The following is a 115,343-nucleotide window of genomic DNA, read 5'->3' as shown; positions in this document are numbered from 1 at the left end:
TGCTCGCGCTGCGCGGTTTGAATCACCAACACGGTGTGTTCGCGCACCATCTTGATGACTTCGGTGACTTTGGCGTTCTGCTTCAATTCACCACGATCGATGATCCCGACTTTGTTACAAACATCGGCCAATTCGGGCAGAATGTGACTACTGACAATCACGGTTTTGCCCATTTCACCGAGCTTGCGAAGCAGATTCCGCATCTCGATCCGGGCTCGCGGATCGAGCCCCGAAAGCGGCTCGTCAAGCAGCAGGACTTGCGGGTCGTGCAGTAGCGTACGCGCCAATCCAAGACGTTGAGTTTGACCACGCGAAAGCGTGTTGGCGTAGGCATCGCGTTTAAATTCGAGGTCCACGACATCGAGCATTTCATTGACGCGATCGGTTCGCTGTTTTCCGTTGATACGATAGGCCGCAGCAAAAAACTCGAGATACTCGACCACGGTCATGTCGTCATACACCCCGAAAAAGTCAGGCATATAGCCGACAAGCCGGCGAATTTCCTTGGGCTGGGTATGCACGCTGTGGCCACACACATAGGCCTCGCCCCAAGTCGGTTCCAATAGCGTGGCGATGATCCGCATCGTGGTCGTTTTGCCTGCACCATTGGGCCCGATAAAGCCGAACAAGTCACCGGCTTGGAGATCCAAATCGATCCCTTTGATCGCGAACGCGTCGCCATATTTTTTGGTTAAGTCAACTGTCTTGATCACGCGTGGTCTTCGCTTTCGATGTAAATGGTTGCGATCACAAATGGACGAACGGCCTGGTTAGGACGCCCGCTTTTTGGGTTATCGTCGTTTTGCACTGATTGGCATTACCAACCGAATCAGCGAAAGAGTTTCGTCAACATGAATGGGTTCGTCTTGATCGCCTTGGTTTTGGAACTGGGTCACCGGACGTGCAAGCTTTCCGATCAAAATGCAACGTTCGCGAGTCAACACATCACTGAGATCCAAGAACGAAAGTACCTCGTGACGCAACCCCGTGTACCGTTCGGCTCCGACCACGTCATGAAACATGATCATCTCGGTTAATCGTTCTAGATTCGCGGTCGACGATGGGTCCCATGACTCGGTTTCGGTCGAGCTTTCCAGTGCTTTTTGTCGTGACAGCTGCCAACGGAAATTCTTTTGACGCAGCGAATCAACCGACTCGATCGAGGTGCCGGCTGGAAATCGTGTCGGCAGCAAATACAGCCAATTGCGATAAATCAGCATGCCATTGAGCACGTCGACCGGAAATGGATTCCGCAGCGATCCTTCGAGCAGCTCGCTACCACTACGCCGCCGCATCGACAGATCCTCGGAAACGTCGGCGACAAAACGCATCTGGCTGGCAATCGACTTACTGCTACGTGGCGCAAACGGGACGTCATCTAATTGGCTGGTCAACGTATTGTCGCGGGATCGAAGCAGGACCTCGTAGCCGGGCAAACGAGCACTCTCGCCACTGACCTGGATCGCGCCGAACGATCGGCCGGGAAATCCAAAGGGAAACGTTAGATTCGAATCGATGCGTTTGGCGATCCCCTCAAACGCCGGGCTCGCGGCCACCGCAACATCCAATTGGCGTGCATCGTGCGAATAGATGGTGTTCCAAGTGAACATCTTGCCCCGTCCGCTGGCCGAATCGATGTCGACAATCTCGAAGCGATTGCTGTGCAATGTCGGTGCCGACGACGCCGCAAGCTTCACTTGCTCACCGGCACCGGACGCAACCTTTGCCGTCGCGTTTGGCTCGGTGTCCGACACCACGCGAGCCTGCAATACCAACAGCACGGAAATGGCAATCGCCATGATGGGAAACGTCAGCCAGCCCAAAAGTGGTTTGCCGAAAACGCGATTGACCAAGAAGTAGTCCAGCGGCCCGATCAACGCAATCAAACCGAGCACGATCAGTGAGACCAACGAAAAACCAAACCGGCGTTGGCTGTCGAATTGGTCCAAGGTGGACCGCATCTGGCCTGCCAAATCATCATACGCGGTCGAGCGGTTGGTCTTGGCAAACGGCGTGTCCGTGGATTGCAACAGCGAGCCAGTCAAACTGAGCACCAAATCCAATCGCTGCGGCCAATCGACAAAAGGTTCCGCATGCAAATCCGCGGCGATCACCGTCATCTTGCCCAACCCCACGATGTACTCTGCGGCAATCGGTGTACTGACTCGCCGCGTCGTTCGCCCCGTGATGATCACCTCTCCCACGCCCTTGGGAAGTTTGGCGCCCAGGAACGATGACAAAGGGTTTTGCGTCGAGGTGAAGGTTTCGATCGCCGAGGGATCCAATTCAACGACGGTCCACTGAGAACCGGGGGGCGTCGGCAACAGGTCCAATAACCACGGTGCCGCCGACTGCATTTCCGGCAACGAACCACCAAGCATCAAGACGATCCGGCCTCCGGATTGCACCCAATCGACAATAGCTTGCTGCTGTGCGGAGCTGAGCGAGGCCAACAACTCGGCACCGCCGGCACCGACCATGATCAAATCGACTCCTTCGTACCCCATCACCGAATCGGGAAGCTGATCCGCGGCGGTGGGTTGTGAAACCGCCACGGACGCATCTCGCTTCAAAATTCGGTTTTCACCAATTTCATGAACGCCTAGTGGATCACCAAAACTGACAATCCAAGGCATGCCGAGCGGCACCTGCGACGATTCACGCGATGGCGCTCCGATGGGCGGAAAACGTGTGACGATTTGGCTGCCATCGGCACGCTCGGCGATCAACGGAGCGGCTTCGCTGCCGGCAATCGCATACGTCCAACTCGAACCGGCAGAGTCGGTGTCGGCGAAATCGCGAACGTAGCTTACCGAAACCCCGTCGCCATCTTCGGTTTGGACGCGAACAGGCGCCGTCGGCTGGGACTCGAGTCGAATTCCGGTCCAACACCCGACTCGAAAGAGACCATTGATTCCAATGATCACATCGTTTGCAAGTGCGGAGCTCGCAGATGCTGAGTTTTCAGATGCTTGGGAACTCGGCTTGTCCGCCACCGATGCCGTTTCCTCCGCAGCGGCACTCTGCAGCGTGACGAGCGAGATGCACAGGCATCCCAAGAGAAACAACAGTCTGCAGGGCCGGATCACGTTCGATGGGTTCATAGAATCGGAGCTTAACTTGATTGGATTCACGGCTTTTCGGAATCGGGGCATTCACAAACCAACCGGTGACAACCGGGACAACCGTGACCGTATTTGGCAACCAACGCGGCGTTCAGGTCAATCTGAGCGACGTTGGCGATCGTTGCCAACCACGCGATCACGTCCGCAAACTCTTCGGCGAGATTCTCGCGATCGTTCCCTCGCAATGCCGATGACAATTCTCCTACCTCTTCCATCAACCACATGAACGTGCCTTCGACGCCACGCGCGACATCCTTCTCGTAATACATCTGATGGATGTGCTGCTGCAGATCGACGATCGAGAGTTCTCGAGCGGCCGAGTCGGTCGACTCGGAATTTCGGCTGGGGGGAATTTCAGACAACTTGATGAAACCGTTTGGAATACGAGACGAGCAAGAACTGAGCGGAAACAAGACGCTAAAACAATCGAGCAATGGATTCGTGGCGATACGGTCATGGAGCACCGGTGCCGGAAAAATAACGGCCTACAAACCTTTCGCCCGCAAACGAGGTGCGATTGTAGCCGAAACCACCCAAAGCGTGAGGGAGCCCCCCAGATCGACCGGCAATCTTGCGAATTCCGAACCCACCGCCATCACGGGGGGCATGGAAAATCTCACAAAGCAACACCGCGACGACACTCGACGACTGCACGTCCTAACCCCAAACAATTACAGTGTTAAGGGTGATTTGGTTCCTTCGCTTCCCTCATTTATTCACAGCCATTTCGTTGTCCGAGACTCCATTCCATCAATATCCGTTCTATACACCGCGATTTTGGCACGGAATGAAGCCATTGGCGTGGTTTCGATTGCTTCGCGAAGGCCGATTTCGCATCTCACCCAGCCGGGTGGGAATCGTCATTGGCGTGACCATTGCAACCCCATTCAATTCGATCATGGGGGGGTTGCAAAAACTCATTTTTCGACGGCGACTGCGGGAAGCCGAACTTCATGGCACCCCCGTTTTTATCATCGGCCATTGGCGAAGCGGGACCACACTGCTGCACGAACTGATGGTGCGAGATGAACGTTTGAGCAGTCCCTCGACGTTCCAGTGCTTTGCTCCTGCCCATTTCTTGGCCACCGAATGGTTTTTCCGGCGTTTCGCCAATTGGTTGCTGCCGGGCAAACGGCCGATGGACAACATGGCTGCCGGATGGGACCGTCCCCAAGAAGACGAATTTGCGTTGCTGACGATGGGATTGCCGTCGCCTTATCGGCGGATTGCATTTCCTAACGAAGGCCCCGTCGATATCGATTACCTCAGTTTTGAAGGGGTCGACGAAACCGCAATCGACCATTGGCTAAAATCGCTGCGTCGATTCTTGCTAAACGTTAGCGTTGCGACCGGGCGGCCGTTGGTGATCAAGAGCCCGACGCACACCGGACGGATCGCGTACTTGGCCCGCGAATTTCCCGAAGCCAAATTCATTCACATCTCTCGCGATCCTCGCTCGCTGTTTCCATCGACATGCCGGTTGTGGAAAGGGCTTGATGAAGTCCAGGCACTGCAAAAGCCAAATAACGAAGCGATCGAACCGTATGTGCTCGAGTGTCTCGAGAAGATGTACGAGGCGTTTCACCAGCAACGCGAATCCGTCTCGCCCGACCGGTTGATCGACATTCGTTACGAAGATCTCACCGCCGATCCGGTAGGCACGCTGCGAAAAATCTACCAAACATTGCGTCTGAGCGATTTTGATGCGGTCGAGCCAACGATCCAGGCGTGGGCAGAAACCGAACACAAAGATTACAAAACCAACCAACACCAACTGGCTCCCGAAGCGGACGAATTGATTCGATCACGCTGGGCTTCTTATTTTGAGCGTTATGGCTATGTCTAACCTGCTGATGAAATTGCGATTGAGCGTTTCCGTTTTCATGTTGGTCGTGACCGCAGTCGCCGCAGGCTGCAGTTCCAAAACGTCGCCAGAGAGCGATGCGACAAAAACGAAATCCATTGCGGCTGAAAACGCAGACGCAACCGATTCCACCTCCAGCTTTCAGCCGCAGCCCTATGAAGCCAACGCGGAACAGCTACTCGCGGCGCGACTGGACGAAACCGAAGTCTCCGCGGGCTGGATCCGATTGTTTGACGGCCACACGCTGTTTGGATGGGAAATCGCTGGCAATGCGAATTGGCGGATCGAAGACGAGACCATCACGGTCGATCAAGGCAAACCATCCCTGTTGTGCACGTCGGTACCGTGGCAAGACTACGAGTTGACTTTGGAATTCAATGCCGACGAGAAAACCAACAGCGGCGTATTCCTACGCACGCCGCTTGAGATCGACGATCCTGCGACCGATTGCTACGAAGTCAACATCGCGCCGGACGACAATCCCTACCCCACCGCAGGCATTGTCAAACGACAAGAAGTCTCCGCCGACGCTCCGGAACAAACGTTTGGCGAGTGGCGAACGATGCATATCGAACTGATTGGCGACAAGCTAAAAATCAGCGTCGATGGCAAATTGGCGTGTGAATACACCGACCCCGCTCCATTGGCGGCGGGACGCATCGCATTGCAACACAATCATGGCCGCGTCGCTTTTCGTAACATCCGGCTCCGCCCGCTCGGTTTGCAGTCACTGCTGGACAAGGATCTGTCGCAGTGGAAAAAGTATCCCGAGATGGAGGCCGAATACACGGTCAACGACGCGGGAGTGATGCAGGTTAAAGGAGGCAAAGGGCAAATTGAAACCAAGCAAAGCTATGACGACTTTGTTTTGTTAGCCGAATACAAACTGCCGAAACCTGAAATCAACTCGGGAATTTTCTTTCGCTGCATTCCCGGACTCGAGATGATGGGGTACGAGTGTCAGCTGAGTAACGAGATGAAAGATGGATTGCCGTTGTCGCCAGCTGACTGTGGAACCGGCGGCATTTTCCGTCGTCAAGACGCTCGCGTTATCGCTGGCGAAACGGGCAAATGGGCTACCGTGCTGCTGGTCGCCCACGACGACAAGATGGCTGCCTGGGTTAACGGAGTGCAAGTCAGCAATTGGCAGGACGACCGGGAACCCCACGAAAATCCGCGCAAGGGCAAGCGATTAGAAGCAGGCACGATCATGATCCAAGGTCACGATCCGAGCACCGAGGCGGAGCTGAAGCAGTTCAAAATCGCAAGCTACGGCGAATAGCCGTAGCGCCCGTGGCCATCACTCGTCCACATTGATCTTGAAGGCTGCGAACGAGGGATAACCCTAAGCCCAGCACTCGCTTACGAATTGGGATTGCTGATAACCTTGCCATCAACGACATCTTCGTCAATGTCAGCGTCCAACTCGGGGTCATCGCTCCAATCTTCGCCTCCGATCATCATTTCGTAGGGAAAATCGTCGGACTCGCTCCTCATCGTGACGATGTTGTAGTTCCCCTCGCCGGCATGCGTCTGCAACTTCTCACGAATCTGCTGCTGGAACAAGACCGAATCGTAGGGTCCATTGACGTAGCGAGGTTTGCCCTCGGCATCACCAAAAGACAGTGTTTCGGTAAACTCGCTCTTGTCGATGTCACCCCAAATGGGCTCCACTTTACGATAGTCCGCGTGCGGTTCGATCTCGAACTGCTTGGCAAATTCAATCGCGCCTTCAACGAGGCTGCGAGCTTTCGCGGGCGAGGCATCTTGCATCAACTCGGAGCCGGACATCTGCTCGAGAATCTGAGTTTGGTCAGACGGAAAACAAACAAGCGCAGCAATGTCTTTGACCCCCAAGCAAAGCCCGTCAACCAAGAACTTCACGATCGCAACACGTCCGTCACGCATTTTACGGCTGATAAAAACCGATCCAAACTTGCTTTCAGGATCCATCAACGCGGCGCTAATCAAGCAACGATCGACTTGCCCGCCTCCGGCCGCCTTCATTTGACCGACCAGTGATTGAAGCGAATTTTTCTCTCGAGCGATCTCTTTTCGCTTAGCGATTTCCTTCGAACGCTTCTTGGCAAGTTTCTTCTGACGTCGTTGCTCTTTTGTCGACATGGCTGCATGCTCCTTATTCGCAGTAAAAATCCCAATCGAGTACGAACCCCATTCGATAATTAAACTGCATTGCTGTCGAGTACACTATGTCGCACGCATTTCGGCGGCGAAGGCACGCAGGGGTTTAGGGAGCGGGAATTGGACCGACTCTTCGCGAATTTGCTTGATCTCGACCGTCGCGTCAAAATGCTCGACCAACCAATCAATGGTCGATTGCACCACCGATTCCGGAGCACTCGCTCCGGCCGTAATCAACACGGTCGACACATCGCGAAAGTCCTCGAGATTAAGATCCGCTGGCCCATCAACTAGATAGGCTGGTTTTCCATCATCCGCCGCCAACTCGCGAAGCCGCTGACTATTGCTACTATTCTGGCTACCCAACACAACGACCACGTCGACTTCGTCCGATAGAATGCGAACGGCTTCCTGACGATTTTGGGTGGCGTAGCAAATGTCGTCCTTCGGCGGGCTTTCGATATTGGGAAACCGCTCGCGCAACCGACGAATCACTCGGTTGGCATCATCGACGCTCAATGTGGTTTGGGTCAGGTAGGCGAGCTTGGATTCGTCCTTGACCTCTAGCTTATCGACGTCCGCTTCGTCCTCGACCAACAGGATCGCTTCGGGAGCCTCGCCCATGGTTCCGATGACCTCGTCGTGTCCTTCATGCCCAATCAGGATGATCGTGTACCCCGCCTTGGCATACTTGATCGCCTCGAGATGCACCTTGGTCACCAACGGGCAAGTGGCATCCAACGCGTTCAAATTGCGAGCCCGGGCCGCCTCGCGAACTTGCGGAGACACTCCGTGGGCTGAAAACAGCAACACGCTTCCCTCGGGAACCTCTTCGATCGTATTGACGAAGACAGCCCCCTTCTCTCGAAACGTTTTGACCACGTATTGGTTGTGAACAATTTCGTGATAGACGTAGACGGGGGGGCCAAATTTCTGCAGCGTCAAATCGAGAGAATCGATCGCCATATTAACGCCAGCACAGAAGCCACGCGGTGCTGCCAGGATGATTTTCATGAAATGCCAACGACGTCAGAAAATGCGAGATAGAATCAGGGTGAAGCAAACGAGCACGTCCGGGGGACCGATCCGCTCATTTCTTAATTGTCCCATCATGGCGACATCTGGAAACCCCTCTACAATCTGACCGAGCCAAGATGCAGAAAAAGTGCCATAAAATCGCGGTTCTGAATCCCCCTTTTTTTGCCCAAAGCTTTTCCAACGCGGAAGCCAGCGGTGGATTTTTGCGACCGTCTAGTAGCCGACGTCTAGTAGCGAGATGACCTGATAGCGATATGAAAGGCGACTCCTTGCAACAGGCCGAGCGAGAATGCCGGCGAATCGCCCTTTCGCACTACGAAAATTTTCTGGTCGCCAGTGTGCTGATGCCCGGCCGGCTGAAACAGCCCTTCTATAACGTCTACGCGTTTTGCCGAACGGCGGACGATTTGGCCGATGGGTCGGCGACACCCCAACAAGCCCTGCGATCGCTCGAGCAGTGCCAAGCGTCGCTGGACGCGACGTTCGCAGGTCGTCCTCCGGCCGGCATTTTTACGGCCTTGGCCGCGACCATCGAGCAATTCCAACTCGAAAAACAGCCTTTTGACGATTTGCTTGACGCGTTTCGACAAGACCAGCGGAAGCGTCGCTATGAGACCGTCGACGAACTGCTCGATTATTGTCGCCGTAGCGCCAATCCGGTGGGCCGGATCGTGTTGCAATTGGCCGCCGTCGATGCTGACCGCGAGGCCTTGGACCGATCGGACCAGATTTGCACCGGGCTACAGCTAGCAAATTTCTGGCAAGACGTCGCCCGGGATCACGCGATTGGCCGAATTTATTTGCCTCAATCCGAGCTTCGAGCGTCGGGAATCAGCGAAGACATGGTTTCCGAGATGGTCCAACAACAGTCGACGCCGCCGGTGATGAAGACCGTGATCGAAGCTCTGTGTGTTCGAACCCAAACCTATTTTGATCGTGGCGAGCCTCTCTGTGACCACGTTCCGAAATGGTTGGGACGGAACCTGCGACTGTTTGTCGGCGGCGGCAGGGCGACGCTTGCCGCGATCCGGGCGATCGACTTTGACGTGCTGCGGGTCCGCCCTCGGGTGAGCAAGGCGACCCAAGCCGGCTTGATTCTGCGATCGCTAGTCGGCCGCTAACCGCCCCGGAGCCTCGTTCAGAGACAACGCCGTAAACGGCTTGTTGATTGATTGAGCCGTGACGCGTCAGCGGCCGGGTCCCACGCGTTACCCGGTGCCTCATATCCCACGGCTCACCGTTGCGAGTTGCATTTGCGTTAAATCAACAAGCCGTGAAGCAATTCCGGGTAGCAACCTTCGCAAGAAAGTGGTGATTCGCGTTGGCTGGCCAACGATCCCGGCTTATCCACGCTCTGGCGAGCGTAGCTACCGAACACAAATGCCGCAAAAGAAACTTCGGCGATTCACGCGAAGTTTCGACCGCCAGGCATCGCCGCCTCCCTTGGCACCCGAGTATCATCATGACATGAACGAGGAAATTTCCGTTGCCGCTAGCTACCGCTTCGCGCGTCGCATTTCGCGACGTAGCGGCAGCAACTTTTATCGCTCGTTTTGGTTACTGCCGCGAGGTAAACGCCAAGCAATGTGCTCGCTGTATGCGTTTGCTCGGATCACCGATGATATTGGGGATTGCGATGAACCGGCGGCGATACGAGGGCGATGGCTCGAGTGGTGGCGGCAAACGATCGCGATCAACTTGATCAACGAGAACCAGCCATCGACGATCGCGTTACCCGAGGGGCCGATTGGCGAAGAACCGAAATGGGCTGCCCGACTGCATCAACAAGCTCAAGAGATTCTGCCGGCACTTCGACATGCCTCGATGCAATACAAAATCCCCTCGCGGTATCTGTTAGAGATCATTGACGGTGTGTTGGCCGATCAACAAAAGACTCGCTTCGACACCTACGAACAACTTGAACATTACTGCTACCTCGTCGCCTCGGCAGTCGGTTTGGCCTGTCTGCATATCTGGGAATTCGAAGAACCGCTGCCGCTCGAAGCCGCCATTGACTGTGGACTCGCATTCCAGTTGACCAACGTATTGCGTGATGTCGTCGAAGATGCAAAACGAGGTCGAATCTATTTGCCACGCCAGCACTACGAGCAGCATGGTTTGTGCGAAGACGACATTTTGACGCTCCGGCGTGACAATCGTCTGCGATGCTTGATTCAGGACGAAATCGAGCGAGCTAAACGGTTATTCGATTCCGGCTGGCGAGTCTGGGACAACGTGCATCCGGACGGGCGTCCAATGTTCAGCATGATGTGGCGAACCTACCGGCGACTGTTGACGCGAATCGAGGAAGACCCCACTCGCATCGCGGTGTGTCGCATCACGTTGTCACAGAGCGATCGTATTGGCATCGTGTCTCAACACTTCTGGCCTCCCAGTTTTCGTCGACTGCCGGTGCCGCCGATCGAAGTGGCTCAATCACACCTCGCTGCCGATCACAAACAAACCACACGGCCATGACGGCAAAATCGAAACCTCGACATGTCGTGGTCGTCGGGGGCGGGTTGGCGGGATTGGCGGCGGCCGAATGCATCGCGCGGACTTACCCGCAGCAGTTCCGCGTCACAGTGCTTGAAGCCAAACGAACCGCAGGCGGCCGAGCGGGATCGTTCAGCGATCCGGTCAGCTTAGAAACGGTTGACTATTGTCAACATGTCGCCATGGGCTGCTGTACCAACCTGCTAGGGCTTCTCGACCGTGCGGGGCTCTCTGGTGCAATGCAGCGACACCAAAGTCTGACGTTCTTTCACCCTGACTTTCCGTCCAGCGAGTTCCGTCCCTCACGTTGGCTTCCCGCACCGCTGCATCTCGCCACGGTGATCGGGAAATTGAACTACTTGGATCGCAAGCAAAAACGAGAGATTCGCCGCGGACTGTGGAAACTGATTCGCACCCCCTCGCGACAACTTGACGACGTTGTCGCATTGGATTGGCTGCGATCCCAGCGGCAAAGCGAGCCAAGCATTCGATCGTTCTGGGATGTGATTCTGACCAGCGCTTTGGGTGAACACAGCCAACACACGTCGATGGCCGCGGCACGCAAAGTCGTGGTCGATGGTTTCGCAGCCGCACGGGGTGCTTCGGACGTGCTCATCCCCGATCGCCCGCTGGCAACTTTATTCGGGCACGACCTTGTCGCTGCGGTCTCAAAACTAGGCGTTCAAGTGCGATGCGGCGTCATGGTGCAAGCAATCACCACCGCCGCAGATCAACGAGCAAGCGTGCGAACACGCGACGGACAATGCATCGACGCGGACCACGTCGTCAGTGCCGTGCCATGGCACGCCATTAGGAGCCTATTGGGCGACGCCATGATCGCCGCTGCGATACCAAATCTCGCGTCGTTCGACACGATCCCCGCATCGCCGATCAGCGGAATTCATCTGTGGTTTGATCGACCAATCACCGACCGACCTCACGCGGTGTTGGTCGGTTCGTTAACGCAGTGGCTGTTCCGCCAACCGTTTAGCACCGCTGGAACGATAAGTGGCAGGTCTTCCGGTAGCGGAAGGCGTCAACGTTTTCCAGGCTGGTCGAAACTCTTGACGAGTTCCGCTACCGAAACAAAATCCGAGCACTACTATCAAGTCGTGATTAGCGGATCGCATCCGATGAGCGGATCGTCCAAAGAGGAGATGGTCGCGCAAGTGCTGTCCGAACTCACCGCGGTCTTTCCAGCGACTCAAACGGCAACGCTGCTGCGTCACCGCGTCGTCACCGATCCCAAATCGGTGTTCTCGATCCGCCCTGCGGTCGAGCGACTTCGCCCGCCCCCCTGCCCTGCTCTGGCTAAATTGTCGTGGCTTTGCTTGGCGGGCGACTGGACACGCACCGGCTGGCCCGCGACGATGGAAGGCGCCGTGATCAGCGGCATTCAGGCTGCCAGCTGCATCTTTGAAACCGTGGGGCTGCCCAGCATCGCTGCCGATCCCGGGCTGAAACGCGGCTGGTTGGCCAATCTCGTGACCAAGCACTGATAAAGCGAATATTTAATTCGGATTACCACCGAACTGAAGCTCACACGCACATAACTCGCTCGAGTGACACTTGCCATCACCACCATCACCGCCTGAATAACCTCAGTTCTGGATCCGCCACAGCCCAACGCTGAAGACCACCATGAGCGCATGCCAATTAAGCGACTAAATCGGCAGGACGCAGCTAAAGAACTCCCCTCCTGCTGCACGCATCTACTCGGGCAATAGTACCCAACCTCCCATGAAACACACGGGCAGCATGGCTAAGTGCACATGCGAGCCTCAACAACTCATTGCACTAATGAGACACCTTAGGCAACTTGAGTTCACGCCAACACGAGGCTCCTGAATCTCAACTCAACACAAACCCCACAAACAACCGATGCAATAGCCAGCAACATCACGCAAGAATATAAGTACTCGGACCGCAACGAGCACGCAAACCAGCAGCGCAATCATAGATTGCACAAATCCTTAAGAGATTTCTTCGCGACGGTACACCAACCTAACCTCGCAATCATCTTCACAGACCCAGCACTTGCAATAACGCCAATTTGCAACACTTACCACTCGCGGGGCAACCTTCAGATCACATCTAAGCTGTCTTTTTACCCAAGTTTCAACAGCACATCATTTTTCCTTAAAAATGCATGCGATTCGCCTGCAGTACAGTTGCAAGCAATTGGATCACAGTCCAGACTTTCACAGGCATATATGATTCACTCGACACACAACTATCACCTGCGATACCAGGACAATCACTTCCTTTTATCCGCAGAAACCGTTCGCCTTCCCCCAATTCGCATCAGCAGCTAATAGGAAAATTAAGAAATGGAAATATGGAGGCCACGGAGTAGCAAGAAGATGACACTCGAGCGATCCAAACGCAAAGAACGCACAAAAAAGCGAAAGCTGCTGGGAGAGAAACTCGAAGACCGCCGAATGCTCGTGGGCGACGATCAACCGTATGGGCTAGTTGCATTCTTCCCCTTTGACGACCCCTCCGTGACCACAGAATCGTCAAGCGAGATAGGGTCCGTGGTCGGGGTTTTCGATGGAGCCACCTATTCTTCTGATTCCAATGGCAGGACTGGAACCCCAGGAGATTATTCACTGGATACAAGTGGAGGTGGCGCCCGCATTGCCTCGCCACAGTTTCTGAATGATGCTGCAACGAACGGCGATTTGACGGTCGCATTTTGGCAAAAACTAGATAGTGTCGTCCAGTCGGTTCCTTTTATTGGAAAGTCTCCCTCGTCCACGTACTCCACTGGTTTGTCCGTCCATGCTCCCTGGACCGACAATCGGATTTATTTCGATACTCGCTCAGGGCCTGGGAATCAGCGACTGGAATTTCAAAGTCCAATGTCGTTGACGGGGGCGTGGCATCATTTTGCCTTCGTGCAACAAGGGGGCAGTAAATCTGTATGGATCGACGGGAAGCGTGTCGGTTCCGGTTCTGGGGCGCCCACGCTACCGACAGACTTCAATCACTTCATTATCGGAGGAAATCCCGGGTTTAGCCCTAACGGCCTGATCGATGATTTCGCGGTTTTTTCCGAGGCACTGCCCGATTATGCGATCGCTCAACTTGCTGAGGGCCAAGCCGCAGATGAACTGCAGGAAGTCGTTTCGCCTGTTACTCCTACTAACCCACATGGCCTTGTTGGCTATTTCCCATTTGACGACGTGACTGATCCGTCGCTATCGGCAAGCGAGATTGGTGACCCTGTCGGGGAGCTTTTCGGCGCCACTTTTTCTGCCGATGGGACTGGTCGTTCGGGCGGTGACGGAAATCATGCTTTGGACACCAGTAATGGGTATTTGCGTATCGATGACGCTGAGTTCATGAACAAGGCTGGCTACGAAGACGAAATCACGATTTCGTTTTGGCAAAAGCTCGACTCGCTTCGGCCAGCCTATGCATTCCGAGGGGAATCCCCATCTGTGCAATACCGTCGCGGAATCTCAGCACATGCTCCATGGACCACGAATGACATCATTTACGATACAGGGATCTCGCCAAGTCAAGCTCATAGACTCAGCTTTCGTAGCCCAAAAACGCTTACGGATGGGTGGCATCATTTCGCGTTTACTATGAACGACTATAAGGCGGTATGGATTGATGGCGTTTACGCTGGTTCAAGTTACTCGCCAGCTGGTTTGCTTTTTGATTTCGAGAATTTCTATATCGGAGGAATCGGGAGCAACACTGTTGATGGCATGATTGATGATTTCGCTGTGTTCGCAAGCGTGCTGCCATCGAACATTATTGCGGAGATCGCTGCAGGGCGCGATATAAGCTCCTTGGTTCAGGACGTTTCGCCGGTTTCCGAAGGCAACCCTAGTGGATTAGTGACCTACCTTCCTTTCGATGATGACTCTGCTCCGTCACAAGCCACGAGTTCCGTTGGGGCTGACATTGCTTCGTTGGTTGGTGCAAGTTACTCCGTAGACGGAGGTGGTCGCACTGGGCAAGCTGGGGACCGATCGCTGGATTCCACAAACGGTTATGCCGAGCTTGTGGGTGCCGAAGCTCTAAAGGATGCTGTGTTTGACGGCCGCGTCACAGTATCTTTTTGGCAAAAGCTGGATTCCATTGCCCCGTCAGCGTCTGTCTACGCGTACTCACCATCGTCAAGTGATAACCGAGGGCTGCTTGTTCACGCACCATGGACCGACGGTAAAGTCTATTTCGATGCACACGGTACCGGGGCTAATCAGCGTCAATATTTCTCTCGGCCTGGGCTTAACGATGGAGATTGGCATCATTTCGCATTCGTACAAGATGGAAACAAGAGGTCTGTCTGGATTGACGGTGTGAGGGAGGTGTCAGGGGCGGGGTTCGATCTAATTCCCGGAGACCTTACGACGCTGCGGATCGGTGGATCTTCCGCTAGCTCAACAGTCGACGGGGTGATTGATGATTTTGCAATATTCGCAACCGCATTACCTGAATCCTCGTTATTGAGCCTAGCGCTTGGGCAGTCGCCGCTAAATTTCATTACCAACCCGACTGACGATGAATCGCCCAGTGCTGTATCGGTTGATCCATTTGTGCAAACACCTGCTCCCGATGGGATGCGGATTCGACTTGCAACAATTGCGGGCGACAAAACAATTACGTCGCTGCCGATCCCATGGGAGGAAAGCCGCGGAGCACTCTACCTTGTCGAGAAATCAAAACACGACGCAAATAGAGTGGAGATTAGAGATGGGGATAAAATCATTGCAAGCCTTGATTTTGGTTACCCCGTACCCGCAACTCTAAATTTGTGGGTCGACTACCTAACGATTGATGGTGGCGAAACAACAATCCGCAATTCGGACCAGCACCTTTTCGCCTCGGACTATAAGGCCGTTGTTGCAACGAATCCAAATGATGCTACGGACCTGGCACTGCGAAACTTCCGCGACGAACTAGATCAAATACCATACCCGGATCTGACTGGCCCCGAAGCAAATCTAGCCAGCAGCTACACATTAAATCCACAGGCGTTAATCGCAACTCTTAAGTACACTGCTGCCGACTACTTCCAACGATTCAACCAACGGATTAATGGAAAATTAGCCGATGAGCGGTGGCAATCTGAAACCAGCATTTTAGTTACTGGATCAAACTCCGCCGCGGTCAACATGGGAGGCGAGTTTCATTATGCAATTCACGACCTCAAGATTTTTGAACCAGCCAATAACCACGTGAATTGGTCGACGTCGCTATCGGACGACGATGCTGCCTACATTGCTGATGCGTCCGCACGATCGATGTACGAAACCCTTCGCTCAGTAACCGGCGAGCAAACGGTTTCATCGTCTGAGCTAATAAGGGTCGCTGAGAGCCAAGGCCAACAGATTCACAGATGGAAAAAAATACAACCTGATGAGTATGTCGACCTTGAGTCAGGTAATACCGTGGCATCAGCAACTGCGGCCATGAACGCGTCGGGACCGTTCGCAACCGAAATCCAAAATGCATTAGATGACGGATTCATAGTACGCACGCATGCTGGAGCAGTCACGCTACATGCCACTTCAAGCTCGAACAACTGGACCGGAACTGGCGCACAGTTCTACCGAGCCGTGGAGTCCGGAGTTGAATTTTTCTCGAGGCGTTACTGGCATAACGGAAGCGCGCACTACCAGGCGGACAGCATAACAACAGCACTAGCAGGTGGAAATCAGCCCGCTAGCGACGTGCTGCCTGGGAAGGTTTATCGCAGCGATTTTGACGTTGCCGTTCCATCAATTGGCATCAACGCACAAATTGCTCGCCAATATCAATCGGGAGTATCGCAAGACGTTGGCTTTGGCGCTGGATGGTCGTTCACCTACGGCGCAAACCTCGAACTTACGAGCGACGATTCCACCATCATTTGGAATTTAGGCGATGGCACCGACAAAAACTTCACTGTCGACACATCTGCCGCTGGACCAGACCACCATTTCACAGCTGACGATGAACCTGGTTTGTCTGCGGTGAAACACACCGTCAACGGAACTGTCACATACTCAGTAACAACCAAAGACGGCACGCGTTTTGATTTCCATTTGCACGGAACTCTGAAGGCAAGATTGGTTGCAATCTATGACCGAAACGGCAACAAGCATGAGATAAATTACAACGGCAATAACTTGGCATCCATTGTCGACGCGACGGTTACGCAAGCACCGGAAACGTTATTTACATTTACCCACACGGGCGACCACATCTCATCGGTGACCGACAATGCTCTGAGGATGTGGACCTATCACTACGAAACGCTCGGTGGACACACCGTACTCACCGAGGTAAGAGGCCCTGGCGTCACCCCCATCGAGCGACAGATAGCCGAATACAGCTACGATCTCAGCGACAACATACCGCGACTACTTACTGCCAGCGATGGTGTCGGAAACTCAACGCAGTACACCTACGCTCCCAACGGTCGACTCCGTTCAAGTATTGACGGCTCCGGGAATCGCTTGATGTATCGATACGACGACTTCAACCTAGAATCCACTGTCTCTGACCTTCGTGGGTTTGTTGCACGGCAGACGTTTGATTCGCAAGGTCGCGTAATTTCGATTACATCGTCGTCTGGTGCAATTGAAAAACTCGAATATGCAGGCGACGAGCGGCTTGTCACGAAAAGGATTGCCAACGACGGTACCGAAACAACGTATCAATATGACTCGTTCGGAAATCAGATTCAAACGATAACGAATGGGCTGGTCACCGACACGGTCTACGATCCGATTTACAACCTAGCATTGTCCGTCACACAATCTCTCGCTGGAGTTGCAAATTCGAGCAGAACACTCTTCACGAGCCAAATTGATGGCAATGGAAACGTGATTTCCCTGACTGACGCACTTGGAAACACAATCAACCGAACATATACGTCGCGCGGGCTGCTACAGTCCGAAACATCGGCTCGCGGCACCGAAATCGGAAACACGACAGATTACACCACATCGTTTCAGTACAACTTATTAGGGCAAGTCACACAAAAAAACAGCCCTGGCTCGGCACAGGAAACGTTTACATATGACGCAAATCACAATCTCGCTCAATACACAAACCCGAACGGCAAAGTCACTCATTATGAATACGACCTATATGGTCGCGTCATTCGTGTAGAGTCTCCCGACCCGCATGCTGGAACCCCCGATGCCACGGGTCCCGTCGTTACTTTAATGACGTACGACGACTTGGGACGACTGATTTCAGAGACAGCCCCCGAGGGCACGGTCACAACGTACATGTACGATGCGGCAAGCCGGCCAATCAGCGTCTCCACAGGGGATAGCACCGAAACATTCGAGTATGATGCTGCCGGCAATGTTACTCGGGTAACCGATGCGTCTGATGAAGAAACACGGCACCATTATGACGGTAGTGGTCGAAAAATCGCGACCTACCGTCCCGATGGGACCACAACGCTCATCCAATACGATTCTCTCGGGAGAGTGTTGCGAAACGTTGATGCGTTAGGGCAGCAGACCTCGTGGGAATATGACGCAGCAACGAGTGCGATCACAGTCACCTATCCCGAAGGCGGAACTTCGACACAAGAGTTCGACGGCTACGGAAACTTAATAAAAGAAACTTCGCCCGCGGGAGCCGTAACCACTCACTCTTATGACGTGGCAAATCGTGTCGTCGAAACCCGCTTTGCCGATCAATGGATCCAGACATACCAATACGATGCCAACGGACAAATCGTATCTTCAACTCAGTATGACGTATCGGGGATCCCCAATGAATCAATTCCCGTCGACCTAAACTCCCTGGATGTCGACCGCATACGAAGTCGCTCAATTTCCTACTCCCCTTCGGGACGCCCCACCCACTGGACCAATCCAGATGGTGGTATCCGAACGGCAGAATACAATACAAGCGGCCAAATGGTCGCAATAACAAACGAAAACGGCTTGCGTCAAGAATTCGACTTCGGTGCGGCGGGCAATGTTTCGTCTGTTCGTATCACGGATGGTGTAACGGGCGCGAACGATCGCGTCATCCAAAATGTCGTGGATTCTCTGGGACGGCTAATCGAGCGACGTACGGGGAGCGGAACGACTCCTAACTACACGACTTCGGCCACTCTCTCGTACGACGCATTAACACAATCAACGATCGTAAACGGGTTGTTAGGAAATTCCGTCACCGTCGATAGTTCCTCCGATGGCAGAACGAGCGTAGCAACGGATTCCGCAGGCAGACTAATCACCACCTTACGTGATTCTGCTGGACGCACGCTGGGAACCACACTAACCGCAGCGGATGAAAACGACTCATTTCAAGACCGATCAACTAGCTACGAATACGATGACGCTGGACGTCTAGAAAGCTGGACAGACCCACTGGGTAACGTGTCAAACGTTGTCTATGACGCAGTCAATAAATCCATCATTCGATTGTCACCAGAATTGACCAACGGGGATCCAGACTCTCGCCTTGAATCACAGGAGCACTACAATTCACTAGGCCAAACCATCCGCCGGGTTGATCCCGACGGAAATGTGACAACCTATAGCTACGATACTGTTGGACGTCTACAAACCACCACGCTGCCAGACCCCGATGGTAATGGCCCGCTACCAGCTCCCTCAATTACCAATACCTACAACGGATTTGGCGATGTCATCGCCCAAGTCGACCACCTCGGACGAACAACTTCATTTACGTACGATGCGGCAGGACGCATTGAGAGCATCACTACCCCAGACCCAGACCAGTCTGGGCCGCTAGTTGGCAGAACAACAACTCGTGTGTATGACTTCGCGGGGAATATTCTCTCAGCGACTGATCAAATGGGCCGCACAACGTCATGGCAATACGACTCACATGGACGCGTGACAAAGGAAACGCTGCCCGACCCAGATCCAAACGATGGCGAATCCGCCCCAGAAACTACCTACACATACGATAGCGATGGGAGAGTTGCCCGAATTGTGGATGTCACCGGCGGCACCACAGACTTTGAATACGACGATCTCGGACGAGAAATCAAACGAACGCTACCAGAGGCCTATGTTGGAGAGCCACGTCCGGAAATAACTCGTGGATACGACGCAGGCGGCAACGTTATCTGGGTCACCGATGCGAGCGGCGAAACGACGCACTTTACCTACGACATTGCAGGCCAATTGCTGCAAATGACACTTCCGGATCCAGATGCCGATGGCCCACTTGCCGCTCCGGCTCGCTCATACACCTACGATGCGGCTGGTCGAGTCGCAAGCTTTACTGACGAAGCAGGAGTGATCACAGGCTACAACTATGACTCTTTGGGGCGTCTCGTCTCGCAAACAACCTCCGATCCCGATGGTGAAGGCCCGCTCGCCGAGTTTTCTACGTACTGGTCTTACGATGCGAACGGAAATGTCCTGACCTTGAGCGATTCCTTAGGAAGATCTAGTCACTTCACTTACGATGCGCTTGGCCGAGAGATATCACAGACTCGCCCCGATCCCGACCTAACGGTTCCAAGTGACACTCCGATCTTCTACAAAGCCTACGATCCGGCTGGCAATCTCACATCGGTTACCGATGCATTGGGGCGCGTCACAGCTCTCGAATACGACGATGCCGGTCGTCTAGTTCGCCAGACGGCCCCTTCCGTCGACGGGGTAAGTCCTGTCACCGAATTCCAATATGATCAAGCTGGCAATTTAGTTGCAGTAACCGATCCGCTTGGACGAATGACCACACACGAATATGACCACTGGAACCGACGAGTCAAAACATACTTGCCGGATCTAGACGTCAACGACGCCCTCCCTGCCCTGTCCGTCTCTCAGAGTTATGACAACGCCAGTCGTATCGTCTCGAAGCGAGATTCCGCGGATCGCGAGACAAGTTATGTCTATGATGGACGCGGCCAGCTGGTCCAAACGATTTATCGCGACTTGGATCCAAACGACGGAATCCCGGCACCTTCAATCTCAACCGAGTACGATGTGGCTGGCCGCGTGGTTGCAACCACCGATACGCTCGGGCGTCAAACGAAATTCACGCACGATGCCTTGGGACGGATCACCGCCGTTATTCTTCCCGCCGCGGATGGCTCAGCAACCGATGGCCCAACTACCCATTCTGTCTACGACGATAGTGGCAATCTCGTTTCTTCGATCGATCCTTTGGGACGTGTAACAAGCTTTACTTACGACGATTGGGGACGCGAAATACTGAAAACACATCCTGATCCCGATGGAAGTGGTCCTCTCCCAGCCCCCACCATCCAGACAATCTATGATGCCGCTGGCAATATTGAAAAAACGATTGACCACCTGGGCCGGCAAACGGTGACACAATATGACCGGCTAGATCGGCCTGTTTTGACGACCTATCCGGACCCAGATCTTAGCGACAGTAATCCAGCACCAACATTCACGCGACAATACGATGTGAGCGGTGCACTTGTCTCAGAAACCGATGCGTTAGGCCGGATCACCAGCTTCCAGTATGACGCCCTCGGCCGCCTGATCCAAACAACGCTTCCGGATCCAGACCTCGCGGATGCAATCCCCGCCCCCACCACTTCGCAACAATACGATCTTGTTGGAAATATCCTTGCAAGAACCGACCAAGATGGTGCGACGACGACTTGGACATACGACGCACTCGGCAGAACATTGAGCGAAACCTATGCCGATCCAGACGGAAACGGCCCTGCGATCGCGCCAACCAAGACATTCGCGTACGACAATGCAGGTAACGTATTATCCGAATCGGTGCTTGTTGCTACTGGCACTTCACTGATGACTAGCTTTGGATATGACACGTGGAACCGCCAAGTCCAAGTGACGGCACCCGAAGGCGATATTACCCAGTACCAATACGACACTGAGGGGAACCTGCTGGCCGTGACAGACGGCTCAACCAACACGACTTCATACACCTACGATGCGCTCAACCAGCAAATCACGAGCACAAATGAAGCCGGAGCCGTCCGCACTTATGTTTACGACGATGCCGGCCGATTGACACATCGAACCGATCGCAACGGGCGAGTAACGCAGTACATTCACGATGATCTCGACCGACTGACTCATGAAACTTGGTTGGATACCACAGGGACAACCATTGAAGAATATGTCTCGACTTTTAATGATGCGGGATTACTTGATTCAATTAGCGATGGCGATGTCAACGACGTATTTACTTATGACAACGCGGGGCGGCTGATTCAGTCGGCTCGTAGCGGCGGAGGCTTAACCGCTTTTGCGACGTTCGCTTACACGTATGACCTGGGCGATCAATTGACCTCAATCGCCCAATCAGTCCCTGGCAATAGCGATGTCACCACTAATTACTCGTACGACGATGCGGGGCGAATCCAAGAAATCGTTCAATCGGGACCATCGATTACAACAAAACGTGTCGAGTACGAACGAAGCCAATACGGCCAAGTGATCGGGCTCGATCGCTTCCTAGGAACGGCGACCGCACCGTCGGTATCGACCGACGTACTTCGCGACGCGATAGGTCGTCGAACAGCGATTTCACACCGCCAAGGCAACACAATTCTTGCCGATTACTCGTACACCTACGACGCTTCATCACGCGTAACCGCAGTTGATTCGCTGACAGATGGACTAACCAGCCTAACGCTCGATGATAATGGACGACTCACAACCGCAGATCATTCGGCAATTCCCGATGAATCGTTCCAATACGATGCGACTGGCAACCGAGTCGATACCGACAACGTCAATGGAACAAACAATAAACTTCTATCCGACGGCAATTTCAATTACGAATATGATGCCGAAGGTAACCGCACCGCTCGCGTAGATATTGCCACCGGTGAACGCACCGAATTCACGTACGATCATCGCAACCGAATTACGTTTGTAGAGCGTCTTGATTCATCCGGTAATTTGCTCGAACGCGTTGAATACACCTATGACTCAGCAAATCACCGCACAGGCCGTGCGGTGGATTCCGACGCGGACGGATTTGCAGATGTCGTGGAACGCTTTGTCGTTGATGGCGACACCGTTGTTGCCGTCGTAGATGAAACTGGCGACATTACCAACCAATTCTTCCACGGAGCAGTCGTTGACGAAGTCTTGGCAGATGAAAACGCTGCGGGAGATGTCACCTGGACTTTGGCTGACGCGAACAAAACGATTCGCGACTTGGCACAAGACATCTCTGGGGCCACGCAAGTCGTCAATCACCGTGTTTACGACAGTTTTGGAAACCTTCATTCGCAATCTAATCCGTCGGTGGATCATCTCTTCGGGTTCACAGGTCGCGATTATGATGAAGCCACTGGACTTCACTACTACCGCGACCGTTGGATGGATCCCGTATCGGGGCTGTTCTTGAGCGAGGACCCGCTTGGCTTTGATGGCGGTGACCTCAACTTGATGAACTACGTTGGTGGTGCGCCGCATGATTACACCGACCCGACGGGCAATAGCTGGCTGAGCAGTGTTTTCAAGAAGGTCTCGCGTGAATTCAATCGCGTTATCAATCAAATTGCAGATGTGGTCGACGAAGCGTTCGACGACATTGGCGACTTTTTGGAGGAAGCCCGCGATGACGTTCGCGATTTCGCGGACGACCACCCCTACCTAACGGCGGGTATCGCGTTGGCAACGGGAGCGTGGTTCGTTAGCGCGGCTGGCGGATTCATCGGTGCGGCCGCGAAGCTCAGTGCATTGGCGAGCAAAGCAGTTGGTTCGATTAGCACCGCATGGGCGCCTGCTTCCTCAGGTATTGGCGGGACGTTCAGCATCAACGTTGGCAGTTTCGCTAGCGTGAACGTGGGAGCCGGAATCAGCGGCACAAGTGCATTCGCTAGCGCGAACGTCAGTGTTTTAGGATTGCCTGTTGCGGGCGTCGGAAAGTCGATCGGTGCGTTTGGAAAAATTAGTAACCCATTCGCTAGCACTTTGGTTGGTAACTTTACCGACTCGGTACTCAGCAACTCATTGGGGAATGTCGGCCAATTCAGCGTTCCGTCCAACTTTGTCGGCGGATCTAGGAAAACACACTCGCTGATCACTGGCTACGGGATGAACCCACTCGACGTCGGCAGCTTCCTACCTCAAGTCGCAAACGACACCGCCTATAACTTCGGCTATTCACAGCTAAACCAAACCGGTTTACCGATGGCCTACAGTATCGCATCGCAAACCGCCGCCTTTGGCAGCGACGTTTACGGCGCGTTTCAGGACGTGTCTGCACCACCACCGTCTGTGCACGCTGCCTCTCAAGTCGGAGCACGCACGGACGATGCGATACGTCAGGTTGATTACGGCGCGTTCGCCTTGCCCGACGGACTGGCGATGAGTCTGGCGTACTATGAAGATGACTTTTCGCAGTCGTCAAATAAGGTTCGTACAGCAGATGAGACCCTCACTGCCGAGAATCACTGGGGCGACAGCTATTTTGAATATGCCCTTGGGATGGGCGGAGCAGGCTTACTTGGAATCGGGCAAGGAATTCTGAATTTTGGCAACAGCGTGACCGATTTGGTAGCCGACGCCGGCAATGCTGTGACATCGCTTCCGAACGGGATTGCAAACGGATATTACTATCTTGCCGACGTTTCTGAGCACAATCGGATGTACGTACCTAAAATTCCCAAGGGCGACTGGGCGAAAGATACGTTGGTGTACCAAGACGAAACCAGCTTCGCAGTGAGCAAAATTTCGGTTGGTGCAGGCGCGCAAATATTGACGGGAACGGGATTGGCGAAACTCGCGCAAGCTCCGGGATGGCTGGGCCGCGTTGGTACCACCCTGGAAGCGCTAGATATTGTCGAAGGTACGGTTTCGTCAGCAAAAGGAGTGCACAACGCATACAACGAGGGATTGGACTGGTCCAATGGTTCTCAAATTATCTTGGGATCAAGCTCACTTAGTGGCAACTTCGCTGAACCACTAGAAGATGCCTTAGGTTCATTGCGTCAGTACCGTATATCCCTAGATACAACAACCTTGAACAGCGGCTTGCCCATTGGCGGCGTAAAGGTTATAAAGAACGCCCCAAATCAGGGACTGAGGATTCCGCAGGGACTTTCTCCACGTCAGTTCGATCGTATTTCTGCTCAGATACGATCCAAAGCCGATGACCTTGGGTTAGGCAGCGATGTCTTCGTTCAAGGAAGCAGGGCCAGTGGTACAGCTCGTGCGACCTCTGACATCGACATTGCTATCAGGGTTTCCCCCGAGCGATTTGATTCGTTCATAAACAATCCACAGCTGTCACGACTGTCTAATCCGCGTGCCGGATCAAAGTTGGCAGATACTCGTAGTCACGCACTTCAGACAGGAAAGATTCAGTCTGGTGAGGCTCGGCTTTCTAGGCTTCGCACGGCGCTGGAAAACGGTCTCGGCATTGATGTTGATCTCTCGGTTATTCGTCGCGGAGGTCAGTTTGACAACGGTGTTCAATCGCCATTAAGCTTCGGATTTTAGGAGGTCGCTTGAGCTATGTTTGATCCGTACTGCAAACTCTATATTCAAACCGATGTTGAACGATCATCGGTTCTGTCACGATGTCACGAGGTACTCGGGGGCAGCCAATCTCGAAATGCCGTCGAAAATTCGTTGCTTCTTCTCCGGATAGATGAGAATGACGACTTCGACGAAGAGCGTTTGAATTCTGAACAGAATTATGTCTTCGCAAAGTTTGTTTCGGAGGTCGAGGGAATCGAAGATGATGTAAGTGAAGAATCATTCATCGAATCTATCTGTAAGTTGATAACTACTTTGCGAACAGACGGAATGTTGGTGGTTGCGGCTTGTGAGTTTGAGGACGAGGTCGCTGCTCGTACTGGTTCAAACTAGGTTGCCATTAGTCGCCGCGACAAACAACGTGACCGAAGTGATTGATTGACCAGTCGCGGCGAAACTTCGGTTGATGTTCTAACTGAAACCGACGGCCAAACGATTCGCCATCAGGACGCACTTGCAAGCCGTCGGAACCACCGCCACTTGATGACCGCTTGCGTCTTCTGCGCGAACAGCAGAAAGGAGTAGAAAGCGGAGCAGAAAGGGACAGGCAACGGAGCAGAAAGGGACAGGCAAAAACACTTGACGATTTCGTCTGAATGCGTAGGATTATTCGGTTGCGTGCGTTATGCTGCTGCCCCGATATTCCTGCTCATGGAGTCGATGCGATGCCTCGTCAAGCTCGTGGTGAAGTTCTGGATCCTCTCGAAGTCCAAGTGGTGCATTGCATTCAAAGATGCGTACGCCGGGCCTTTCTGTGCGGCGACGACCCGGTGACGGGAAACTCCTATGAGCATCGGCGTGGCTGGATTCGTGATCGGCTGGAGTTCTTAGCTTCGGTGTTTGCCGTCGATTGCTTGACTTTTTCGGTGATGCACAACCACATACACCTTGTCCTTCGCAGTCGGCCCGATGTCGTAGCGGCTTGGTCCGATGACGAGGTGGCCCGGCGTTGGTTGCGATTATTTCCGCAGCGGCGAAATGAAGACGGCTCTCCTGCAGATCCAAGCAAGCCCGAGTTGGACATGATCCTCCATCAGCCTGAAGTGCTTGCTCAGCGACGGCGTCGGTTGTCGGATCTCAGTTGGTGGATGCGCTGCACGGCTGAAAATATCGCTCGGCGTAGCAATGCCGAGGATCAGGTAACCGGCCACTTTTGGGAAGGTAGATTTAAAGCACAGCGATTGCTCGATGAGGCGAGTTTGTTGGCTTGCGCGGCGTACGTGGATCTCAATCCGATCCGGGCTGCGTTGGCCGAGACGCCAGAGTCCAGCGAGTACACTGGAGCGAAAGATCGGATCGACGACCTGAACGAGCGAGACGACCGCAGTCGGCCCAATACCCACGACTGGGAACGGAGCCGTCGTCGACGCCGCAGCGGTTGGATGAGTCCGATCGAGATCGATGAACAACATGATGAAATCGGCCCCGCAGTGGATGCGTCCGGACGTCGGGCGAGCAGCAAGGGTTTTTTGCCGTTGTCGATGGCTCGCTATTTGGAGTTGCTCGATTGGACGGGGCGGCAGTTGCGTAGCGACAAGATCGGAAGCCTACCGGATCATTTGAAGCCTATCCTCCAGCGGATTGGTTTGGACACACACGGTTGGTGCGATGTCGTGGGTAAATTCGGACGCATTTTCAAGCGAGCGGCGGGCACACCCGAGAGTCTCGCGGGTGAGGCGTGCCGTCGCGGTCAGAGCTGGCTCTGTGCGCGAGAGAACCCGCTGGGTCTCTCGTCGGTCTAACCGACGCCTGGGGACATGGCATGTTTTTCGTGGGTTGACTTTCAGTTAGCCGAGGGGAAGATCCCTTTTAATGACGTTGCAGGTTCCTTCAACTTCGGTGAGGTGCTTGATGGTTCTTGGCCCGCTGGGAAGTCTTCGATCTCGACGAAATTGCGATCGCCCACATCTGTAGTCGGACCGTTCGCCGCTGCTTCTTGATGGGCGATGATCCTGTTACCGGCAAAAACTTTGACCATCGCATAGATTGGATCGAACAATACCTGATGCAATTCGCTCAGGCCTTTGGAGCAGATCTACTCGGGGTAGCTTTGCTATCAAATCACGTACATTTGATTCTGCGAACTCGGCCCGACGTTGTTGCCACCTGGAGCGACAACGAGGTGGCACGGCGGTGGATGATGATTTGTCTGCATCGCCGAAGTTCGGATGGGCTGCTGCTTCCGCCAACCGAAGCAGAGATCCGATCGATCGCTGGACGCCCCGTCAAATGTGGTGAAATCCGCAATCGACTCAGCAGTATCAGCTGGTGGATGCGACTGCTTTGCCGAGGTGTCGCGATGCGAGCTAACCAGGAAGACGAAGAATCGGGATGCTTTTCTTTATGTCACGCGGATGGTCGACGAAGCCTTGCTGCTGGCGTGTGCCGCCTATGTCGCTCTGGATAAAAAGGACAGCAACGGCCAATTCTTTTCTGAAACGCGATCACATCTCGCTTTGGCGGCGAATCCAGACGATCATCGCCGATGGGAATGGTGGAGTTTCAGGGGCCGAACAGCGAGGCCGATTCTTGACCAATATCGCTTAAGTGCGTTTTGGCAAGAAATGGTCCTGCGTAAGCCAATCGGGTCACCGCTGCAGCGACGAAGGTTTCTTGCTGATGTCGCTGGAAGATTATTTGGAAATGCTCGACTTGACTACCCACCAGATCACATCGAACAAACGCGGCTACACGTCCGAAAATGTCCCACAAGTGCTCAAGCGATCGGGATTGGAAACCAAGACGTGCTGCGAATTAGCGCGAGACTTTAGCCGCTTATTGTGCGTAGTTGCCGAGCGCCCCGAACGCACCGATCCGCTGCATCGCCACCGCACTTACCACCGCTGTCATTTGCCGCGACGAGCGTGAGAGTTACTCGCTCATTAACGAGCAGCTCACCCGTTCTCTTATTTTTACAATTGGCCATGACGACGCATCGTCGACTGTGGAAACGCTGAGGCTACCGCTGAATTTCATCTCATGTCTGGCTGAAGGAGTTGCTGTCAGCGGCGAATTTGGCCGTAACGCTCTTAACATGCCCACAAATTTGGTACGACCCGTTCCCTTTTAGTATCTAAGATCACGTCCGCAAGATCCTCTACCTTTGCAACCAATCACCGACCGACCTCACGCGGTGTTGGTCGGTTCGTTAACGCAGTGTCTGTTTCGCCAACCGTTTAGCACCTCTGGAACGATAATTGGAGGGTTTTCCGGTGGCGGAAGTCGTCAACGTTTTCCAGGCTGGTCGAAACTCTCAACGAGTTCCGCTACCGAAAAAAAATCCGAGCACTACTATCAAGTCGTGATCAGCGGATCGCATCCGATGAGCGGATCGTCCAAAGAGGAGATGGTCGCGCAAGTGCTGTCCGAACTCACCGCGGTCTTTCCAGCGACTCAAACGGCAACGCTGCTGCGTCACCGCGTCGTCACCGATCCCAAATCGGTGTTCTCGATCCGCCCGGCGGTCGAGCGACTTCGCCCGCCCCCCTGCCCTGCCCCGGCTAAATTGCCGTGGCTTTGTTTGGCGGGCGACTGGACACGCACCGGTTGGCCCGCGACGATGGAAGGCGCCGTGATCAGCGGCATTCAGGCTGCCAGCAGTGTCGTTGAAACCGTAGGGCTGCCCAGCATCGCTGCCGATCCCGGGCTGAAACGCGGCTGGTTGGCTAACCGTCTGATCGCTCCCTAAGCTCTAAAAAGCTCCAAAAGTTTTGCCATTGTTCTCACCGCAGGTCTCTACCGCCAAAACCGTCTACGGACTCGCAGCGATCGCCGCCTTCATGACTGCGATCTTGGCGATGCTGGGACGTGTGTGGTGGTGCCAACTCGGTGACCTGCTTCCTTGGTCTTGGGACATTTGGTCGAGCCATAATTCTCAGCACCTGGTCGATCCCTACTCGCTTTCCCATCTGGAACACGGCTTTGCGTTGTGGGTGATCTTTCATTTGCTAGCAGGCAAGAAGGTCAGCCAGTCGTCGATCTTGTTGGCGATTGCTGGCATCGAAGCGATTTGGGAGATCGCCGAGAACACGCCATGGATGATCCAGCGTTACCGAGAAACCACCATCTCGCTGGACTACTTCGGCGATAGCATTCTAAATTCCCTCTCCGATTATTTGATGTGTGTGACGGGGACGGTGATCGCAATCGTCTCGCGACATCGCTTCGGCATTTGGATGGCGGTGCTGGTGGTCGCCTTGCTTGAAATCGCTTCTCTCCTTTGGATCCGCGACAGCCTAGCAATGAACATCATCATGCTAGCATTCCCGATTGAAGCGATTCGCGACTGGCAGTCAGCCGGAAAATAAAATTTTCGCGTGAGCGAATGTGTGTCGTTGTGGTGCCGTTGCCGGACCGTGGGTGCGGCAGCGGCGAACCAATTCTTGACGCGACATTTCTAAAATCCAAGTCATGGATCCGCGGCGAATTGAATAATTGTTATTGCCGCTAAAACCTCAAGACGATATATCCCCTAACAGATGATACCGCCATCGCCTCGGATTAACGCATTCGTCCGATCGACGATGCATCCATCCCTTTCCCTTGCAAAACAAGAATCGATGCACACTATTATCCTGCCGTACTTTTCGGAAGCAGAAATTGATCGTTACGAGCGGATTTTAGACCACATGCTTTCGATGGAATCGCCGAAGTGCGAGTTTGAGTTTTTGCTATCAGCCAGTCCAAGGACGGAACCGAGTGACCGATTGATGCGATCGGCGTCGCGGATCGCTCCGGCGAGTCATTTACACTGCCCGACCCAAGTTTTCGGTTATCCATTCGGCGCAACGGCGATGTTTTGGGACAGCATGCGGCATGTCGCCGACATGAGCGATGACAACAACGGTTTCGCATTGTGGATGGAATCGGACATGTGCCCGGTTGCCGCCGATTGGCTCGACCGCTTGGATGATCATTGGCAATCCAGCGGCGACGTATTGCTGATGGGTTGTGAGGTACCGGATGTGTACCGTGATTGTCAGAAAAAATTTCGTTTGTACCGCCCTTTTCGTCATCGCCCGATCGAAAAGAAGCGATGGATTGCTCGGCACATCAATGGTGGCGCGTGCTACCGTCGTGATCTGATTCACCAAGTCAGCCCGGAATACCAAGACGGTATCTTTGACGTTCGGCTCGGAGACTTGCTGCGTGAACAAGGTGGTTACAGCAGCACGCCTGCGATCGCCTTTTCGACACTCGATCGACTCAACCATGATCTTCGCGATCCTGATAAGGTATTGCTGCACGGCTACCTACAAGACAAAGATACCTTTTTGCACGCATGCATCAGCGGCGAAGCGGTGGCCGCGCCCAGTCCAACCGTGGAGCGCCGAGTCTTCTTCGGACGATTCTCAACGCGGGTTAAACCGCATCCAAGTGAGGCGATGCTGGCAGCAATCCTGGAAGCCAAAGAACCTGAGCTGCCCGCGTTGAAGATTGTCCAACGCCAAGCCATCTCGCGAACCGAAGCGATCGCTTCGCCAGCTCCAACAACCACCCAATCGCAGCAAAGCAAAGCAGCATAACGCATCGCGACGGCGTCAGTCCGATGCCGTTTACTTTGAAACAAATCAGGTGATTTTATTGCGGAGCGGACAGGGGCCTCGCCCGCTGAAATTCAAACCTTTTACACGCTGCGTCCGGGCGACGCCCCGCGTCGCACCGCTACTAGAACGCAGATCGCACTGGACGTGAGCCGCCATTTGCGTTCTGCAATCCTCCAATGCCTCGACACTCCCTGCCCCGACTCTCTACTGAATTGGCATGAAAAATCTATTCCGAGCGGTGCGTCTGGTCGCCCAATATCGTTGGTCGGTTGTGATGGCCACACTTTGTTCGCTCCTGATCGCATTGACGTGGGGAAGCAATCTTGCCGCCGTTTATCCGTTTGTCGAGGTGATCTTTGATGGCCAAACGGTGTCGAGTTGGTCAACCCAGCAAACGGCAAAACTGCAAACCGAACTCGCCGAATTGGGCGGGCAGGCTGAAGACAATGGGCAGGCCGAAGGCAATGGGCAGGCTAACATCGAGGGAAAACCGGCCGCTGATGCGGAATTGGCCCCCCGCGACGACGTCGCACTGATGGACGCCGCGGCGCTGGAAACCGCGGCACGTCGCGAAGCCATTTTACAGCGTTTACGGCTACACGCGGCGGCTCAGCCTTGGATCGACGCCTACGCCCCGACGACTCCGTTTGGAACGCTCGCAGCCGTGGTGGCGTTTGTCATCACCATGACCGTGGTGCGATGCGTGCTGCTAGGCATGAACATGGTTCTGGTGACGCGAGTCTCGCAGGGCGTGGTCTTCCGGCTGCAAAACGAATTATTTCGCTCGCTGCTTTCGAGCGACTTAGCCGAATTGAATCGTCATGGCACCGGAGCGCTCGCAAGCCGGGTGAATTACGAAACGACTCACATCGGCAGCACGGTACAAACGCTGATCGGCCGCTTGCTACGCGAACCACTGAAATTGGCGACCTGTGTCGCGGGTGCCGCGCTGGTGAATTGGCGATTGTTGATCGTATCACTATTGGTCTGTCCCGCAGCCATGTTTGTGCTGATGCGAATCAACCAATCAATCAAACAAACCACGCTTCGAGCGATGGAAGGATCGGCGGGGCTGATGAACCAATTGGTTCAATCGCTGACCTATGTCAAAGCGATCAAATCGCATAACACCGAAGCACCAGAACGGCGGGCGGTACGTGAAACCGCAGCCAAACTGTACCAACAACAAGTCCGCATCACGTGGTACGACGCACTGCTGCGTGGCAACAACGAAGTACTCGGCACCGGCGTCGTTTGTCTGTCGCTACTTGCCGGCGGCTACTTGGTGCTCGGCGAACAAACGCATATCTTTGGCATCCGCATGTCGGGCAGCCAGATGACGTTCAGCACGCTGGTGCTGTTTTATGGCTTGCTACTAGGAGCAACCGACCCGCTGCGAAAACTCGGCGGCGTGCATATGAACATTCGACTCGGTGCCCTCGCCGCAGATCGCTTGTACGCCCATCTGGATTGCCCACGAAAAATCGAAGAGCCCAAACATCCGCGTGCTCTGCCTGGGGGCCCGGTCGACCTGAGTTTCCAGAACGTCAGCTTTGGTTATCGCAGTGATCAAACCGTGCTGGACCAGATCAACGTTGATATCTACGCAGGCGAACACATCGCAATTGTCGGGGCCAACGGCTCGGGTAAAAGCACGATGATGGATCTGCTGCCGCGATTCTATGATCCACGCGAAGGCGAAGTCTTGCTGGATGGCATCTCGCTAAAAGAATACTCGGTTCGAGACCTTCGCCGTTATGTGACCGTGGTCAGCCAACAAGCGGCGTTGTTTGATGACACCATCGCCAAAAACATTGCGTATGGCTGCGGCAGCGTCGATCCGGAACGCATTCGCCAAGCCGCCGAACAATCGCATGCATTGGAATTTATCGAAGCGTTGCCCGACGGATTTGACACCAAAATCGGCGAACATGGCAACCAACTCTCCGGTGGTCAACGGCAACGATTGACGCTGGCTCGCGCGATCTTGCGTGATTCACCTCTGATTGTCTTGGATGAAGCGACTAGTCAAATCGACCCCGAAAGCGAGCGTCTTATCCACGAAGCGCTAGAGACGTTCCTGCAAGGCCGAACGGCATTGATGATCACGCACCGTTTGTCGACGCTGACGTTGGCCGACCGCATCATCGTGATGGAACAGGGCAAAATCACGGGGACGGGGACTCACGACGAACTCATCCGTACGTCGGAGGCTTATCGGCTGCTTCATCAGAAGCAAGAAATTGCCACCAAGTCGATTGCGGCCTGAAGCGAGTCGCCGTGAGGCCCCGTCTGGGAACCTCACGAATGGATGTAATCGACAAAACAGCAACACGGCGAGCGGCTCAATCGCTTTGCTCGCTCAATTGCTTTGCTAGAGCAGGTTAAAAAATGATGTGGGATTCAAGCCGTAGCTACGTTCGCCAGAACGTGGTCCACCGTCTGGCGACGGCAGCTACATCAAAAGTGAAAATGCTCTAGCCCCATCACCATGCTAGCCATTGATCCGCGTTTGCAGATCGGCAACCACGTCATCGATCTTCACGCGAGTTTGCTCGAGGGTATCACGATCACGAATCGTGACCGTTCGATCAGTCAACGTGTCGGTGTCCACGGTGATGCAGTACGGTGTACCGGCTTCGTCTTGACGACGATAACGTCGGCCCACCGCGCCTTTTTCATCATAGAACACGTTCATGTGCCGCTTCAGCTCGCCGTAGATCTCGTGAGCCACTTCGGGCATGCCGTCTTTCTTCACTAGTGGAAAGACAGCCGCTTTGATCGGAGCCAAGCGAGGATGCAGCTTCATCACCGTGCGGCTTTGCAATTTGCCGTTCTCGTCCGGCGCTTCGTCTTCGGTGTAGGCTTCGCACAGGAACGCTAGTGCGCCGCGGTCCGCCCCGGCCGAAGGCTCGACCACGTGTGGCACGAATTTCTCGTTGGTCGCTTCGTCACGATAACTTAGATCGCGACCACTGCCGCGATACTTGGGTTTGCCGTCCTCGCCCAGTTCAACTTGCATTGGCCGAGTCGAAGGATCGAGTTTGCCTTCCATGTGGCTTCGCAGATCGAAGTCGCCGCGATGGGCGATGCCTTCCAACTCACCATATTCGCCTTCGGGCAAGAAAGGAAAGGCGTACTCGATGTCGGCCGTGCCGACACTGTAATGCGCCAACTCTTCCTGATGGTGCTCACGCATGATCAGTGATTCGTCCGATAGCCCCAACGCCTTGTACCATGCCAAACGGCGATCGCGCCAATAACGGTACCACTGCTGAGATTGATCGGGGTGACAGAAGAACTCGATCTCCATCTGCTCGAATTCACGCGATCGGAAGGTGAAGTTCCGCGGCGTGATCTCGTTACGGAAACTCTTGCCGATTTGGCCGATCCCGAATGGCAGTCCAACGCGGCTGCTGTCGAGCACGTTCTTGAAATTGACGAAAATCCCTTGAGCGGTCTCAGGACGCAGGAACGTGGTATCGTCTTCGCCGCCGAGCGCTCCGAGCGTCGTTTTGAACATCAAATTGAACTCGCGAGGCTCGGTGAGCGTGTCCAAGTTCTTTGCGTCAGGCGCCAGCACATTCTCGGTGGAATCGAGCTTGTCGAGCGTCAGCGATTCGTCGCCCACGCTGATCTTGTCGGCGTCTTTGTTGCGAAGCCGGAAAAATTTCATGCCGCGGCGGCGAACTTCATCAAGTTCCTGCTCGGCTTCGGCCATGGTGGTGACAAAGACCTTCTTGTCTTGGTACTCGACCCAGCGACCGCGAATTTGATCGAACCGGTATCGCTTTTTCGACTCGCGGCAATCGACCATGTGATCATGGAACAGATCGTAGTGACCGCTGCACTTCCATACTTGAGGGTGCATGATGATCGTGCTATCCAGCCCCACCATCTCGAACGCAGTCGGTGCCGATTCGGGTTTCACCAACTCGTTGTGGCCGCTGATCATGTCGTGCCACCAAGCGTCCTTGAGATTTCGCTTGAGCTCGACGCCCAGCGGACCGTAGTCCCAAAACCCTTGGATACCACCATAAATCTCGCTGGATTGAAACAAGTAGCCACGTCGTTTGCACAACGACACGATTTTTTCCATCGACTTCATGATGCGTTTATTAGGAGAAAGAGGAACGGGATCCGATTGAAACGAATCGCCAATCGTATGCCTTTTTGCTCGTTTCGACGAGAGTGGACAAAGCAAGCGAAGACTCGGGCTGCTAAATCGCTAGCGAACCACCCCAAAGGAGCGGTTTCGCAGCGGCAAACGAGGCAAAGAAGGGTTGAGCCGGTGATGCCCAAGCATCGGCTAATTCAACGGTTCGAACTGAGTCAGGTCCCCACGGGTCGTCCTGATTCCATTGGCCCGCGTTCACAGCCCGCGCTCACTGACACGATGCCGTCTACTTTGGGTAGCGATCGCGGCGAGGGGACTCATCCAGCTGCAGCGAATAAAACGTTCGAAATTGACCGGGCGGGGCCCCGCGCCGCTCCGCTATAAAACCGCCCGTTTAGTGCGAACGTAGATGGGTTTGGTCCCGCGCTGCAGCATTAGAACGCCTATCGCCCGGAGACGTGACTGCCAAGAACGGTGCGTTAGCGAAAAAGAGAGCGATCGATCGCCTAGCGGCGGATGAATCCGCTGTCATACCCGACCGGCGAAGCGATTTGAGTGCCATTGGACTGGGTCGAGGGAATCGGTACCGCGTTCAAATGCTGGCTCAGTGCGGCAATTCGTTCAGCAGCGGCCGTCTGCATGTTATTGATCGCGAGGCTGCGTTGATAATTCTGCAGTGCTTGCTGCAAATCTCCCGATTTCTCACGCAATCGCCCTAGCGCCAACCATGCTCGCGCGTTGTTGGCATCCAGTTGCACGGAATCTTCGAGATACTTTAGTGCCGTTTGCGGTTCGCCATACTCTTCGTACAGACGCGCTAACTCGATTCGCGGCTCGGCATACGTGGGGTTTTGAGCGGCCCAGTTCTTCAGCAGTGCAAAAGCCCGATCCGCACGACCGGTATCGACCAACAACACCCCTAAACCGCGGTGGCACTCCACATGGTTCGGATCGTGATCCAAACATTGGTTGTAGAGCGCTTCGGCCTGCTGGATCAATTCGCTCTCGCCTCGCTGGTTCCCCAACCGATGGGTGGTAGCGGCCAAATTGTAGTAGCCATCAGCGTTATTGGGGTCGGTTTCAATCACCTGCTGGAACTGCTGCAGTGCCGCGGTGTATTGGCCTTGCTCGTAAAGCCGAGCGCCTTGAGCGTTTTTACCGCTGGCCGCCCACTGGCACCCCGAACTAGCGATCAGTGAGATCGAGATCCACGATGCGAGCGAACTCCATCGGCAAAAGGTGCGTGCTGCTGAGGCGACAGGATACGTTTGTCCAGTCATGAGATAAGTCATCCTGACGTGGGGAGCGAAGCGATGTTCGGCGGCTAAGCCCCGAAACCCCTCCAATGGCGTTCGATTGATGGAATTACGGTGCGAATTATGTCGAACGTTAGCAACGCAAGGATTCACAAGGCAATAGCGGAACTTTCGGTTCTAACGAATCGTCCAACATCGCCGCGAATCGGTCGAATCCAAGGTACGGTTAGACGCCCTCAAACCTGAGCTAAACCCTGTACAGCAGTTGATTTTCGTTGCTTGACGCTAATCCACAACTAGAATTCAGGACAGGCTCTGCGTACAAACACCCCAGTTCGCCTATTTTACCCACAGCACGCATTTAGATTTTTTGTGAGTCGAACCTTGCTCTTACCCGGGCGAGAACGATCGGCTTGCAGCCCCCAAGTCGTGGCTCTGAACCGAACCGTGACGCACCCTGTGCCAAAAGTTGGAAAGCTTTTCGCAGATTCCCAAAACACATTTTTGCCATTGCCATTGGCACTGAATAAGAGGCTGTTTGATGACCAACCGTAAATCGAGTGTTCGAGACGGTATCGAGAAAAAAGTTCGCAACCTGTCGGATCGATTGCGCATGAAGCGTCGTCGCAACGAGCGTCGTTTGCTCTCCGAGACGCTGGAAACACGTCAATTGCTTGCGGGCCCAGAGCTGATTGGCGTGCAGAGTAACGAAGGCGATCTGTTCCGGGACTTCGAGACCCAGATCACCAATACGCTGCCAACGAGCGTACCGGAATTGAACGTTTCCCCCCGTGAATTGGTATTCCGGTTCAATGACGATGCGGTGATTTCGCCTGAGAGTCTGCAGGGGATTACGATCACGCGTGCCGGCAGTGATGGTTTTTTCGAAGCGGCCAACGCCACCACCGACTTGGGAACCAATGGTTCGGTCTTGGTCGAGTTCCGCGCGCAAACCACTGGGGTTTCCGGCAACGGGACTCAGATTGTGTTTGCTACGACCGACCGCGGGTCCAATGGGTTACCCGTGGTCACCTCGGTCAACACTTCGGGCGTTCAGCCGGTGATCACGCTGAACTTGAACAGTGCTGCCGGACGTCCTGCGACGGTCGCCGATTTGGTCAGTGCGGTCAACAACACCGCATCGGTGAACCAATTCATCAGTGTTCAGCAAGTCACCGGGGCTTCGCTGACGAAAGTGGGGCTGACGGTCGACACCAGTCGCAGTTTGACGTTAACCGGAGCGAACGCGTCGCAAGCGCTCAGCGATTTGAACACCAACGGCGCGATCCGTGTCCGTTTGACCGCGACGGAAACCGGTGCGGCCGGAACGGGCACGCAAGTGGTTGTCAAACAGCGAAACTTTGGCGGATCCGCGTTGCCGTTGGTTTTGGTCAGTGGCAATACGGTCGAGGTCCAAGTCAACTCGACGCCGGGATTCGAAACGACGGTTGATGAATTTTTGCTCTCGATCAACAGCAACGCCGAAGCCGCGCAATTGGTGACCGGGTCGCTCGAATTTGGCAGCGGCTCGACATTGATCGGCAATCGCACGCCCACCTATTCGCCGCTCGTGCTAAGCGGTGCCAGCGATTCCGTGATCGAACCTGGATACGTCGGTCTGGGCGACTCGCCTCGTGAAGTGGTTTTCCGTTTCGCCGAGACGCTTCCCGACGATACCTATCGAATCGACATCAATGCCGCCGGCGCCCTTGGATTGCGAAACGAAGAGGGCGAATACTTTAACGATGGCATCAGCGTCAGCGGACAATTCACCGTCAACGTTGGTCCCAAGGTTCTCGCCGTCGTTCCGCAACCGGTCACTCGGGCCGCCAACGGAACGCTCAGTTCGGCTCCGAATGTGATCGAAGTTCACGTGGATGGAGGGGACGTCAACGTCGCCTCGCTCGAGCGTGAAGACCTTTATCGGTTGATCTACACGCGAGACACGCTGACCAGCAGCGACGATTTCGAAATGGCTCCGACGTCGGCGGTCTACAATTCGTTGACCAAGGTGGTTCGGCTGGAATTCCCCAGCGCGCTCTCACGTGTTGTCGATCCGCTTGGCAACGGCAGCACCTTTATCGACGGCACGGCACGCTTGCGAATCGGTTCAAGCGAACCGATCAAGATCACTCCCACCTCGATTCCCATCAACTCGGATCCGGCGGACAATTTCCGCAACGCGTTGAACCTGAACAACACGTGGACGATCAGCAGCAATCCCAACGCGGGGATCCAATCGGCTCGTTTGACCAGCGAGATCCGTAATACCAGCAGCTACGGATTGAACCTTCCTGGCGACGGCGTACCGGGCACACGTGATCTGCGACCGGATGATCCATCGCGGCTTGACCGCACGATTCCGCTTGACGTTTTCCGCCGCGAAGAGGGTGACATCGAGGACGGCATCTCGGTCTACCAGTACAACTTTGTCAACAGTTGGTTGGGTGATGATCCAACCAAAGCCGGCATCGACGAGACTCGTGAATATTTCAACCTGATCACCGAACAACAGAAGGCACGTGTTCGTGAAGTCTTGTCGCTGTTTAGCGAATACCTTGGTGTTCAATTCGTTGAAACCAACGGTGGTTTGACCGATGCATCGTCCTTTTCGATCGCGGTGGGTGAACTGTACGGGGCTGACCCACGAGTCAACAGTGCAACCGCGCTGCTCAATGCGGACGGTTCGGTGCAGACGACCGGCCCCGAAGCGGTTGTGGTGGCAACGCGTGACCGCAACTTGGACGGCGTCGACGATCTTGTCGTGCTAGACTTCCAAGATTTTGATCAATCCACCGACGACCAGCTTGGCGGCGAATTCTTTCGCGGTGCCTTCCTTGCCGTTGGCCAATTGCTTGGTTACGGCTATGCCGATCACTTGGCTCAACCGGTGACGCAAAGCACGGCATCGGTGCTGAACCCAGGCACCGATAACGAACCTGCGTTCCCGAGTGTCGCGGACATTGTCAACGGACAATTTTTGTTCCAACCTGAGAGCAACGACATTGATGTTTATCAATTCACGTTGAACCAGGCTGGCAGCGTCAGCATCGAAACGATTGCCGAACGATTGCCGAATGCGAGTTTGCTGAACACCGCATTACGTTTGTACAAACGCGACAGCGTCACTGGCAAATTCACCGAGGTCGCTGCGAACGATGATTACTTCAGCAATGATTCGCTGATCGAATTGGAATTAGAAAAGGGCACCTACGCGATTGGTGTCAGCGCCTCGGGCAACACGACTTACGATCCGGCTACCCCAGGCAGCGGATTTGGTGGCCGTAGCGAGGGAACCTACGAGCTGTCGCTGGCATTCCGTGCGAAAGCCGCCGATGGCATCACTGACAACTCGGGCAATGCACTTGACGGCGACTTGGATGGCAATCCGGGCGGACTGTTCAATTTCTGGTTCGTGCCCAACGATCCCAACACGACGTTGTTTGTGGACAAAGCGGCGACCAATCCTGACTTGATTCGCTCGACTCCGAATCCCTACCTGAACTTGAAGGATGCATTGGCAGCGGCACTGCCGGGCGACACGATTCGCGTCGTCGGCAACGGCGGGGTTGATGGTGACGTCAGCACGCTGGATGACAACTTTGCCTACCAAGTCGGAAAAGACAATCGCGGGATCTCGCTTGCCGATGGCGATTCGATCGTCGTGCCTCAGGGTGTGAACCTTGTCATCGACGCCGGTGCCGTCTTTAAGATGCGACGCAGTCAAGTGTCGGTCGGCAGCACGGCGCCACTTGTCGATCACAGCGAAGCATCGCTGCAGATTTTGGGTACACCGACGTTGATCGGCTCCAACGGCCGGATCATTACCGACGCTAACGGAGTCGCGATCCCAGGCAGCGTGGTCTTTACCAGTTTCAACGACAATTTGGATCCGGACCTGCCTGACAGCGCGTCCAAGGGCGATTGGGGCGGAATTGATTTCCGCGGCGACATCGACTCGGCCGACGAATCACGCGTCTTCCTCGAAGACCAAGGCATTTTCCTCAATCACATCCAGTACGCCGACCTGCGTTACGGCGGCGGACAAGTGTCACTAAATGGTCGTCAAACGGTGATCAGCCCGATCGACATGGCGGTCACGCGTCCGACGATCATCAACAGCAGCATCAGCGTTTCGGCTGACGCCGCGATGGCAGCGACTCCTAATACGTTTGCCGAATCGCGTTTCATGATGTCCTCGACAAGCGGCACCGTGTTTACACCGGATTACACGCGAGTGGGACCTCACATTCGCGGTAACACGCTGGACAGCAACACGATCAATGGCTTGTTCGTTCGTGTGGCCACGCGAACGGGCGGCGAATTGCAACCGTTGACTGTTGGTGCGCGGCTTGACGACACCGATATCGTTCACGTGTTGACCGAGAATCTGCAAATCGCCGGTTCGGCGGGCGGATTGGTTCAAACGGTTGACGCCCCGGTCAGCTTGCTGATCCGTGCCTCCACGACGAACTCTCTCGGCGAACCACTCGAAGGCAATATCGTTGCCGGGTCGTATCGCTACCGAATGACGTTCGTAACATCGAGCGGAGTCGAAAGCGACGCAAGCCAACCGACCGCAGCGTTTACATTGGACGACGACGGCGCGTTCCAATTGACCGGATTACCGACCGTCCCTGCATCGTCGTCGTTCACCTCGCGACGACTTTATCGTGCAACGGTCCAGGCCGATGGCAGCGACGGCCCTTACTTGTTGGTCGCAAACCTAAATGCGAGTAGCACCTCGTACATTGATACCGCATTGGCAGGCAGCACCGCGCTATCGGCAACCACGGGCCAACGCACGGCACGTCTGGATGCAGGATTGACGGTCGATCCAGGGACGATCATCAAACTCGACGGTGCTCGCATCGACGTTACCTTTGGAGCCCACTTCTACGCCGAAGGCACGACCGAACGTCCGGTCGTCATGACCAGCTTGGCGGACAACCGATACGGTGCCGGCGGAACGTTTGACACCAACAGCACGAACACCACCGACGCGCTTTCGCATGGCGATTGGGCTGGGCTTTACGTTGGCTTTGGCGGTGCGGCATCGATCGATCACGCCGTGATCGCAGGCGGTGGCGGTATTTCGCGTATCCCTGGTGGATTTGCCAGCTTCAATGCCATCGAAGTTCACCAAGGCGAACTTCGCGTGGCGAACAGCCGCTTTGAAATGAACGACGATGGCCGCGAAGTCGTTAGCGCGGACGATCCCGACCGAGGCGGCCGCAGCGACAATGCGAGCGGAACCATTTTTGTTCGCGCTTCACAACCGATCATCACCAACAATACCTTCCTCGGTGGTTATGGCCCGGTTGGCACATTCGATGTCAACAGTTTCTCGTTTAACGAAGTCACCGATTACGGTCGCAGCACCGGAGCGATCGAGATGGTTTCGTCGACCGGAAACAGCGGCCCATTGATCCTAGGCAACCGCCTGGCACAGGACGAAGACCTTCCCGACACCGTTGATCGCTTCGGTCTAAACGGTATCGAAATTCGTGGTGGTGCCGTGTCGACCGAAGTCGTCCTGGACGACGTCGACATCGTGCACATCGTTCGTGACACGATCGAGATCCCGAACCAACACATTTATGGTGGCATGCGTCTAGAAAGTGACGCACGCGGCAGCCTTGTGGTGAAATTCGAAGGGGCTACCGCCGGCATCGTCGCGGGCGGCAATCTGCAGACATCCGAAGATCAGTTCCAAGACATTGCCGACCGCATCGGCGGCAGTCTGCAAGTGATCGGTCATCCCGACTTCCCCGTCGTCTTAACGGCGTTAGTGGACGACACGATTGGTGCTGGATTCCGACCTGATGGCTTGCCATCGGTCGACACCGACGCCAATGGCGTGCGTCAATCGATTCTGTCGTCAGAAACGACCGCCACTGCGACGCCTGCGGGACTGCCGGTTGGACCAGAGTACGACCGCACTGACCGCGAGGTCGACAACGGCACTCGTATCGACAATGACATCGACCCGAACGTGATCGGATTCTTCGAAGCCACCGTGACCGATGGCAACGAGGTCACGAACATCACGGTGACCGGAATCGATCAAGCCACTGCAACGCGACTGCAACAACAAAACTACGGCTTCCTCGAAACCACCGTCGTGGACATCGATTATTTGCTAGGTGCGGTCAATCCCTTGGCCGACACGACGTTCCGCTTGAGCCAAACGACGATCACTCGTCCTGCCACGCTGATCTCGCCCGACACCGTGATCAGCGAGGGAACGTTCAACATGCTTAATGCCACCGCGGCCGATCCGCGCCCGGTGAACTGGCTTGCGACGACGTTCTTCTTGGACAACCGCGCCGTGATGTACACGACCGTCGAGTTCTTCACGCCAGACAATCGCGACTTTGGTGACAACAACATCGCGGACATTCAAGTCATCAGCTATTTCGACGCCGATGTCGGCAACGGAACCTCTGATACGCTGTACAGTGTCGGCGTGCCAGGCGAACAAGATTTCCGGGCGATGACGATCAACGGACAGAACCGCGTCGGCTTTAGCCACGGCGGTATCTACGTCAACGATGGAACGAACCAGTTCAATGCGACCTATGATGGTTGGATGGCGGATGATGCGGCGCGTTTGTTGACCGCCGTTGACACCGAAAACACCAACTTCACGGTGATTGGTGACATCGACCAAGCGTTTACCGCGCAAGCGAACGATCCATTGTTCCCCAACGCCAACGCGGCGTTTGGCATTGGTGACATCGGAACCAGCTTTGCTTGGACGCTTGACTCGGCTCAGGACCGCGCCAAGGTCACCAGTTTCATCGAGTGGATTCCTAGCGATCCAGCGAACCCGTTCGAAGTCCAATTGCCACTGAATATCGAAGGCAGCGGCGACTGGGACGGCATCACGATTCGCGAAGCCGCTGCGGATCGCAACGTCTCGATCACCAGCGAGAACGAGCCACGCAACGTCGGCGTTTCGGATACCAACCCTACGCCAGGCCAATCTCAGTTCCTCGGTGAACTCGCTCCGAATCAAGCTTCGGGCGACGAAAATCGGCGACTTGGATTTATCGTCGATGGATCGATCAGCCAAACCAGCGACATTGACGTGTATTCGTTTGTCGGTGAAGCCGGCACGCAAGTTTGGTTGGACATCGACCGAACCGACATGCGACTTGACACCGTGATCGAATTGATTGACGCCAATGGAAACACGTTGGTGTTGTCGGACAATTCGATGGCCGAGTCGCTAGGCAATCAAAGTCGTCTCGTTGCACCCGATGGCCGATACTCGGCAGCCGATGCGGGATCGCTGAACTTGATTTCCGCAAACGATCCTAACGTGACCACGCAAGATCACCAGGACCTGTATTCGACGAACCCACGCGACGCAGGCATGCGGCTGATCCTGCCGGGTGAAGCGGGACAGCGAAACCTGTACCACGTGCGAGTACGCAGCAGCAGTGTCGAATCGGGATCGAATCAATCCTTGATCGTTTCGGGACAATCGGCGGCGTCGGTTCCATCGAGTCTGCGTCGTGGCTTGACCTCGGGGGCGTACCAATTGCAAATTCGATTGCAAGAGGTCGACGAACATGCGGGAACTCAAGTCCGTTTCAGTGACGTGCGTTTCGCCGTCAACGGAATCCAAGTGATCGGTGGCCCGATTCATAGCCCGCTTGCCGGAGATGAGTACGAACTTGACACCGTCAACGACACGCTCAGCGCAGCACAACGTCTCGGGTTGTACTCGGTTGCCATCGACGATCAAAACCTAGTGGATGCCGCCGGCAATCCAGTGCTCGATGCCAACGGCAACCCCATCGCCGCTCGCAACAACGGCCCGCTATCGAGCGACCGATTGTCCAAGACCATCGGGGGCGTGATCGACAGTTTGACCGACGTGGATTGGTACGAATTTGACATCCAATACGAGAACTTGACTCGTGACAATGCCGCGATGTATTTCGCAACGGCATTTGACCTGGACTATGCCGATGGCTTGGCACGTACCGACACCGCGATTTACGTGTTCAATTCGGCCGGCGAATTGGTGCTGATCGGAACCGACAGCAACATTGCCGACGACCAACCGCTTGGCAGTGCCAATGCGGAAGATTTGTCACGCGGATCCTTCGGAACGGGCGACCCCTTCATCGGGTCTGCTGAATTGTCCGAAGGCACCTATTACGTTGCCGTTTCGAACCAGCAACGAGTGCCTCAGCCGATGGATCAATTCTTTGATCCCAACTCGACCAACCCCTTACTGCGACTCGAACCGATCGATTCGGTCCAACGAGTGGTCGAAGAACATTTCGAATTCCCTTCGACCAGCGGCACGGCATCGTCACCGCAGTTCCCTGTTCTGTTTGACGACAATTCGATCATCGACTACACGTTCGATGACGTGATGTTGTACGTGAACACCGGCACCGGACTGTTTTTGGTTAACCCCTACACGGGTCAAACCTACTCGTCGACGACGCAAGGCAATGGTTTCCTTGGTAACTTTGGCGACGAGGTTCGCGACGTCGCCTTCGGCAGCAACGGTGAACTGTTTGCTTATACCGGTTTCTCCAACCGCCAACCGGCCGATAACGCTTGGGCGTATTACAGCATCGACACCGCGACCGCTGCACTGGGCACGCCGATTTCAACCGGCGGTGGCATGACCACGCATCACCTGAGCAGCCCGCCGCCACAGAACCCGACCGTGCTAAACGTCGCCAGCGATGACGGTTTGGAAGTCGAAGCGATCACGATTCGCGAATTCCTCAACGCCGAGACCGGTTTCTTGGTCGGCAATCGTCCGTTCCCACAGAACGGTTTGGCTTACACCACGAACATCCTGTACGGATTCAACGAAAACACGGGTTTGATCAACGGCGGCAACTTTAACTTGGACGTTGCGATTCCAGGTGCGGGTACCAGCCGTCGCGAGATCGGACAGATCGACACCGCGGCTCCGACCGGTGCCCGACCATTGCAACTTGGTTTTACCGCCGCCACGGTCGTCAATTCAGCTGGGATTGCCACGCAAAGTCTGTTTGACGGCGACCGCTTCACGCTGACGAATCAAGTTGAAACAGTCACGTTCGAATTTGACCAAGGGTTCACGCTCAGCATCGACAATTCGCCTGTCACCAATCCCGATGGCTCGTTGGGCAACCCTCGAACGATTCCGTTTGGCGACACGGTCGTGATCAAGCTGCCTGGCCAAACCGCGAAAGTCTTTGAGTTTGTCAGCGATCCGGCCGACGTCACCGGCACGAACATCCCGGTCGTGATCTCGAGCAACCTCGGCCCCGAGGCATTGATCGAGCGTTTGGCTTCGACGATCCGTCAATCAGGCATTTCGGTTTCGTCGGCAGGAACGCAATTGTCGCTTCCAACCGCGGAAACGGTGACCCTGCAAACCGATCCACTGACGTCCGCTACCAGTTTGGTTCTGAGCGGGACTCCGGGGGTCGAAAGCGGCAACTTCCGTATTCCATTGTTCCCAACGGACACTGCCGGCGTGATCGCGCAGCGGATTGTCAACGCAGTCGACCAAGCCAACACCGCAGGTGATTTGCCCAACGTCAATGCATTCATTGACGCCGGAGCCACCGACGCTCACTCGGTTCGCATCGTGGGCGGATTCATCGGCGATCCGGTCGGCAGTGCCGCAAGCTTGCCAACCGGCAACTTGACCGCAGGCGGTTTGCCCACCGGCGGCACCGTGACCGGTGTCGAATTGGTCAACAACAACCTGTATGCGATCACTAACACGGGCGGCTTGTTTGTGGTTTCCTCGGGCGAACTCGCCTCGGCGGTCGGAAACCGTACCGTGGGAAGCTACGTCCTCTCATCGACCGACTTGGTGGGCATTAACTTCACCGGTCTACGTGCTGGCCCTGCCAGCGTCGAAGATGGTGAACTGCGTCAAATCTTGTTCGGAGTGACCGGCGGAGGCGACATCTACGCATTCAACACCCGTGGTGAATTGCAGCCCGTCTTTGCAGGCGGCCGATCGATGATTTCGACCGGGATTGGTGGCGCTTTGGGATTGGATTTCAGCATCCTGGATTACAACCTGTGGCACATCACCGAACGTCGTGCCACCGACGCGGGACATGGAATCAGCAGCAATTTCAGCGATACACGCGAAGCCACCATTGGTGGAAACAGCTTGGCGTTCAACTTTGAAAACACCGCCGAATTCCAAAGCAAGTACGCTCATTCGCAAGAGGTTCCTAACGGAACACGGTTGGATGGAACCAGCATCGTCAACACCTACAACATGCCCGGTGGAGCGAAGGGCGAGGTTCAAAGTAACACGTTTGACCTGTCCGGATACTCGGCGACGGACTTGCCAACGCTTTACTTCAGCTACTTCTTGGACGCCGACGACGTTGCCACGATCGACGGTGCCCGCGACTCGCTGCGTATTTACATCGTCGACGAAAACGGCGTGGAACATCTGGTCGCCAGCAACAGCGACTACCGCAACACCGGTGAAAACGACGACGAGTTTGATGATCCATTGGCCAACAGCCTGCAAACCGGTTCGCTGTACGACGATGACATTGACGTCGAAGTCCAACAACTGTTTGACAACACCGGCAGTTGGCGTCAGGCACGCGTGCCATTGCAACCGTTCGCGGGCCAATCCAACCTGAGCATGCGAATCGAATTCTCGACGGCGGGCAAAACCGCCACTGGAACCCCGTCGATCCGTGCGGTTGCAGGCAAAGGATTAGTCGAGAACTCGCAACTTGTCGTCAATGGCGAAGCGTTCGCGATCGACTTGTCGCCAGCGGTCAGCGCTCCGTCGGGACGTCAATTGGCGGCTCTGTATGGGCCCGATCCAAACGCCGTCGCGGTGATCACGGTCGATGGCCAAGAATACGTGCTGGACGATGGTGTCCGCCCCATTGGCGCAAACCAAATTCCGATCGATTTGTTGTCTTCGCAACCGATTGGAACCGCACTCGAGGATCTCAGTTCGAGCCAAATCGCGACATTGATCGCGGACACAGTGGACCTGAAACGTCTGGTGCCTTCGGGTGCCGTGTTGGCGACTCGCTACTTGGATCCGGATTACCGCGAGGTGATTGAGTACGCTGGGCAAACCTTCATTTTGAACGACGGCACTCGGCCGGTTGCAACGAATGAAGTCAGCGTCGATCTGATCGATCCGCTATCGAATGTCACCTTGGACCAATTGTCTCAGCAAGAGATTGCCGCCGCATTGTCGCTGGCTGCGGGATTACCGCTGCCAACCTACAACTTGACAGAAAACTTCAACTTCTCGGACCCAAGCGATACTCCCGGCGTCACCGGCGAACGTAACGACTTGCTGTACCAAGCCACGCAGCTTCCTTATTCGGGCGGCAATGCCACGATCACAGGAAGCGGTCGCATCGGTACGGTCGACGCATTGGGCAACCCGTCGAATCTAAACGACGTGGATTTGGTACGTGCTGAGGTCACTGCGGGAACCACCATTTTCGTCGACGTCGACTTGGACACCAATCCTGCACTCGATGCAGCGGTTCGCTTCTTTGACGCCAAAGGCAACGAATTGACTGGGTTTGTCAATCAGGCAAACGACACGATCCAAGTCACGGTTACCCAAAGCGGCCCGATTTACATCGGCATCAGCGGCATTGGAAACTCGTCCTATGATCCTCGCATCGCAGGAACGTCTCAAACCGGCCAAATCGACTCGTACACCGCTTCGATTAACTTCATGTCGCCGATCACGGCACAAACCGATGGCAATTTGATCGAAGTCGATGGTACGGCAACGATCACTTCGTCGTCGCCAACGCTGTTGCCTGTTAGCGGACAAGAGGTGTTGACGGGTCGACCGATCAAGGTCAGCCGTTTCGACACCGCACCGCAAGTGGCCGAAGCAATCTCGCTGGCCTTGGCCGAGCGATTCAGCGATAGCGATACATCGTTCGTCCCGACTTCGGGTGCGATGGTACGAACCGGAGCTCTGACGATCAACGACTTCGGACCGTTTGTGAACGAGCAACTTCGTTACGGCGATCAATTCGCGGCCGGATTCTTGGCCGGAACCGCCGACAACAATCACGAAGGCGTGTTCATCGACGATATCATCATCGGTTTCGCCGAACGTGGTGAGCTTGCGACCAATTCACGTGCCGTCACCCAGACGGAAACGTTCATCGAAGACGGCACCCGATTCTTTACCTCGACGCCACGGCCGACCCAACCGACGGTCACCGGCGCGTATCAGCTAGAGATTCGTGACGCCAGCGAATATGTCGACAGCGAAGCCGCAGCACAATTCCGCACGTTTGATACCAACGATCGCTTGACCGATGGCTACGCCCTGCGAGCATTCTCGGGCACGCAATTGATCGACGGTTCGACATTTACCGTCGGAACGGCCGGAGCCCAATTGGTGTTCGAGTTCGATTTGATCGACGCTTCGGGCGTCAGCGACGGACTGAATTCACCAAGCTCGCAAATCCCCATCACGGTCAACGAATCGGCAACCGCAACCGAAGTCGGTGCGGCGATCATCAGTGCTCTGAATGCATCCGCCGTGCGTCAAGTTTTAGGCATCGACGTGACGGGGGCCAACGGCAGCGACATCGACAGCCGAATCAACGTCTATGGCGATGTCACGATCACCGATGACGGTACCGCATTCGAATCGATCAACTTGTTTGATTTGCGAGGCGACAGCAATCGCGATCGCACCGACCAAGGTGTGATCATCATTGAAAACAGCCGGTTTGTGTTCAACGCGGACGCCGGGATTGAACTGAACCGCGGTGCCGAATCGCGAGTTCAGGGAGTGAACCAAGTTGACCAATTGCCTGCAGCGATCGTCTATCCTCGCAACTTGGTCGAACTGAACACCAACGACCTGTTGCCTGGCGTGGTTGTACAAAGCAACGTGTTAGCATTCAACGCGAACGCGGGCGTACGAATCACCGGGCTGGGTCCGAATGGTGGAACGCAAAGCAATCCGATCGCCTTTGACCGGATTTTGAACAACACGATTGTTGGCGGTAATGTCAATCGAGCGGACGAATCGTTCCCCGACATCTACAACGACTTGTTGTTTGACGAGGGCGAAATCTCCTTTGCGGATACCGTCGTAAGCTACACGGCCGGAGCCAATGTTTCCGCCGGCTTTGACAATCCGGCGAGAGCACTCGGGGTTCCCGATGTGGTCGGTCGCGGGCTCGAACCAACCGTGGGTGATTTCACCACATCGCTTGGTCGTCGCGGCGTATTGACCGTTGGATTTACCGACAACTACTTGACCGGCAGCGGCGACGCTCGCCCTGACTTGGTGATCTTTGAAACGGGGTCCATCGAAGGCGTTTCCGTTGAAGTCAGCCGTGATGGCGTCAACTTCATCAACGTCGGCGTTGTTGCCGGCATCGATGCCACGATCGACCTTGACGCGTTCGGATTCAATGCCCAAGACCGCTTCGGGTTTGTGCGGTTGACCGACCTTGGTCAAGGCACATCGACCACCGGTGCGGTGGGTGCCGACATCGACGCAGTAGGTGCGTTGTCGACCGTTGCAGCAGACATTTATGTTCCCGGCAGCCAAGGGATCGTGGTCCAACAAGGGGCCGCACCGACGCTGCTGAACAATGTGATCGCGAATACTCAAACCGCGGTTGCGATTGATGACGCCAGCCTGCAAACCGTATTAGGCGGAACCACCTATTACCGAAATGCAACGGATGCTCGCAGCAGCCAAACGGATGCTCGAGGCGCCTTTGCTCAGCAGATCAATGCTTCGCAAGAAGTCTTTATCGATCCGGTTGAATTGGTGTTCACTCCGCGAGCGGGCACTCCGATCATCGACAGCTCGGTTGATTCGCTCGAAGATCGGCCTTCGCTGATCACCGTACGCGGTGCGATTGGTCTGCCACCGAGCCCGATTATCGCGCCATCCTTCGATGTCAATGGTCAATTGCGAGTCGATGATCCCGATGTGGAAACCCCCTCGGGTATCGGCGAACGCGTGTTCAAAGACCGCGGTGCTGAAGACCGTGCGGACGAAGTTGGCCCCCGCGCCATCCTGGTATCGCCACGGGCTCCGGATATCGGGCTATCGGGCGGCCAAGTGGTCACCGGCCAAGGCGACATCTTTGACGCCTTTGACATTCAATTGATCGACGGGATCGCCGGTGCAGATCCTACCCCAGGGGTTGGCATTGATGACGACAGCGTCACAGGCGATGCCATCCTGGTCACCCGAGATGGGCAAACGCTTGTCGAAGGCATCGATTATCGATTCGGCTACGATCCATCGAACAACGTCATTCGCTTGACTCCGTTGGCGGGTGTGTGGCAGGACAATTCGGTCTACGTCATCCGCTTGCTCGATTCGACCGATGCCGTGGTCCGCGTGCAAACCGGATCGAGCTACTCGGACCGCGCGTTGACAACCGTGATTGGTTTGGATGGTTCGTTCACGACACTCGAAGCCGATACCGGCATCAACATCGTGGTCTCGCCGAATTTGTTTGGAGCGAACATCGACGGTCAATCGATCCAAATCTTCGATGGCCAAAACCAAGTCACCTTTGAATTTGATACCGATGGAATCACCAATGGGGGTGTCGGTACGAATGGGGTTGTCGCCGTCCCGGTCGCAACGACCCTGAGTGTCGAACAATTGACCGCGGCCCTCGCCGATGCCATCAATGCATCCATTTTGAATTTGGAAGCGACGGCGTTCGAGGATCAAATCCAATTGCTCGGCGATTCAACACTCGCATCAGCGACCCCGCTTAGCGACGTGTTCACGGTCACCGTCACCAACATCACGTTCACGATGTCTTCGGCACTATTTGGTGCTGCGGATGGTGAAACCGTGACTGTATTCGACGGCACAACTTCGTTGACGTTCGAATTTGATTCCGACGGCATTCAAAACGATCCCAACAGCGTGCTTGTGCCTGTGATCGTGACCGATTCGACGCAGCAGTTAGCCGAAGCTTTGAACACTCAGATTCAAGCCTCAGGTCTGAACGTCACGTCGTCGGTGCTGAACAATCGCGTCGTGATCCTGGCGGACTCGCCGCTGGCCAACGGAGCGACGCTGTCAGATAACATCTTGGTGGCCAACACGATCACCGGCCCTGCGATTGGCACGGCTGCTGGCTTTGGTCTTCGCGTGCCAAACAACTTGGCTGCGGTTAGCGATGATATCGCCGATGGCCAAACCTTTGTCATCCAACGAGGCGCGTCGCTGATTCGAACGTTCGAATTGGATTCGGGTAACGGCGTGATCACCCCGGGTGCAATTCCGGTCGTGATCGGAGCCAACCCAACGCTTGATAGTATTGCCAATGCCTTGGTCCGTGCGATTGCCGGTGCCGGATTGGGACTGAACCCCGAGAACATTGGTGATGGCCGTGTCACCCTCGGTGGCGATGCCAATTACGCAGTGGACTTGAGCAACACCGCGTTGGAACTGCTTGCATCGGCGGGTCAAAAGGCAACGATCCCTGTGGTCATTCCGATTGATGCTACGATCCAAGAAGTTGCGGAACTGTACCAAGCTGCGATCCAAAGCATCGGGCTGCCTGATGTAACAATCGCGATTGTGGGTGATCGATTGATCATCGATGGTATTGGTACCGTGACCGGCAGCGGAGCGGTCGCTCAACCCATCATCCGCGATGATGTTGGCAACCTGCTGCAAAGCAACACGACAGCGGGAACCACCGAATTGGTCGTGTTTGTCGGAGGCGGAGCCGACTACGGTGACGCACCTGCACCATACCAATCGCTCGATTCCCAAGGCGGACCTCGCCACAATGTGGTTTCGAACCTTTATCTTGGTCGTGGTGTTACGCCCGATGCGGATGCCCAAATTCCGGATGGGGATCTGAACGACGACGGCATTCGCGTCAGCGGAGCGGTGCGTCCAGGGTTCTCGACGACCTTCCTGGTGGACATCAATCTGCCCGCGGACACGAGCGACAATACCCCCATCGCGGCGCCGGGCGTCTTCTACTTGGACGCTTGGTTCGACTGGGACGGGGACGGCGTGTTCGAGGAAAGCGAAGTCAAACGCTTTGGTTCGACCGGCAGCGGTCGCGCATTGGTCGGCGTTGGTGCCGGGAACACGATCACGGTCGATGTCCCGAACACTGCGGTGACCGGCGAAATCTACGCTCGATTCCGAATCAGCGAGAACAACAACCTTGGCGCACTCGGAGTGGCAACCAGCGGCGAAGTCGAAGACGTCAAGCTGTTTGTCTCGAGCAATCCGTTCCGCAATCCAATCAACCGAAATGACGTCAACAACAATGGGGTCGTCACTCCGCTGGATGCATTGCAGATCATCAATTCGCTCAACCGAGCAGGAGCGTCCACGATCCGCTTGGATCAACCGACGCCAACCGATTTGCCACCGTTCCCTGATACCAACAGCGATGGCGTCGTCACGGTTTCCGATGCACTGAACGTGATCAACGAGCTCAATTTGAACCGCAACACGTTTAGCGGCTCCGGTGAGCAGGTGAGCACAAGCTCGAGCACTCGCTACGTGCCGACGGCCGAAGGCGTTTACGCTTCGGGAGCGACCGCGGTCGGTGATCTGCTTGTTGCGGAAGCCAACGAAGACGCCACCGTTGCCCAGGATCCGGTTTCGAGTATCGCCGCCGAAGGAGAATCGTCCAAAGCGAGTGTGTTTGATCACGTCGCCGTGGCGAATCTAGATTCGATCGTCGATTCTTTGGCCGCGGACACCGCGTCGGCGAGCGAAGACGACAACGACGATGCTTCGTCGGTGCTGGATCGAATTTTCGCCAATCTTTGATCCCGGCAAAACTTCAACACGCCGCCGCAACGCGTTTGCGGCGGCGGAGAGCAGCTAGGAACCACGCCACAAGCGGCATGTCATGTCATACGCCGCTGCCGTCGAGTCGGGATTATCGCTAAATCCCGACGGCGGCAACGCGTTTCTTCGGCAATCGAAAAAGACGCTTCGAGCCGATTTTGTGATTGTTCGTTAAGATAATGGGACTGGGGAATCGAAACGGATTTCAACGATTGCAGCAAATCCGTGAGACAAATCCTGTCTTGTCGCATCTAAGTTGCGAGGCGATTTGGCAAAGAATGCCGATCATTCCTTTGTTACCCATTCTTTTGGCTCCATTGGACCTGCTTGGCCCCTATGTTTCGTGCTCCTGCAAATCGACGACGAAAGCGTTCGGCACACCGCCGAGCCGCTCGTTTTCAGCAGCTGGAAAAGCGAAACTTGCTAGCAGCAGCCCCCTTGGGAGCAACAGAGCTCGATACTGGTGAATTTCTGCTTGGCCGGGTCGCGGTCACGCCTATCTTTTTCGAGAGCGACGGCAGTATTGATGCCCAGTCCCAAAACTGGACGCCAACTGAAATCGACGAGATGCTGGCCAAGATCAGCGAAGGGGTGAATTGGTGGGCCGAGACCCTTGATGGGTTTGATAGCGTCCATTCGCTCGAATTCGTGATCGACGATACTTACGCCAAGAACCCGGTCGAAACCCCGTACGAGCTGATCGATCGCAATAGCGAGGGTTTTGAACTGGCCTTGAGCGGATTTATGGATTCGCTTGACTACCCCGGATCGTCCGCACTGCAAAACGCGGTTTTGGCGTTCAACCACGACCAGCGAGAGAAGCTGGCGACCGATTGGTCCTTTACCATCGTCGTCGTCGATTCGTCGGATGATATCAATCCGTCCACCGGCCAACACGATGGCTTCTTCGCTCCCGGCGGTTACTTTTCGGGGGCGTTTGCCTTTTCAGGTGGCTTGTTTATGGTCACGCTGTCGACCCGTCCGGCATCGACTATCACCCACGAAATGGGACACATCTTCTGGGCTCGCGACGAGTACCCCGGTGCTGGATCGTGGACCGATCGACGCGGCTACTACAACACTCAGAATTTAAATGCGTCGGATAACCCCACGGGCGGATTTGTCCAAGAAGACAGCATCATGCGAGGCGGTTATCCGCTCTCCGTCGCCTACGAAAACCACACCAGCCCCGCTTCGACGCTGGCAATGGTCGGTTGGCAGGACAGCGACAATGATGGCATTTTTGACGTTGCCGATGTACCGCTAAATCTTCAGGGCGTGGGTTACTTTGATGCCTCGACCTCTACCTACCATTTTGATGGCACGGCCAATGCCGTCGCGCTTGCAAACCAAAACTCCGAAGGGCCGCAAAGCGACATCACCTTGAATCGGGTCAGCGAACTGCAATACCGGCTCGATGGGGGTGCTTGGATTGTTGCGTCGACCCCCGATCAACAGGTCGTCGATTTTGATTTGCAGATCGTGATTGACCAAGCGTTTTCGACCATCGATTGGCGGGCCATCGACGTCAACACCACCGTGACCAGCAACATCGTCGAGGGGACCATCAAGTCGCCTGCGATTTCCGCCGCCAGTATCACCGGGTATGTTTTTCTAGACGAAGATGACAACTCGATCCGTGCTGGATCAGAGCCGTTGATGAGCAACGTCTCGGCAACGCTGCGAAATGCGGATGGAACTCCGTTGTTTTCCGGTGAAGTGCATGCGAACGAGCTGCCTGATGGCTATATCGCTAGTGGCAACGTTACCGGTGTCACGTTGACCAACCAGGGTTTTTCGTACCAACGCCAGCTCGGCGTGTTCGAGTCACCGATTGCTAGCAACCAGAAGTTCTTTCAGTCGTTCGACGCACAGGTCATCGTGTGGAGCGAGCAGTGGAACGCAAACAATGTTTTCATTGCTAAATTCGACCAAGACGTTGGTGAAGTGAACCTGCAGATTTGGGGTGCCAACGCAGGATCGGTTAGCTACGGGCGTATCGAAGCGTACGATCGCAACGGACAACTGATCAAACGGGTGACCAGCGACGCGGTTTCCTACGGCAAATCGACCGAGCTGACTATCCAGGACGCAGGGGGCGAAATCGCCGAGATTCGTGCGTTCGGACATGCGAATTCCTCGATTGCCATCTCGGACCTGAGCTTTGGATTTGACGATCAAATCACGACCAACGGATCGGGAGCGTTGCAGTTCAGTCATCTTCCCGATGGGGACTACGTGCTAGAGCTTGCGGCGACAAAATTGATCTACGCGTTCGACGATCCGGCCCCTGCAATTCAGGTGACCAATGGTGCAAGCGACGATGTGGTGGTCATCGCCAGCCGCGTCACCAGCCCTCGACACAACGCCAATATGCCGGGAGACGTGAACCGAGACCAAATCGTCACCGCGCAAGACGCGTTGGTGATCATCAACGATTTAAACATCAATCGACCGCGAACGCTTGGTGCTAGCGAAACCGCGGGCCCGTCGATTGATGTCAACAACGATGGGGATGTCACCGCGTTGGACGCGTTATTGGTGATCAATGCGCTGTCATCCAACGGAAACGCGGACGGCACGGATTCGGGCGGCACGGATTCGGACGGCGAGTCAGAGTTGGGCGAAGGCGAAGCGAAAACAAGCGAGCTAGCTGCCGAGCAAGATTCGGGAGCCCAGCAAAATTCGCAAGCCGAGCAAGGGTTTGAGCCATCCATTGCCTCTCGAGACCGAGCGCTCGCCCAGTGGCCAAGCCACGTTCGCGCGGCTGCGGACGCCCCCCCGCTGGAATTTTCCCCGGATCGCGTCGCTGGCGACGCTCTGGAACGCTCCGGCGTCAAAAAACTCAATACCCCACCAATGATGGTACCGTCTGTGGAACCGAGCAAAATACTTCCTATGTCCGAAGAAATCTCCGAAAAGTTCCCCCAGAATTTAGTTGTCAATGAAAAGTCGCTAAGCACAATGGGGTCCGAGTCGATGGAACTGGGCTCCTTGACTGGAACCGATCCCCCCTTATCGACCCCCGCAATCTGACGAGCCGAAATTATTTTCCGACAGAAAAATCGGAACCTTTTGAATATTGCGATCTCTAACCGACAACATAGTGTCGCTAGCCCGCATAGATTGCCCTGGATGTTGATAAGTTAGGAACGCCAGATAAGATAGGCTGGTTCGCATGTTTTTTCGACTTGGTCACTCTATGTCGATCTAATTCCAAGCTTGAACCGAATCACTTGACTGTGTCAGTCGTGTTCGGCATCGAGTTTTCCCCAAAAATCTCCTTCATCTTCCTGAGAAAAACAGATGAAACATCTGCGTCACTTGCTCCGTCGCTCCGGATGGCTGAGGGCCGACAAACGTTCCAACGATCAAGTCCAACGTGGTCAAAAGCCCACGCGACGTTTGAGCAGCGAAGCGCTTGAGCGACGGGAACTTCTCGCAGGCGACTTTGCAGCCGCTCATAATTACTTTCTCGCCAATGACGTCGACAACAACATGCGGGTCACCCCCATGGACGCGTTGACGGTCATCAATCACCTCAACCGCAACGGTGGCAATTCTTCGGAAGTCGGGCAAGGCGAAGAGATCAAGGCGTTTGTGGACGTCAATGGTGACAATCGCGTGACCGCGGCGGACGCGTTGTCGGTAATCAACACGCTCAACCGCATGGGCGAAGGCGCTGGCGAACCGTTGCTTGAAGTGCAATTGAGCGCTCGCGACGGCAGCAGTGCTGAGTTGGTCCGCGACAGCAACGGCGCCTACAACGTTGCAGTCGGGCAAGTATTTGAGTTGGAAGTGGGATATTTGGACCTTCGTGAAGACAAGGTCTTCACGTTGCCCACCGGAACCCCGGGTCAAACCGTTGACGTTCGCTTCCGCCAAGGCGTATTCCAGCTTGTCGCGGACATCGGCGTTTCCGGTGCTACCAATGCGCCTAGCCTGATCACCCCGATCATTGCCGAGACGCAGCAGATCAAGATCGGCCAACAGATCGACGATCCGACTCAAACTCTAGCGTTGGAAGTGACGCTGACTTCGGCCACCGGCCAGGTTAGCACCAACACCGCAAGAATTGCCGCAACCGATTTCACCGCGGACCCGACCGGCACGCTGACAGCCGCTTTGGAAACGCTCGAGGACGCCAATGGGTTGTTCCTCGATGCGGGCACCACGGTCCAAGTCACCCGTCTGCCATCGGCCGACCCTGATGACTTCTTTTTGCAGGTTCGCTTTGGCGGCAACGACGCGATCGGCGTGAACCAGCCGACCATTAGAGTCCAACCTGTGATCAGCATCCCTGGCGTGGGTGAATTTCCCTACAACGCCGCTGCGGTGACGAACCAAGAATTCCGCACCGACAATGTGCTGCAAGGCGTCGATAGTAGCGGAACCGCAATTGGCCAGCGTTACGACATCGATTACGAAAGCCGCTCGCTACCCAACCCCAATGGCGGCTCGTTCGAATTCCTTAACAACCGCCCTGCGATTGGATCGTTTGATCCCAATACAGCCGATCCAGCCGAAGTGTTTAACGACATCGGTGGATTGGGTCCGGTCATCGCTGGCGGGGTTCCCGAAGCCAACGGTGGCGATGAAGACACGCTGGACAACGTCTTTGACGCCCTCAGCATCCCTGTCTTTATCAACGCTCCGGTCCAAGGTTTGACCTTTGAAGTGACTCCGGGTGAAGACAGCAACGGCGAATCGTTCTTGATCTACGGGTTCTTGGAAGAGCCCGATGAGCAAGGCAACGACAATTCGCGTCCAGTACCGCTGGATCAAGTTCGCTTTGACGCCGACGCCCGATTCGTGATCAACGCGACCGTCGACGGTGCTCCGGTGACTCCGACCGTTTCGGTGGCCGTATCGCCAGCGGCGGTCAATGAAGACGGCAACAATGCATTGAATTACACCTTCACGCGAACCGGCGCTACCACAGACGCCTTGACCGTGGACTACACCGTCAGCGGAACCGCCACGTCAGGAACCGATTTCACCGCACTTTCGGGCACGTTGACCATTCCTGCAGGGCAAGCCTCGGCAACCGTCAGTGTCGATCCAACGGATGACGACACCGTCGAGCCGGATGAGACCATCGTTCTAACGGTCACCGACACTGCAAGCTATGACGTCGGCGCCTCGGCCACTGCGACCGGAACGATCACCAACGACGACGTCGCCACCGTCACTCCGGTTGTCACCGTAGCAGTCAACCCTGCGGCGGTGAACGAGGATGGATCGGGAACGTTGATCTACACATTCACCCGCTCGGGTGCGACCACGGACGCATTGGCAGTCAGTTACACCGTCGGCGGAACGGCGACGTCCGGCACCGACTTCACTGCACTTTCGGGCACCGTTACCATTCCTGCGGGACAATCCTCCGCGACGGTCAGCGTCAATCCAACTGACGATTCGGTCGTCGAACCGGACGAAACCATTATCTTGACGATTACCGACACGGCGACCTACGACGTCGGTGCTGCAGGTTCGGCGACGGGTACGATCACCGACGACGACACGGCTACTGCGACGCCAGTGGTTACCGTAACGGTGAATCCTACGGCCGTAAACGAAGATGGATCGGGAGCACTGGTCTACACGTTTGCTCGAACCGGTGCCACCACGAATGCGTTGGCAGTGACCTACACGGTCAGCGGGACAGCGACCTCCGGCACCGATTTCACGGCGCTCTCGGGAACGGTCACGATTCCTGCAGGACAGTCGTCCGTCACGCTCAGCGTCAACCCGACCGATGATTCCGTCGTTGAACCAGACGAAACCATCATCCTCACGATCACCGACACCGCGACCTACGATGTGGGTGCAGCCGGTGCGGCGACCGGGACGATCACCAACGACGATACGGCCCCGGTCACTCCGGTGGTCACCGTTGCGGTAGCTCCGTCAGCAGTCAACGAAGATGGCTCGGGCACCTTGGTCTACACGTTCACACGTACCGGCGCTACGACCTCTGATCTGACGGTGAACTACACCGTCAGCGGCACTGCCACATCGGGAAGCGACTTCACCGCACTCTCTGGCAGCGTGACGATTCCCGCTGGTCAATCTTCGGCGACCGTGAGCGTCAACCCAACGGACGATACTGTCGTTGAACCTAACGAGACAATCATTCTGACCGTGGTCGACACAGCGTCTTATGACGTGGGTGCCGCAGCAGCTGCGACAGGAACGATCACCAACGACGACCAAGTGGTTGTGAACCCGGGAACAATCTCGCTATCGCCCGCAACGCTTTCGGTTGGTGAAGGTGGAGCGTTTGCGACCTTCACCGTTACTCGTACCGGCGGCAGCGACGGCGCGGTTTCGGTTGTGTTCGCCACGTCCAACGGCACTGCAATCTCAGGAGCCGATTACACCGGAAAGACCGAGACGGTCACGTTTGCCGATGGCGACAGCGCGACGAAAACCATTACCGTATCGATCATCGACGACACCGTCGACGAGCCGAACGAGACATTCAACGTCACGATTTCCGGAGCTACCGGCGGTGCCGTGCTCGGTGCGAGTGCGTCCGCAGTCACGATCATTGACAACGACCCAACCGATCCAGGAACCGGATCGACCGTTGCCGGATCGATCTTTGTCGATGAAGTTGAAAACCTTAACGAAGTCATCAAATCGGGAGGTTCGGTTGCTCCGTTCCGCGATGGAATCAAGGACGCCGGCGAATCGGGCTTGTCCGGAGTTCGAGTCGAACTTCGCACCGCATCGGGTGAACTTGTCGCAACCGCCTTTACCGACATGAACGGAAGCTATCGCTTCACCGGGGTGACCCAAGGTTCGTATCGGATTCACTTCGGCGTTTCGACGGCGAACACCTTCCTGTCGGGAAGCAATCACGTTCCGGTTACGGTCGGTGCCAGTGGTAGCAACGTCGCTGCGACCAACCTTCCGGTCCTCGGATTGTCAGCATCGATGTCCAACTTGGATATCTTGGCGTCGAGCTACTTGCGAGGCAACACGGATGCAGCCAGTGCGTCCAACAATGGACGACGTGGTGGATCGGTGGCCCTCGATGCCTCGGGCAACCAAATCTTCTTTATGGCGGCCGAAGGCTTTGACAATGTCGACTACAGCGAATTGCTGCTCAACGCGAACCGAGACGCAGCGATTTTGACGATTGTCGATGGAACCGAAATCAAGACGGCTCTGTTGGACGAGAACGACTTTGTCATTAGCCGCGATGGAACGGCATTGCAGTTCTTTGGTGGCGTTGAAGAGCTCGGCTTTGTCAGCACCTCGAATCCATTGACCTCGCAAGGCTTTAGTCAAGCAGCGATTGATGCCCTCTTCAGTCGAGCTGCAGGAATCGCTAACAGCAACTAGCCGCTAGCACCTCCGTTATCGCTTGAACATAAGCCCTGATTGGTTTCGCCAGTCAGGGCTTTTTTTCGTGCATGAAAACGGCATAAACGCCGTCTGAGCGGCGCTGGACCGTGTCGACAAACGGTTGCCATGCTTCCCCCACCTCCCGAAGGCCAAGCTGACTTGTGATAAAACTTGGCGAGGGCTGAATCCTCAACGGTTGTCCAGGCGGACAAACCCGTTCGTGGTCGCCAACCGCGCTTGTATCTCAACTAAATCATCCTTATTACGCCCCCAATCATGTCGAACCACGACGATGTCAATCCGTTTGCTCGCCCTTCGGCCTCTAGTAAAACCATCCATATCAAGTACAAGACATCGATCATTGTTTGGATCTTCTTGGGCCTATTGATTGCCGTGATCACATTTGGCGTTATGGCGAGCGTCGTGATCAGTTAAGATCACGGCCACCATGCGGGGTCCGTCAATGCAAGATGGACGCGTCTTCAATCGAAACCGAGTGATGGCTTGCCGTCTCGAGAAACAATTCATCGACATGCACACGATTCGACTTCGTTACCCTTGGACCAAACAACAACACTCCGACTCGGCGGAGGCGACGCGGGTCAATGTCCCTGAGCGAGACGAGGACGTGGATGCGACGGAATCACCTCGGCCGACCACCTACACTCGTAATTTCAATCGCCCTACGGGAATCGAATCGAACGATCGAGTGTGGCTGCGAGTTACAAGTTGGCAAGGCAAACTCGCGTCGCTACGTATCAACGCCATACCGCAACCGATTGGAACTCCGCCGCTGGAAATTGAGCTTTCCGATCAATGGTCGCTGCACAACAAGATCGAGATTCAACTAGATCCCGTTGACGGTCACCCGGTTCGGCTCGATGGCGAGGTGACGCTTGAGATCGACGCGGGCGACGAAACGAAAGCGTGACAGCAACGCGGTCACCGTGACTCGACGGTATGCACAATCACCACGTTGTGAGCCTTTTGAACCACGCCGCTGCCGGTAACAAACACGATTTGGTCACCCGTTTTCAGATCGGCGTGTTCGCGGCCCCAACCGCAAATCTCGTCGATAAACTCAGGCGTGTGCTGCAGATGCGACGACAGGATCGGTTTGATCCCCCATAGCAGATTCATCCGCCGCAGCGTGTCATGGGAGTCACTCGCCCCGAGCGTTGGGATGCGGCTGCGGCTTTTGCTTTTCACCCACGCCGTGCCTCCGCTATGGGTGCCGATCACAATTAGCTTAGCCTGAATCGCCTCGGCAATATTGGTCGCAGCGATGGTCACGGCGGTCGTAATCGGCGAAACGCGAGAGTTGGGGATCGGCTCGGAAATCGGGTTGGCCAACATTTCACGTTCGGTGCACAGCATGATCCGGTTCATCATTTGGACCGACTCAACGGGATGCTCACCAATGGCCGTTTCACCGCTAAGCATACATGCATCGGCTCCATCGAGAATCGCATTGGCGACGTCGCTGACTTCGGCGCGGGTCGGACGACTGCTGCTGTGCATCGATTCGAGCATCTGAGTGGCCACAATCACGGGCTTCATTTTTTCTTTACAAACACGAATGATTCGTTTCTGGGCCACCGGTGTTTCCGCAACATCGATCTCCACTCCAAGATCACCTCGTGCCACCATGACGCCATCGGCCGCCTCGACAATTGCCTCGAGCTGATCTAACGCCTCGGGCTTTTCGATTTTTGCGATCACCATCGCGTTGGACTCGTGGCTGGCCAGCAAATCTTTGAGGGATTGCACGTCTTCAGCCGAACGCACAAACGAAAGACCGACGAAGTCGATATTGTTTTGAGCAGCCCAAATCGCATTGTCGACATCCTGGCGCCGCATCGCCGAGACGGACAACTTTACACCTGGCAAATTGATCCCCTGACGACTGCGAACCGTTCCACCGGCGGTCACACGGCACTGAGCATGGCTCTCGGTGACTTTTTCGACCTGCAGGGCCACCAATCCATCAGCCAACATCACACGATCGCCGGGAGAAAGCTCATCGATCAATCGCGCATACGAACTCGTTAACTCGTGCGAGTCCGAAGCCGATTCACCGCGAACGAAGCTCAGCGTCGCTCCGAGCTCGCACACCAATGGATCCTCGACCAGTTGCCCGAGTCGAATTTTAGGTCCCGCTAAATCCAACAGCACGCCGGCCTCAAATCCACTCTGCTTGGATGCCGCACGAATGTTCGCGAGCGTCGATTCATGTTCGTGACGAGAACCATGCGCCGTATTGATGCGGAACACGTCCGCGCCGGCCTGAATCAATGCCGCTAACTGCTCGACCGATGCACAAGCGGGGCCGACGGTGGCCACAATTTTGGTACAGGATTCTTTAAGCGAGGGTCTAGACATACAATCTTTCCTAACCGATGGTGTGGTTGGCCTTTCCTTCCGCGGCGATCGATCCGTTGACCGATCGATCACGTCCGTCGTCCCGCAGTTGAATCTAAGATCTTGCGGGATGAAAAAGTAGGGCAGGCAACTGCGTCCTGATCGAATCGTGTCGTTTCCTTTGCTTTTTGCTTACCCTCTCTCGCAATCCAGGATACCCGAACTACGTGAACATGACGGACCGATCGCTGGTGGTATTGGTAACAGGAGGCTCAAGTGGCTTGGGGCTCGTGATCGCAAAAACCTTTCTTGACGCTGGTTTCCGAGTGGTGATTGCGGGGCGCGACTCATCTCGCCTTGACGCAGCAAAAGCGTCGCTGGCCCACGATTCGTATGTTGCTACCGCTTGCTGCGATGTGACGGAAAAACAGGGAGCCGACAAGGCGATCCAGACGGCGATCTCGCATTTCAGCCGACTTGATGTGCTGGTGAACTGCGTCGGAACGAGCGATCGAGGACTCGTCGAGAATTTGACGCTCGAGCGGCTCGATGAACTGATCCGCCAGAATGTGCACACCGCCCTGCTCTGTTCGGTCGCAGCGATCCCCTTCCTTGAAATCGAAGGGGGCGCAATCGTCAACATTGGTTCGCTGGCCTCGAAAGTCGGCGCCCGTTATTTGGGCGGCTACGTTGCGGCAAAGCATGCACTCGCGGGGCTGACGCAACAGATGCGGCTCGAGTTAAAACCACGCGGGATCCATGTGGGGTTGGTCAACCCAGGACCGATACGACGCGATGACGCAGGATCGCGTTACCAATCGCATGTCCAGCACGACCCCAACGTGCCCGCGGCGGCAGCCAAACCGGGCGGCGGAACAACGATCAAAGGCTTGCCACCGGAGACCGTAGCCGCGGCGGTGTTGCGATGTGCCCGTGATCGACGGCCCGATATGGTGTTGCCACGCTACTTGCGATTGCTGATCGCGGTGGGACATATCTCGCCACGCCTGGGCGATTGGCTGTTATTGAAGTTCACTTCATCCAAAGGATAAAGTGGATTTCAATTTCAAGAAGACGATCTTGATGACGCTAGGTTGACGCAGCACGCTCAAACTTTTTGTGACGTCTGCTGCCGTTTTGCCCAGGCGGCCGCGCCCATCGCACCGGCGTCATCCCCCAGCGTCGCGGCGACGACGTCAAAGGTATCTTTGTAAACAGGCATGACGTGGTCGCGGGCCGATTTCTTGACCGTTTTGACGATCAGCTCTTCCATCGCTTCGACCATACCGCCGCCCAAAACGATCTTGTCGGGCGACAAGAGGTGAACGACGTTGGCGACCGCGATTCCGATACTGCAGGCCGCCTCTTCGACGAGTTTGCGAACGACGTCGTCTCCCTTGGCAATCGCATCGGCGAGAGCCCCGCTGCGAATTTCGCTCAGATCAGTCCCGGCAATTTTTAGCAAGTTCGGAGCTTCGCCACGAAAGGCCGCCTTTGCCGCTTCGGCTGCGATCGTCAACCGGCTCGCCTCGGCTTCGAGCGTCCCTGAGATCGCGGAACCGGTCGCACGCGTGTCGGAGGAAATTCGTGTGTGTCCGATTTCCATGCAAGAGAAATTGGCGCCTTGCAGGATTTTGTCTTCATAAACACAGCCGCCGCCCACTCCGGTCCCTGGAAAAATCCCGACGACACAGCGAGCTTTTTGCGCGACCCCAAATTGGTACTCGCCATACACACCGGCATCGACATCGTTCAGGACGGTCACTTCACAGTTAAACCGCTTCTTCAGAAAGCCAGCGACATCCACATCGTCCCACCCCAAATTGGGAGTGGTCAAAATGCGTCCTTTGGCGAGATCGATGGGGCCGGGACATCCGATCCCAATCCCCGCAATTTGTGCATTGGTCAGATCGTTTTCGCTCAGCAATCGATCGATCGTCGATGCAATTCGTTCGATGCCGCTGTCGGCCCCATCACGCCCACGCGTTTTTCGCCGACGACGCCCAAGCAGATTCCACTTTTCGTCGTAGGCAATCGCCAACATCTTCGTGCCACCCAAGTCGAAGCCAATCCAGATATTTTTTTCAGACGAAGTCATGGATGTTTCAACTAAACACGAGGAATCGAATTTCGATTGGCAATACGAAAAAAACGTGAAATCTCAGTACAAAATAAGAGCGAAACTTGCTTTTACAATCAACCCGCCTTCGGTTGGACGTCGCCAGTTTCGGAGCTCCGCACCTTTAATGCTTTGATTGCTGCCATAGCACTCATCGTGAACGATCTGCTACCAAGTCCTCCATTGCACGCCAACGCGACAATCACGGTGAATTTCCCGGCTACTGCCGCGACACTTAGACGATCGGTTTGTAGAATTCGGGCGACTTCTTTTCCTCTTGAGAGATCTAATGAAATTTCGCTTTCCCGTTCTGATCATTGACGAAGACTTTCGCTCTGAAAACACTTCCGGTCTCGGCATCCGCGCGCTGGCTGAGGCGATGGAGGGCGAAGGTGCCGAGGTGATCGGAGCGACCAGCTATGGTGACCTGTCACAATTTGCCCAACAACAATCCCGTGCTTCGGCGTTCATTCTGTCGATTGATGACGAAGAATTTTTGACGCCTGATACCGAACAGTCCGCGATTGCCAATCTTCGCGATTTCATTCAAGAGATCCGATTCAAGAACAACGACATTCCGATCTTTTTGTATGGTGAGACGCGAACCTCGAGCCATATCCCGAACGACATCCTGCGAGAACTGCATGGATTTATTCATATGTTCGAGGACACGCCGGAGTTTGTCGCCCGGCACATTCTTCGCGAAGCACGTTCGTACACCGATGGTCTCGCGCCGCCGTTTTTCCGCGCTCTGGTGGATTACGCCAACGATGGATCGTATTCGTGGCATTGCCCCGGTCACTCTGGTGGTGTCGCCTTTCTAAAAAGTCCGGTAGGCCAAATGTTTCACCAATTTTTTGGTGAGAACATGCTTCGTGCGGACGTCTGTAATGCCGTCGAAGAATTGGGCCAGCTGCTCGATCACACAGGTCCCGTGGCTGCATCGGAGCACAACGCGGCGCGGATTTTCAACGCAGACCATTGCTTCTTTGTTACCAACGGGACGTCGACGTCCAACAAGATGGTTTGGCACTCGACGGTCGCCTCAGGCGACATCGTGGTTGTCGACCGCAATTGCCATAAATCGATTCTGCACGCGATCATCATGACCGGTGCGGTCCCGGTTTTCTTAACGCCCACTCGCAACAACCTCGGTTTGATCGGGCCCATCCCGCTGGATGAATTCCGTCCGGAAAACATCCAAAAGAAGATCGACGCAAACCCGTTTGCTCGTGAAGCTCAGGCCAAACATCCCGATCGCAAGCCTCGAATTTTGACGATCACGCAGAGCACTTATGACGGGGTGGTCTACAACGTCGAGATGCTCAAGGAACTGCTTGATGGTCGTATCGACACATTGCATTTTGACGAAGCTTGGTTGCCGCATGCTGCGTTCCATCATTTCTATCGCAACATGCATGCGTTGGGACGCGACCGTCCCCGCTGCAAGGAAGCGATGATGTTTGCCACCCATTCGACTCACAAATTGTTGGCCGGTATCTCGCAAGCGTCTCAAATCTTGGTCAAAGAATCTGAGACACAGAAACTTGATCGGCACATTTTTAACGAAGCCTACTTGATGCATTCATCCACGTCGCCTCAATACGCGATTATCGCTTCGTGCGATGTTGCGGCCGCGATGATGGAACCGCCTGGCGGAACCGCGTTGGTCGAAGAATCGATTGCGGAAGCGTTGAATTTCCGCCGCGCAATGCGCAAGGTCGACGCCGAGTGGGGTGATGATTGGTGGTTCCAAGTTTGGGGGCCAGATGAAATCGTCGACGATGGCATCGGCGTTCAAGAAGATTGGATCTTGCATCCCGACGACAATTGGCACGGCTTTGGTAATCTTGCCGCCGGTTTCAATATGCTCGACCCGATCAAGGCGACCGTGGTCACCCCGGGACTGAGCGTCAATGGCGAGTTTGCCGAGACGGGAATCCCCGCTTCGATCGTCACACGTTACTTGGCCGAACACGGCGTGGTTGTGGAAAAGACAGGGCTGTATTCATTCTTCATCATGTTCACGATCGGGATCACCAAAGGACGCTGGAACACGCTGTTAAGCGCGTTGCAACAGTTCAAGGATGACTATGATAAGAACTTGCCGATGTGGAAGATTTTGCCCGAATTTTGCCAGGCCTTTCCAAGTTACGAGCAGACCGGGCTAAAGAATCTTTGTCAACAAATCCATGACGCCTACAAATCGCATGACATCGCTCGAGTGACCACGGAAATGTATTTGTCGCCGATGCAACCCGCGATGAAGCCATCCGACGCGTACGCGATGATGACGCACCGAGAAATCGATCGCGTGGAAATCGACGAGCTCGAGGGCCGCGCCACCGCCGTGCTGTTGACGCCGTATCCGCCTGGCATTCCGCTGCTGATTCCAGGCGAACGATTCAACGAGACGATTGTGCAATACTTGCAGTTCGCTCGCGAATTCAACAACAAACTCCCTGGATTCCATACCGATATCCATGGATTAGTCGAAGAAAATGTGGGTGGGACACGCAAGTACTACGTGGATTGTGTACGGTAGCGGGTTAAGAAAAATGCGTTCCCCTCCCCCGCGACAGCAGAAAATCCCCGAATGACCGAATCAGCGGAAACACGCGGTGCAAATGCACCGCGTTTGACAGTGGATCCACCGACACGATTGTTTGCCATTATCCGCTGTATCGGCCCGGGGTTAATCGTCGCCGGTTCGATCGTCGGCAGCGGAGAATTGATCGCGACGACCAAAACCGGTGCCGAAGCCGGCTTCAGTCTGCTGTGGTTGATCATCCTCGGCTGCGTGGTCAAAGTCTTTGCTCAAATCGAATTTGGTCGCTACGCGATCGTCAGCGGCAAGACGACGCTGCGAGCGCTCGATGAAGTGCCGGGGCCACGCATCCGTGGCCGAGGCAATTGGCTGGTTTGGTATTGGGTGCTGATGTGGATCGCCAGCATCAGTCAACTTGGCGGTATCGTCGGCGGGGTGGGACAATCGCTCGCGATCAGCTTGCCATTGACCGAGCGAGGAGCGGATTACAACGAAATCGCGGACGCCGAGACGCTGCTGCAGTTCCAGCGATACGCACCGGATGACGTTGCCGTCGATGTCTCGGCTGCCGAGCAACAGATCGCAACAAGCAAGCAAACGTACCGTGAACGACACCAAGACACGACTCGCGATGGGATTTCGGCTCCGAACGATGCTGCAATCTGGGCGGTCGTCGTCGCGATTCTTACCAGCGTGGTGCTGTGGGTTGGCCGCTACGGATTGATTCAGTCGCTTTCGACGATCCTGGTCGCCTCCTTCACCTTGCTGACGATCACCAACCTGTTCTTCTTGCAAGACCAACCCGATTTCCGAGTCAGTCTTTCTGAATTCTTCAGCGGGCTTCAGTTCCATCTGCCTGCTTCGCAGGGCGAAAACGCTAGCACCACGGCTCGTCCAATCGGGACCGCATTGGCCACGTTTGGAATCATCGGCGTGGGGGCGGCCGAGCTTGTTGTTTACCCCTATTGGTGCTTAGAAAAAGGCTATGCACGCTTTGTGGGCCGCGACGATGGATCGCCTGAATGGCTGCAACGCGCGGCCGGTTGGATGCGGGTGATGCGAGTGGACGCTTGGGGAGCGATGATCGTGTACACCTTTGCCACGGTCATCTTCTATCTGCTGGGTGCGGCGATCTTACACCGCGTGGGCTTGAACCCAGAGAAGGACAACATGGTTCGCACATTGGCGGTGATGTTTGTTCCGGTGTTTTCACAGTGGGCGTCGGCAGTCTTTTTGTTTGGCGCGTTCGCGGTGCTCTACTCGACCTTCTTTGTCGCCAATGCCAGCCATGCACGAACGTTTTCAGACGCGATGTGCGTCGTTGGATTGATCGGCGACGACCCGCAAACACGTGAAAAATGGATCCGCTGGCTCAGCGGCGCGTTCCCGCTATTGTGTCTGCTGATTTACCTGGCATTCCCGGCGCCTGCACAATTGGTATTACTAAGCGGTGTGGCGCAAGGCGTGATGCTGCCGATGTTGGCAGCCGCGGCTTTGTATTTTCGTTACCATCGCTCTCGAGCGGAACTGACCCCTGGAGTCCTTTGGGACATCATGCTGTGGCTTTCCGCCGCGGCGATGTTGGTCACAGGCGCATGGACGGTCGCTGAAAAATTCCTTGGCTAATTCCTTGACAAACGAATCTCCTGACCCGGCATCGCAACCGCTGCCGGCACGAACATCCGAAGCCGCGTTGTATGACGTTGCCAAGGATCTAGCGGGCACTCGCATCCTCAGCACGTCGATTGGTCGCGGCCAAGCGGCGCGTTGGTTGTACCGAGATCGCAGCGACGCACAGATTACCTTGTGGTATCTCGATCAATTCCAGCAGCGACTCGCGATCGCCGACCACGCTGCGGATCTCAACGCGTCGCCATCGCCGGCATCGCCAGATCCCCCGCACTCACTATCGATCATCTGCGAGACGGACCTGCCTGAGGACGAAGTGGATCTCGCGCTAATCCCCTGCTCGGTGCGTGGCGAAGCCGAACTGCAACGTGACCTGCTGCAGCAAGCGTACACGCGTCTCGTCATTGGTGGTCGGCTTGTGACCAGCGTCGACAACGTCAACGACCGCTGGCTACACGATCAATTGAAGCCGTTCGGCGCGAAGATCAGCGTCCGTCCCAGCGACGATGCCGTGGTCTATGTACTTCGTAAAGACAGCGAATTGAAACGCCAACGAAGTTTTGAGTGTGAGTTCACGTACCGGTTTCGTGGGCAAACGATCTCGGCGATCACGCGACCGGGTGTCTTTTCACATCGCCGGCTCGATGCGGGCGCCAAAGCGTTGATGGACGCCGTCACGATCGAATCCGGTCAACGGCTGATCGATATCGGCTGTGGCTGTGGATCGGTAGCGATGGCATTGGCAATGCAAGCCGACGGGGTTCATGCCTTGGCGATCGACAGCAACGCCCGGGCGATTGAGTGCACGCGGCGGGGGGCCCAAAAGAATGCGCTAGCGGATTTGGATGCCCAATTGACCTGTGATGGAGATTGTCAGACGCCGGCCAGCTATGATATAGCCGTGGGCAACCCGCCTTATTTCGCTAATTTCCAAATCGCGCGTCTGTTCGTCGACGCGGCCAAGCGAGCCCTGCGGCCCGGCGGACACCTGTACCTCGTGACCAAACAGCCCGAGTGGTACGAGGAAAATCTGGTGACCGAGTGGCACGATATCCGCGTCATCGCTGGCAAACAGTACGCCGTGGTCGAAGCCTGGAAATAGTTTTTCCAGAAATTTCCGTCGGCTGCGAAATAATCTGCAGGACCTGCGCATCTTCTATAGCGTAACGACGGCCCAATGAGCACGAAGACTCCTGAAAACGCCCAACCCGAGGACTCTGACGAAGCGTGGCGAAGGGTTTTTCTGGAATCCGAATCGACGCTCCGCGTCTTCATGCGCCGCCGACTCGCTCAGGAAGCCGACGTCGAAGATTGTTTGCAAACCGTTTTTATCAAATCCGTCCAACAGGGCGACAAGGTTCCCTTGGTCGCTCGTCGAGCGTGGTTATTTCGGGTTGCAGCCAATGAATGTGCGCGACATTGGCGAGACCGATCCACGACCACGCGAGTCCTTGAAAAACAGGCGACTTACGAATCGTGCAACCACCACGATGATCACCTGCAGCGGCTCGTTGCTGCCGAAACCGCCGAACAACTCCAGCAATCGATTCAAAATTTGCCTGACCATTGGCAAGCCATCCTACAACTCCGAATCAACGAAAACCTTACTTTCCAACAGATCGCCGACCAACTCCAAATCCCGCTAGGAACCGCGTTGACGCAAATGAGACGAGCACTCGAGCGACTTCGCGAAGATTTGCAAACGCAAGAAGACGACGCGAGCGAAATGGAACAAGGCAAAAGACAATGAACGAACTTTCAAGCGAATCCTGGCGAGAACAATGCCTGCTGTATTTGCTGGGGGAATTACCTGCCGAGCAACAGCCCGAATTTGAGCGGCGACTGGGCGAAGCAGAATGGTTTGGCGACGAATTGGCCAAAACCGCAGAGACGCTTTCCGTTGTCGCCGAAGCGACCACGGTGGCTGCCCCCGCTACGACGCATGCGACCTTGTTGCCGCAGTGCGACGGCAGCCCCCAGATAAAATCGCCCTTGGGCGTTTCACGATTGGCAATGTTGGCGGTCGGCTTGGCTGCATCGGTGCTAATCGCCGTCGTCGTAGGGAAACAAACGAAGGATCCAGCGGACGGAATCGCTCCGGTTTCACCGGCCTTCACCGAAGCGACGCTGGTAGCGCAAGCGTGGGCTCAATCCGTATCGGTTTTGCAATTGGACGAAGCAAGTTTGTCGGAAGATGCGATGAACGACCTCGCCCTGGACGGCACCGACGATTTATTCACAAGCGAAAGCGAATTGGACTGGGACGACTCGGCATTTGCCTGGATCGTAGCCGCAATCGACGACGGAGACCAAATTGATGGTTGATTATTCGCAGCGACCCAGGCTGACGCTGGTGGCCGTCTTATTGATTAACTTTGCAGTTTCCAGTGTGGTTTGGGCCGCCGATTCGGGTACCAAACCGAAACTCGACCGTTCCAATCAGGCAACCGAAATCGACCCGACGCTGGAAACCATCGCAATCGCGTTGGTCAACAGCCAGTTGCCTGAGTTGGAACCGCTGTTGGATCGTCTGAAAGCCAACGAACCGGCACAGTACCACGCCGCCATACGCGATCTAGCGAGATCGGCCAAGCGGCTAGAAGCGGCCAAGAACCGTGCCCCCGAGCTGTATGAAATCGAATCCAAGCTGCTGCAGGTACAAATGCACGTCAAAATGCTTGCAGCCAAACTGAAAGTATGGGATCGGCAATCCGATCGTGATGCGCTTCGCGAAGCGGTGGCGACGTTAATCCAAATGGAAATGAAACGTGCCGAGGCCGAAATCCGCTACACGCAACAGCGAATCGAACGTACGCAGCGTCAATTAGCGGCCGCCCAGGACCGACTCGAAACGAAGCAACAAAACTTCGACAACCAGCTCGAGAAGACGTACCAACAACTGTTGCGTAGTGCGGGTCGCAGCAAAGAGAAAAAGAAAGACGCAAAGTAAACGAGGCGGCTTTCTCCGCGAAAAGTATCCCCTTCCCCTTCATTCCCCATCCTTGGTCCATTGGTGTTTTCAATGCTTCGAACCACCGCGAAACCTCTGTCACTGATCGCCTGCATCGCCTTGGCATGCTTCGTTGGCCAAAAACCATCGACGACGCACGCCGAACCGGCGGCACCGACTCGATCCCACAACGCGACTGCGTCGAAACCGATCGCACCGCTGAGCGAACGATTTGCCAGTGCGGACACGAAGGAAGTCCCCGACTTTCAAAAACATGTCACTCCGCTACTGGGCCGACTCGGATGCAACGGACGTGCTTGCCATGGTTCGTTCCAAGGTCGTGGTGGTTTCCAATTGTCGCTGTTTGGCTACGACTTCAAAGCGGATCACGAGGCGTTGATGGCCGAGAATGCCGGTCGAGTTGATACCAGCGACGTCGACGAAAGCCTTATTTTGGCGAAGCCCGTCGATGCCGACATGCACGAGGGAGGAAAACGATTCGACACCGGAAGTTGGCAACACCACACGCTTCGCCGCTGGATCGAATCAGGCGCCAAGTTTGACCCCAAACAGGTTCAAACGCTGCAGCGTTTGGAAGTCATCCCAAGTGAACTTCAATTCAGCAAGCCGGGGGAACAGGTCCAATTGAAGGCGTATGCGTATTGGCCCGACGGCAGCGTCGAAGATGTGACCGAGCTTTGTCGGTTCAGTTCCAATGATGACGCGATCGCCGCGATCGACGAAGACGGACATATCGAATCAGGCGAAAAAGGGGACACTCACGTGGTCGTCTACTACGACAACGCCGTGGTTCCGGTCCCAGTGATTCGCCCCATCGGACCGACGCTAGAACGATCTGCAGCATCACCCGCCAAACCGATCGACAAGCTTGTTCAGCAAAAATTGGACAAATTGGGCATCGTGCCTGCGGGCCCCTGCACTGATTCGGAATTCATTCGCCGTGTTTCGTTGGACATGACCGGGATGCTGCCCGCAGGCGAGACCGTGCGTCAATTCATTGCTGATCCATCACCCGACAAACGGGAACAATTGGTCGAAGACCTGCTCGATTCTCCCGCCTACGCGGCATGGTGGGCCACGCGAATGTCGGATTGGACCGGCAACAGCAACGAGCAACTCAACAACGTTTTGCCGGTTCGCAACGTCGCCTCGCGATTGTGGCACGAATGGCTACGCGTTCGCTTGGAAGACAACGTTCCCTATGACCAAATCGTGGCAGGAATCGTCGAAGCAAACAGTCGTCAAGAAGGCGAAAGCTATCGCGAGTTTTGCGAACAAATGACCGAAGCCTGCGTTTCGGGAAACGAAGAAGTATTTGCCAAACGCGATGGGATGCCATTGTTCTGGGCGCGACGCAATTTCCAAAGACCCGAAGAACGAGCAATCGGATTTGCTTATGCATTTCTAGGCGTTCGCATCGAATGTGCCCAGTGCCACAAACATCCGTTTGACCAATGGTCTAAGGATGATTTCGAACAATTCTCGCAGCTCTTCACGCCCATCCGGATCAATCAAAATCAGGTTTCCCCCGAGGCCAAAGCAGTTCGCGATGAACTACTAAAGGACATCACCGACGGCAAGAAACTCAATAATGGCGAGCTTCGCAAAGCCGTTTACACGGCGGCCCAGAAGGGCAAAGTCGTTCCCTTTGGCGAGTTGCTGGTGAACACGCGTGGCGCGTCCGACAAAGCCAAGCGGGCACGTGCATTGGCGAAGAAGAAGGGACAAAAGGTTCCTGAGCTAAAACTTCCTACAGGCACCATCCTTGGCCAGGACAAAGCCGTCACGTTGGACAAAGACCCGCGCCCCGCGCTGATGCAGTGGCTGCGTGACGACGACAATCCCTACTTTGCCAAAGCGATCGTCAATCGCGTGTGGGCCAACTATTTCGGCACGGGAATCGTCGATCCTTCGGACGACATGAACCTTGCCAATCCACCAAGCAACGCACCCCTGTTGGATTATTTGGCCAGCGAGTTTATCGCTCATGACTTTGATCTGAAATGGCTTCACCGCGAAATCGCCAATAGTGAAACCTACGCTCGATCTGCGGAAACCAACGACACGAACATCCATGACCGTGTTAATTTTTCGCGTCACATTCCACGGCGATTGCCCGCCGAAGTGGTCTACGATGCCGTCATCTTGGCCACCGGTTCGGATGACAAAGCGAGTCAGCTTCGCGGCGAAGTGAGCGACATGGCGATTGCCGAAGGTGTGGCCCAGAACCGCAATCAGAAGAACTTTGCCTTGGAGGTGTTCGGTCAATCGACTCGGGAATCCAATTGCGATTGCGATCGCAGCGATTCCCCCAGTCTGCTGCAATCGATCTACTTGCGAAATGATGCCGACATCCACAAACGGCTGTCTGACAAAAACAGCTGGGTGGCTCAGGCCTGTGAAGCCCTCGGCGTACCGGGCCCAAGTCAACGCGTTGATCCAAAGCAAGCCGCAGTGACACGCACCGCGGACAATTTCCGCAAACAGATCATCAGCCGGATAATCAAGTTCAACTCGCTACCGAAAGAACGCCAAAAGAAAACGCGAGACCAAATGGAACGAGAATACCAACGAATGGCCAAAAAGTTTGAGCAGTTCGACTTGGAAATCCCATCGTTGGACGCGTTGATCGAGAACCCCAAATCATGGCGAGAAGTAGAGCCGACCAAGGCCGCTAGCCATGCCGCTTCCAACACCGTGTCGAAGCTTGTCGAAGACGCCTACCTTCGCACACTCAGCCGTTTCCCCGATGACGAGGAACGCGAGATTGCCGAAACGTTTATCAACGAATCCGAAACGCCCGCCAATGGGATGGAGTCGCTGATGTGGGCCTTGGTGAATACCAAAGAATTCATCATCACTCACTGATCCCCGCCGCTTCGGCGGCTGCAAGTTTACTCGCTTCCCCTAACCTCCGTTCCTTTCTCTCCCCCCGTTTACAGAGTCGATAACTATGGAAATTCATTCAACGTGTGATGGCATGAAACGTCGTGACATGCTCAAAGTGGGTGCGCTTTCACTCGGCGGCTTTACGCTGGCAAACTACATGCGGATGGCCAGTGCGGGGCAAGTGGAATCGGGCCGTGCCGATCGCGCCATCTTTATCGAATTAAACGGCGGTCCATCGCATATCGATACCTTCGATCCCAAACCCAATGCTCCGGATACGGTTCGCGGAACGTTCAAACCGATCGCAACCAATGTGCCTGGTATCCAAATTTCGGAACACCTGCCGAAGTTGGCCAGTTGCGCCGACAAGTACGCGATCCTTCGCGGCGTCAGCCACACCTTGGCCGCTCACCAACTCGGACGCGAGTACGTGAACACAGGAAGCAAGCCGATTCCATCGCTGGATTATCCAAGCTATGGTGCGGTGCTGAGCAAAGAGAGTCCGTCGCAGGGTGATATTCCGAGCCAGGTTGCGGTGCCTCGCAGCGGTCATGGCCCTGGATTCCTGGGGATTCGCTACGCGGCACTGGAAACCAATGCGACACCACAGTTCGGTAGACCTTTCTCGGTGCGTGGCATTTCGCTTGCCGGAGGGATCGGAGTCGACGAAGTGAATCGTCGCCAAGAATTGCTGAAAAAACTCGATCGTCGATTCGCCCATCTGGAAAAGAACGACCAGCTGCTCGAAGGCTTGGACAAGTTCGGCGAACAAGCGTATTCGATGATCACGTCATCGCGGGCGCGAGAAGCGTTCGATATCAGCAAGGAACCCGAAAGTTTTGCCAAACAGTTTGGTGAAGAATCATTCGGGCAAAGCTGCCTGCTCGCCTTGCGATTGGTGGAATCGGGCGTACGGTTGGTGAACGTCCAACTCGGCGGCTGGGACACTCACCAAGACAACTTTACCAAGCTAAAGGAGAACAACCTGCCCAAGCTCGACGCGGGGCTTAGCGGGCTGCTCATTGGCTTGGAACAACGCGGACTACTCGAGCGAACTGCGGTCTTCGTGACGGGCGAGTTTGGCCGCACCCCGAAGATCAACCAACGAAGTGCCGAAGGCGGCCGCGATCACTATCCACGATGCATGTTCATGCTAATGGCCGGTGGTGCCGTCCGTGGCGGCCAAGTCATTGGCGAAAGCGATGACACCGCCTCGGGACCACGTCACGAAGCGATCACGCCCGATGACGTGGCAGCCAGCTTCTATCACAATCTGGGGATTGATCCGACGCTCGAATACGACTCCAGCACGGGTCGTCCGATCACGCTGGTTCGCAACGGAACCATCATCGAGAAGCTGTTCTCGTAGCGCATATGAGAAGGGCCATGGTGAAGCCCTCCCTGCCTCACCATGGCCCATCAAAAATGGAACGATGACACCGATCGTTCCACCCTCCCAATCCATGGTGCTAATACTATCGGCTGTAGGGAAGGCAGAACTAAACCGGATTCATCCTCGCCAATGATTTTTTTTGAGGATTGAGGCAACCAGGCACAAACCACCCAGATGAGCCACACCGGGTGATTGAGCGTTAGAAAAGGGGCGTCAGCACGCCGATGCTCTCACGCCCGTTGGCGGCCGCGTGGCGAAACGCTTGGCAAATTCCGCCACGGCGATGGCACACCATCTGCGGGACGGTTAACGGTGCGAACCGTCGCATCCTGCATCACAATGTGGGCGGGCAGCGAGATTTCGCTTGCCTAACACACAACTTTCGCATTGACCGCGATTGTTGCACTCACATCGATTGTGGATGTGTTTGTGATGTTTGTCGCAGTGTTGTTGTCGTTCCAATGCATAGCCATCCCAAAGGTGAACATTGCACGGGTCGCTACGAAAATATTGACGAAGCGTCGAACTGGGCAACACAGGCACTTCATGCGGCCGGCAGATATACGCAGGTTCGCAAGCGGCCCGAGACGCACAACCGTCACGACAACCATGGTGGCCGCACGAGCAGCCCGCATCGGATTCGATCATCCCGTAATCCATCAGCGGTTGATCCGCTGCGACGACGGGTGCGGGAATGCTCGCCGCGTCGGGAAGCATCGGCGCCGTCGCCCCGCGATCCGATTGAGTCCGCTGTGGATCTCGCACCGGCGCAGGGATCAACGGTGCTGGTTGAAGTTGGTCCGACGCCGAAGGATCCGCAACCGGAGTCGGCGAATTGCGATCGCTTAAACTCTCGACCGCATCCTGTACTGAATCGACATCCGAAACAAACTGCGTCGGGCGATCGAAATCCGCATCGTCACCCACCATCGGTGTATCCGCAAATGTCAAACTATCGAGCAAAACGTCAAGATCGCTCTCGGCGTGTACGCGTGTTACCACGGTTGCTGAACAAACTATCGCTATGGCTGCAAGTGCAGCAGGAGTTCGCTTAAGCATAGAATGAACTTCCATGTTGAAGGGGGAAGGAGGAGGGAAACGCGACCGAGACAATCTCGACCGCGAACAGCCGCACCTCGTTTCACTCTCTTTTTGCAGCGAGCCGACCCGAGTTGCGAAGCGCCGTGATGAATCCTGAGCATCATTGGCAGCTAAACAAGCATGGCTGCGCGTCAAGCGGTCGGCAAATGAAAACGAATTTTTTGACGACGAAAAGACCTTGCTCCCCCAATCGAATCGATGCCTTCGCAAAGGTTTCGCGAAACCGATCAATCGGTCCTAACGCACCAGATTAACACCCGCGCGCACATCGCTGCCTGCGAAACGACAAAGCCGCGTGCTAAGCAACGAAGCCGCCTGCGAAACAACCTTGATGCTCGAATACGTGGATTGTCACTCGTGAGTCGTGCCGAGCAGGGCGTTTTCGATCCGGCTCATTCGTTCAGGGTCGAAAATCTTGTCACCATTTCGATCCGAGACATAAAACACGTCGGCGACTTGATCCAGATGCGTATCAATTTTTGCAAAGTGCAACACGACATCCATTTCGGCAAACGTCGCTGCGACACGGTACAGCAATCCCACTTCGTCGTACGCGAACAATGACACGATCGTAAAACGATCAACGGTGTCGTTGTCAAACGTCACCTTGGTAGGCAACACGTTGACTTGGTCCCCTTCGCTGTTTTGGCTGGACCATTTCCGCGGATGATTCGGCAGCGGTTTGTCGGGAGAATCAAGCAGTTTGCAGACACGCGATTGCAATTGTTCGATACGATCCTTAGGCGGGCATTCAGGATAGAGCGGATCGGAGACCCAAAAATCATCCCAGGCCAGATCCTCACCCACGGTTTCCACCTGAGCACGCAAAATGGAAAGCCCGGCGGTGGTGAACGCTCCGGTGGCACGCGCGAACGTGCCGATTGACTGCTGCGGTTCACGTCGCACGACGGTGTACCGCATCGCTGAAAAGACCGGATCAAAACAAGCCAGACAAATCGACTCACTGTTCGAGCTGAGTTTGGCAGCAACGTCACACAATTGTTGGGCCAGCTGTTCGGGCTCGCTACGAGTGACCAGCGATAGCGGCATCGTTTCGAGCAACTCAAAACAACTAGCCGGTGCCCCATTGTCCGTGAGACGTTTTTGCACCTCGGCGCGGATCAAATCGATCTCGGGATCATCCTCGCTGCCGGGCAGATTGCCGGTGTCAAAGTAACGCCGCGTGCGAATGTACAACTCTTCGATAAGATTCAATTTCCAATCGGTCAACACGTCGGGTCCGACCGCTTGCAGATCCGCCACCGCATGCACGATCAACAGTTCGAGTCGCCGGATCGAACCCACCTCGGCCGCAAAGGAGAGCACGATTTGGGGGTCGCTGAGGTCATGACGAAACGCGATGACATTGACCAGCAAATGTTTTAACACCAACCAGTGAAGCGTTTCGGTGGACGCCCGATCTAGCCCTAAACGCTCGGCGGTTTCCAGCGCGATGCGTGCCCCGACGATGCAATGATCCTCTTCGTAGCCTTTGCCGATATCGTGTATCAGCAGCGCCAAGTGCAGCAACCCTTTGTCTTTGAGTCGCCGATAGCGTCGTCCCATCGCGGTGGGTTGATCTTGCAAATCGGTCGCCGCTTCGACCGAACGAATGCAATGCACATCCACGGTGAACTTGTGATAGGCATTGAACTGCAACAATCCGCGTGTCCGTTCGAATGCGGGAATGAACTGTTCAATGATCTTCAATTCATGCAGCCGCCGCAGCAATTCCGCCAACCTCCCAGGCCGGCTGAGCAGCGACAAGAACGCACCAATCGAATCCGCATCGGGAACCGAAGCCGGACGCTCTTGCATCGCCAAGCGGATCGCTTGCCACGTTTGATGCGTGATCCGGCGACCATGCTGGTTTGCCAAAAACATCAACCGCAGCACATCCGGCAAACTGGATGCAAACGTTTCCAAATGAGCACTGGGAACCCAGATATGGGTGGGACCGAGTCGAATGTTTTCAGAGATCGTGCGAGAGAAGACTTTTTCCAGCAGGTGGTAGACCAGCGGACGCGCGAGTGCATCATCGGCAAAGAACCCCGATGCGTACCGCACCGCCCGGGTATTTTCGAAGTAGTCCTGCATGAACTGCTCGACCGGTAACTTTCCCTCTTCGCCGGGATAGTTCCATGCACTGGCAATTTCCATTTGCATCGGACGATCCAAAACGTCCTGGCTCTTCTTTTCGCGGAAATGGATTTCGTTGCGAACACGCAGCATGAACTCCGCTGCTTTCCGCAGCACCCGATAATCCTCTTCGGGCAATCCACCGAGTTTGACCAATTTTTCGAGATCGGTTTCGCCATAGCGAGCAAACCCGATCCAGCGAATCAATTGAATGTCACGCAAACCGCCTCGCGAGCGTTTGACGTTGGGACGCAGCAGATAGTTGGTTTCGCCCCACTTACGTCGCTCCTCACGCCGCGCTGCGACGCAATCGTGGATCAACCGCTTTTGACGCCGCATTGCTCCTTGACGCAGGGCGTTGAAATACTTGCTATAGACCTGCAAACTGCCGGACAACAACCGCGACTCGGTCAACGACGTGAACACGACCGGATCCTGCCATGCCAACATACAGGCTTCGCTAATCAGTCGGATCGAAAAGCCCACGACGATCCCAGCGTCAACAAGATCTCGCGTTAAATTCGCCGCGACGCTGTTGGCGAGATGCTCCGATCCTCGGGTCGTCAACAACATCAGATCGGCGTCGGAATAGGGAGCTAAGTCACGGCGTCCGAACCCGCCGTGCGCCACCAGCGCAAGCCCGCTGACGGCGCGATCGTCCTCGCACTGTTCGATCGCGTCACTCCACACGTCGAGCACGATATCATCGTACAGGTCGGCAAGTCGGGCGGAAACGAGGATCCCTTGAGACCCCGATTCGTGTTGGATTTGAGCCTTCGCCCGTCCTTCGCGAAGACGTTGGCGACAGCGGATGACAACGGGACGTAATGAAGTGCTTGCAGCCATGAGCCTTGCAGGAAAAGAAGCGACTACAGTCACTGGTGCGTGTCGGTCGGCGAACGCACGACCGAAATCGACACGGGCCATGGATGAGTAGTTCCACAGCGACCGATTCCACAAGTGCCCGCGACATCCATCGACGCCGAGCCTCGATGAATTTCGATCAATAACAGAATGTCAACGCCAACACGCAATGCGGACGGCGCTGCCCGAAATCGATTCGTCCACCTTCCGCCTCGGTGTCGAGAATCGAATCTTTGCTAGACGCCCCGGTCGAGTGACTGATTGAAGGATTAGGCGTTACTGCCAATAACAGTAACCGCCCCAACCGACGGGGACATCGAAATCACTACAGCGCGTCTTCGCCGCGTTCGCCGGTACGAATACGAATCGATTCTTCGAGATTGGTCACAAAAATCTTTCCGTCACCAATCTGCCCCGTCTGGGCGGTTTGCAAGATCGTATCGACAACCATTTGCAGGTTCTCGTCGGTGCAAATCACTTCAATCTTTACTTTTGGTACGAAATCGATGGCGTACTCGGTCCCACGATAGATCTCGGTGTGACCTTTTTGCCGTCCAAATCCACGCACCTCGCTAACGGTCATGCCGTGCACACCATGATCGGTTAAGGCGTTTTTGACGTCCTCTAACTTGAAATGACGGACGATGGCTTCGACTTTCTTCACAACGATACCTCGCTAAAACTGGATTCCCAAACCAACAACGGCACTCCGACCGTTTTGGACATATTGTACACTGGCGAGCACACCCCACCAGCGGTCTCAAAGTCACGGCGACTTGGCCCAAGAACTGGCCCGAAACGAGCAGCCAAAACGCCTCCATCGCTCGACGTCCGTGCACCTCGCACGGACGCAATCAGCTCCCCTGAGGTCGCTGCCAAGGGTCGTCCTCGACACCCGCGTCAAAATTGGCGACCCGAGAAAGGACAAACAACAAGTCGCTCAAACGATTCAAATAAACGATCAGCTCCTCTGACACACTGGCTTCGTGGCGGCGAACCAGGGTGACCACGCGTCGCTCAGCACGGCGGCAAATCGAACGAGCCAAATGCAAATGCGTCGCCGCGGCGACGCCGGCCGGCAGGATGAAATTTTTTAGCGGCGGCAACACCGACTCATGCTCGTCAATCCACCCCTCTAACTGTTTGACGTGCACGTCGTCAATGATCCGCATCCCATGTTCGTCGGGGTTTGGCGTCGCCAATTCCGCTCCGATCGAAAACAACGCGTGCTGGATCTGGCACAATTGCGAATCCATCGTGGAGGAAACGCCAGCCGAACGGACCAAGCCGAGCGCGGCGTTGAGTTCATCGACCGTTCCATAGGCTTCGATCCGATCGTCATCCTTGGCGACTCGCGGTCCGCCAAACAGCCCCGTGCTGCCCGCATCGCCCGTGCGTGTGTAAATTTTCATCTCGACGCAATCACTTTTGGTTTCATCAATGACACGGGGTTTTCGAACATCACCGCTTTGCCCCTGCTGTCTATGTTGTAACCTGCTGGCAACCCACCGGCTACAAAGCGATCGACAACAAAAGCACGGCTACACCGAAACGGCTACGACAACACGAGTTTTCAATGAAAGTATCCCCCGACGGCGGCGTCCGTGCCGCTGGAATCTTACTCATGCAAAAAGGGCCTTCGCGTCAATTTTTGTTGATGCGGCATCCGACGCGATGGGACCTGCCCAAAGGCCACTGCGAAGCGGGAGAAACATTTCGAGACACCGCACTTCGCGAAACTCAGGAAGAAACCGGCATTGATCCGGCGGACATCGAAATCGATCCCGACTTCTGCTTCGAAATACGCTATCCGGTTTCCTACAAAAAAACAGGCTCGCAAGTCTTCGAAAAAACAGTGCAATATTTCTTGGGATACCTGGCCGACAAGCCGAAGCTCGTCCTGACCGAGCATGATTCGGCAGAATGGTTCGACTGGAATCCTCCTCACGCGATCCAGGCTCAAACGATTGATCCGCTGTTGGAGGCCGTCGCCACGCATTTTGACAACCAACAATGAGGCGGCCTACCTCGCTTTGAAACGCAACGGCAACGAAGCAAACCCGCCGGATGGCCATCGACAAAGATGGCAACTCGTCTGCGGTTTCTAAATACGCAGCCTGCGTTCTCGGGTTCGCTAATAACGCGTCGCCGAGGTGACGATCTCGATTTCGTAGGCCCCGAGAAAATCCAGCACGGGCATCATCACTTCGCCGATGTCCTGATTGCTAAGATCACTGGTGGTCACCGTCAAACGATCCGCCGCAGCGATGCCTCCGGTGGTCGCATCAAGTGACAACCAATCTCCATCGACAAACGCAAGCGTCCAAGCGTGGTACACCATCCGAGGCGTCGGTGTTTCTTGATATCGGAAGCCGAATGCAACGCGTGAAGGGATCGCTTTGGCGCGAAGCAGCGCGGCCAACAATACCGCATAGGCGGTCGAGTCGCCTTGCGCGTTTCGAGCGACTTCCGAAGCACGCTGGAAGGTATCCGAGGATGATTTCAACTGAGTCAACCGGTTTGCCGATCGCGCCAACTCAATCGCAAGTTCACGTTCACCGAGTTTTCCAGAGCCTCCGGACGCCTGGGCGATTCGACGCACCATGGTTTCTGCCGAATCGATGATCGCATTGGGCTTTTGATCTGCATCGGTTACCAAGAAACTTCCTTGCTGAAAACCGTTGCGAGGCGTTTCACCTAACCTTGAAACGAGAACCAACACCGATGCATCGTCCAATTTCCGTACAAATTGATTCGGCTGCGGCTGGATGGTCGACTTTTCTTCGTCAATTGGCAATGCGGTCCGGACCAACTTGAACCCCACTCGCTTTGTCTCACTGGGCCGCTCTAGCGTACTGTTGGTAAGGATGGATGCGATCGCAATCGCAGCCTGCTGCGACTCGATGTCCTTGACCGCCACTTCCTTGTCCGTGCGGTAGGTGACCAAATTCGACGCTGGATACAGCGCGCGACGTATCGTCCCATCCGGCTCGGCCCAAATCACGTGATAACTTTTCCGATCCTCGCCGAGATCCGTTTCCACATCAATTTCCAGCAATTCATGGGGTTTTCCATCGATCAGCGGCACCGTGGCCTTGGCAACGCAGTGTAGCCGAACGGTGGTAGCGAGCGGCTGAATCGGAGAAACGGTTTGGAACGTTCGCTTTTGGCCGATGCGAAGTGGCGAGCGACGAATCGACTCTTCCACCGCCAATAGCCCACGATGCTCGTCGCTCCAAGCGAATCGGTGCGTGCTCACCGCAGCCCCTCGCGTTTTGACGACGTTGAGTCCCGATTCGTCCACCGTCCCTTCGCACGTCGTGATGATTGGACCGACGCTCAGATGGCTTTTGTAGTGCAGTAATTGCCCATCGATCGTCTCGCTCGATTGATGCGAATGGCGTTGAACAAAGGCGGATGCGGGCCCTCGATTGATTAACAAACAATCTTCGATGTTCAGATCGACATGCTGTTTTTTTGCGTCGCTTCGGTCCGCATCCTCGCCGCCGACCACGGTGATGTGACTGTAACCGACGTGGGTGTCGCCAACAAAATAGGCGTCCCAGGCTTCGAAATCACCGGGAAACTTGCGGTCCTCTGACTTCAAATTTTCTTCACGGGCGACCGTTTCACCCGAGGCTTGCGGGTCGGATTGACCGGGTTCGTCGCTGGCACGATACAGATCCGGCGGCGGAACCAATGGCACCCGCTCGGGAACATCACAACCGCCAAGCAGTGTCGCGACCAGCAACCCACCGGCAATCCAGCCTGTTTTGCACGTTCGCAAGCCTGTTTTGCACGTTCGCAAGCCTGTTTTGCACGTTCGCAAGCCTGTTTTGCACCTTCGCAGACGTTCCCGCGGTGCGACAGAACGCATTGGTGTGAAACGCGAACCGACACCGAGCCAGAGCAATCGAAGCATGAAGCTATCTATTTTCGAATTCAGAAAAGAAAGGAAGGACGCATTGATGTTTGGTCGCGCCGTCGTGGGCGCAAAGAGGGTTTCTGAGCATCCAATCGGCCCTCATTATATCTCAGCGATCGACACATATCCAAGCGATGGACGCCACCGCTGGTTTGATGAGGCGATTGGTGTGACTTCAGTGCCTCGCGGCGTCCCATCCTAGGCGACTCTCAGCCGAGGTAAACCACCGCGACTCCACCCATGCGGGGACTGGAAAGCCAGTCTGCGAGGTGCCGGTTGTAACGGATCCGCCGACGTTGATGAATATTCAGTCACAAATACTCGCCGTCTTTTCCGCTTAGGTCGTCTTTGCCTGATCCCTCGAAGAACGTGACCTAGCGTTGGGTGTACCGAGTCAATCGAAACCGACGTCGGTGCACCCAACGTTATTTCACACCTAATTTATTCTTGTTGCGAACGGGATCGGAAACCGAAATGGGTTTTCTAAAGCGTATTCTTCGAAATGGTACCAGCGACGATGCGGTTCGAGTGGCTTCCAACGGAAGCTTTGAAACGCTGACCGACGACGAACTGCAAACGCACATGGGGATTCGTTCCTATGGGATGTTCGAACTGACCGACGCGGTTCGCCCGTCGTATGATCTTCAAGTCGTGCCGAAGCAAGGTTTTCGATACGACCAATATGTCGACGAGAAAACGGGGTTAAGCACCCCCGTGATCTTGGCATCGGCAACCCGCCACCGAATCATGGATCTGTTCCTTGAACTGGTCGATCAACTTGGCCCGGTGGTCGATGTCGTGCTGGAAACCAGCCACCAGGGCAACCCTCACCCCGAGGACCTGTATCGTGAACACATCGACGCACCTGTGCTAAAAAGCATGCTGTGGGAGTTCGAGGACTTGCTACTGAATGACGGTTGCACCGGGATCGCTGTGATCAACCCAAGCAAACGTCAAGAAATTCAACTTGACGAACACAAGTTGCTGATTGCCTATGGCGACCCGCTTGATGCGTTCTCGCAAACGTTGATCCGGGGCGATGTCTATCCTGATGACAACTTGCAATTCATCACCGAAGCCGAACATGTCCACAGCAGCAGCGAACGGTTCACAAGCCAGTTCGAGACGCTGAAGCATCGATTGGGGATGGATGGCGAAATGTTTCTGGATGATTACGAAGAATTCGCTTAGCGGACGCCGGTTGCCGCGTGCGACGTGGGAGGCCCGCCCAATAGGCGGCCAGCGAGCCGTGTTGCCGCGATTTGCCTGAGCGTATTTCGCGGCGGAAACAGCCCTCATTTTGGTTTGCGACTCGACAAACCGCCGCGGGTTTGCGAGTATTCGTGGTTTTACACCTCTTCGAACGTGTCGCCAACGATAACGCAAAACCATGTTTCTCGTCATCAGCTCAAGCCTGCATCCCACCAGCCGAAGTCGTATCCTTGCTCGCGCGGCGGTCGAACAACTTCAGCAAACCGGACGCGAAGCCACGCTTTTCGATCTTGTGATCAAAAATCTTCCTGCATGCGACGGTGCCTCGGCGTATGCGGACGCGAACGTCAAAGAATTGGCGGACTTGATCCACCAAGCCGAAGCCGTCCTGGTTGCATCGCCGGTGTACAACTATGACGTCAATGCCGCGCTGAAGAACGCGGTAGAGCTGACCGGGCGGGCATGGACCGGCAAGGTCGTCAGTTTGATGTTGGCGGCCGGCGGCCAAGGAAGCTACATGTCAGCGATGGGATTGGCGAACAGCTTGATGCTCGATTTTCGCTGCCTGATCGTGCCGCGGTTCATCTACGCCACGGGCGACGCCTTTGAAGGCGATGGATTGGCCGACGAAGAAATCCAACAACGTGTCACCACGCTGGTTAGCGAAACCACCAAGCTTGCCGACGCGGTCAATCGGTCGCATTAGCGATCGGGGGACTGCGATACAAGCCACGCTGGCGAATCACCCGTTCGACCGCACGTGGGGTGCGGTACCGAATGCTTCGCCCCTGCTGCACGCGTTCGCGAAGTTCGCTGCTGGAAAGTTCGATGACCGGCATCGCGATCACGTGGGACGCAATCTCAGCGATTCGGTCGCGCTCGACCAAACCTTCGAGCACTGAAAAATCAATCGCCTCTTCGCCGCCCCGCTGGACCACCGCCGGCGTGATCAACCCAAGCAACCGCTGCGGTTGACGCCAAAGCGGGAATGAGGCCAAAGAGTCGCTGCCGATGATCATAAAAAACTGAGAGTCGGGCATTTCTTGGACCAATTCTGCGACCGTGTCTACGGTATAGCTGACCGCTCCTCGACGGATCTCGCGGTCGTCCAATTCATAGTACGGGTTATCGACGAGAGCCTGCTTTAACATCTCCAGCCGATCCTTGTTTGACGCGACCGCTCCGGCCGGCTTTAACGGCGACGTTGCAGTGGGAATCCAGCGAACTTGATCCAGTGCAAGGGTTTCGCGAGCTGCCTCGGCAATCCACAAATGCCCCACGTGGACGGGGTCAAACGATCCGCCGAAAAGTCCAATTCTCATCAAATTCGATTCTTTCTCAGGTTTCGAAGCTTTATCGGAAATGCCAATGAGCGAGATTTTCTTGGCAAAGCGAAAATGGCGGCGGCTCGCTTGACCAGACTTGTCCAGCAAATCACGAAAATAAAGGGGATGAGGGGGTCGCATGAGGGAGGCGATTCATACGGGCGAGCACGGAACTTGGCGTTCTCCTCCCTTATCTTCCTTTTATCCAACATACACTATGCTAACCTCCATACCATCCGATCCTGTTCCGCCAACCGTCGGCCCCCCGACCATGTCCAAGTCTGATCCTCGTCGGCCAACGCAGCCCCGTGCCGAGGCCAATCCGAACGCAAATGACGTTCGCGGCGATGGCAGCGAATCCAGTCCACCGGTGCAATCGCGTCGCGATCTTCCCCCACAGCCCCCAACCACCGGCGGCAGCGGTGCGGCACAAACGTCTGAGCCACAAACACGGCAATCGCGGGCAACGGGCAAATCCGAGGCATTCGATTTGTCAGCGGATCTCGCGATCGACGCATCGATGTTTGCAGACGAGTCGGATCCAACGTCGGCAAAGGAGTCGGGGGCGGCCAAGGCTCAACAAGCCGAACTATTTGAAACCGAACCTCCGCCATGGGAATTGACCGTCGAAGACGATATCGCGGTCGGCCGCATCGTGTTTAGCGAAGCCCCCTATGGCCCCTACGACTATCAAATTCCCGAGGCTGAACGCGAGCACTTGAAACCCGGCATGCGAGTTCGCGTTCCGCTCGGTAAACGTCGCCATCCGATGATGGGATGGTGCATCGAGACGCGGATTGGCTATCAAGGAAAACGAGGTTCCTTGCGTGAGATTGTCGAGGTGCTCGACGACGAACCGCTGTGTGACCCGGCCTTGGTGCGATTGGTTTTATGGATCAGTCATTATTACCAAGCACCGACGGGACAAGTCTTTGACACCTTGATTCCCTCGAGTGTGCGTTCGAATGCAGGAACTCGCGAGCGAGCTTATCTGACGCCCAACCCAGACCGTAGCGATGAAAAATCAATCGAGTTGCTGCCTAAAAAACAGCAGGCTGCATTTCGGTTTTTGATTGCCGCCGGCCGACCGATGACGGCCTCTGAATTGATGGTGCATGCCAAGTGCACGCGAGGCCCCGTCAGCGCGTTGCAGTCCAAAGGCTATATCGACGTTTCGATGCAGCGTGAAATGACGGCGACGACGCCGATGCGTTGGCAAAAAAATGACGGTGAGAGCCAGCAAACCCATGTTCCCAGCGAAGAGCAAACTGCGGCACTCGAGCGAATCAGTGCTGCGATTGAATCAGGGACGGGTAAAACGTTGCTGCTACACGGAGTGACCGGCAGCGGCAAGACCGAAGTGTACATCAAGGCGATCGAACAAATTGTGCGAGCGGGACGCGGCGCGATCGTGATGGTGCCTGAGATTAGTTTGACGCCTCAAACGCGTGGCCGATTCGAACGTCGATTTGAATCCGTGGCGGTGCTGCACAGCCAAATGACTCCGTCGGAACGGCATTTCCAGTGGCAGCGGATACGTCGTGGTGAAGTCCAAGTCGTCGTCGGCCCGCGAAGTGCCGTGTTTGCACCGATGCCACGATTAGGGCTGATCGTGATGGACGAAGAGCACGATGCGTCGTTCAAACAAAATGAACAACCCCGCTATCACGCTCGCAAAGTAGCGCACGCGCGAGCGATGTCGCTTGGCATCCCGCTGATCTTGGGCAGCGCGACGCCATCGATGGAAACGTGGCACGCCACCGCCACAGGGCATGCCGAATTGATTCCGATGAACGAGCGAATCAACCAACGTCCCATGCCGAGTGTGGAGTTGGTGGATCTGCGAATTCGCGACGACCGGACTCGAGGTGCGATCAGTCGTCCGCTGCATTTAGCCGTCCAAGAAACGCTGAACGAAAAGGGGCAAGTGATCTTGCTGCTGAATCGCCGCGGGTTTGCCACCACGATTCAGTGTCCTTCGTGTGGTCATGTCGTCGCATGCCCTGATTGCGACATGCCGCTGACGCATCACCGTGATGGTGGAAAAGCATGTTGTCACTATTGCGATTACACGATCGCCACACCGCCGTGGTGTCCCGCGTGCCGGTTCGATGGCATTCGATACGGCGGGCTAGGAACCCAGCGTTTGGAAGTCGAGGTCAAAGCTCGCTTTCCGAATGCCTGCATTGCTCGCATGGATAGCGACACCATGAAACGCCCCGGCAGCCATCAACGTGTGTTGTCCGCATTCCGCAGCGGAGAGGTCAACATTTTGCTGGGCACTCAAATGATTGCCAAAGGGCTCGATTTTCCCAATGTGTTGTTGGTGGGCGTGATCAATGCCGATAGTGCATTGCACTTTCCCGATTTCCGAGCGGCCGAGCGAACGTTTCAATTGGTCACCCAAGTCGCGGGCCGAACCGGCCGCGGGGATCGTGGCGGCCGTGTGATTGTGCAAACCTTTTCGCCCGAGCATCCGGCGATCCAAGCGGCATCACGACACGACTATCACCAATTTGCGACCGACGAGATGGTCAATCGACGCAAATTCAATTACCCGCCACTCGGTTCGGTGGCTCGCATCATCATCCGAGGCGTCGTCGAAGATGTCACCGAAGCGGTTGCCGATTCGTTATTGGGACGACTCGAAGCCGCCCGCCAGGCACTTGGATCGGAAGTTCGGATCTTGGGCCCTGCCCCGCCCCCCATTCCCAAACTGCGGGGCAAGTATCGATTCCACCTGCTGCTGCAATCGACCGACAGTGCGGAGTTAGGCGAGACGATTCGCCGCGCCACGGACTCGTTTACGATTCCCGAGAAAGACGACGTCCAATACGTCGTCGACATCGACCCGATCGATATGCTGTAATCCGACCGCCCGGCGCGAGGTTGAATCAGGCTGCCGCCCAATGTTGGATCAGGCCGCCCCGTGGTGATTGGTTTCGGGGCTCGTGGTGATTGGTTACCAGGCACGTGGACCATCCCCCCATCCAAAGCGAATTCGAGTCGCACAAAACTGTCGCATCTTCCGCAACGGGATGTTACGATGGGTCGCTACTGGACATACACTCATTCACCGTGCAAGTCGAATCCCTTGAAAGTTCTCATCACTGGCGTCTGTGGTTTTGTTGGGCGATGGATTGCCGAAAGTTTGCTGGAAAGTCGCTCCGGTTTGCAGCTGATCGGAATTGACAATTTGACGCGTTCTGGCAGCGAATCGAACCGTCAAAAACTGCACTCGATGGGTGTCCACTTCATCCACGCTGACCTGCGATCTCGAAGTGATCTCGATGCGATTCCCTCAGCCGATTGGGTGATCGATTGTGCTGCCCAACCCAGCGTTCTCGCCGGTACTTCGGGACATGGCTCATCGCGACAATTGACCGAACACAATTTGATTGGAACGTTGAATTTGCTGGAGTATTGCCGGCAACACCAAAGTGGTTTGATTCTGCTTAGCACCAGCCGCGTCTATTCCATCGATGCCCTTGCCTCATTGCCGCTGACCGCCCAGGGAGATGCCTTCGCGCTGGCACCCGAGTCGCAACTTCCCGGCGGCGTTTCGGAGGATGGCATCGATGAATCATTTTCCACCACGCCACCGGTATCGATCTACGGGGCGACCAAGTTGGCGTCCGAAACGATGGCATGGGAATACGCCGAAGCATTCCAATTCCCGCTGCGAATCAATCGCTGCGGTGTGCTTGCGGGTGCGGGGCAATTTGGACGAGCTGACCAAGGTATCTATGCGTATTGGGTCCATTCGCACCAACGTCGTCGTCCGCTTCGCTACATTGGCTTTGGCGGCTCTGGACGCCAAGTTCGTGATTGTTTGCATCCCTGGGACGTCGCACAGCTGATTGACAAGCAGATCACCGCAGCGATGGATTCGACCAAACCCGTGATTGCAAACGTTAGCGGAGGCATCGAATCGGCACGCTCGCTGCGTCAATTAACGCAGTGGTGTAACGAGCAATTCGGCAACCATATCGTCACGCCGTCGGACGAGGAACGGCCATTCGATTTGCCATGGATCGTGCTCGATTCGCGTCTTGCTCGCAATGCATGGCAATGGCAGCCGGCTCGATCGACGGATCAAATTTTATCTGAAATCGCAGAACACGCTCGCCAGCACCCCGCATGGCTGGAGCACTCTTGAACTCGATTTTCACCGGCGAAATGCTGCTGTCGCTGACTTTTGGCATGCCTCGCGATCAAGTGGGCGGAAGATTCGATTATGCTGTGCTAGATCCGTCTTGGTTTGGTAGGTAGCGGAACCACGATTTGACGTCAAACCCATGGGCGAAAACGCAAAAATCAATTGAGTTAGGTCAACGTTTTTTCGATCTTCACAACCCGCAGCCGCTCCATGACAGACCGCCCTCAGCTTTCGATTGTCATCCCCGCATACAACGAACAGCACAACATCGGCCCCTGCATTGATGAATTGATGTCGTTTTTGGTGGATCAGCATCACATCGACACCGAGTTGATTGTCGTGAATGACAACAGCCAGGATGAGACCGAGGCCGAGGTGCTCGAACGCGTCACACGCTGGCCCAACGTCCGACTGATACGACGCCAGTCGCCGGGCGGATTTGGCCGCGCCATTCGATCCGGACTCGAGTTTGTTCGCGGATCCGTGGTGGTCATCTACATGGCCGACCGATCGGATCACCCCGATGACGTGCTCTGTTACTACGACACAATCCAACAAGGCTATGACTGTGTTTTTGGATCACGATTCATCCGAGGCGCTTCGGTCAAGCAATACCCCAAAGTCAAACTTGTCGTCAATCGAATCGTCAACAAAGCGATTCAGTGGATGTTCTGGACCGACATGAATGATTTGACCAATGCGTTTAAAGCCTACCGCAACGAAGTCATCGAACAGTGCGGACCGTATCGTGCATGTCATTTCAATATCACGCTTGAAATGTCGCTTAGCGCATTGATCAGCGGCTATAAAATCAAGCAGGTTCCGATCAAATGGGAAGGCCGCACGTGGGGTTCAAGCAACCTTCGAATGCGTGAAATGGGACGCCGTTATCTGTGTACGCTGTTGATGCTTTTCTTTCAACGAGTACTGATGTCCGATGATGTCCGTGCCGAAAGCACGCGGTATCCAACGGGAGCAGTGGAAGTTCATGCGGATCCGACGATGCCCGACTCGGACCGTGTTTAAATCGGAAGATCGATGCACCCTTGACCAGGGCAATGAAGAGGCCGCGTGATTCCTTCTCTCCCCTGATTTTACAAATCACATGACTGAATCTTCCGAACCGACGCCCTCAGTGCCACGTCCTCCAGTGCCGGATCTTCCAGCGTCGTCTTCGACAACGTCATGTCCGCTCGTGTCGTGGCCGCTGGTGAGATGGTGTTCTGTATTTGCGTTGCTATTGTTTGCATTGCTGGCGATCCTTCCCGCTTCGCTGTACGAATCCGTGCTGAAACGTCAGTCGGGCGGATCGGCGGAGCTGATCATTCCGTTGTTGCCTCGCTTTTTTACAGGGCTTTCTCTTCTTGCGGCTTTCGTTGCAATCGCCTCTTGGTTCGTTGGCGACAAACTGGATCGAGCACTCTGGCGATTGGTAACGCAACTGACCCGATCCTCTCGCATGCCGGATGATCGCCGGTCGTATGTTCACGAAGCCGTTGGTTGGGGACTCGTGTGCTCGGTGATGGTCCTCGCGTTTGACTGGCCCGCGATCGTTTGGGGCTACTTTGAATCCGACGACTTTAATTTACTGATCGACAACCGCACGCTCGGATTTCCTGAAGTCATCTATGCGACGATGAATGATCATGTGTATCCGCTGGGCCGCATTCTGATTCGCGGTTTCCATTGGACCTTCGGCACCCATGCCGTCGCATACAACCTGCTTGCCGTCGGCACATTGATCTCTTTGGTATGGTCAGGATGTCTCTACCTTCGCCAAGCAGGCATTTCACGTCTGGGGACACTCATATTCGCGTGTTTTTTAGTGGGATGGACGTTGTGGGGCGAGCTCACCTCAGGCGAATACATTCTGTTGATGCATGAATCCTTGATGACGGCGGCACTGCTGGTTGGATGGGCGACCCTGCGTTTTCGCGCTACCCATGCATGGCGTTACTACGTACTGACCTCGCTGCTGGTGGGCTATGCGTGCTTCATCAATATCAGCGGGTTTTGGGTCGCCTGCGCCGCGGTTGTTTTTTTGACGTGTGATATCGTGGCGAACTCGGCCTCGAATCCCCTACGCCAACTCGGGCAACATTGGCGACATTACTTGGCAATCGGTGTCCCCATGGTCATGGCGATTGCGTTCTACTATCACGCGTACCATCATCCAGACGGCCCTCGTTTTTTGTCGGCGGCCGGCCCTCAGCGAGGGCTGATGGGATTGACTCTGCAGTGGTTTTACACCGTCACCACCTCGCTGATTTCGGTCCCCCTGGCGATCCCGCATCACTTGGTCGATTTTGGATTGCTGGAATTCGCGATGATAGCCAGCGCTGTGGTGTTTGCTGCCATGGTCCTGATGGCCTTGCCCTCACTTCCGTGCCGTTCGGTACGATTTCAACTTGTCGCCGTGTTGATGATCATGAGTGGGGTCGTTTTGATGGTCTGTTTAGGAAGGCCCGTCCCAGGCATCGGACACGTGATTCCGCCCAAATACCTGTTCATGCCCTACACGTGGACATGCATTGCCATTGCCATCGCGTTTGATGGAGGATGGCAACGCGTCCCCAACCAATGGCGTCTTCTCTACGTCAAGCTCGGCTTGCTGTGCCTCCTGTTTGCTTGGACGTCCCATGGTGTTGCAAGCGGATTGGGAAGCAGAGGCATGCCCTTCTTCGAAACCACGCGAGGCGGCGAAATCCGCGAACACCAACTTGAGTTCGCGGCGATGCAAGAACTACGACAGACAATCTTCACGCCGCTGGATAAATCGTCGGAAAGTATGCTTCGGATCGTCGACATCCAAGGCGACACGCTGGCTCGTGAGTTCCCTGCACTTCGGTTCCCTTGGGGATATGAACCGCAGTTGTCCTACATGGTCGATGTTTTGAGCGACCAACCAACCCGCTATCAATTTCTGTACTCCACGGACCTTACTTTCCCCAGCCCCACCGTTTCTCGCAGTCTTTACAAAAGCGTTAGCCCCGAGTTCATTGATTTGATCCAGACAAGCGAAGAAGCCAATCGGCTCTATTCCTTGCCGGCACGGTTAATCGCGGAAGCACGTCCTACGAACTCAGCTGAGATCGAAAGCGAGACGCCTCTGTTAAGCATCGTCGATGCCGTCGAGTCCGAACAACAAGCGACGGGCAAATGGATTGTGCAGAGCGATGGCCGAGCAAAAATCGTGCTGCGATATCCCGAATGGAAAAGCGACGAACGGTCCCAATTGCAGATGACGATCCATCCGCCGCAACCAACGCAAGATGCGGAAACCGCGGCCTTGATGCTCTCCTTTCGATCGCCGTTGTTCACAGGCGAAACCAAGCATTTCTTGCCAGCAGCCGACGATTCCGGCGCGGTGCAAACAATCGACTTGCTTCAGCTACCAAGTTTTTCGCTGAGTGAGAAAATTGAGTTCCTCAGTATCGACCTGCAACGCTCCGGCGTGTACCGGATCGAGCACCTCTCGGTCTCGGCTGCCCCATCACCGTGAGTGGCACGTGATTCATCAACCGGCGCGGAGCGACGGGCTGTGGCGAACGATCAAGTCACAAAACGTCCCGTTGGGACTCGATTGATACTGGCAAAAATCCTCGGACTAAAGTCCGAGGCTATCGAAATATGTCGCTCCGCGACAGCCAATAACGCAACTTCAGAACGCTGATGCTGCGGCACACCGGCTTGCAAGGTTTTAGGGAGACAAACGGACAACCCGCCAGGACGCGTCATCGCATTGCTTATAGGCGATGCGATCGTGCAGCCGGCTTGGACGCCCTTGCCAAAATTCGATGGTGGTCGGTTTCAAGGCATAGCCGCCCCAATTTTCGGGACATGGAACCTCGGCTCCTTCGTGCTCGGTGCTTAATTCTTGCATGCGAGTTTCCAAGACTTCACGCGAACTCACTTCGCTCGATTGACGGCTGACCAGCGCCCCTAATTGGCTCTCGCGTGGACGGCTATGAAAATACGCAACGGCGTCCTCACGTGATGCCTTGCGGACACTTCCCTCGATGCGAATTTGCCGTTCCAAGTGCGGCCAGAAGAAACAGATTGCCGCTTGAGGATTGGCGGCCAACTGTTTTCCCTTGATCGAATCGTAGTTAGTGAAAAAATAGAACTCACCTTCTTTGACCTGTTTCAACAACACCACTCTTGAGGTCACCGCTCCGTGGGGGTCCGCAGTCGATAGCGTCATCGCGTTGACCTCAAACCACTCCGGCAACGGCGATTCACTGGCTTGTTTAAACCAAAGATCGAACTGAACCAGCGGATTGGGATCGACGTCTTTCTCATCGAGTCCACTGAGCGTGTAAGTTCGTCGCATTTTCTCTATCGACATTCGACATTCCTCATCACCATTTCGGTGTCCAAAACAGACTAAAAACCGGCACTATTGATAGCATTCTCGCCATCAATGTGCCATCAAACCCTGGCTTTTTGCATCGCAAACCGGCTTTGGCGCGCCGCTTGCCTCATCTAACTGTTGCTACATGCAAACTGCCAATATGACAGACATCACAAACTACCTTCGGGATATTTACGATGGAATCATTAACTGGAAATCTTCTAGTTGCTTCCTCACTTGCGACAGACCCCATTCTCAGCAGAGGGGTTTGTTTGTTGGTGCATGATGATCAGGAGAGCGTGATCGGCGTGATGCTTAACCGGCCAATGCACCCCAATCCACAGGCATTGATGGCGATGCTCGGCGAACCGATGGGTTCTTCAACGCCTGAAACGGGTACTGCTGCGCCGGGAAAACAGGACGAAGAGTCTAAAAGCCGCTTGCCAGGCAGTGTGCAAGGCCAAACCGTGCAGGGCCAACCTCCTGCGTCGCAGGGGCCAGCGACACCTTATTCGCCCGTGGGCATGGTTCACTTCGGAGGCCCGCTGTCAGGCCCCGTCGTGGCAATCCATCAGTTGAGCGAGTATGCCGAAGCCGAAACGGGACACGGCATCTACGTCGCCGCTCAGAAGCAGCATCTCGAAGGTCTAGTAAACAAACAACCAGGTCCCTATCGGTTGATTATTGGCCACCTTGGTTGGGAAACGGAACGGCTCAACGCCGAGCTCGAGGCAGGACTTTGGCACATCGTTCCGGCCACTGCCGATGTCGTGTTCGAGAACGCCGATGAAATGTGGCCACGATTGATTCGCCGAGCCACGTCGCGCTCAGTGGCTCGTTGGATCGGAATTCCCGACATGGCGGGCAAAGCGGAACTAAACTAAGTGTCGTATCGAAGCGGTTGTTTGTGTCATGGACTTCCAAATGCGACGATTTTCCGTAACATGGTCGCCTTGATCGTCTCGGTTGCCCCGAGTCCTTCAAGTCTTTACGTACCAATCGGTGCCATTACCTTCCACCACTACCGAACCGAGAGATTGCAATCGTATGGGGCGACACGACGACGAGGAAATTAAACGTCCCTATCGGATCCAAAAACGGCGACTCGGCACGATTCGTTTCGTCAGCCCCGATGGCGAATTTGGTTTTATCGATGCCGAAGATTTTCGCGATGATGTCTTCTTTCATCGATCCGTCTTTGATGGCACCATCGAAGGGGCGCCGCCACGCGGTCCCTACGATCGCGAAGTGCTTCCGTACGAGTACATGTGGGTCGAGTACGAGTTAGACGACGAGTATTACGACAAAGAAAATCGCTTGCGAGCAAAACGGGTCCGTCGCAGCAATCGCCCCGAAGGCAAGAAGTTATCGGGACGTGACGCCCCCCATTTGATTGTCAAACATCATCCCAACGCTCGCAAAAAACGCCCTTCATGGCGTGGCAAAGACGAATCGTAATTCAGCATGCCCGCGACCTGCGTGGTCAATGACGTCGGGATGGCTATATAAAATGGCCACACGATTTGGCCACACGATGCGGCTTCTCGATATGGCCAGATAGCGTGGCTACACAACAAGCCAGCGCAAAATAGCATGCCCCAAGCCGAGAGTGGCTCCACACGAAAGCGGCCGCGTCTACTTTGACTCTGAGTTTACTTTGACGCAGAGGCTACTTGGCCTCGGGGGCTTCTTCGACCACTTTGGTGGTATCGACCGCTTGCGGTTTGCTCTCTTCGTCACTCTCCTCGGCGGGCAAACGACCTCCGTTTTTCTGAGCGGTGATCATGTCCTCTTCAAGCGCCCGAATCTTTTCCGGATTGATTTGTCGGGACAACAAATCCTGCGTCTGCGAGAACATTTGGTCGATCTTCGCTCGCTGGTTCGGATTCTTCGCGCCTGGTTGGTTCAAGAATGCAGTGAGCTTTTTGTCCATATCGTCCGCGATACGCTCGTGAGTCGGCTGTTCACGCAGGGCGTGCAGCAATTCTCGGGCTTCATCCATTTCACCTTTGCGAAGCCGCAACCGAACGCGTGCCGCCAACAATTCGCGAATCGCAACGAGGTCGATGATCGCGTTTTGCACCCCTCGGATGTAAGCTTCGGCTTGTAACCGCATGTCATCACCGCTCAGATCGGCGACCGCATGCGGATTCAGTCCAGGCACCATCGGCAGTCGGGCTAGAACCGCGCCACCATTTTTCACATACAACAGGTGCAGCGGCGAATCCGCCGCTGCGACATCCAATCGCCCATTCCAATCGGTTCGACCGACAAACGACATGTCACCTGTTTCAAGATCTTTGTTGTAAATCTCGTAGCCGATCAGAGGAAAATCGGGATCCTTCTGAGCATGCAAACGCAGCATCGTTGATTCACCAAATGGTCGACTTCGCAGCGCCATACGAAACGTCCGTTTGTTGTTACGGCCTTGCAACCCCACCGGACGCCCAGCGTAAAAGTCCATCTCTAATCGCACATTCTCTTTTTCGGTGACCTGCAGATAGGCCCATTCAATCGGTCCAATTTGGATCGGATTGCCGTTGCGATCGTTTTTACGGACCATCGGTTCGAGTACATCACCGACATGCACCATCGCAGGCGACTTGTCGTCAAGAATCAAACCGCCGGCACGAAGCAGCCCTTTGGCATTTTTTTTCCCCGCATCTTCGATTCGAACTACCGGTGCGAAGGCTTCGATCATGGTCCGCCCGATCGTCCCCGCCATTTCCGAGGGTTGCACAAATCGCTGGCTGGCGACCGGACCAAAGTGTCGCATCAGTGTGTCGATCTCGACGACATGGACAGCGGCCGGAGCGACCTCTTCGTCGATACGGACTACAAAAATCTTGTCATACGAATCAATCGCTTCGATCACCAAACCGCTGAGCGGCAACGGAATAATCTTGGCCTCGGGTTTATCGAGCAGCAGCGCCATTCCGCGTGAAACCAAAATGGCCTCGGTCGTCGGATTCTCCCACAGCTTGCTAACTGCAATCGCATCACCGTCGACGGGAAGCAGACGATCGCTCACCCCGTCCATCGACACATCGCCAGCCTCCGCGGCTCGTCGTCGGACTTCGTCGATCATGCCCTGGGTGCCGTGCACATCCCGGATAATTTCTCCGACGTTTGCAGCGGTCCTTAGCCGCACGGCATCCTCGTGATCGCGTTTGACTGCGACGACGGGATCCGATGCGGTGATCGACTCGTAGTTCATCTCTCCCAAATTTCGGTTGGCCGCGTTGGCCACCGCAGCCGGAGCATCGGCAAAGTCCAACCGCCAAACCGCGGCGAAATCACGATCGAGAAACTCTTGCAGCGGCTGGCGAACCGATTCCGCGTTGACTCGCGGGTTATCCGAAACGATCCAAACCAGCACCTTGTATGGCGAAAAATCCCATGGCTCGACCTCTGCCTCTTCGTCGGCCTCCGCCGGCTTGGACGCCGCCGAACTTGAAACCGCTGGATCACCGGATGGCGACGCAGGAGCATCTGCCGCGACCCCCTCGGCTCCGGTCAACGACACCGCAGGCTGCGCAGCCGTACCGGAGGAATCTTCCGAGCAACCAAGCTGGATCATCAGAAACAGCGTGGCAGCAACGAAATAAACAAGGTTCTGACCGAAAACAGTCATATCGAGAAATCCAAAAACACGACGACTCCTAGGCTGATGGACGCCGCGACTCAGTGATTCAATTGCCATTTATCCGCATTCTGGTAGAGCGAGACGATATCGTTTCCGACGCCGGTCAATTCACGCCGATAGGCATACGAATCGACCATTTGCCACAACGGCAACACCGGCAATTCATGGTGGGCGATCGCATGCAAATCGAGCAATCCATCACGCACCATCCTCCAATCCCGGGCCTCTTCGATTCGCCGCAGTCCTAAACCAACCAATTGGTCGCTGCTTCCGGCCAACCCTTCGGGACCGAGCAAGCGACGCGCGTCGATGATCGGTTCCCAGATCGCGGCGGAGACATACACAATATCGGCGGTTCCTGGGTCCGGGTACGTTCGCCCCACGGGGAGCTCGACCAACTCAATTTTCAAATCCAGCAATTGCCACTGGCTCATGATGGCTTCACATGCCACGCGCGACAAATTGTCCGCTGGAAATGCTAACCGGATCGGTTTCATCTCGGGCACCGTCTCTTTTTTGCGGTCGGCCATCGCTTTCATCTGATTGGCGTTGAGCGTCATTAACAGCTTTGCCAACCGAGGTTCATAGCGACGCGGTGCAATGCTTTTGTCATAGGCATAGCCCAACGGGTCATCCATCTCGATCCCAGCCGGGAACGGACCCGATACGACTTGGCATCCCGGCACCTCGAGTCCTTCGAGCAATTCGCCGTTAAGAATGTCGGCGCGGTTGATGCCATACACCAACGCGCGTCGAAACGTTCGCTCGGCCAAATAAGCGTGATCCGAACACGGGACCAACATATGCACCGTCGGCAGCGGATAATTCTTGACACGAATGTCACGACTTTTACTAAGCCGAACCGCATCGGCAGGGAACAGTTGGTCTAGCACATCCAACTCGCCCTGCAGCAACATGCTGACGCCGTCGCTAGCCGAAGCTTGTCTTATCTCGACCACCTCGCGAAGCTGTTCGGGTGTCTCCGGTTCGGCCGCCAGGATATACCGCACCGTATCGTCGCTTTCAGCATCACGTTGGTAAGCACCGGTGGGAGCTCCTTTTTTGCCTCCAAACCAGCTTCCATCAATGGGGATCTGCAACAAACACGAAGGCAACACATGCGGTCGACGCAGCGTGCATTCGACTCGCTTGGGGCCGTCCATCCCGATCGCTTCGACCGCCGCAGCCCAAGGCGAAAAATACTCGGGTGTATTGCGAGTCGCGCGTTCAGCAATTTTGTCCGCAATGGTGAAACCTTGAATTTCACTCAACGGCGGCTTCAATTTTTCCGTTTCCAACACCAGATCGAATTGGGTTCGGTACGGAGTCGTTTCGGTTTCGCCAAAGACAAAATCGTACTCGCCCCCTTCGGGACCGGCGCCTTTCATCTCGAATAGCGTGCGATAGACCAAGCGTCCGGCGCGACGTGACGCCCAATTATCAATACGTGTTGGATCCAGCACCGTGGCGGTTTGCAAAACGCCGACTCGCACCAGAGGATAGATCGTGTCGATTTTACGGATCAGCTCTTTGCCGCCCTCGATGTCCGGTCGCACGGCAACGCTTTCACGCGACAACGCCCGAGCGGCGCGATAGTCCTTGGCCTCGAGTGCAGCGATCGCTTCTCGTTGTTTCTTCTGAGCCAATTGAAGAAAAAGCTTGTTCCATTTTGAAATCGATGCCAAGCGACCCTCGCCGTAATCCTTTTCCAAACGCGCGAGCATCTGCTGAGCATGTTCGAGCCTGCCTTCCTTGACTAGCTTCATCATCAATTTGTCGGTGACACCGCTGAGGGCACCTAAGACCGTCGTGGGCTGAAACTCGGGCGCGTACCGCCACAGTTCTTCCAGCATCGCCAACGTGGCTTCGAATTCGCCCGACTTGGCGCGTTTGATCGCGTCCTTCCACAAAAACTCGCTGCGTAATTTCCGCAGTCCAGGCCGATTGGGATAGTCGCGAATCAAGACCGACAGGAAGGGGTAAGCTCCCTTGAAATCTTCTTTGGCAATCATCTCGGCGGTCTCACGTTCCAACCGAGTTTCCCAGAGATCGATCTTCTCGATATTCTTCCAATCGGTCACGAATTTTTTCAATTCGATCCCGATCACCTCGAACTGCAGCACGCCCTTGGGGTCACTCGGAATTTTCCGCCCTGGGAAATCCAACAAGCGAGCCTTGACCCAACCGCCTCCCGATTCCTCGGTGAGATAGATGATGTCGTGCGGTTCTTCTTGCAGCAGTTCCAAGCCAACGCGATCAGGGACTCCCGAGTCGGCGTAATTGACGATCTGCGCCGATGCCGAGCCTGCCCCGACGGTGCACAACAACCAGACGCCGACGTAGAGAAGGCTTTGTATTTTGATGTTCATCAGATTCCCTTTACGATTTCGATGGAACATCGGTGATATAAACAACCCCTTCAGCCCCCGGCACCAACAAGTTCTTACCGACACTTAGTGGCGACGCAAAAATGGGCTGTCCTAAATCACTTTGGCCAAGCAATTCACCGGAGACCGAATCGACCGTCACCATCCATCCATCTTTGCCCGCGACCAGCAACACGTTACCGCTTAGCACCGAGGCGCCGACAATCTCGCCCTCGGGGACGGGCAACTCGAATTTCTGTTTGCCTTCCGCGTCAAAGGCCCGCAGCACGGAGTCGTCCGTCCGCAGCAAACAATACTCACTTGATTCCGCCGCAGTGACGGGGCCCCAATTGACGCGGCCGTCGAGCAGGACTTTGAATGTCTCGTCCAAGCTGGTCAGGTCATGACCAACGACAAAATCGGCCGCAGGGCCAGCGACCGTGGCAACCAAGTTGCTTCCGACGGCTGCGGTGGAACCTAAAAACGGTGCTTCCAAAGGCTTTTTGGCGAGTTCACGAATCTGCTCTCCGGCGCGCAATCGATAGAGCTGTTTGCGACTGTCGGCGATCACGACTTGATCGGGATCATTGGGCATCGCAACCGGGTTGGTCCACGTCACCGAACCCTCCGGTGCACTCGCGGGCTGGAACGGGCTACCCAACATTTGGCCGGTTTGCCAATTCATCAAAACAGCGCGGCCCGACGCGGTGGGAACGAACAAACCACCTCCGGCAAACAACGCACCCCCGCTGGCTTTACCGGACAATGCCAATTGCAATTTTCGCAATTTCTCTTGGCGGCGATTGGGATCGTAAACAATCACGTCTTCGGACGTGGCTTGATTGAGCATCACACGCCGCGTCTCATCAATTTTGATCGGGTTTTCGAAACGCATTGCGATCCCTGATCCGCCGGGATTCTCAACCGGATTGGCGGTCGAACCACTCGCCAAGGCATCGCGATCGAGTTCAAACAAGGCGCCTTGAGTGGTGACGGCATGAAACCCGCCGCCGCCCGCGATCGGGACGATCATCGCGATTGGCACGCCGACATCGGTTCGCCAAATTTCGTCGCCCGTTTTCGCATCCGCAGCAGTCACTCGAATCGCCGAGGTCCCACGCAGGATACGAGCGTGGACCAAGGTGTTTTCGCTGGTGAAGGGTTGGCCAATGAAACGATCCGCTTCGTGTTTGAACCAGTCCTGGACCACGCGTCCGGTATTGATTTGCAACTCGTAGCGACCGATTCGGGTCCCAGTGATCCACATTTGCGAGCGTCCCACGGCCATCTGCGTCGAGGTCGGCACATCATACGAAGCGACTTGTCGCGCCACTTCGCTGACTTGTTCGCGTTTGGCCGTCGGTTCAACTTCGAGCACCGAAACTTGGCCAAGGTCGGTCAAGACAATGAGTTTTCGATCTTGAATGATGGGTTTGACTTTGACGTTTCCATCCAAACGGATTGACGGTTGGGCGACCTTTAATTCTCGGCCTTGGTCATTCACCTTTAAAATGTGCACGCGGGTGTAATCGGTTCCGGCATTCTCGAGCACGAACAGGTGTCCCAACAACGCAATCGGCGGCACGGCGACGGTGCCTTCGGCGTGGCCGACGTAAAACGTCTCGTAACAGGAACCATCACGTGAATTGAGCACGTACAGGTTGCTATGGTTTCCAGGCACGTACGCCACCTTGGCTCGTTTGTCGATCCCCGGGCCAACTTCCAAAGGCTGAGGGATTTGTGCAACCCAATTCGCCTCGCCCGAGTCGACATCCAGCGACGCAAGTCGACCTGATTCCGTCGACACATAAACCTCGTCGGCTACGGTGACTGGCTCGCTAAAGAACTCGTCGATCACACTACGCCAACGGATAATGCCATCTTTTCCGTCGCATCGTTGTACTTCTAATTTGGCTGATTCGCTCAACAGGACTCCGGAACCATCATCCAACCGCACGGGCAAATGGTCCTGACCATAGCCAACGAATTTTCGCCACAACAATCCGCCGGTGTCTCCGGCAAAGGCCAACATCGATCCGCCCGCACGCAGATACAAAATCTCGCCAATCAGATCGACCGCCTTGCGTCCTTCCATCGCCGTCAACACGATCGAACGATCATTGGCGTTGTCCTCTTTCGCATCCGCTACCTTAGGCACTTCGCTGGCAGGTTTGACCAATGTTTTTTGGATGTCGCTGGCGGTGGTGATCAACGCGGTCAAACGCTCGTTTTCATACAGCTCTGGAAACTCTCGCAGCAATTGCATACGAACGTCATAAGCTTCTTTGGTCTTCTTGTCCTTTAGAAACGCATCCATAGCCACGACCGATTCGTCCAACCGCACATTGCGATTGATGTCGCGACGAACGCGTTGACGCATCTCTGCAATTTCTTGCAACTTTCCGCCCAGCGTCGTCTTCATGGCGGAACTCATGTAGTTTGGATTTTCCGTCAGCGCCAACTGCTCGTCCAACTTGCCAAGCAATTTTTCTTTTTCGGCGGTCTCTTTTTCTTTGTTGGCGACGCGACCGATTTCGTAAGCGACGTCCACCAACAATGCCGCCAAATTGGTGCGTTCCTCGTTGAGTCCCTGTTCGTTTTCGATCGAGGGCAGTTCTTTCTTCAGCAGTTCCAACGCTTCGGTCGGATCGGTCATCTCCTTTGCCCGATAAAACTTGGACATCACGATCCGTACGCGAGCGATAGACGAGTACTGATGATTCTCGCCAAAGGAATCGAGAAAGCTGATGTACGATTCCTGCGCCGGCGTAAATTGTTGCTGATCATAGAGTTTATTGGCATTGGCGATAAACTCGTCGGCGCTTTGCCGAGTCAGCATGTAGAACAAGCCGTAGCCGGACAGCAGCAACAGCACGATGATGCCGGCAAATCCGTAGATTTTGAACGAGTCCCAAACCGACTTCTGCGGCGGAGGTTTCGGACGCGTGCGTCGGGGACGCGAAGCCGCCGCCCCGTTGCTCTGTCCGTTCTCGGCGACGGGAACCGCTTCCACAGCGACGGCTTCCACCGGCACGGCTTCGGCAACCACCCCGCCCGATCCATCGTCCTCTGCAGCGACCTCGAATACCTCTTCGCCCTCTTCTTCGGGCAAGATGGCGAGATCATCCATGATTGCCACATCGGCGACTTCGTCTCCGGGCTGCGCATATTCAGCCGAGCGAAGTTCCCCAATCAACTTTGTGGCTTGAAAGCGAGTCAGTTGCCCATTATCGACCAACAGCTTGGCCACCGCCTCAGGAGTGACCCGCGTTCCCTGCTCTAATTGTTCGCGGAGCGCCTCGATGATTTCCTGGTCGAGCAATCCACCACGTTCGAGCCGATCGATCAATTCATTTGCAAGCATGTTTAACGACTATTTCTATTCTGTGATAAGACTCAATCAATGGGCGGGGGATGCGAAGCGAAACAGCCTTCGCACCGCCGTGTTTCCTACGATGCCCCTCAACCCGCAGTTCACCCCCGGCGAAATCGCCTGTCGGACCTAGTCAAACTCTTCGACTTGGGTGACTTGTAGTTCGGTATATCCAGCAATCGTCCCCGCATCCATGGCGTCGACGAGTGCTTGCAGTTTTGCCATCTCGTGAACTTTGATGACCAATTTCATCGCATCGCTGCCGCCCGGCACCGCTTCCTTCAGCGCCGTAATCAAGTTCTGCTTGCCCGGCGTTTCCCGTTCCCAGTCGGCAGCCATTACCAAGAACGAACCGCGATCATCGATCTGGACTTCCACCGAATCGAGTTCTTCGGTCTCTTCAGGATCCGGGTTACTGCTGGGTGCGTCGGTTTGCTGGCGAGGCATCTCGATCGATTTCTGCAGACTGAACGATGCCGTGACCATAAAAAAGATCAACAACAAAAAGGTCACGTCGACCATCGGCGTCATGTCCAGTTCGTCATCCTGGCGAGGTTGACGCTTGGGCACGTCGTCGTCTTCCTCCTCAGCGACGGCGGGTTGCGTGGCAACACGCGGCGCTGTCGCCACGGCCGCCCCCACAGAAACCACGGGCACTGCTGCCGCCGCTGGACTTGACGATGATGTTTTACTTAATGAGGAAGGTTCAGCATCATGCGGATTATCACTGCCGAGATCACTATCGCCCAAACCCTCATCGTCCCACTGCACCTCGGCGACCACATCCGGAATGTCCGCGGGTTCTTGCGTTTGAACCAACTCAGGTACATCCACCTGCGCATCGCAATCGGGACAACGCACTTTCCCTCCGGCAAAGCGGTCGTGAACGCTGTGCTCTGCATGGCACTGTGAACATGTAACTGGAATTGCCATGGCGACTCTAAAACTCTTCCACTTGTTGGACTGTCAGATTCGTCACCCCCGCGATACTGGCCGCATCCAATCCGCTGACAAGCGATTGCAAATTCGCGTCCTGGTGAACTTGGACATCGAGCTGAAAATCAGCGGATGAATCGCCGACGGCGCGACGAAGCGTGGTGACCAACTGCTGTTTCCCCACCACGTCCAACGACCAATCGGTGGTGGTGACGGCAAAATCACCCTGTTCATGAATTTGTAACTGGATGCTGGAAATCGCGTCGACGGGCGTCATCACCACGGGACTTGGCTGCTCGCTGGGGGTCCGTTGCATCTCAATGGCACGCTGCAATCCAAACGAGGCCGTAACCATAAAGAAAATCAAAAGCAAAAAGGTGACATCGACCATGGGGGTCATGTCTAAATCGTCGCCGCGACGAAACAGCGACGCATGCAATCCCTTTTTCGCGGGCAACGTTGGGCTGATGGATGACGACATCAAACTATTCCTCTTTGACCGCGATGTAGGTCGATTCGATGTCTTCAAACGCATCGCCGATGATTTGCTGAATCCGAGTCACCTTGCCAACTTTGACATTCGCGTCGCCGAGCAACATCACTTGATTCTTGTTTTTACCGATCGACTTTTCGAGTTCCGAGGTGATGTATTCGATGATCTCGGTGGACTGAGTCGCTTCATCTCGGCTGAACTCACTGCCATCACGCTTTTTCAAGATCACTTCATCGCCGGCACCTGGATCGACAAAGATGATTGCCGAATCGTCCGCTGATACCGCCAAACCGTGATCCGCCGACGGAATCGTGCCAATCTTGGTGGGGTCCATCTTCGAAGCGACCACAAAGAAGATCAGCAACAAGAAGGTGATGTCGATCATCGGGGTGATATCCATCTCTTCGTCGTCACGCTTCTTGCGTGGCATCGCAAGATCATCCTCTTCTTCAAGAAGATCTTCGTGTACTGCATCTGCACTCATGATCGACCCTCAATGTGAACACCATTTGCAAAAGGAACCTTGCGTCCGCAGCGACCGCACCCGGCAAAGGCGATTGCGACACCTCGTCGTCCCCAATCGTCATGGGCAATGACGACCGCATCCAACACTCGATTTGTTCTATTTATCACCAAAACGGACGCTAACGCTGCGGCGACTGCATGACCGTTTCGACAGGCTCGGCCGCCGCCGACGCAGGGGCCGCGGGCCCGCCACCAGGCCATTTGAGAAGAGCTTCTTTGTACTGAGTCATAAACCGAGCCAACCCGGAACCGACAAGGTCTTCCATTTTGGCAATCTTAATATTCACGTTCGCCACGAGAATCATCAACGGAATCGCGATCGCCAAACCACAGGCGGTGGTTCGCAGTGCGACGTTGATGTCACCGGCCAACAACGATGGCTCGACCGATTCAGAGGTGGCCAACGTCTTGAACGCTCCCATCATCCCGAAAACCGTTCCGAACAACCCGATCATCGGAGCCGACTTGATCACCGTGCTGACCCATGAAAGCCGGTATTCAAGATCGCTCATCACATCACGCTGGAACCGGTCCAAGACGAATTGGCGAGCCCGTTTGTAGCCGAGATCGCGGTGATGCATTGCCATTTCGATAATCTGCGGAATCGCACGATTGTCGCCTTCGCAATACTCGGCAATCCCATCGAAATCGCCACCATTCAGCATTTGTTCGACGTCATCCATGAAGACGTCCTGCTCGTCCTCGCTCTTGAACCGCTTCTGATTCACGCGTGCCCAAACCACGGTCGCACAGTAAAGTCCCCACAAAGCGGCTCCCGCAAGTGCAGCGTATGTCGCTTGCGAGATGATATCGAAGATTGATATTTCAGCGAAAAGCATCGAGGATCTCGTCCTTCGGTGGATCAAAAGAAAAGGGTTAAAGCAGCCGTCCCCATAGAGGTTCACTCAAACCGAACGGCAATTCCAGCTTTATCCTAACGAATCCACCGATTTTTGGCGCGATTGCAACGAGCAAAACGGAATGAAAAAGTGACAACCATTCCGCATAGCCGCGCAAAACGCAATTTCCCCGCCCTCAGCGGCCCGCAAACCCACGTTGCTTCCCGGTCAAAAGGGCGTCCGCGACGTTCGAAGTGCTTTTTGTAGAAATCCACGCTCTGGCGAGCGTAGCTACGTAATGGAGGGATCCACGCGCTGGGAGCGTAGTTACGCAATGTGGGCATCCACGCGCTGGCGAGCGTAGTTACGCAATGTGATGGTACACGTGGCCCCCACTGGCAACTGCCTCACTCGGACGCGCGGTATCGCTGAGATGTGACCTGCCACACCAAATCGCCAGCAGATCGATCGAGCGAAAACACGGTTCGTCGCACGCTCTGCAGCGTTTCGTGGCCTTGGCTCTTGGCATAGGCCAACTCGATTGCCAACAACTGACGCTCCAAATCCTCGGGAATGAACATCATTTCCACTCGCTCTGACGTCAGCTCGATCCCTGCTTGGCGGACCAATTGGCGGTTCCAATGCTTCAGCGGGCTCGAATCGGTGTAGCGAAAATAGATCCGTTTCTCAGCCGAGCTTGCCGCCAAATGGCGTTGCCTAGGCCCCTCGGCTCGAGACAGTTCGTACGCGTAATCGACCCCCGGTCGCCCACCCCCGACGACTCCCAGTTCGATCGCAAAGTGGTCCAGCTTGAGTGCATAATCCGCAATATCGTTTGCGGCAAACACCAATTGCCACCGCTCGGCCGGAGACACCAGCAGAGACGAATCCGAATCCGGTCCTGCAGAACGACCGCCCTCGCCCATCTGATCCGTCTCGCCGTTTTGACCATTGGCCGAACTTGTCGATGCCGCTACTTCCGTCGCCGACACCGCGATTTGATCCAGCGATAGCTCGACAGGCAACTCTTCAAGCTCGGCGACCTCTTCGTCAACGGGGACCGCAAAATCCGAGATCGCACCGGCCATGCTGCCTCCGGTCACCCAACGCGCGGGCGGAACGGGATCGACCTTCGTTTCCGCTTCGCTACGGAACACCCACAACAGAAACAAAACGGCAACGGTGGTTGCCACCAGCACCAACAGGGCAATCAGAAATGACGAGACGGAATCAAACCACGTCGTCCGCATCTCGGAATGAGCCGACGCTCGACGCCGTGACGCGGCGGGCGCGTTCCCCGCCCCCACTTGTCCCGTCCCCGTTTGCCCTATCCCAACAGACCCTGCGGCATTTGCAAACATCAGATCCCCTTATCGCTTCCGCTACTTACGCGGTTTTCGGTAGCGTTGGTCAACGACTTCGAACTTGTACGAATTTCCGTCGGCCGTGCTTTCGAAAATGGTTTTGGCGATTTCGGTCACCGAGGGATGTCCCTTTGCGGTCGCGTATTCCAGTTCGATATGGGCCAATTGGTTTTCAAGGTTGGTCGGAATGAACTTCATCATTTGCCGGTTTGCGAGCTGGACGCCTGCTTTTTGCAACAATTGACGATCAAATTGCATCAGTGGACTTGGCGAGGTCCACATGAAATACAGCCGTTTTTCGCTCTTGGTATCAACGATTCGTCGCGATTTTGGGCTGCCAGCCAAATTATTGGCCACATCGACCCCCTGGATCGAGCCACCGATGGCGCCAAGTTCGATCCCGTAGAAATCAAGCTGGGCGGCGTAATCGCCGAGTGCTTTCGCAGTGAAATTGAGCTGCCAACGCTCAAAACGCGGCACAATGTCTTCCCCTTCGCCCTCGGGTCCCGGCGGCCGGCTGTCCCCCTTGCCCGTGCCGGTGGTCGACGCGGTCGCGTTGGTATTCATCGTATCCAGCGTCGCCGCGACGTTACTGACCGCATCGGTCACCGCTTCGATGGTGTCCTGCAGCGTTGGCTCCATCAATTCTTCGACTTCTTCGGCTCCCGGCGGTTCGAAATCACGTTCGAAACCTTCGGCATTCTCGCCACGTCCCGCGGGATTTTCGATGATCGGCTTGATTGCTTGCGGCGGAAACGACATCCGGCTGGTCAACCAGACGATGAACAGCATCAGCACAAAGGTGCCAATAAAGAGGATCAACGCGGTGAACAGCGAGCTGACCAGATCAAATTTGCTGGTGCGAAGCTTCTCGCGTTCGAGACGACGCTCCTCACGCATCTCCTCTAACGAGGGCGAATGAGAATGATGATCAGCGGTAGCGGACGACATCGTTTACCTACACGACAAAAGCAAAAACAAGAAACCCACGCGGAAGCGAGAGACGAAAAGCCTATCCTCGACACGAGTCGGTTACAAATCGTAATCGATAAAGACGTACCCTGGATTGAATTTTCGGTACCATTCTCGCCACTGCAGCTGAGCCTGCGTCACTTCGGACTTCGTGGGCTTGTCCGGCATCCCGAATCCCTCGAAACGCCGGCTGATGAATCGCAACCCGTCGCGAGCATAACGGGGCACCGACGGATCAGGATCACTCAGCGCAAAAATCAACGTTGGCACGACTCTCATTTCATCGCTTTGGCCGAGCAAGCGAGCGGCAACGCGACGCGCCTGCCACGACCGGCTGCCGCGAACGAGACGCTCGAGCCGATCGATTTGAGCGGCTCGCTTCTTCGGATCGGGGTCCAATTTCAGGTCTTCGGGGATCGATTTTCCTTCGAGCCCTCCGCCCTCATCGTCACTGAGCATATCGAGCAAATCGTTAACTTCGTTTGCCGGAGCGCTGCCCTTGATTTGAGTCCCTTCGACCTTGATCGCGGTGGTATCCTCGGGCAAACCCCAGCCCCCCTGAGTCGCGCCGGTACTAGCCTGTTCGATCGCCTTTTGCGTACTGCGGCTTAAAAACAGCAATGCCAACGAAGTGGAAATCGGAGCCGCCGAATACATGATCCCTGGGGGCCATCCCCCACGATTCTGCTCTTTCGACTTCAGAAACTCCACGCCTTCGTTGTACCAAGCTGGACTCGGATTCTTCTCTAACTTTAACGCGATCTCGCGAAAACTTTCGTATCGCTCGATGGTGTAGATGTTGTAATAAGGCCAATCCGCCCCGAGCTTTTTGTTCGCCGCCAACCAACGCTCACCTTCTTCGATGGACGAAAGAATGGGCTCCACAGGAAGCTGCGGACGCTTGGCGCTGACGTTTTCAAAACCTTCCTTGAAAAGTCCCACAGCCTTCGGAAGTCCCGTGATCCCAGCACCATCCCCTTCGGGCCCATTGCCCCACAGTCGCAACGTGTCTCCTCCGATCAGCAGGGCACTCGCGCCTGCATACGTCATGGCAACTTTAATATTTTGCTGCTTCACACGTTTGCCACTTCCAGGATCGATGCCTTTGTAAGGCCACCCTCCGTTGGGATCCTGCACCCGCATCAGCCAATTTACGGTAGCCGCGACCCCCTCGTAATCGACAACCAAGCCAGCGCGATCAAGCGTCCAAAGCGCCAGCATGGCGTATTGAGTCTGCGAGACGTCACCTTGCTGGTCCCCCGGGTAACCGTAGCCGCCATTGCGAAACTGAACTCGGCGAAAATACTTCTCAAGCTGTTCCAATTCACTGCGATATTTGATCCGGTCGACCTCTGCCAAAAGCAGCGTTGAAACGGCCGCCACGTAAACCGACTTGCTTTCGTGTCCGCCGTTATCGCGGCCTGACGCGGCCCGGACAAACGACAATGCCGAGCGAATCCCTTGCTGCACGACCGGATTTTGCGGGTCATGCCTCATTTTCATATGGGCATACCCCGCCAAGGCATGCTCTCCGTACCCGCCCGAATAAAATACATTCAGCGGGTACTTCGTCTGGGTCTTTAAGTTCGCTTCGAGATACCGAATTCCACCGTCGACCATCTTCAGGACAACGGGATCGTCCGACGTGTACGCATTAACATCTCGACTATTGAAACACGAAACGGCCAACAGCGAGACAAGAAAAAGCAGCAAAACGTGGGGCTTTGTAGCCATGTCAGCGATATTCTTAGAAAAGAGTTAATGTAACGCCGATCGCAGAACCGACGTCATTTACGGCGAAAAGCAATTCTAGAAGCAAAAAGAAGTTTACTTCAAATAAAGATATTTCATCATACCCTTGCGTGACACCCAAGGTAGATATTAACCTCTTGGAAATTCGCCGTTTCAACTTTTTGAAACGCGAACGGTCAGATAGCTCAGTTGGTAGAGCACGGCCCTGAAAAGGCCGGTGTCGGCGGTTCGAGCCCGCCTCTGACCACTTCTTCTCTTCGCCACGCAGGCGACCTAGCCCCGCGATTTCACATCGCACGGCGGCAGCCCCCACGATTCTTGGCATCGGCCGATGCAATCCGGTCGCGACAAAGAAAATCCGCTGCAGCGGGTGAACCCAATGCGACCAGGGGACATAGTCATAAGACCGGCCAATTCAGTGCACCCTCGCACAAGCTAAAGCTCGCACAGCTGAAAACTCTGTGTGCCATCAGATGCCCTGCGTGGCCCCCGCAGCTAAATTGGACGCGGCCTGGAAACCCGCCGCTTGCCTCGGTACCGCCTTACTCATCAGGGACGCAACCGCTCGAAATGAACGTCTGGATCGACGGCAGCGCCTTTGAAAACCCTCGCCAACTGGGGATCTGGAGGGTCTTTTACGAAATCATGTCTCGCACAAGTCGCGACGTGGACTACACGCTTTGGCTGCGGTCTAAACCGCTGCAACCGATACCCGCCGGCGTCCGTGTCTACCAAGACCCGGGCCGCTCGGAGATCCCTCGCCACCATCTTGCGACTCGCCTACGACGGCGATTGGCCCTCCGGCGAGACCCAGCAGAACTCGCTCGCGCCGATCTCTATCACCCCACCGGGCTAACCCTTCCGATCGACCACGGGACGAAATGCGTCGCCACCCTCCATGACATGATCGCCGAGTCGCACTTCCCGATCGGAATACGAGAGCTACAAGAAGCCATTCCGATCAAACAAGCGACACTCGAACGTGCCGAGATTTTAATTTGCGTTTCCCATATCACGGCATCCGAGTTATCGCGGTTTTACCCAGAACTGAAACACAAGACGCGAGTCATTCACCATGGGGCAGAGCATCTATTGCCGACGGACTCCATGCCATCGATTTCCGCCGACTCGGGAAAAAATGCGCTCTACATCGGCCAGCGAACGGGCTACAAGAACTTCCACTGCCTGCTCGACGCGATGCAGACCCCTCAGTGGCCTTCCGACGTGCAACTAAATGTGGTGGGCCCAAAATTTTCGAGTGCAGAAACCCTCCTGATCCGCAGCCTGAACCTATCGAACCGAATTCGCAACCTTGGCCATCTATCCACCGAGCAACTGCGAAACGAATACCGCACATCTCGCTGTCTCGTATTCCCAAGCTTCCAAGAAGGCTTTGGGCTTCCATGCCTCGAGGCTCAATCACTCGGTTGCCCGCTTGTCTGTAGCGACATCGCGGTTTTCCATGAGGTCGCGGGCGAGGCGGCACTCTTTTTCGACCCTCGCTTGGGCGAACGGCTCGCAGAGCAAATAAACCACATCGGTGACCCCGCAGTGCGAAAACGACTGATCGACCACGGGCGAGAAAACGTCCGCCGATTCAGCTGGGACAACGCAGCAACCCAGATACTCGAGGTCTACCAACAAGCAACGAATGCGACCTGACCTACTGATCGCTCGCCAAACAATTTTCCCCTCACCACCCCGACACGGCGTTAGCTATACGACAAAGCCACAGCGAACTAGACTACGACGAAACCTTTTCAGCTCAGTGGAACCGCCCCATCGCTGACCACCACCGAACATGCATGAGCCCCGCACTACTCACAGACTGATCGCAACATGTCGGCGAAAGCAACCTCCGAGCCCGACCGTCTCCACTACCGAACAACCATCCTGCCGTCATCGGGTTGGTCACTGCCAGATTTCCATGAGCTGATTCGTTACCGAGACCTGCTGAAGATTCTAACGGCTCGCAACATCTCGCTGATCTACCGGCAAAGCATCCTCGGAGTAGGCTGGGCAATTGTTCGTCCGCTGATCACCACGATCATCTTCTCGCTGATCTTTGGGCATTTCGCAGGTTTTGACCAAACTCAAAAGGTTGCGTACCCCATCTTTATTCTGACGGGGCTCGTGCTGTGGAATTTCTTTGCCTCTTCGTTAGCCAATGCATCGGAAAGCGTTGTTTCTCAGTCGCACATTTTGACAAAGATTTACTTTCCGCGTCTGATCCTGCCGTTGTCTGCGTTAGGCGTCGCCGTGGTCGATTTTTTGATCCAATTCGCCATCTTAGTGGTGCTGATGGTCATCTATGGCGCAGCGGTGTCGATTTACGCCCCCGTTGCCATCCTGTTCTTAATAGCCGCAAGCCTTATCTCGTTTTCGATGAGCGTATGGCTGACGGCGCTGAACGTGCGATTCCGTGACATCAAACACACCGTGCCGTTCTTGATTCAGACGCTACTCTATTTAACCCCCGTGATTTACCCCGTCGAAATCGTCCCTCAACGCTGGCAATGGCTACTCCACTTAAATCCGATGTTTAGTGTTGTCCAGGGGTTTCGCTGGTCGCTACTGGGCACAGAGCCTCCGAATTGGACATGGTTTTCGCTGTCGATGCTGTTGACCGCTTTGTTACTGCTGACCGGTCTAGTCTTTTTTCGAAGAACGGAATCTACATTTGCGGACATCGTCTAATCCGGATCGCCCCCTTTTTTCTCAACAAAGACGATAGATCTCGCGCTGCACGATGTTATGAATGAACCAGCCGTCCATGTCGAAAACCTTTCTAAGCGATACCAACTCGGGTTAACCCATGCGGACTCGTTGACGGATTTAGCTGCTGGCTTGACTCGCAAGCTCAAATCGATTCTTCCGGGGCGGCAGCATACCGATCGCTCCACAGACGCCCCTTCAAAGCAACACGAATTCTGGGCCGTTCGGGACGTCAACTTTGACGTGCAACCCGGGGAGGTCTTTGGAATCATCGGCCGCAACGGGGCTGGCAAGAGCACGCTGCTAAAACTGATTTCACGCGTCACTAGCCCCACCACGGGCAGGATTGACCTAAATGGACGCGTCGCCAGCCTGTTGGAAGTGGGCACCGGATTTCATCCCGACTTGACGGGTCGTGAAAACATCTACATGAACGCGACGCTGCTGGGAATGACGCGGCGAGAAGTCAACCAAAAGTTTGATGAGATCATCGAATTCGCAGGCGTTGGCAAATTCCTTGAAACGCAGGTCAAACGTTACTCATCGGGAATGAGAGTCCGACTCGGTTTTGCGGTCGCCGCACACCTTGAACCCGAGATCCTGATCGTTGACGAAGTCTTGACGGTGGGTGATGCCGAATTCCAAAACAAGTGCCTCGGCAAAATGAAAAGTGTGGCGACGGGCGGACGCACGGTGCTGTTCGTCAGCCACAACATGGGTGCGATACGAAGCCTGTGTTCCCGTGCCTGCCTGATGGAGCAGGGACGCACTGCTAAAATCGGCGAAATCAACGACGTCGTTGGACACTATCTACAGCAGCAAGGCGACCAGATCGGGGCGGTTAGAAACTGGCCCGACGGAACAACCATCAACATCGGAGGCACCCCCTGCCTACGGCCGCTTCGCTTCGCAACCTACACCTCGAATAGCGAACCGACTGCGGTATTTTCGACTGACCAAGCCATCGAATTGCGGCTTGACTTTGAACTCCTGCGTCCCATGGCCGGTCTTCGTGTCGGCGTCCTCGTTCGCAATGCAGACAACGTCACGCTGTTTGGCTCGAACACCACATTGGCCGAAGACCTCCGCAGCAAGAAGTATCAAGTTTCCTGCAGCGTCCCTGGAAACCTGCTCAACCGAGGCACCTAC

Annotated in this window: 66 protein-coding genes and 1 tRNA gene (2 of these 67 only partly in view); 40 read left to right on the top strand and 27 right to left on the bottom strand. The window is 55.3% G+C overall.

Annotation, left to right across the window (positions count from 1 at the left end; all coding sequences use genetic code 11):
• The 3 genes from ABEA92_RS08450 to ABEA92_RS08440 all read right to left on the bottom strand — a co-directional run.
• On the bottom strand, window positions 1-713 hold the 5' portion of the coding sequence (locus ABEA92_RS08450; protein ID WP_345683381.1) for an ABC transporter ATP-binding protein. The gene continues 226 nt to the left of window position 1, outside the view; the window shows 713 of its 939 coding nt (coding positions 1-713); it begins with the start codon at window positions 711-713; the stop codon falls past the left edge of the window.
• A gap of 78 nt (window positions 714-791) precedes the next feature.
• A complete protein-coding gene (locus tag ABEA92_RS08445; protein WP_345683380.1) occupies window positions 792-3,104 on the bottom strand; it encodes a hypothetical protein in 2,313 nt (770 codons plus the stop codon).
• A 26-nt stretch (window positions 3,105-3,130) separates the two neighbouring features.
• On the bottom strand, window positions 3,131-3,487 hold the full coding sequence (locus ABEA92_RS08440; protein ID WP_425572406.1) for a MazG nucleotide pyrophosphohydrolase domain-containing protein: 357 nt from the start codon (window positions 3,485-3,487) through the stop codon (window positions 3,131-3,133).
• A gap of 323 nt (window positions 3,488-3,810) precedes the next feature.
• On the opposite strand from ABEA92_RS08440, the gene ABEA92_RS08435 reads away from it, so the two are divergent.
• Together ABEA92_RS08435 and ABEA92_RS08430 are read left to right on the top strand one after the other, a co-directional pair.
• On the top strand, window positions 3,811-4,971 hold the full coding sequence (locus tag ABEA92_RS08435) for a sulfotransferase family protein (RefSeq protein WP_345683379.1): 1,161 nt from the start codon (window positions 3,811-3,813) through the stop codon (window positions 4,969-4,971).
• Entirely contained in the window at window positions 4,964-6,271 is a 1,308-nt protein-coding gene (locus tag ABEA92_RS08430) for a 3-keto-disaccharide hydrolase (RefSeq protein WP_345683378.1), read from the top strand. The genes ABEA92_RS08435 and ABEA92_RS08430 overlap by 8 nt, the downstream gene beginning before the upstream one ends.
• 80 nt (window positions 6,272-6,351) lie before the next feature.
• Here ABEA92_RS08430 and ABEA92_RS08425 read toward each other — a convergent pair whose 3' ends face one another.
• Both ABEA92_RS08425 and ispH read right to left on the bottom strand, forming a co-directional pair.
• On the bottom strand, window positions 6,352-7,113 hold the full coding sequence (locus tag ABEA92_RS08425; RefSeq protein WP_345683377.1) for a hypothetical protein: 762 nt from the start codon (window positions 7,111-7,113) through the stop codon (window positions 6,352-6,354).
• A gap of 84 nt (window positions 7,114-7,197) precedes the next feature.
• Window positions 7,198-8,145, bottom strand: coding sequence for a 4-hydroxy-3-methylbut-2-enyl diphosphate reductase (ispH, locus tag ABEA92_RS08420; protein WP_345683376.1), 948 nt, complete (start codon window positions 8,143-8,145; stop codon window positions 7,198-7,200).
• A gap of 278 nt (window positions 8,146-8,423) precedes the next feature.
• Between ispH and hpnC the strand changes: the two genes are divergently transcribed.
• The 5 genes from hpnC (at window position 8,424) to ABEA92_RS08395 (ending at window position 26,866) form a co-directional block, all read left to right on the top strand.
• Entirely contained in the window at window positions 8,424-9,290 is an 867-nt protein-coding gene (gene hpnC / locus ABEA92_RS08415) for a squalene synthase HpnC (RefSeq protein ID WP_345683375.1), read from the top strand.
• Window positions 9,291-9,636: 346 nt separating this feature from the next.
• A complete protein-coding gene (locus ABEA92_RS08410) occupies window positions 9,637-10,647 on the top strand; it encodes a phytoene/squalene synthase family protein (protein ID WP_345683640.1) in 1,011 nt (336 codons plus the stop codon).
• A complete protein-coding gene (gene hpnE, locus ABEA92_RS08405) occupies window positions 10,644-12,164 on the top strand; it encodes a hydroxysqualene dehydroxylase HpnE (RefSeq protein ID WP_345683374.1) in 1,521 nt (506 codons plus the stop codon). Before ABEA92_RS08410 ends, hpnE begins: the two co-directional genes overlap by 4 nt.
• 864 nt (window positions 12,165-13,028) lie before the next feature.
• Complete coding sequence (locus ABEA92_RS08400; RefSeq protein ID WP_345683373.1) at window positions 13,029-25,085, top strand: LamG-like jellyroll fold domain-containing protein; 12,057 nt, start codon at window positions 13,029-13,031, stop codon at window positions 25,083-25,085.
• 635 nt (window positions 25,086-25,720) lie between these two features.
• A complete protein-coding gene (locus ABEA92_RS08395; protein ID WP_345683372.1) occupies window positions 25,721-26,866 on the top strand; it encodes a hypothetical protein in 1,146 nt (381 codons plus the stop codon).
• A gap of 41 nt (window positions 26,867-26,907) precedes the next feature.
• Here the strand turns inward: ABEA92_RS08395 and ABEA92_RS08390 are convergent, their stop codons facing one another.
• Window positions 26,908-27,123 (bottom strand): hypothetical protein, encoded by a 216-nt coding sequence (locus ABEA92_RS08390; RefSeq protein WP_345683371.1) that lies wholly within the window; start codon window positions 27,121-27,123, stop codon window positions 26,908-26,910.
• A 72-nt stretch (window positions 27,124-27,195) separates the two neighbouring features.
• Between ABEA92_RS08390 and ABEA92_RS08385 the strand changes: the two genes are divergently transcribed.
• From ABEA92_RS08385 to ABEA92_RS08360, 6 genes are all read left to right on the top strand, one after another.
• Entirely contained in the window at window positions 27,196-27,531 is a 336-nt protein-coding gene (locus ABEA92_RS08385; protein ID WP_345683370.1) for a hypothetical protein, read from the top strand.
• Between the two features lie 212 nt (window positions 27,532-27,743).
• Window positions 27,744-27,992 (top strand): hypothetical protein, encoded by a 249-nt coding sequence (locus ABEA92_RS08380; RefSeq protein WP_345683369.1) that lies wholly within the window; start codon window positions 27,744-27,746, stop codon window positions 27,990-27,992.
• Window positions 27,993-28,227: 235 nt separating this feature from the next.
• Complete coding sequence (locus ABEA92_RS08375) at window positions 28,228-28,812, top strand: FAD-dependent oxidoreductase (protein ID WP_345683368.1); 585 nt, start codon at window positions 28,228-28,230, stop codon at window positions 28,810-28,812.
• Window positions 28,813-28,834: 22 nt separating this feature from the next.
• Window positions 28,835-29,431, top strand: a complete 597-nt coding sequence (locus tag ABEA92_RS08370) for a DUF2585 family protein (protein ID WP_345683367.1) — start codon at window positions 28,835-28,837, stop codon at window positions 29,429-29,431.
• A 252-nt stretch (window positions 29,432-29,683) separates the two neighbouring features.
• Entirely contained in the window at window positions 29,684-30,649 is a 966-nt protein-coding gene (locus ABEA92_RS08365) for a hypothetical protein (protein ID WP_345683366.1), read from the top strand.
• A 238-nt stretch (window positions 30,650-30,887) separates the two neighbouring features.
• Window positions 30,888-32,939: an ABC transporter ATP-binding protein gene (locus ABEA92_RS08360; RefSeq protein WP_345683365.1), complete on the top strand. Its 2,052-nt coding sequence runs from the start codon at window positions 30,888-30,890 to the stop codon at window positions 32,937-32,939.
• A 225-nt stretch (window positions 32,940-33,164) separates the two neighbouring features.
• Here the strand turns inward: ABEA92_RS08360 and ABEA92_RS08355 are convergent, their stop codons facing one another.
• Together ABEA92_RS08355 and ABEA92_RS08350 are read right to left on the bottom strand one after the other, a co-directional pair.
• Window positions 33,165-34,769, bottom strand: a complete 1,605-nt coding sequence (locus ABEA92_RS08355; protein WP_345683639.1) for a glycine--tRNA ligase — start codon at window positions 34,767-34,769, stop codon at window positions 33,165-33,167.
• Window positions 34,770-35,293: 524 nt separating this feature from the next.
• Complete coding sequence (locus ABEA92_RS08350) at window positions 35,294-36,067, bottom strand: tetratricopeptide repeat protein (RefSeq protein ID WP_345683364.1); 774 nt, start codon at window positions 36,065-36,067, stop codon at window positions 35,294-35,296.
• 517 nt (window positions 36,068-36,584) lie between these two features.
• On the opposite strand from ABEA92_RS08350, the gene ABEA92_RS08345 reads away from it, so the two are divergent.
• The 5 genes from ABEA92_RS08345 (at window position 36,585) to ABEA92_RS08325 (ending at window position 61,155) form a co-directional block, all read left to right on the top strand.
• Window positions 36,585-52,847, top strand: a complete 16,263-nt coding sequence (locus ABEA92_RS08345; protein ID WP_345683363.1) for a GEVED domain-containing protein — start codon at window positions 36,585-36,587, stop codon at window positions 52,845-52,847.
• A gap of 357 nt (window positions 52,848-53,204) precedes the next feature.
• Complete coding sequence (locus ABEA92_RS08340) at window positions 53,205-55,904, top strand: dockerin type I domain-containing protein (RefSeq protein ID WP_345683362.1); 2,700 nt, start codon at window positions 53,205-53,207, stop codon at window positions 55,902-55,904.
• A 270-nt stretch (window positions 55,905-56,174) separates the two neighbouring features.
• Window positions 56,175-60,221 carry a Calx-beta domain-containing protein gene (locus ABEA92_RS08335; protein ID WP_345683361.1) on the top strand — a complete coding sequence of 1,349 codons (4,047 nt, stop codon included), beginning with the start codon at window positions 56,175-56,177 and terminating at the stop codon, window positions 60,219-60,221.
• A 279-nt stretch (window positions 60,222-60,500) separates the two neighbouring features.
• On the top strand, window positions 60,501-60,659 hold the full coding sequence (locus ABEA92_RS08330; protein WP_345683360.1) for a hypothetical protein: 159 nt from the start codon (window positions 60,501-60,503) through the stop codon (window positions 60,657-60,659).
• 64 nt (window positions 60,660-60,723) lie between these two features.
• Window positions 60,724-61,155: a hypothetical protein gene (locus tag ABEA92_RS08325; protein WP_345683359.1), complete on the top strand. Its 432-nt coding sequence runs from the start codon at window positions 60,724-60,726 to the stop codon at window positions 61,153-61,155.
• Between the two features lie 11 nt (window positions 61,156-61,166).
• Here the strand turns inward: ABEA92_RS08325 and pyk are convergent, their stop codons facing one another.
• Window positions 61,167-62,606 carry a pyruvate kinase gene (pyk, locus tag ABEA92_RS08320; protein WP_345683358.1) on the bottom strand — a complete coding sequence of 480 codons (1,440 nt, stop codon included), beginning with the start codon at window positions 62,604-62,606 and terminating at the stop codon, window positions 61,167-61,169.
• Window positions 62,607-62,818: 212 nt separating this feature from the next.
• Between pyk and ABEA92_RS08315 the strand changes: the two genes are divergently transcribed.
• Window positions 62,819-63,637, top strand: coding sequence for an SDR family NAD(P)-dependent oxidoreductase (locus tag ABEA92_RS08315; protein WP_345683357.1), 819 nt, complete (start codon window positions 62,819-62,821; stop codon window positions 63,635-63,637).
• A 56-nt stretch (window positions 63,638-63,693) separates the two neighbouring features.
• Here ABEA92_RS08315 and ABEA92_RS08310 read toward each other — a convergent pair whose 3' ends face one another.
• Entirely contained in the window at window positions 63,694-64,683 is a 990-nt protein-coding gene (locus ABEA92_RS08310; protein WP_345683356.1) for an ROK family protein, read from the bottom strand.
• Between the two features lie 310 nt (window positions 64,684-64,993).
• On the opposite strand from ABEA92_RS08310, the gene ABEA92_RS08305 reads away from it, so the two are divergent.
• The 8 genes from ABEA92_RS08305 (at window position 64,994) to ABEA92_RS08270 (ending at window position 76,110) form a co-directional block, all read left to right on the top strand.
• On the top strand, window positions 64,994-67,249 hold the full coding sequence (locus tag ABEA92_RS08305) for an Orn/Lys/Arg family decarboxylase (RefSeq protein WP_345683355.1): 2,256 nt from the start codon (window positions 64,994-64,996) through the stop codon (window positions 67,247-67,249).
• A 51-nt stretch (window positions 67,250-67,300) separates the two neighbouring features.
• A complete protein-coding gene (locus ABEA92_RS08300) occupies window positions 67,301-68,878 on the top strand; it encodes an Nramp family divalent metal transporter (RefSeq protein ID WP_345683354.1) in 1,578 nt (525 codons plus the stop codon).
• A gap of 4 nt (window positions 68,879-68,882) precedes the next feature.
• The gene (locus ABEA92_RS08295) at window positions 68,883-69,983 is read left to right on the top strand and encodes a class I SAM-dependent methyltransferase (RefSeq protein WP_345683353.1); all 1,101 of its coding nucleotides are present in this window, start codon (window positions 68,883-68,885) and stop codon (window positions 69,981-69,983) included.
• 75 nt (window positions 69,984-70,058) lie between these two features.
• Window positions 70,059-70,631 (top strand): RNA polymerase sigma factor, encoded by a 573-nt coding sequence (locus tag ABEA92_RS08290; protein WP_345683352.1) that lies wholly within the window; start codon window positions 70,059-70,061, stop codon window positions 70,629-70,631.
• The gene (locus tag ABEA92_RS08285; protein WP_345683351.1) at window positions 70,628-71,206 is read left to right on the top strand and encodes a hypothetical protein; all 579 of its coding nucleotides are present in this window, start codon (window positions 70,628-70,630) and stop codon (window positions 71,204-71,206) included. Before ABEA92_RS08290 ends, ABEA92_RS08285 begins: the two co-directional genes overlap by 4 nt.
• Window positions 71,199-71,831 (top strand): hypothetical protein, encoded by a 633-nt coding sequence (locus ABEA92_RS08280; RefSeq protein WP_345683350.1) that lies wholly within the window; start codon window positions 71,199-71,201, stop codon window positions 71,829-71,831. Before ABEA92_RS08285 ends, ABEA92_RS08280 begins: the two co-directional genes overlap by 8 nt.
• Before the next feature lie 72 nt (window positions 71,832-71,903).
• Window positions 71,904-74,720 (top strand): DUF1549 and DUF1553 domain-containing protein, encoded by a 2,817-nt coding sequence (locus ABEA92_RS08275; protein WP_345683349.1) that lies wholly within the window; start codon window positions 71,904-71,906, stop codon window positions 74,718-74,720.
• An 85-nt stretch (window positions 74,721-74,805) separates the two neighbouring features.
• Entirely contained in the window at window positions 74,806-76,110 is a 1,305-nt protein-coding gene (locus ABEA92_RS08270; RefSeq protein ID WP_345683348.1) for a DUF1501 domain-containing protein, read from the top strand.
• A 330-nt stretch (window positions 76,111-76,440) separates the two neighbouring features.
• Here the strand turns inward: ABEA92_RS08270 and ABEA92_RS08265 are convergent, their stop codons facing one another.
• From ABEA92_RS08265 to ABEA92_RS08250, 4 genes are all read right to left on the bottom strand, one after another.
• On the bottom strand, window positions 76,441-77,136 hold the full coding sequence (locus tag ABEA92_RS08265; protein WP_345683347.1) for a hypothetical protein: 696 nt from the start codon (window positions 77,134-77,136) through the stop codon (window positions 76,441-76,443).
• A 450-nt stretch (window positions 77,137-77,586) separates the two neighbouring features.
• A complete protein-coding gene (gene glnD, locus ABEA92_RS08260) occupies window positions 77,587-80,220 on the bottom strand; it encodes a [protein-PII] uridylyltransferase (protein WP_345683346.1) in 2,634 nt (877 codons plus the stop codon).
• Window positions 80,221-80,563: 343 nt separating this feature from the next.
• Complete coding sequence (locus ABEA92_RS08255) at window positions 80,564-80,902, bottom strand: P-II family nitrogen regulator (RefSeq protein WP_146592695.1); 339 nt, start codon at window positions 80,900-80,902, stop codon at window positions 80,564-80,566.
• Between the two features lie 190 nt (window positions 80,903-81,092).
• Entirely contained in the window at window positions 81,093-81,650 is a 558-nt protein-coding gene (locus tag ABEA92_RS08250) for a cob(I)yrinic acid a,c-diamide adenosyltransferase (protein ID WP_345683345.1), read from the bottom strand.
• 164 nt (window positions 81,651-81,814) lie between these two features.
• Between ABEA92_RS08250 and ABEA92_RS08245 the strand changes: the two genes are divergently transcribed.
• Window positions 81,815-82,255 (top strand): bis(5'-nucleosyl)-tetraphosphatase, encoded by a 441-nt coding sequence (locus tag ABEA92_RS08245; RefSeq protein WP_345683344.1) that lies wholly within the window; start codon window positions 81,815-81,817, stop codon window positions 82,253-82,255.
• A 117-nt stretch (window positions 82,256-82,372) separates the two neighbouring features.
• Here the strand turns inward: ABEA92_RS08245 and ABEA92_RS08240 are convergent, their stop codons facing one another.
• A complete protein-coding gene (locus ABEA92_RS08240) occupies window positions 82,373-84,025 on the bottom strand; it encodes a transglutaminase domain-containing protein (RefSeq protein ID WP_345683343.1) in 1,653 nt (550 codons plus the stop codon).
• Window positions 84,026-84,637: 612 nt separating this feature from the next.
• On the opposite strand from ABEA92_RS08240, the gene ABEA92_RS08235 reads away from it, so the two are divergent.
• Window positions 84,638-85,354 carry a hypothetical protein gene (locus ABEA92_RS08235; RefSeq protein WP_345683342.1) on the top strand — a complete coding sequence of 239 codons (717 nt, stop codon included), beginning with the start codon at window positions 84,638-84,640 and terminating at the stop codon, window positions 85,352-85,354.
• A 199-nt stretch (window positions 85,355-85,553) separates the two neighbouring features.
• Window positions 85,554-86,081 (top strand): NADPH-dependent FMN reductase, encoded by a 528-nt coding sequence (locus ABEA92_RS08230; protein ID WP_345683341.1) that lies wholly within the window; start codon window positions 85,554-85,556, stop codon window positions 86,079-86,081.
• On the opposite strand, the gene nadD is transcribed toward ABEA92_RS08230, so the two are convergent.
• On the bottom strand, window positions 86,065-86,697 hold the full coding sequence (gene nadD / locus ABEA92_RS08225; protein WP_345683340.1) for a nicotinate (nicotinamide) nucleotide adenylyltransferase: 633 nt from the start codon (window positions 86,695-86,697) through the stop codon (window positions 86,065-86,067). The genes ABEA92_RS08230 and nadD overlap by 17 nt on opposite strands.
• A gap of 523 nt (window positions 86,698-87,220) precedes the next feature.
• Here nadD and priA point away from each other — a divergent pair.
• From priA to ABEA92_RS08205, 4 genes are all read left to right on the top strand, one after another.
• On the top strand, window positions 87,221-89,569 hold the full coding sequence (gene priA / locus ABEA92_RS08220) for a replication restart helicase PriA (RefSeq protein ID WP_345683638.1): 2,349 nt from the start codon (window positions 87,221-87,223) through the stop codon (window positions 89,567-89,569).
• 225 nt (window positions 89,570-89,794) lie between these two features.
• Window positions 89,795-90,859 carry an NAD-dependent epimerase/dehydratase family protein gene (locus ABEA92_RS08215; RefSeq protein ID WP_345683339.1) on the top strand — a complete coding sequence of 355 codons (1,065 nt, stop codon included), beginning with the start codon at window positions 89,795-89,797 and terminating at the stop codon, window positions 90,857-90,859.
• A 210-nt stretch (window positions 90,860-91,069) separates the two neighbouring features.
• Entirely contained in the window at window positions 91,070-91,885 is an 816-nt protein-coding gene (locus ABEA92_RS08210) for a glycosyltransferase family 2 protein (protein ID WP_345683338.1), read from the top strand.
• Window positions 91,886-92,069: 184 nt separating this feature from the next.
• Window positions 92,070-94,361 (top strand): hypothetical protein, encoded by a 2,292-nt coding sequence (locus ABEA92_RS08205; RefSeq protein ID WP_345683337.1) that lies wholly within the window; start codon window positions 92,070-92,072, stop codon window positions 94,359-94,361.
• Window positions 94,362-94,559: 198 nt separating this feature from the next.
• Here ABEA92_RS08205 and pdxH read toward each other — a convergent pair whose 3' ends face one another.
• A complete protein-coding gene (pdxH, locus tag ABEA92_RS08200) occupies window positions 94,560-95,207 on the bottom strand; it encodes a pyridoxamine 5'-phosphate oxidase (RefSeq protein WP_345683336.1) in 648 nt (215 codons plus the stop codon).
• A gap of 203 nt (window positions 95,208-95,410) precedes the next feature.
• On the opposite strand from pdxH, the gene ABEA92_RS08195 reads away from it, so the two are divergent.
• Window positions 95,411-96,097, top strand: a complete 687-nt coding sequence (locus ABEA92_RS08195) for a YqgE/AlgH family protein (protein WP_345683335.1) — start codon at window positions 95,411-95,413, stop codon at window positions 96,095-96,097.
• Window positions 96,098-96,260: 163 nt separating this feature from the next.
• A complete protein-coding gene (locus tag ABEA92_RS08190) occupies window positions 96,261-96,671 on the top strand; it encodes a cold shock domain-containing protein (RefSeq protein ID WP_345683334.1) in 411 nt (136 codons plus the stop codon).
• 211 nt (window positions 96,672-96,882) lie between these two features.
• On the opposite strand, the gene ABEA92_RS08185 is transcribed toward ABEA92_RS08190, so the two are convergent.
• From ABEA92_RS08185 to ABEA92_RS08140, 10 genes are all read right to left on the bottom strand, one after another.
• Complete coding sequence (locus ABEA92_RS08185; protein ID WP_345683333.1) at window positions 96,883-98,847, bottom strand: hypothetical protein; 1,965 nt, start codon at window positions 98,845-98,847, stop codon at window positions 96,883-96,885.
• A gap of 50 nt (window positions 98,848-98,897) precedes the next feature.
• A complete protein-coding gene (locus ABEA92_RS08180) occupies window positions 98,898-101,228 on the bottom strand; it encodes an ABC transporter substrate-binding protein (RefSeq protein ID WP_345683332.1) in 2,331 nt (776 codons plus the stop codon).
• Window positions 101,229-101,238: 10 nt separating this feature from the next.
• The gene (locus tag ABEA92_RS08175) at window positions 101,239-104,589 is read right to left on the bottom strand and encodes an outer membrane protein assembly factor BamB family protein (protein ID WP_345683331.1); all 3,351 of its coding nucleotides are present in this window, start codon (window positions 104,587-104,589) and stop codon (window positions 101,239-101,241) included.
• A 138-nt stretch (window positions 104,590-104,727) separates the two neighbouring features.
• Complete coding sequence (locus ABEA92_RS08170; RefSeq protein ID WP_345683330.1) at window positions 104,728-105,531, bottom strand: ExbD/TolR family protein; 804 nt, start codon at window positions 105,529-105,531, stop codon at window positions 104,728-104,730.
• Between the two features lie 7 nt (window positions 105,532-105,538).
• Window positions 105,539-106,015, bottom strand: coding sequence for an ExbD/TolR family protein (locus tag ABEA92_RS08165; RefSeq protein ID WP_345683329.1), 477 nt, complete (start codon window positions 106,013-106,015; stop codon window positions 105,539-105,541).
• A gap of 4 nt (window positions 106,016-106,019) precedes the next feature.
• The gene (locus ABEA92_RS08160; RefSeq protein WP_345683328.1) at window positions 106,020-106,511 is read right to left on the bottom strand and encodes an ExbD/TolR family protein; all 492 of its coding nucleotides are present in this window, start codon (window positions 106,509-106,511) and stop codon (window positions 106,020-106,022) included.
• A gap of 160 nt (window positions 106,512-106,671) precedes the next feature.
• On the bottom strand, window positions 106,672-107,391 hold the full coding sequence (locus ABEA92_RS08155; protein WP_345683327.1) for a MotA/TolQ/ExbB proton channel family protein: 720 nt from the start codon (window positions 107,389-107,391) through the stop codon (window positions 106,672-106,674).
• A 407-nt stretch (window positions 107,392-107,798) separates the two neighbouring features.
• Window positions 107,799-108,752, bottom strand: a complete 954-nt coding sequence (locus ABEA92_RS08150; RefSeq protein ID WP_345683326.1) for a hypothetical protein — start codon at window positions 108,750-108,752, stop codon at window positions 107,799-107,801.
• A 21-nt stretch (window positions 108,753-108,773) separates the two neighbouring features.
• The gene (locus ABEA92_RS08145; protein ID WP_425572412.1) at window positions 108,774-109,655 is read right to left on the bottom strand and encodes a hypothetical protein; all 882 of its coding nucleotides are present in this window, start codon (window positions 109,653-109,655) and stop codon (window positions 108,774-108,776) included.
• 132 nt (window positions 109,656-109,787) lie between these two features.
• Complete coding sequence (locus tag ABEA92_RS08140; protein ID WP_345683324.1) at window positions 109,788-111,461, bottom strand: hypothetical protein; 1,674 nt, start codon at window positions 111,459-111,461, stop codon at window positions 109,788-109,790.
• Between the two features lie 192 nt (window positions 111,462-111,653).
• Between ABEA92_RS08140 and ABEA92_RS08135 the strand changes: the two genes are divergently transcribed.
• From ABEA92_RS08135 to ABEA92_RS08120, 4 genes are all read left to right on the top strand, one after another.
• Window positions 111,654-111,726, top strand: a tRNA-Phe gene (locus ABEA92_RS08135).
• A gap of 323 nt (window positions 111,727-112,049) precedes the next feature.
• Entirely contained in the window at window positions 112,050-113,141 is a 1,092-nt protein-coding gene (locus ABEA92_RS08130) for a glycosyltransferase family 4 protein (protein WP_345683323.1), read from the top strand.
• 177 nt (window positions 113,142-113,318) lie between these two features.
• Window positions 113,319-114,176, top strand: a complete 858-nt coding sequence (locus ABEA92_RS08125) for an ABC transporter permease (RefSeq protein WP_345683322.1) — start codon at window positions 113,319-113,321, stop codon at window positions 114,174-114,176.
• 57 nt (window positions 114,177-114,233) lie between these two features.
• On the top strand, window positions 114,234-115,343 hold the 5' portion of the coding sequence (locus ABEA92_RS08120; protein ID WP_345683321.1) for an ABC transporter ATP-binding protein. 174 nt of this gene lie beyond the right edge of the window; only the first 1,110 of its 1,284 coding nucleotides appear in the window; the start codon lies at window positions 114,234-114,236; its stop codon lies beyond the right edge, outside the window.

It is taken from the genome of Novipirellula caenicola, assembly GCF_039545035.1.
Classification (GTDB): domain Bacteria; phylum Planctomycetota; class Planctomycetia; order Pirellulales; family Pirellulaceae; genus Novipirellula; species Novipirellula caenicola.
The sequence above is the reverse complement of the archived record's forward strand: the minus strand, read 5'-3'. Positions and strand labels throughout refer to the sequence as shown.

Coding starts and splice junctions, on each gene's coding strand:
- ABEA92_RS08445 (WP_345683380.1), bottom strand. CDS start 3,104: ATGAACCCATCGAACGTGATCCGGCCCTGCAGACTGTTGTTTCTCTTG.
- ABEA92_RS08430 (WP_345683378.1), top strand. CDS start 4,964: ATGTCTAACCTGCTGATGAAATTGCGATTGAGCGTTTCCGTTTTCATG.
- ABEA92_RS08425 (WP_345683377.1), bottom strand. CDS start 7,113: ATGTCGACAAAAGAGCAACGACGTCAGAAGAAACTTGCCAAGAAGCGT.
- ispH (WP_345683376.1), bottom strand. CDS start 8,145: ATGAAAATCATCCTGGCAGCACCGCGTGGCTTCTGTGCTGGCGTTAAT.
- hpnC (WP_345683375.1), top strand. CDS start 8,424: ATGAAAGGCGACTCCTTGCAACAGGCCGAGCGAGAATGCCGGCGAATC.
- ABEA92_RS08410 (WP_345683640.1), top strand. CDS start 9,637: ATGAACGAGGAAATTTCCGTTGCCGCTAGCTACCGCTTCGCGCGTCGC.
- hpnE (WP_345683374.1), top strand. CDS start 10,644: ATGACGGCAAAATCGAAACCTCGACATGTCGTGGTCGTCGGGGGCGGG.
- ABEA92_RS08400 (WP_345683373.1), top strand. CDS start 13,029: ATGACACTCGAGCGATCCAAACGCAAAGAACGCACAAAAAAGCGAAAG.
- ABEA92_RS08395 (WP_345683372.1), top strand. CDS start 25,721: ATGCGTAGGATTATTCGGTTGCGTGCGTTATGCTGCTGCCCCGATATT.
- ABEA92_RS08380 (WP_345683369.1), top strand. CDS start 27,744: ATGTCGCTGGAAGATTATTTGGAAATGCTCGACTTGACTACCCACCAG.
- ABEA92_RS08365 (WP_345683366.1), top strand. CDS start 29,684: ATGCACACTATTATCCTGCCGTACTTTTCGGAAGCAGAAATTGATCGT.
- ABEA92_RS08360 (WP_345683365.1), top strand. CDS start 30,888: ATGAAAAATCTATTCCGAGCGGTGCGTCTGGTCGCCCAATATCGTTGG.
- ABEA92_RS08355 (WP_345683639.1), bottom strand. CDS start 34,769: ATGGAAAAAATCGTGTCGTTGTGCAAACGACGTGGCTACTTGTTTCAA.
- ABEA92_RS08350 (WP_345683364.1), bottom strand. CDS start 36,067: ATGACTGGACAAACGTATCCTGTCGCCTCAGCAGCACGCACCTTTTGC.
- ABEA92_RS08345 (WP_345683363.1), top strand. CDS start 36,585: ATGACCAACCGTAAATCGAGTGTTCGAGACGGTATCGAGAAAAAAGTT.
- ABEA92_RS08340 (WP_345683362.1), top strand. CDS start 53,205: ATGTTTCGTGCTCCTGCAAATCGACGACGAAAGCGTTCGGCACACCGC.
- ABEA92_RS08335 (WP_345683361.1), top strand. CDS start 56,175: ATGAAACATCTGCGTCACTTGCTCCGTCGCTCCGGATGGCTGAGGGCC.
- ABEA92_RS08330 (WP_345683360.1), top strand. CDS start 60,501: ATGTCGAACCACGACGATGTCAATCCGTTTGCTCGCCCTTCGGCCTCT.
- ABEA92_RS08325 (WP_345683359.1), top strand. CDS start 60,724: ATGGCTTGCCGTCTCGAGAAACAATTCATCGACATGCACACGATTCGA.
- pyk (WP_345683358.1), bottom strand. CDS start 62,606: ATGTCTAGACCCTCGCTTAAAGAATCCTGTACCAAAATTGTGGCCACC.
- ABEA92_RS08315 (WP_345683357.1), top strand. CDS start 62,819: ATGACGGACCGATCGCTGGTGGTATTGGTAACAGGAGGCTCAAGTGGC.
- ABEA92_RS08310 (WP_345683356.1), bottom strand. CDS start 64,683: ATGACTTCGTCTGAAAAAAATATCTGGATTGGCTTCGACTTGGGTGGC.
- ABEA92_RS08305 (WP_345683355.1), top strand. CDS start 64,994: ATGAAATTTCGCTTTCCCGTTCTGATCATTGACGAAGACTTTCGCTCT.
- ABEA92_RS08300 (WP_345683354.1), top strand. CDS start 67,301: ATGACCGAATCAGCGGAAACACGCGGTGCAAATGCACCGCGTTTGACA.
- ABEA92_RS08290 (WP_345683352.1), top strand. CDS start 70,059: ATGAGCACGAAGACTCCTGAAAACGCCCAACCCGAGGACTCTGACGAA.
- ABEA92_RS08285 (WP_345683351.1), top strand. CDS start 70,628: ATGAACGAACTTTCAAGCGAATCCTGGCGAGAACAATGCCTGCTGTAT.
- ABEA92_RS08280 (WP_345683350.1), top strand. CDS start 71,199: ATGGTTGATTATTCGCAGCGACCCAGGCTGACGCTGGTGGCCGTCTTA.
- ABEA92_RS08275 (WP_345683349.1), top strand. CDS start 71,904: ATGCTTCGAACCACCGCGAAACCTCTGTCACTGATCGCCTGCATCGCC.
- ABEA92_RS08270 (WP_345683348.1), top strand. CDS start 74,806: ATGGAAATTCATTCAACGTGTGATGGCATGAAACGTCGTGACATGCTC.
- glnD (WP_345683346.1), bottom strand. CDS start 80,220: ATGGCTGCAAGCACTTCATTACGTCCCGTTGTCATCCGCTGTCGCCAA.
- ABEA92_RS08250 (WP_345683345.1), bottom strand. CDS start 81,650: ATGAAAATTTACACACGCACGGGCGATGCGGGCAGCACGGGGCTGTTT.
- ABEA92_RS08245 (WP_345683344.1), top strand. CDS start 81,815: ATGAAAGTATCCCCCGACGGCGGCGTCCGTGCCGCTGGAATCTTACTC.
- ABEA92_RS08235 (WP_345683342.1), top strand. CDS start 84,638: ATGGGTTTTCTAAAGCGTATTCTTCGAAATGGTACCAGCGACGATGCG.
- ABEA92_RS08230 (WP_345683341.1), top strand. CDS start 85,554: ATGTTTCTCGTCATCAGCTCAAGCCTGCATCCCACCAGCCGAAGTCGT.
- nadD (WP_345683340.1), bottom strand. CDS start 86,697: ATGAGAATTGGACTTTTCGGCGGATCGTTTGACCCCGTCCACGTGGGG.
- priA (WP_345683638.1), top strand. CDS start 87,221: ATGTTTGCAGACGAGTCGGATCCAACGTCGGCAAAGGAGTCGGGGGCG.
- ABEA92_RS08210 (WP_345683338.1), top strand. CDS start 91,070: ATGACAGACCGCCCTCAGCTTTCGATTGTCATCCCCGCATACAACGAA.
- pdxH (WP_345683336.1), bottom strand. CDS start 95,207: ATGTCGATAGAGAAAATGCGACGAACTTACACGCTCAGTGGACTCGAT.
- ABEA92_RS08195 (WP_345683335.1), top strand. CDS start 95,411: ATGGAATCATTAACTGGAAATCTTCTAGTTGCTTCCTCACTTGCGACA.
- ABEA92_RS08190 (WP_345683334.1), top strand. CDS start 96,261: ATGGGGCGACACGACGACGAGGAAATTAAACGTCCCTATCGGATCCAA.
- ABEA92_RS08185 (WP_345683333.1), bottom strand. CDS start 98,847: ATGACTGTTTTCGGTCAGAACCTTGTTTATTTCGTTGCTGCCACGCTG.
- ABEA92_RS08180 (WP_345683332.1), bottom strand. CDS start 101,228: ATGAACATCAAAATACAAAGCCTTCTCTACGTCGGCGTCTGGTTGTTG.
- ABEA92_RS08175 (WP_345683331.1), bottom strand. CDS start 104,589: ATGCTTGCAAATGAATTGATCGATCGGCTCGAACGTGGTGGATTGCTC.
- ABEA92_RS08170 (WP_345683330.1), bottom strand. CDS start 105,531: ATGGCAATTCCAGTTACATGTTCACAGTGCCATGCAGAGCACAGCGTT.
- ABEA92_RS08165 (WP_345683329.1), bottom strand. CDS start 106,015: ATGTCGTCATCCATCAGCCCAACGTTGCCCGCGAAAAAGGGATTGCAT.
- ABEA92_RS08160 (WP_345683328.1), bottom strand. CDS start 106,511: ATGAGTGCAGATGCAGTACACGAAGATCTTCTTGAAGAAGAGGATGAT.
- ABEA92_RS08155 (WP_345683327.1), bottom strand. CDS start 107,391: ATGCTTTTCGCTGAAATATCAATCTTCGATATCATCTCGCAAGCGACA.
- ABEA92_RS08150 (WP_345683326.1), bottom strand. CDS start 108,752: ATGTTTGCAAATGCCGCAGGGTCTGTTGGGATAGGGCAAACGGGGACG.
- ABEA92_RS08145 (WP_425572412.1), bottom strand. CDS start 109,655: ATGCGTGAGGAGCGTCGTCTCGAACGCGAGAAGCTTCGCACCAGCAAA.
- ABEA92_RS08140 (WP_345683324.1), bottom strand. CDS start 111,461: ATGGCTACAAAGCCCCACGTTTTGCTGCTTTTTCTTGTCTCGCTGTTG.
- ABEA92_RS08130 (WP_345683323.1), top strand. CDS start 112,050: ATGAACGTCTGGATCGACGGCAGCGCCTTTGAAAACCCTCGCCAACTG.
- ABEA92_RS08125 (WP_345683322.1), top strand. CDS start 113,319: ATGTCGGCGAAAGCAACCTCCGAGCCCGACCGTCTCCACTACCGAACA.